At 61.8% G+C, this 111052-nt stretch carries 112 protein-coding genes and 4 pseudogenes (1 of these 116 only partly in view); 64 read left to right on the top strand and 52 right to left on the bottom strand.

The window, feature by feature from the left end:
• Positions 1-211 carry the 3' portion of a TIGR03862 family flavoprotein gene (locus tag BLV09_RS09135; protein ID WP_244549012.1) on the top strand. It extends 1058 nt beyond the left edge of the window, so 211 of the gene's 1269 nt are visible here — the last part of the coding sequence; its start codon lies beyond the left edge, outside the window; its stop codon occupies positions 209-211.
• On the opposite strand, the gene BLV09_RS09130 is transcribed toward BLV09_RS09135, so the two are convergent.
• Genes BLV09_RS09130 through BLV09_RS09120 form a run of 3 tightly spaced genes read right to left on the bottom strand, consistent with a single transcriptional unit; the run spans position 208 to position 3621 of the window.
• Positions 208-1290, bottom strand: coding sequence for a D-TA family PLP-dependent enzyme (locus BLV09_RS09130; protein ID WP_146687051.1), 1083 nt, complete (start codon positions 1288-1290; stop codon positions 208-210). The two genes, BLV09_RS09135 and BLV09_RS09130, sit on opposite strands and share 4 nt — an antisense overlap.
• A 12-nt stretch (positions 1291-1302) precedes the next feature.
• Positions 1303-3114, bottom strand: coding sequence for an ABC-F family ATP-binding cassette domain-containing protein (locus BLV09_RS09125; protein ID WP_146687050.1), 1812 nt, complete (start codon positions 3112-3114; stop codon positions 1303-1305).
• A 9-nt stretch (positions 3115-3123) separates the two neighbouring features.
• The gene (locus BLV09_RS09120; protein WP_146687049.1) at positions 3124-3621 is read right to left on the bottom strand and encodes a YaiI/YqxD family protein; all 498 of its coding nucleotides are present in this window, start codon (positions 3619-3621) and stop codon (positions 3124-3126) included.
• A gap of 157 nt (positions 3622-3778) precedes the next feature.
• Here BLV09_RS09120 and BLV09_RS09115 point away from each other — a divergent pair, with 157 nt between their 5' ends.
• The gene (locus BLV09_RS09115; protein WP_146687048.1) at positions 3779-4579 is read left to right on the top strand and encodes a hypothetical protein; all 801 of its coding nucleotides are present in this window, start codon (positions 3779-3781) and stop codon (positions 4577-4579) included.
• 121 nt (positions 4580-4700) lie between these two features.
• Here the strand turns inward: BLV09_RS09115 and BLV09_RS09110 are convergent, their stop codons facing one another.
• Entirely contained in the window at positions 4701-7076 is a 2376-nt protein-coding gene (locus BLV09_RS09110) for a xanthine dehydrogenase family protein molybdopterin-binding subunit (RefSeq protein WP_146687047.1), read from the bottom strand.
• 192 nt (positions 7077-7268) lie between these two features.
• Here BLV09_RS09110 and BLV09_RS09105 point away from each other — a divergent pair, with 192 nt between their 5' ends.
• The 3 genes from BLV09_RS09105 (at position 7269) to BLV09_RS09095 (ending at position 10201) form a co-directional block, all read left to right on the top strand.
• Complete coding sequence (locus BLV09_RS09105; protein WP_146687046.1) at positions 7269-8351, top strand: Ppx/GppA phosphatase family protein; 1083 nt, start codon at positions 7269-7271, stop codon at positions 8349-8351.
• Positions 8352-8521: 170 nt separating this feature from the next.
• A complete protein-coding gene (locus BLV09_RS09100) occupies positions 8522-9214 on the top strand; it encodes an RlmE family RNA methyltransferase (protein ID WP_100381332.1) in 693 nt (230 codons plus the stop codon).
• 198 nt (positions 9215-9412) lie between these two features.
• Positions 9413-10201 (top strand): lytic transglycosylase domain-containing protein, encoded by a 789-nt coding sequence (locus BLV09_RS09095; protein ID WP_244549011.1) that lies wholly within the window; start codon positions 9413-9415, stop codon positions 10199-10201.
• Positions 10202-10272: 71 nt separating this feature from the next.
• Here the strand turns inward: BLV09_RS09095 and BLV09_RS09090 are convergent, their stop codons facing one another.
• Positions 10273-11745: a DHA2 family efflux MFS transporter permease subunit gene (locus BLV09_RS09090; RefSeq protein WP_146687044.1), complete on the bottom strand. Its 1473-nt coding sequence runs from the start codon at positions 11743-11745 to the stop codon at positions 10273-10275.
• 353 nt (positions 11746-12098) lie between these two features.
• On the opposite strand from BLV09_RS09090, the gene guaB reads away from it, so the two are divergent.
• From guaB to BLV09_RS09065, 5 genes are all read left to right on the top strand, one after another.
• A complete protein-coding gene (gene guaB, locus BLV09_RS09085) occupies positions 12099-13595 on the top strand; it encodes an IMP dehydrogenase (protein ID WP_146691034.1) in 1497 nt (498 codons plus the stop codon).
• A 151-nt stretch (positions 13596-13746) separates the two neighbouring features.
• Positions 13747-14370, top strand: a complete 624-nt coding sequence (locus BLV09_RS09080) for a hypothetical protein (RefSeq protein ID WP_146687043.1) — start codon at positions 13747-13749, stop codon at positions 14368-14370.
• 59 nt (positions 14371-14429) lie between these two features.
• Positions 14430-15455 carry an NADP-dependent oxidoreductase gene (locus BLV09_RS09075; protein ID WP_146687042.1) on the top strand — a complete coding sequence of 342 codons (1026 nt, stop codon included), beginning with the start codon at positions 14430-14432 and terminating at the stop codon, positions 15453-15455.
• A 26-nt stretch (positions 15456-15481) separates the two neighbouring features.
• A complete protein-coding gene (locus BLV09_RS09070) occupies positions 15482-17080 on the top strand; it encodes a GMC family oxidoreductase (RefSeq protein ID WP_146687041.1) in 1599 nt (532 codons plus the stop codon).
• Between the two features lie 7 nt (positions 17081-17087).
• Positions 17088-17537 (top strand): hypothetical protein, encoded by a 450-nt coding sequence (locus BLV09_RS09065; RefSeq protein ID WP_146687040.1) that lies wholly within the window; start codon positions 17088-17090, stop codon positions 17535-17537.
• A 19-nt stretch (positions 17538-17556) separates the two neighbouring features.
• Here BLV09_RS09065 and BLV09_RS09060 read toward each other — a convergent pair whose 3' ends face one another.
• From BLV09_RS09060 to BLV09_RS09045, 4 genes are read right to left on the bottom strand one after another with little or no spacing between them, the layout of a single operon-like run.
• Positions 17557-18513 carry a tripartite tricarboxylate transporter substrate-binding protein gene (locus BLV09_RS09060; protein WP_244549152.1) on the bottom strand — a complete coding sequence of 319 codons (957 nt, stop codon included), beginning with the start codon at positions 18511-18513 and terminating at the stop codon, positions 17557-17559.
• 52 nt (positions 18514-18565) lie between these two features.
• Positions 18566-19366, bottom strand: a complete 801-nt coding sequence (locus BLV09_RS09055) for an SDR family NAD(P)-dependent oxidoreductase (RefSeq protein ID WP_146687038.1) — start codon at positions 19364-19366, stop codon at positions 18566-18568.
• Between the two features lies 1 nt (position 19367).
• A complete protein-coding gene (locus BLV09_RS09050; RefSeq protein WP_146687037.1) occupies positions 19368-19922 on the bottom strand; it encodes a carboxymuconolactone decarboxylase family protein in 555 nt (184 codons plus the stop codon).
• A 25-nt stretch (positions 19923-19947) separates the two neighbouring features.
• Positions 19948-20760: an SDR family NAD(P)-dependent oxidoreductase gene (locus BLV09_RS09045; protein ID WP_146687036.1), complete on the bottom strand. Its 813-nt coding sequence runs from the start codon at positions 20758-20760 to the stop codon at positions 19948-19950.
• Positions 20761-20955: 195 nt separating this feature from the next.
• On the opposite strand from BLV09_RS09045, the gene BLV09_RS09040 reads away from it, so the two are divergent.
• From BLV09_RS09040 to cyoD, 5 genes are read left to right on the top strand one after another with little or no spacing between them, the layout of a single operon-like run.
• On the top strand, positions 20956-21780 hold the full coding sequence (locus tag BLV09_RS09040) for an amidohydrolase family protein (protein ID WP_167558665.1): 825 nt from the start codon (positions 20956-20958) through the stop codon (positions 21778-21780).
• 42 nt (positions 21781-21822) lie between these two features.
• Positions 21823-22656, top strand: coding sequence for a ubiquinol oxidase subunit II (cyoA, locus tag BLV09_RS09035; protein WP_146691033.1), 834 nt, complete (start codon positions 21823-21825; stop codon positions 22654-22656).
• Positions 22646-24640 carry a cytochrome o ubiquinol oxidase subunit I gene (gene cyoB / locus BLV09_RS09030; protein WP_146687034.1) on the top strand — a complete coding sequence of 665 codons (1995 nt, stop codon included), beginning with the start codon at positions 22646-22648 and terminating at the stop codon, positions 24638-24640. Before cyoA ends, cyoB begins: the two co-directional genes overlap by 11 nt.
• Entirely contained in the window at positions 24640-25275 is a 636-nt protein-coding gene (locus BLV09_RS09025; protein ID WP_146687033.1) for a cytochrome (ubi)quinol oxidase subunit III, read from the top strand. Before cyoB ends, BLV09_RS09025 begins: the two co-directional genes overlap by 1 nt.
• Positions 25272-25661, top strand: coding sequence for a cytochrome o ubiquinol oxidase subunit IV (cyoD, locus tag BLV09_RS09020; RefSeq protein WP_100381346.1), 390 nt, complete (start codon positions 25272-25274; stop codon positions 25659-25661). Before BLV09_RS09025 ends, cyoD begins: the two co-directional genes overlap by 4 nt.
• A 55-nt stretch (positions 25662-25716) precedes the next feature.
• Here cyoD and BLV09_RS09015 read toward each other — a convergent pair whose 3' ends face one another.
• The 3 genes from BLV09_RS09015 to BLV09_RS09005 all read right to left on the bottom strand — a co-directional run bounded on the left by BLV09_RS09015 (position 25717) and on the right by BLV09_RS09005 (position 27996).
• Positions 25717-26556: a metallophosphoesterase family protein gene (locus BLV09_RS09015; protein WP_146687032.1), complete on the bottom strand. Its 840-nt coding sequence runs from the start codon at positions 26554-26556 to the stop codon at positions 25717-25719.
• Between the two features lie 69 nt (positions 26557-26625).
• Positions 26626-27429 carry a thermonuclease family protein gene (locus BLV09_RS09010; protein WP_146687031.1) on the bottom strand — a complete coding sequence of 268 codons (804 nt, stop codon included), beginning with the start codon at positions 27427-27429 and terminating at the stop codon, positions 26626-26628.
• Positions 27430-27594: 165 nt separating this feature from the next.
• Entirely contained in the window at positions 27595-27996 is a 402-nt protein-coding gene (locus BLV09_RS09005; protein WP_146687030.1) for a hypothetical protein, read from the bottom strand.
• 166 nt (positions 27997-28162) lie between these two features.
• Between BLV09_RS09005 and BLV09_RS09000 the strand changes: the two genes are divergently transcribed.
• The 5 genes from BLV09_RS09000 to BLV09_RS08980 all read left to right on the top strand — a co-directional run bounded on the left by BLV09_RS09000 (position 28163) and on the right by BLV09_RS08980 (position 33526).
• Positions 28163-28585, top strand: a complete 423-nt coding sequence (locus BLV09_RS09000) for an MAPEG family protein (protein WP_100381349.1) — start codon at positions 28163-28165, stop codon at positions 28583-28585.
• Between the two features lie 25 nt (positions 28586-28610).
• Positions 28611-29927, top strand: coding sequence for an RsmB/NOP family class I SAM-dependent RNA methyltransferase (locus tag BLV09_RS08995; protein ID WP_146687029.1), 1317 nt, complete (start codon positions 28611-28613; stop codon positions 29925-29927).
• A 121-nt stretch (positions 29928-30048) separates the two neighbouring features.
• Entirely contained in the window at positions 30049-30747 is a 699-nt protein-coding gene (locus BLV09_RS08990; protein ID WP_146687028.1) for an alpha/beta hydrolase, read from the top strand.
• A 292-nt stretch (positions 30748-31039) separates the two neighbouring features.
• Entirely contained in the window at positions 31040-32635 is a 1596-nt protein-coding gene (gene guaA, locus BLV09_RS08985; RefSeq protein WP_146691032.1) for a glutamine-hydrolyzing GMP synthase, read from the top strand.
• A gap of 133 nt (positions 32636-32768) precedes the next feature.
• Positions 32769-33526, top strand: a protein-coding gene (locus BLV09_RS08980; RefSeq protein WP_146691031.1) for an IS5 family transposase whose coding sequence is annotated in 2 segments (ribosomal slippage) — positions 32769-33111 and positions 33111-33526 — 759 coding nt in all. Because the reading frame shifts where the segments join, the coding sequence is not laid out codon by codon here.
• A gap of 225 nt (positions 33527-33751) precedes the next feature.
• Here BLV09_RS08980 and BLV09_RS08975 read toward each other — a convergent pair.
• Entirely contained in the window at positions 33752-34351 is a 600-nt protein-coding gene (locus BLV09_RS08975; RefSeq protein ID WP_146687027.1) for an NADPH-dependent F420 reductase, read from the bottom strand.
• Positions 34352-34392: 41 nt separating this feature from the next.
• The gene (locus BLV09_RS08970; protein ID WP_146687026.1) at positions 34393-35127 is read right to left on the bottom strand and encodes an SDR family NAD(P)-dependent oxidoreductase; all 735 of its coding nucleotides are present in this window, start codon (positions 35125-35127) and stop codon (positions 34393-34395) included.
• A gap of 249 nt (positions 35128-35376) precedes the next feature.
• Here BLV09_RS08970 and BLV09_RS08965 point away from each other — a divergent pair, with 249 nt between their 5' ends.
• Positions 35377-36273 carry a LysR family transcriptional regulator gene (locus BLV09_RS08965; protein ID WP_146687025.1) on the top strand — a complete coding sequence of 299 codons (897 nt, stop codon included), beginning with the start codon at positions 35377-35379 and terminating at the stop codon, positions 36271-36273.
• 732 nt (positions 36274-37005) lie between these two features.
• Here BLV09_RS08965 and BLV09_RS08960 read toward each other — a convergent pair.
• From BLV09_RS08960 to BLV09_RS08950, 3 genes are all read right to left on the bottom strand, one after another.
• Positions 37006-37533 carry an SRPBCC family protein gene (locus tag BLV09_RS08960; protein ID WP_100381401.1) on the bottom strand — a complete coding sequence of 176 codons (528 nt, stop codon included), beginning with the start codon at positions 37531-37533 and terminating at the stop codon, positions 37006-37008.
• Positions 37511-37876: an ArsR/SmtB family transcription factor gene (locus BLV09_RS08955; RefSeq protein ID WP_146691030.1), complete on the bottom strand. Its 366-nt coding sequence runs from the start codon at positions 37874-37876 to the stop codon at positions 37511-37513. Before BLV09_RS08955 ends, BLV09_RS08960 begins: the two co-directional genes overlap by 23 nt.
• Positions 37877-38030: 154 nt before the next feature.
• Positions 38031-39053: an LLM class flavin-dependent oxidoreductase gene (locus tag BLV09_RS08950; RefSeq protein ID WP_146687024.1), complete on the bottom strand. Its 1023-nt coding sequence runs from the start codon at positions 39051-39053 to the stop codon at positions 38031-38033.
• A gap of 195 nt (positions 39054-39248) precedes the next feature.
• On the opposite strand from BLV09_RS08950, the gene BLV09_RS08945 reads away from it, so the two are divergent.
• The 3 genes and pseudogenes from BLV09_RS08945 to BLV09_RS08935 form a co-directional block, all read left to right on the top strand.
• Entirely contained in the window at positions 39249-40217 is a 969-nt protein-coding gene (locus BLV09_RS08945; protein ID WP_146687023.1) for an MBL fold metallo-hydrolase, read from the top strand.
• A 188-nt stretch (positions 40218-40405) separates the two neighbouring features.
• Complete coding sequence (locus BLV09_RS08940) at positions 40406-41575, top strand: substrate-binding protein (RefSeq protein WP_146687022.1); 1170 nt, start codon at positions 40406-40408, stop codon at positions 41573-41575.
• A 64-nt stretch (positions 41576-41639) separates the two neighbouring features.
• Positions 41640-41807: pseudogene (locus BLV09_RS08935) on the top strand (glutamine-hydrolyzing GMP synthase); the annotation flags it as partial.
• A gap of 115 nt (positions 41808-41922) precedes the next feature.
• Here the strand turns inward: BLV09_RS08935 and BLV09_RS08930 are convergent.
• On the bottom strand, positions 41923-42720 hold the full coding sequence (locus BLV09_RS08930) for a TIGR02391 family protein (RefSeq protein ID WP_146687020.1): 798 nt from the start codon (positions 42718-42720) through the stop codon (positions 41923-41925).
• Positions 42721-42904: 184 nt separating this feature from the next.
• Here BLV09_RS08930 and BLV09_RS08925 point away from each other — a divergent pair, with 184 nt between their 5' ends.
• On the top strand, positions 42905-43420 hold the full coding sequence (locus BLV09_RS08925; RefSeq protein WP_146687019.1) for an Abi-alpha family protein: 516 nt from the start codon (positions 42905-42907) through the stop codon (positions 43418-43420).
• On the opposite strand, the pseudogene BLV09_RS08920 reads toward BLV09_RS08925, so the two are convergent.
• From BLV09_RS08920 to BLV09_RS08910, 3 genes and pseudogenes are all read right to left on the bottom strand, one after another.
• Positions 43372-44087: pseudogene (locus BLV09_RS08920) on the bottom strand (IS5 family transposase). The gene BLV09_RS08925 and the pseudogene BLV09_RS08920 overlap by 49 nt on opposite strands.
• Positions 44088-44618: 531 nt before the next feature.
• A complete protein-coding gene (locus tag BLV09_RS08915) occupies positions 44619-45116 on the bottom strand; it encodes a peptide deformylase (protein WP_146687018.1) in 498 nt (165 codons plus the stop codon).
• A 35-nt stretch (positions 45117-45151) separates the two neighbouring features.
• Complete coding sequence (locus BLV09_RS08910) at positions 45152-46105, bottom strand: LysR family transcriptional regulator (RefSeq protein WP_146687017.1); 954 nt, start codon at positions 46103-46105, stop codon at positions 45152-45154.
• A gap of 127 nt (positions 46106-46232) precedes the next feature.
• Between BLV09_RS08910 and BLV09_RS08905 the strand changes: the two genes are divergently transcribed.
• Entirely contained in the window at positions 46233-46757 is a 525-nt protein-coding gene (locus tag BLV09_RS08905) for a hypothetical protein (RefSeq protein ID WP_146687016.1), read from the top strand.
• A gap of 124 nt (positions 46758-46881) precedes the next feature.
• A complete protein-coding gene (locus BLV09_RS08900) occupies positions 46882-48102 on the top strand; it encodes an MFS transporter (RefSeq protein ID WP_146687015.1) in 1221 nt (406 codons plus the stop codon).
• A 34-nt stretch (positions 48103-48136) separates the two neighbouring features.
• Here the strand turns inward: BLV09_RS08900 and BLV09_RS08895 are convergent, their stop codons facing one another.
• On the bottom strand, positions 48137-48811 hold the full coding sequence (locus tag BLV09_RS08895; RefSeq protein WP_146687014.1) for a Vgb family protein: 675 nt from the start codon (positions 48809-48811) through the stop codon (positions 48137-48139).
• A 107-nt stretch (positions 48812-48918) separates the two neighbouring features.
• Positions 48919-50139, bottom strand: a complete 1221-nt coding sequence (locus tag BLV09_RS08890; RefSeq protein ID WP_146687013.1) for a helix-turn-helix domain-containing protein — start codon at positions 50137-50139, stop codon at positions 48919-48921.
• 144 nt (positions 50140-50283) lie between these two features.
• Between BLV09_RS08890 and BLV09_RS08885 the strand changes: the two genes are divergently transcribed.
• The 3 genes from BLV09_RS08885 to BLV09_RS08875 all read left to right on the top strand — a co-directional run bounded on the left by BLV09_RS08885 (position 50284) and on the right by BLV09_RS08875 (position 51852).
• Positions 50284-51078 carry a DUF899 domain-containing protein gene (locus tag BLV09_RS08885; RefSeq protein ID WP_146687012.1) on the top strand — a complete coding sequence of 265 codons (795 nt, stop codon included), beginning with the start codon at positions 50284-50286 and terminating at the stop codon, positions 51076-51078.
• Entirely contained in the window at positions 51075-51395 is a 321-nt protein-coding gene (locus BLV09_RS08880) for a hypothetical protein (RefSeq protein WP_146687011.1), read from the top strand. The genes BLV09_RS08885 and BLV09_RS08880 overlap by 4 nt, the downstream gene beginning before the upstream one ends.
• Positions 51396-51501: 106 nt before the next feature.
• Positions 51502-51852 carry a Lin0512 family protein gene (locus tag BLV09_RS08875; RefSeq protein ID WP_146687010.1) on the top strand — a complete coding sequence of 117 codons (351 nt, stop codon included), beginning with the start codon at positions 51502-51504 and terminating at the stop codon, positions 51850-51852.
• Between the two features lie 693 nt (positions 51853-52545).
• Here the strand turns inward: BLV09_RS08875 and sdhA are convergent.
• From sdhA to BLV09_RS08855, 4 genes are all read right to left on the bottom strand, one after another.
• Positions 52546-54342, bottom strand: coding sequence for a succinate dehydrogenase flavoprotein subunit (gene sdhA, locus BLV09_RS08870; RefSeq protein WP_100381416.1), 1797 nt, complete (start codon positions 54340-54342; stop codon positions 52546-52548).
• Positions 54317-55573 carry an MFS transporter gene (locus BLV09_RS08865; protein WP_244549151.1) on the bottom strand — a complete coding sequence of 419 codons (1257 nt, stop codon included), beginning with the start codon at positions 55571-55573 and terminating at the stop codon, positions 54317-54319. The genes sdhA and BLV09_RS08865 overlap by 26 nt, the downstream gene beginning before the upstream one ends.
• 76 nt (positions 55574-55649) lie before the next feature.
• Complete coding sequence (locus tag BLV09_RS08860) at positions 55650-56360, bottom strand: SDR family NAD(P)-dependent oxidoreductase (protein ID WP_146687008.1); 711 nt, start codon at positions 56358-56360, stop codon at positions 55650-55652.
• A gap of 326 nt (positions 56361-56686) precedes the next feature.
• Positions 56687-57622 (bottom strand): LysR family transcriptional regulator, encoded by a 936-nt coding sequence (locus BLV09_RS08855; RefSeq protein WP_146687007.1) that lies wholly within the window; start codon positions 57620-57622, stop codon positions 56687-56689.
• A 265-nt stretch (positions 57623-57887) separates the two neighbouring features.
• Between BLV09_RS08855 and BLV09_RS08850 the strand changes: the two genes are divergently transcribed.
• Positions 57888-58604 carry a glutathione S-transferase N-terminal domain-containing protein gene (locus BLV09_RS08850; protein ID WP_146687006.1) on the top strand — a complete coding sequence of 239 codons (717 nt, stop codon included), beginning with the start codon at positions 57888-57890 and terminating at the stop codon, positions 58602-58604.
• Between the two features lie 57 nt (positions 58605-58661).
• On the opposite strand, the gene BLV09_RS08845 is transcribed toward BLV09_RS08850, so the two are convergent.
• Positions 58662-59069: a PIN domain-containing protein gene (locus tag BLV09_RS08845; RefSeq protein WP_146687005.1), complete on the bottom strand. Its 408-nt coding sequence runs from the start codon at positions 59067-59069 to the stop codon at positions 58662-58664.
• Positions 59059-59289, bottom strand: a complete 231-nt coding sequence (locus BLV09_RS08840; protein ID WP_100386825.1) for an AbrB/MazE/SpoVT family DNA-binding domain-containing protein — start codon at positions 59287-59289, stop codon at positions 59059-59061. Before BLV09_RS08840 ends, BLV09_RS08845 begins: the two co-directional genes overlap by 11 nt.
• A 140-nt stretch (positions 59290-59429) precedes the next feature.
• Between BLV09_RS08840 and BLV09_RS08835 the strand changes: the two genes are divergently transcribed.
• Positions 59430-60011: a 2'-5' RNA ligase family protein gene (locus BLV09_RS08835; protein WP_146687004.1), complete on the top strand. Its 582-nt coding sequence runs from the start codon at positions 59430-59432 to the stop codon at positions 60009-60011.
• A 6-nt stretch (positions 60012-60017) separates the two neighbouring features.
• On the opposite strand, the gene BLV09_RS08830 is transcribed toward BLV09_RS08835, so the two are convergent.
• The 3 genes from BLV09_RS08830 to BLV09_RS08825 all read right to left on the bottom strand — a co-directional run bounded on the left by BLV09_RS08830 (position 60018) and on the right by BLV09_RS08825 (position 62482).
• Entirely contained in the window at positions 60018-60575 is a 558-nt protein-coding gene (locus BLV09_RS08830; RefSeq protein ID WP_146687003.1) for a disulfide bond formation protein B, read from the bottom strand.
• A 9-nt stretch (positions 60576-60584) separates the two neighbouring features.
• Positions 60585-60743 carry a DUF5993 family protein gene (locus BLV09_RS37145; protein ID WP_167558664.1) on the bottom strand — a complete coding sequence of 53 codons (159 nt, stop codon included), beginning with the start codon at positions 60741-60743 and terminating at the stop codon, positions 60585-60587.
• A 170-nt stretch (positions 60744-60913) separates the two neighbouring features.
• Complete coding sequence (locus BLV09_RS08825; RefSeq protein ID WP_146687002.1) at positions 60914-62482, bottom strand: winged helix-turn-helix domain-containing tetratricopeptide repeat protein; 1569 nt, start codon at positions 62480-62482, stop codon at positions 60914-60916.
• 239 nt (positions 62483-62721) lie between these two features.
• Between BLV09_RS08825 and BLV09_RS08820 the strand changes: the two genes are divergently transcribed.
• From BLV09_RS08820 to BLV09_RS08810, 3 genes and pseudogenes are all read left to right on the top strand, one after another.
• A complete protein-coding gene (locus BLV09_RS08820) occupies positions 62722-63765 on the top strand; it encodes an alpha/beta fold hydrolase (RefSeq protein ID WP_146687001.1) in 1044 nt (347 codons plus the stop codon).
• A gap of 77 nt (positions 63766-63842) precedes the next feature.
• A pseudogene (locus BLV09_RS37955) lies at positions 63843-64102 on the top strand (Ohr family peroxiredoxin); the annotation flags it as partial.
• A 115-nt stretch (positions 64103-64217) separates the two neighbouring features.
• Positions 64218-64589, top strand: coding sequence for an ArsC family reductase (locus BLV09_RS08810; RefSeq protein WP_100381426.1), 372 nt, complete (start codon positions 64218-64220; stop codon positions 64587-64589).
• Here the strand turns inward: BLV09_RS08810 and BLV09_RS08805 are convergent.
• Both BLV09_RS08805 and BLV09_RS08800 read right to left on the bottom strand, forming a co-directional pair.
• Complete coding sequence (locus tag BLV09_RS08805) at positions 64586-65203, bottom strand: hypothetical protein (protein ID WP_146687000.1); 618 nt, start codon at positions 65201-65203, stop codon at positions 64586-64588. The genes BLV09_RS08810 and BLV09_RS08805 overlap by 4 nt on opposite strands.
• Positions 65204-65208: 5 nt before the next feature.
• A complete protein-coding gene (locus BLV09_RS08800; RefSeq protein ID WP_244549010.1) occupies positions 65209-65811 on the bottom strand; it encodes a PAS domain-containing protein in 603 nt (200 codons plus the stop codon).
• A gap of 73 nt (positions 65812-65884) precedes the next feature.
• Here BLV09_RS08800 and BLV09_RS37140 point away from each other — a divergent pair, with 73 nt between their 5' ends.
• From BLV09_RS37140 to der, 20 genes are all read left to right on the top strand, one after another.
• Positions 65885-66055, top strand: a complete 171-nt coding sequence (locus BLV09_RS37140; RefSeq protein WP_167558554.1) for a hypothetical protein — start codon at positions 65885-65887, stop codon at positions 66053-66055.
• Positions 66056-66183: 128 nt separating this feature from the next.
• The gene (locus tag BLV09_RS08795) at positions 66184-66939 is read left to right on the top strand and encodes an ABC transporter ATP-binding protein (RefSeq protein WP_146686999.1); all 756 of its coding nucleotides are present in this window, start codon (positions 66184-66186) and stop codon (positions 66937-66939) included.
• Between the two features lie 7 nt (positions 66940-66946).
• A complete protein-coding gene (locus BLV09_RS08790) occupies positions 66947-67678 on the top strand; it encodes an ABC transporter ATP-binding protein (RefSeq protein ID WP_433994412.1) in 732 nt (243 codons plus the stop codon).
• A gap of 42 nt (positions 67679-67720) precedes the next feature.
• On the top strand, positions 67721-68941 hold the full coding sequence (locus tag BLV09_RS08785) for an ABC transporter substrate-binding protein (protein ID WP_146686997.1): 1221 nt from the start codon (positions 67721-67723) through the stop codon (positions 68939-68941).
• A gap of 68 nt (positions 68942-69009) precedes the next feature.
• A complete protein-coding gene (locus BLV09_RS08780) occupies positions 69010-69873 on the top strand; it encodes a branched-chain amino acid ABC transporter permease (RefSeq protein ID WP_146686996.1) in 864 nt (287 codons plus the stop codon).
• Between the two features lies 1 nt (position 69874).
• A complete protein-coding gene (locus BLV09_RS08775; protein ID WP_100381432.1) occupies positions 69875-70843 on the top strand; it encodes a branched-chain amino acid ABC transporter permease in 969 nt (322 codons plus the stop codon).
• Between the two features lie 155 nt (positions 70844-70998).
• Positions 70999-71643, top strand: coding sequence for a DUF47 domain-containing protein (locus BLV09_RS08770; protein WP_100381433.1), 645 nt, complete (start codon positions 70999-71001; stop codon positions 71641-71643).
• A 15-nt stretch (positions 71644-71658) separates the two neighbouring features.
• Positions 71659-72663: an inorganic phosphate transporter gene (locus tag BLV09_RS08765; RefSeq protein WP_100381434.1), complete on the top strand. Its 1005-nt coding sequence runs from the start codon at positions 71659-71661 to the stop codon at positions 72661-72663.
• Positions 72664-72819: 156 nt separating this feature from the next.
• Positions 72820-74445, top strand: coding sequence for a peptide chain release factor 3 (locus BLV09_RS08760; protein WP_146686995.1), 1626 nt, complete (start codon positions 72820-72822; stop codon positions 74443-74445).
• 107 nt (positions 74446-74552) lie between these two features.
• Positions 74553-75845, top strand: a complete 1293-nt coding sequence (locus BLV09_RS08755; protein WP_146686994.1) for an MFS transporter — start codon at positions 74553-74555, stop codon at positions 75843-75845.
• 37 nt (positions 75846-75882) lie between these two features.
• The gene (locus BLV09_RS08750) at positions 75883-77022 is read left to right on the top strand and encodes a mandelate racemase/muconate lactonizing enzyme family protein (protein ID WP_146686993.1); all 1140 of its coding nucleotides are present in this window, start codon (positions 75883-75885) and stop codon (positions 77020-77022) included.
• 124 nt (positions 77023-77146) lie between these two features.
• A complete protein-coding gene (locus BLV09_RS08745) occupies positions 77147-77758 on the top strand; it encodes a hypothetical protein (protein ID WP_146686992.1) in 612 nt (203 codons plus the stop codon).
• Positions 77759-77932: 174 nt separating this feature from the next.
• A complete protein-coding gene (locus BLV09_RS08740; protein ID WP_157809868.1) occupies positions 77933-78241 on the top strand; it encodes an HdeA/HdeB family chaperone in 309 nt (102 codons plus the stop codon).
• 185 nt (positions 78242-78426) lie between these two features.
• Positions 78427-79011 (top strand): NnrU family protein, encoded by a 585-nt coding sequence (locus BLV09_RS08735; RefSeq protein WP_146686991.1) that lies wholly within the window; start codon positions 78427-78429, stop codon positions 79009-79011.
• Between the two features lies 1 nt (position 79012).
• The gene (gene panB, locus BLV09_RS08730; RefSeq protein ID WP_146686990.1) at positions 79013-79837 is read left to right on the top strand and encodes a 3-methyl-2-oxobutanoate hydroxymethyltransferase; all 825 of its coding nucleotides are present in this window, start codon (positions 79013-79015) and stop codon (positions 79835-79837) included.
• Positions 79838-79889: 52 nt separating this feature from the next.
• On the top strand, positions 79890-81485 hold the full coding sequence (locus BLV09_RS08725) for a class I adenylate-forming enzyme family protein (protein ID WP_146686989.1): 1596 nt from the start codon (positions 79890-79892) through the stop codon (positions 81483-81485).
• A 134-nt stretch (positions 81486-81619) separates the two neighbouring features.
• Complete coding sequence (locus BLV09_RS08720) at positions 81620-82009, top strand: hypothetical protein (RefSeq protein ID WP_244549009.1); 390 nt, start codon at positions 81620-81622, stop codon at positions 82007-82009.
• A gap of 240 nt (positions 82010-82249) precedes the next feature.
• Complete coding sequence (locus BLV09_RS08715; protein WP_146686988.1) at positions 82250-82903, top strand: tetratricopeptide repeat protein; 654 nt, start codon at positions 82250-82252, stop codon at positions 82901-82903.
• A 32-nt stretch (positions 82904-82935) separates the two neighbouring features.
• Positions 82936-83514: a hypothetical protein gene (locus BLV09_RS08710; protein ID WP_100381444.1), complete on the top strand. Its 579-nt coding sequence runs from the start codon at positions 82936-82938 to the stop codon at positions 83512-83514.
• A gap of 54 nt (positions 83515-83568) precedes the next feature.
• A complete protein-coding gene (gene der, locus BLV09_RS08705) occupies positions 83569-84954 on the top strand; it encodes a ribosome biogenesis GTPase Der (protein WP_146686987.1) in 1386 nt (461 codons plus the stop codon).
• 123 nt (positions 84955-85077) lie between these two features.
• Here the strand turns inward: der and BLV09_RS08700 are convergent, their stop codons facing one another.
• Positions 85078-86532, bottom strand: a complete 1455-nt coding sequence (locus BLV09_RS08700) for a DHA2 family efflux MFS transporter permease subunit (protein ID WP_146691028.1) — start codon at positions 86530-86532, stop codon at positions 85078-85080.
• A gap of 251 nt (positions 86533-86783) precedes the next feature.
• Here BLV09_RS08700 and BLV09_RS08695 point away from each other — a divergent pair.
• Positions 86784-87026: pseudogene (locus BLV09_RS08695) on the top strand (tetracycline resistance MFS efflux pump); the annotation flags it as partial.
• A gap of 3 nt (positions 87027-87029) precedes the next feature.
• On the opposite strand, the gene BLV09_RS08690 reads toward BLV09_RS08695, so the two are convergent.
• The 4 genes from BLV09_RS08690 to BLV09_RS08675 form a co-directional block, all read right to left on the bottom strand.
• Positions 87030-88001: an AraC family transcriptional regulator gene (locus BLV09_RS08690; protein ID WP_146686986.1), complete on the bottom strand. Its 972-nt coding sequence runs from the start codon at positions 87999-88001 to the stop codon at positions 87030-87032.
• Between the two features lie 273 nt (positions 88002-88274).
• A complete protein-coding gene (locus tag BLV09_RS08685; RefSeq protein WP_146686985.1) occupies positions 88275-89123 on the bottom strand; it encodes an outer membrane protein in 849 nt (282 codons plus the stop codon).
• 218 nt (positions 89124-89341) lie between these two features.
• Positions 89342-90538, bottom strand: coding sequence for a hypothetical protein (locus BLV09_RS08680; RefSeq protein ID WP_146686984.1), 1197 nt, complete (start codon positions 90536-90538; stop codon positions 89342-89344).
• Between the two features lie 90 nt (positions 90539-90628).
• The gene (locus BLV09_RS08675; protein ID WP_146686983.1) at positions 90629-91369 is read right to left on the bottom strand and encodes an SDR family NAD(P)-dependent oxidoreductase; all 741 of its coding nucleotides are present in this window, start codon (positions 91367-91369) and stop codon (positions 90629-90631) included.
• A gap of 57 nt (positions 91370-91426) precedes the next feature.
• Here BLV09_RS08675 and BLV09_RS08670 point away from each other — a divergent pair, with 57 nt between their 5' ends.
• On the top strand, positions 91427-91966 hold the full coding sequence (locus tag BLV09_RS08670; RefSeq protein WP_146686982.1) for a DUF1697 domain-containing protein: 540 nt from the start codon (positions 91427-91429) through the stop codon (positions 91964-91966).
• A gap of 18 nt (positions 91967-91984) precedes the next feature.
• Here BLV09_RS08670 and BLV09_RS37135 read toward each other — a convergent pair whose 3' ends face one another.
• From BLV09_RS37135 to BLV09_RS08650, 5 genes are all read right to left on the bottom strand, one after another.
• Positions 91985-92131 carry a hypothetical protein gene (locus BLV09_RS37135; protein WP_167558663.1) on the bottom strand — a complete coding sequence of 49 codons (147 nt, stop codon included), beginning with the start codon at positions 92129-92131 and terminating at the stop codon, positions 91985-91987.
• Positions 92132-92141: 10 nt separating this feature from the next.
• Positions 92142-93659 carry an amidophosphoribosyltransferase gene (purF, locus tag BLV09_RS08665; RefSeq protein WP_174556531.1) on the bottom strand — a complete coding sequence of 506 codons (1518 nt, stop codon included), beginning with the start codon at positions 93657-93659 and terminating at the stop codon, positions 92142-92144.
• Between the two features lie 22 nt (positions 93660-93681).
• Complete coding sequence (locus tag BLV09_RS08660) at positions 93682-94311, bottom strand: CvpA family protein (RefSeq protein ID WP_100381452.1); 630 nt, start codon at positions 94309-94311, stop codon at positions 93682-93684.
• A 157-nt stretch (positions 94312-94468) separates the two neighbouring features.
• Positions 94469-95944, bottom strand: coding sequence for a DNA repair protein RadA (gene radA / locus BLV09_RS08655; RefSeq protein WP_146686981.1), 1476 nt, complete (start codon positions 95942-95944; stop codon positions 94469-94471).
• Positions 95945-95963: 19 nt separating this feature from the next.
• Positions 95964-96692 (bottom strand): sulfite exporter TauE/SafE family protein, encoded by a 729-nt coding sequence (locus tag BLV09_RS08650; RefSeq protein WP_146686980.1) that lies wholly within the window; start codon positions 96690-96692, stop codon positions 95964-95966.
• A 145-nt stretch (positions 96693-96837) separates the two neighbouring features.
• On the opposite strand from BLV09_RS08650, the gene BLV09_RS08645 reads away from it, so the two are divergent.
• The gene (locus BLV09_RS08645; protein ID WP_100386829.1) at positions 96838-97110 is read left to right on the top strand and encodes a hypothetical protein; all 273 of its coding nucleotides are present in this window, start codon (positions 96838-96840) and stop codon (positions 97108-97110) included.
• A gap of 6 nt (positions 97111-97116) precedes the next feature.
• Here the strand turns inward: BLV09_RS08645 and BLV09_RS08640 are convergent, their stop codons facing one another.
• A complete protein-coding gene (locus BLV09_RS08640; protein WP_146686979.1) occupies positions 97117-97887 on the bottom strand; it encodes an exodeoxyribonuclease III in 771 nt (256 codons plus the stop codon).
• A gap of 58 nt (positions 97888-97945) precedes the next feature.
• Between BLV09_RS08640 and BLV09_RS08635 the strand changes: the two genes are divergently transcribed.
• Positions 97946-98167 carry a cysteine rich repeat-containing protein gene (locus BLV09_RS08635; protein WP_244549008.1) on the top strand — a complete coding sequence of 74 codons (222 nt, stop codon included), beginning with the start codon at positions 97946-97948 and terminating at the stop codon, positions 98165-98167.
• A gap of 20 nt (positions 98168-98187) precedes the next feature.
• On the opposite strand, the gene alr is transcribed toward BLV09_RS08635, so the two are convergent.
• The 3 genes from alr to BLV09_RS08615 form a co-directional block, all read right to left on the bottom strand.
• Complete coding sequence (gene alr, locus BLV09_RS08630; protein ID WP_146686978.1) at positions 98188-99411, bottom strand: alanine racemase; 1224 nt, start codon at positions 99409-99411, stop codon at positions 98188-98190.
• A gap of 49 nt (positions 99412-99460) precedes the next feature.
• Complete coding sequence (locus tag BLV09_RS08625; protein WP_100381458.1) at positions 99461-100960, bottom strand: replicative DNA helicase; 1500 nt, start codon at positions 100958-100960, stop codon at positions 99461-99463.
• An 829-nt stretch (positions 100961-101789) separates the two neighbouring features.
• Positions 101790-103040 carry an SAM-dependent methyltransferase gene (locus BLV09_RS08615; RefSeq protein WP_100381459.1) on the bottom strand — a complete coding sequence of 417 codons (1251 nt, stop codon included), beginning with the start codon at positions 103038-103040 and terminating at the stop codon, positions 101790-101792.
• Positions 103041-103315: 275 nt separating this feature from the next.
• Between BLV09_RS08615 and BLV09_RS08610 the strand changes: the two genes are divergently transcribed.
• Positions 103316-104338, top strand: a complete 1023-nt coding sequence (locus tag BLV09_RS08610; protein WP_146686976.1) for a hypothetical protein — start codon at positions 103316-103318, stop codon at positions 104336-104338.
• Positions 104339-104545: 207 nt separating this feature from the next.
• On the opposite strand, the gene rplI is transcribed toward BLV09_RS08610, so the two are convergent.
• The 4 genes from rplI to rpsF form a co-directional block, all read right to left on the bottom strand.
• Positions 104546-105145: a 50S ribosomal protein L9 gene (rplI, locus tag BLV09_RS08605; protein ID WP_100381461.1), complete on the bottom strand. Its 600-nt coding sequence runs from the start codon at positions 105143-105145 to the stop codon at positions 104546-104548.
• A 67-nt stretch (positions 105146-105212) separates the two neighbouring features.
• On the bottom strand, positions 105213-106199 hold the full coding sequence (locus BLV09_RS08600) for a DUF2232 domain-containing protein (protein WP_146686975.1): 987 nt from the start codon (positions 106197-106199) through the stop codon (positions 105213-105215).
• A gap of 122 nt (positions 106200-106321) precedes the next feature.
• Positions 106322-106561 carry a 30S ribosomal protein S18 gene (gene rpsR, locus BLV09_RS08595; RefSeq protein WP_100381463.1) on the bottom strand — a complete coding sequence of 80 codons (240 nt, stop codon included), beginning with the start codon at positions 106559-106561 and terminating at the stop codon, positions 106322-106324.
• A gap of 5 nt (positions 106562-106566) precedes the next feature.
• On the bottom strand, positions 106567-107040 hold the full coding sequence (gene rpsF, locus BLV09_RS08590) for a 30S ribosomal protein S6 (RefSeq protein ID WP_100386830.1): 474 nt from the start codon (positions 107038-107040) through the stop codon (positions 106567-106569).
• Between the two features lie 343 nt (positions 107041-107383).
• On the opposite strand from rpsF, the gene fabD reads away from it, so the two are divergent.
• The 4 genes from fabD to fabF all read left to right on the top strand — a co-directional run bounded on the left by fabD (position 107384) and on the right by fabF (position 111001).
• Complete coding sequence (gene fabD, locus BLV09_RS08585; RefSeq protein ID WP_100381464.1) at positions 107384-108343, top strand: ACP S-malonyltransferase; 960 nt, start codon at positions 107384-107386, stop codon at positions 108341-108343.
• A 20-nt stretch (positions 108344-108363) separates the two neighbouring features.
• Positions 108364-109101 (top strand): 3-oxoacyl-[acyl-carrier-protein] reductase, encoded by a 738-nt coding sequence (gene fabG / locus BLV09_RS08580; RefSeq protein WP_146686974.1) that lies wholly within the window; start codon positions 108364-108366, stop codon positions 109099-109101.
• Between the two features lie 297 nt (positions 109102-109398).
• The gene (locus BLV09_RS08575; protein WP_006610957.1) at positions 109399-109638 is read left to right on the top strand and encodes an acyl carrier protein; all 240 of its coding nucleotides are present in this window, start codon (positions 109399-109401) and stop codon (positions 109636-109638) included.
• 97 nt (positions 109639-109735) lie between these two features.
• The gene (gene fabF / locus BLV09_RS08570) at positions 109736-111001 is read left to right on the top strand and encodes a beta-ketoacyl-ACP synthase II (protein ID WP_146686973.1); all 1266 of its coding nucleotides are present in this window, start codon (positions 109736-109738) and stop codon (positions 110999-111001) included.
• Positions 111002-111052 lie beyond the last annotated feature (51 nt).

Genomic DNA, 111052 nt, shown 5'->3' with positions numbered 1-111052 from the left:
CACAGCGCCGATCGCGCGCGCGATCTCGACCGCCGGGGGAATATCGTTCGATGAGCTCGATACCGGCTTCATGATCCGCCGCTTGCCCGGAATGTTCGCCGCCGGCGAGATGCTCGACTGGGAAGCGCCGACCGGCGGCTATCTGCTGCAGGCGTCGTTTGCCACGGGAGCCGCGGCGGGACGCGGCGCGCTGAAGTGGTTATCTCGCTAGCGCAGCTTGCCGCGCGCGGCGACCGGCAGCGTGCCGATGATCTCGTCGCCGCGCACCATCACCACTTCGTCCATCATGTTGACGACGACACAAACGTGATTGGGCACGATACGCACGACGTCGCCGACATTGGGACGGGTATTGCTGCGCGTCAGATCAAGAAAACCGTGTTCCTCGGCGAAGCGCGCGATTTTCGCCTCGGGATGTTCGAGGATCAGCCCGTGGCCGTCGAGACCGCCGCCGGTATCTGACGTGAGCGTCTTGGAGCCGGCGTCGAGAATGCCGCGATCCGGTCCGGCGCGGCTCACGACCGTCGAATAGATATTCAGCGCGCAATCATCCCAGCCGGCGACGCCAGCCGCGACCTGCATGCGATCGTTGTAGATGTAGGTGCCGGGCCGATGCTCGGTCGCGCCCTTGAGCTTGCCGACATTCTTCAGGTTCGGTGTCCCGCCGGTCGAGACCATCGTCGGGCCGAGCCCATGGGCGCGCACGCCGGCCAACGCTTCATCGTAGAATTTCTGCGCTTCCGCCCAGCCGGTTTCGGTCGGATACAGCATGAAGCCTGTGAATTGCAGTCCCTTTGACGCCGCGATCTCGCGTGCGAGCGCGATCGCTTCCGCAGGCGTCTCGACCCCGGCACGCTTGCGGCCGGTGTCGCATTCGACCACAACCGACAACGGGCGGCCGGAAATCGCAGCCGCCTGCGGCAGGCCCGCAATGACAACCGAATTGTCGACCGCGACTGTCATATGGGCCTTGGCCTGCAATGCGCCAAGCCGTGTCATTTTCTCTTCGCCGATCAGATTGTAGCTGATCAGGATGTCGTCGATCCCGGCGTCCGCCATCACTTCGGCTTCGCCGAGTTTCTGGCAGGTGATGCCCTTCGCGCCGGCCGCGATCTGCATCTTGGCCAGCATCGGGCTCTTGTGGGTCTTGATGTGCGGCCGGTTGGCGACCCCGGCGGCGTCGCAGGCGGCCTGGATGCGCGCGATGTTTCGTTCGACGCGATCCATGTCGATGACAGCGGCGGGTGTGCCGTAGTCGCGGGCGATTTTGGCGGCGAGGGACGTGGTCATCGTAACTCCGGATCAGGCCTGTTCGATTTCTTCGCGCAGCACTTCAAGTTCCAGCCATTTGTCTTCCGCCTCCTGCAGCTCTTTTTGGGCTTTTGTCAGCGCGTCAGAGGCTTGATCGAATTTCTTGCGATCCTTCTTGTAGAGATTGGGATCGTCAAGGTGCCGCTGCTGTTTGGCGATCTCGGCCTGAAGTTTCGCGATGGTCTTCGGTAGCGTTTCGAGCGCGTGCTTCTCGTTGAAGTTCAGCCGGCGCCTGGCTGTGCCTTGGAGCGGGGTGCCCTTCGTTGCCTTGTTACCTTCGGCGGTGGAAGCTTTCGCCGCCTCGCGTTTCAAATCGGCGCCGCGCTGCGCCAGCATGTCGGTATAGCCGCCGGCATATTCGATCCAGCGGCCGTCGCCCTCAGGCGCGATGACAGAGGTTACGACGCGATCGAGGAAGTCGCGATCATGGCTGATCAGGATGACAGTACCTTCGTAGTCGCCGAGCATTTCCTCCAGCACATCGAGGGTTTCAAGATCGAGATCGTTGGTCGGCTCGTCCAGCACCAGCAGGTTGGACGGCTTTGCCAGCGCGCGGGCAAGCATCAGGCGTCCGCGTTCGCCGCCCGAGAGTACTTCGAGCGGCGTGCGCATCTGCTCCTGTCCGAACAGGAAGTCCTTCATATAGCTGACGACGTGCTTTGGCTTGCCGCCGACCATCACGTGGTCGCTGCGCCCGCCGGTCAAGGCTTCGGCCAGCGTCGATTTTGGATCGAGGCTTTCGCGGTGCTGATCGAGCGTTGCCATTTCGATATTGGCGCCGAACCGGATGGTTCCGCTATCCGGCGGATTCGCGCCAGTCAGCATCTCGATCAGTGTTGTCTTGCCGACGCCGTTCGGTCCGACGATACCGATGCGGTCACCGCGCTGCACGCGGATCGAGAAATCGTCGACGATCTTGCGATCGCCATAGGACCGGCTGATGTTCTTGGCTTCGATGATCAGCTTGCCGGATTTGTCGGCTTCGGCCGCGGCAAGGTTGGCATTCCCGGCAGCGCCGCGATAATCGCGGCGCTGCTCGCGCAGCGCGTACAGATTTCCGAGTCGCTTGACGTTGCGCTTGCGGCGTCCGGAAACGCCGTAGCGCAGCCAGTGTTCTTCGTTGACGATCTTGCGGTCGAGCTTGTGCTGGTCACGCTCTTCTTCCGCCAGCACTTCGTCGCGCCAGGCCTCGAACGCACTAAAGCCGCGGTCGATCTGCCGGATCTGGCCGCGATCGAGCCACGCGGTAGAGCGTGACAGGTTGGACAGAAACCGGCGGTCGTGGCTGATGATGACAAGGGCGCTGCGGCGGCTGCCGAGTTCGCCTTCCAGCCATTCGATGGTGGTGAGATCGAGATGGTTGGTGGGCTCGTCCAGCAGCAGGATATCGGGCGAGGGCGCCAGCACGCGCGCGAGCGCCGCGCGGCGGGCCTCGCCTCCGGATACCTGCGCGGGATCTTCATCGCCGTGCAGGCCGAGTTGCTCCAGGACATAGCGGGCCTGGTAATGGTCGTCGCCGGGCGCAAGGCCCGCTTCGACATAGGCCAGCGTGGTTGCGAAGCCGGCAAAATCCGGCTCCTGCGGCAGATAGCGGACGGTCGCACCGGGTTGCACGAAGCGGCTGCCACTGTCGGGTTCAACCAGACCGGCCGCGATCTTCAGCAGTGTCGATTTGCCGGAGCCGTTGCGGCCGATCAGGCACACGCGCTCGCTCGACGACACCGACAGTTCAACGCCTGACAGCAGCGGCGTGCCGCCGAAGGTCAGCTTGATGTCTTTCAACTGGATCAGAGGAGGCGCCATATTATCAATTCAACTTTGTTTCTGTGCGGGCTGGGTTGCCCGCTGACGCTGGATGCGGCGGATGGTCTGATCGAGCGCCGACAAGAATGACGAGCGGTCACGCGGTGCGAACGACGGGGGTCCGCCGGTGACCCCTCCCGACGACCGCAAATCGGTCATCAGGTTGCGGACCGCTAACGTCATGCCGATCGATTGTTCCGTGAATGGCTTGCCGTTTGGGGCGATCACGTCAGCGCCTGCTTTCACGCAGCGGCTCGCTAGCGGGATATCGGATGTAATGACGATATCGCCCTTTCCGGCGCGTTCCGCAATCCAGTCGTCGGCGGCATCCATCCCGGAACCCGCCGCGATGCGCTCGATCAGGGGATCTTGCGGCACCCGAATGAATTGGCCTGCAACCACGCTGACCGGCAGGCCGTGCCGGATGGCGACGCGATAGATCTCGTCTTTGACCGGGCAGGCGTCGGCATCGACATAGATGCGGGTCGGGTTCGGGCTTGGCGTCATCGGTTGGTTCTGGCCGGGGGGCTGCGAGTGTCGGCGGGTGGTACCCCATGGGCGGCAAAAATGCGAGGAAAACACGCTTCCGGAACACGCTTGCCATGACGACTGCTTTGCGTACGATCATCGCAGGACAAGACCGTCAAATGCAGGGGAATCAGGCGTGACAAGTCAGCTCGAAGCGTACCGCGTGTCGGCCTACAACACGTCAAAACAATCGGAAAACAAGATCCACGACGACGCCGTGGCGCGGCGGTTCGGATTTAGCGGCGGACTGGTGCCGGGCGTCGACGTGATGGCCTACATGATGCACCTGCCGGTCAGGAAATGGGGCCGCGCCTTCCTCGGGCGCGGCTTGATCGAGGCGCGCTTCATCAAGCCGGTCTATGACGGCGAGATCGCCGATGTCACCGGCGAGGAGAGCGATGGCGTGCTCGCGATCGAGGTGGCAAGCCGCGGTGGGCTTTGCGCGACCGGCAGCGCGTCGTTGCCTGCTTCCGCGCCGTTTTTCTCGATGGCCGATTTCACCGAGGTCGCGGCGGTGGCCGAACGCGAGCCGGTGAGTCCGGCCTCGTATGAGATCAGCAAATGGCTTGGCACCCTGCCGCGCGCCTGGGCTGGCGATGCGGCGACGGAATATCTCGCCGATATTCGCGAGACCGATGCGATCTATGCGCGGGAAGGCCTGGGACATCCCGGCCTTCTGCAGCGGGTGATGAACAAGGTGCTGGTCGATAACGCCATCCTGGGGCCGTGGATTCACGTCGGCAGCCGGATGCAGCTTCTTTCCGCCGCGCGCAGCGGCGATGAGCTGACGGCTCGCGCCAAGGTCACCGGCAATTACGAGAAAAAGGGCCACCGTTTCGTCGAGCTCGACGCCCTCGTCGTCGCCAACGGCAAGACGCCGCTGGCACATTGCCAGCACATCGCGATCTATCAGCCGCGCGAGCAGGCCGCGGCGTAGGTTAATCCTACATCGTCATTGCCGGGCTTGACCCGGCGATCCATCGCATTGAGAGTCTTGCGAAGATCGATGGATACGCGGGTCAAGCCCGGGTATGACGAGTGGAGGCCCGTGCCCCGCCTTACGCCGCCTTCGCCTTCTTGGCATCCTGGATCGCGCGCCAGACCCGCTCCGGCGTCAGCGGCATGTCGAGATGCGTGATGCCGTATTCGGACAGCGCATCGACCACTGCATTTACGATGCAGACCAGGCTGCCGGCGCAACCGGCTTCGCCGCACCCCTTAGTGCCCAGCGGATTGGACTTGGCCGGCGAGGGATGATCGCCGACCGCCATGACCGGAACATCTTCCGCGCGCGGCATCGCGTAGTCCATGAACGATCCCGTAATCGGCTGGCCGCTTGAATCGTAGCTGACCTCTTCCATCAGCGCCTGACCAATGCCCTGCGCCACGCCGCCATGGAGCTGGCCCGCGACGATCATCGGGTTGACGATGGTGCCGAAGTCATTGACGCCGGTGTAGCGCACGATGCGCACCACGCCGGTCTCCGGATCGATTTCTACTTCCGCGACATGGCAGCCATTGGGAAAGGTCGAAGGCGTGTCCGTGGTGTTGTGATCGACGTCGAGCGAGGACGGCACATCCTCGGGCAGTTTGTCTTCGCGCATTCGGCGCGACAGTTCCATGATGTCGATGCTGCGGTCGGTGCCGGCGATGGTGAAACGGCCGTTGGCGAATTCGATGTCGCCTTCGGCGGCTTCCATCATATGCGCGGCGGCCTGTTTTCCCTTGGCGATGACCAGCGCGGACGATTCAACGATCGCCTTGCCGGTCGCCGTGATCGAGCGGGAGCCGCCGGTGCCGTTGCCGAAACGCACGAGATCGCTGTCGTTCTGCTCCAGCGTGATCTTGTCAAAGGGCACGCCGAGCTGCGCCGAAAGCACCTGCGCGAACGGCGTGGCATGACCCTGGCCGTAATCGAGCGTGCCCGTCGTGAGCTTGACCGATCCATCCGGTTCGAAGGTGATCTTGCCGAGCTCGCCGCTCGGCGGCGCGGTGACTTCGAGATAGGAGCCGACCGCGATGCCCCGGAGCTTGCCGTTCTTGCGGCTTTCCTTCTTGCGCTTGGCGAAGTTGGCATGGTCGGAAATCTCCAGCGCCTTGTCGAAGACGCCCTGGAAATCGCCGCTGTCGTAGGTGACGCCGGACGCTGCCGCAAACGGCAACTGCGCCGGCTTGATGAAATTGCGCTTGCGCAAGGTGAGCCGGTTGATGCCCATCTCATCGGCGGCTCTATCGATCAGCCGCTCCATGAAATAATTGGCCTCGGGCCGACCGGCGCCGCGATAGGCGCCCATCAGCGTGGTGTTGGTCAGCACCGTCTTGATGTCGACGCTGAGCAGCGGCGTGCGATAGACGCTGGCGAGATTCTTTCCGGTGTTGAGCGACAGCGGTCCCGGTGAGACGCCGCTGATATAGGCGCCGAGATTGCCGTAGCCGTTGAGGCGGACGGCGAGGAACTTGCCTTCGCTGTCGAGCGCAAGCTCGGCATGGATGATCTGGGCGCGGCCCTGGCTGTCCGACAGAAAGCTGGTCGAGCGTTCGTCGGTCCATTTCACCGGGCGGCCCAACGCCTTCGCCGCATGCAGGATGCAGGTGTATTCGGGATAGCTGATGTTCTTCATGCCGAACGAGCCGCCGACATTGGCGGTCAGGATGCGAACCTTCTCGGCCGGGACATTCAAAATCTTGGCGAGCGTGGCCCGGTTTCCCGAGACGCCCTGGGTCGGGACCTGGATCGTGTAGCGCTCGCTGGTCTTGTCGTAGGCGCCGATCGCCACACGCGGTTCCATCGACACCACGGCGACGCGGGTGTTGACGATGTCGAGCTTGGTCACATGGGCGGCGCTGGCGAAGGCCGCATCGATCTTGGCGGCGTCGCCATAGTGATAGTCCAGCGCCACATTGTTGGGGATGTGATCGTAGAGCTGCGGCGCGCCCGGCTTGGCAGCTTCCTCGGCATTGGTCACGGCGGGCAGCGGTTCGATGTCGAGTTCGACCGCTTCCGCGGCGTCACGCGCCTGTGCAAGCGTCTCGGCAACGACGAAAGCCACGGGATCGCCGACGTAACGCACCTTGTCGGTCACAAGCGCCGGGCGGTTGGTCTGCAGCAGCGGCGAGCCGTCGCGGTTCTTCAGCGGCAGGCCGCAGGTGAATGGCCCGTAATTCGCAGCCGCGAGGTCCGTGCCAGTCCAGACGCCGAGCACGCCGGGCATGGTTTTGGCCGCCTGCGTATCGATGCCGCGAATGATCCCGTGGGCGTGGCTGGAGCGCACGATCCAGGCGTAGGTCTGCCCCGTCAGGCTGAAATCATCGGTATATTTGCCCTTGCCCCGCACCAGGGTATCGTCTTCCTTGCGGCGGACCGGTTGCCCGACACCGAATTTTTGCAGTGCGATGGCGTTTTCCAGCGAAGCTGGAGGCGTGTAATCTTGCATGTAAAGGACCTGAATGACCGGCTTTTGCGTAGTTTTTGCGGGATTCCACCCCAGATAAACCAGCCACAGCCGAACGACAACGCCTGATTGGGCATGGTCCTATGGTCACTGTTGCACCCCCGGCGGGCGCTGCTAAAGTTTCCGTGAACGGAAATCCTCGCCGGCCACAACTGGCCGCGGAAAGACAATTTGATGAACGACGACACGCGGCTTCACGACGGCCTTGGGCCGCGCGAGAGCCCGCAAGAATCTGCCGCGGCGGCGGGCCTGGGCCTGCCGGGAGCGGGTCATTCGCTGGCTGCGGGGGCTGGCGTCTATGCCGCGCTGGACCTCGGCACCAACAATTGCCGGCTGCTGATCGCCTGTCCGGTGGGTGACGGATTTCGCGTGGTCGATTCATTCTCCCGGATCATCCGGCTGGGGGAGGGAATCTCGTCGACCGGCAGCATCAGCGAAGCTGCGATCGAACGGGCCATCGCGGCGTTGAGCATTTGCCGCGACAAGATCCAGGCGAGGAAGGCCAAGCGCCTGCGGCTGATCGCAACGGAAGCCTGCCGCGCGGCCTCGAACGCCGAAGGCTTTCAGGACCGTGTCACGGCCGAGACCGGCATCCGGCTCGAGGTGATCGATCGCGAGACCGAGGCTTCGCTCGCGGTTCTCGGCTGCTCGCCGCTGATCGACCAAAGCGGGCGCGGCGCGATCCTGTTCGACATCGGCGGCGGCTCGACCGAACTGGTTCGGATCGAGCGTGACCCGAACGAGCAGGACGCCGCGCCGCGGATCAAGGCCTGGATGTCGATCCCGCTCGGCGTTGTCACCCTGGCGGAGCATTTCGGCGGCAAGGACGTCACCCCGCAATCCTATGCGCAGATGGTGCAGGAGGTTGCCAAACACGTGGCTCCCTTTGCGGCCGAGCACGGCGGCGACCTCGGGGACATGCACTTGCTCGGCACCTCCGGTACCGTGACGACGCTCGCCGGCGTGCATCTCAACCTGGCGCGATACGACCGCCGCCGGATCGACGGCGTCTGGATGAACAATGCCGATATATCGGCGACCATCGCGCGCCTGCTCGGCATGACCTATCAGGAGCGCGCCGACAATAATTGCATCAGCATCGAACGCGCCGATCTGGTGCTGGCGGGCTGCGCCATCCTCGACGCGATCCGCAATGCGTTCCCGTTGCCACGGTTGCGCGTCGCCGATCGAGGCCTGCGCGAGGGAATGCTGGTCGAGATGATGCGTGAGGACGGCGCGCTGAGCGGCTGTCGATAGCCGCATCGGCCCTTGGAGCCTTTTCGATTCTGATGGAATCAGAACCGAGGCTCTATTTCTGTTGTTTTGACGCGTTTTCTTCGCGCGAACCGGAAGCCGCTTCGCTCGAGAACGCTATAGTGTGTTAGAGCCTGACCCGAAAAGGTCGGCATCGGATAAGTAGCATCGATATGGCGAAAGATACCACCGGACGGCTGCATGTCACGGTCAAGAGCGGTGGCAAGCGCAAGCTGTCATCGAAGCTTTGGCTGGAGCGGCAGCTCAACGATCCCTATGTGGCGCAAGCCAAGCGGGACGGCTATCGCTCGCGCGCGGCCTACAAGCTGATCGAAATCGACGACAAGCACCACTTCCTGAAACACGGCATCACCGTGGTCGATCTCGGCGCAGCGCCGGGAGGCTGGAGCCAGATCGCGGCCAAACGGGTCAATGCGGTCAACGGCAACGGCAAGGTCGTCGCGATCGATCTGCTGGAGATGCCGGAGATCGCGGGTGTCACGTTTGCGCAGCTCGATTTTCTGGCGGGCGATGCTCCAGCTAAACTCCTCGAACTGATGGGCGGCCGCGCCGATGTGGTGCTATCCGACATGGCCGCCAACACCACGGGGCATCGCAAAACCGATCAGCTCCGTATCATCGGTCTGGTGGAAACCGCAGCCGCGTTTGCGGCTGATGTGCTCAACCCCGGCGGCACCTTCGTTGCCAAGGTATTTCAGAGCGGCGCCGAGGCTGAGTTGCTGGCGCAGCTGAAACGCGATTTTAGCAGCGTGCGACACGTCAAACCGGCATCGAGCCGGCAGGATTCCTCCGAGCGCTACGTGCTCGCGATGGGGTTTCGTGGTCAGAACTCCGGGTCTGGTTAAGCAGAACCGCGACTTGTTGGGATGTTTGTCGGCGCCCGGACGCCAAACATCAGGGCTTGTTAATGTTCTTGTGCTGGGAAAGTGCGGTCGTGCTTGCGTTGGGGAATGGATAGCTTGAAGCGACGTCTTCGCCATTTCGGATTCGACTTGTTGCCAAAACGGCGTGCCTCTCGGCCACGCCGCGTTTTGGTTGGGACTTTGCTTGGTGCGCTGGCCGGCGCGATCGCTCCCGCTTCGGTTTACGCCGCGAACCAAATCGCGCCGCAGCCGGAGCCGTCCGTCACCGCGGCGGCAGCTTCCGAGGCCAAGCCCGCAGAACAACCGGAGCCGTCGGAACCCGCGAACGCGCAGACCCCCAAGCCTGAGCCAGCGCCTTCGTTCAGGGCGGCCGTTCGTGCCATGGTCGAGCAGGAAGTCCGGAAAACCGGCCTGCCGGCGGATATCGCCGATGCGGTGGTGCACGTGGAGAGCAACTACGATCCTTCCGTGATCGGTGGCGTTGGCGAGATCGGCCTGATGCAGATCAGGCCAAGCACGGCGGCGATGCTCGGGTTCAAGGGCAGTCTTGACGAGCTCGCAAAACCGGAAGTCAACATTCACTACGGTGTCATCTATCTGAGCAAGGCTTGGCGCCTTGCCAACGGCGATCTTTGTCGCGCCTTGATGAAGTATCGCGCCGGTCATGGCGAGGAAATCATGACCCCGCTCTCTGTGAATTACTGCCGTCGGGCGCGAAGCCATCTTGCTGCCCTGGGCTCACCTTTCGCGACGGCAGGAGCGAGCGAGCCTGTCATTGTGCCGGCTTCGACACCGTCGCCTGCACCCAATTCTCCGAAGCTGGCGTTGAATTCACCGAAGGACGTCTACGCGCGATACAAGCAAGGCACGGCCGCGGCCAGCCGGGCTTTCTGGGTCGCTCGCGAAGCCCGCGTCCGAGCGATCAACGCACAGCTCGAAGCCAGATGGCGCCGAGTGGCGTCGCGCTGACAGAGACGAAACGGGCACGGTTTGCCGCCGATCGGTTCGGGTCTCGCCGCGTACCATCACGATCTGGGCCATCACCCCAGGCGCTGATCGCGGGCATTGGCGGTTTCGGTCGCGGCGGTTTCCTCCGGTTCGGCGTCGCGCTCGGGCGGGGACACCACGACCACGCCGCGCCCCGACACCTGATGACCGGCATCGGCTGGCATTTCGTAAAAGAAATACGCCGACAGCGTCGAGATAACAGCCACCACCATGAAGGCCGGCGCGAACAAGCTCGCATTGAGCTCGCTCACATGATGGAACCACATCGTCAATTCCACCGAGGCCGCGCCGACGGCGACGCCGGCGGAAACGGCCAGTTGCTGGTTGACGCTGACCAGCGTGGTGGCGCGGCTCATCAGGTCCGGCTCGACTTCCGCATAGGCCAGCGTGTTGATGGCGGTGAATTGCAGCGAGCGGAAAAAGCCGCCAACCACCAGCAGGATCATGATCAGAAGCAGCGGCGTCGCGACCGTGAACAGCGCGCAGGCCGCAAGGAAGATCGAACTCACGACCGCATTGATGGTCATGACGTTGCGAAAGCCGAAGGTGCGGATGATGCGCGCCGCCAGCGTCTTCATGCCCATGGCTCCAACCGCCGAGGCAAACGTGACGAGCCCCGAGCGAAGCGGCGACAGGCCGAATCCGACCTGCATCAACAGCGGCAGCAGGAATGGCAGCGAGCCGATGCCGAGGCGGAACATGAAGCCGCCGATGATGCTGGCGCGCATCGTCGGCAGCCGCAGCAGCGCAAAGTCCAGTACCGGCGAAGCGGTTCGCCGCGCGTGGATCACGTAGAGCGTCATCGAGATACAGCCGATCGCGACCAGCGCAATCACAACGGGCCAGGGCAGCAGATTGAGGCCCGCGACCGAAAGGCCGAACGCTATTCCGCCAAGCCCGATCCCGGCCAGCACCAGCCCGTAAAGATCGAAACGCTCGGGATTCTCGACGCGGATCGGATCGATGTAGCGCAGCGCCATGAAGATGCCGAGCAGGCCGATCGGAATGTTGATCAGAAAGATCCAGTGCCAGGTCAGATAGGTCGTGATGAAACCGCCAAGCGGCGGACCGATCACCGGGCCGATTAGCGCCGGCACTGTCACCCACGCCATCGCATTCACCAAGGCGCTTTTGTCGATCGAGCGCAGCAGCACCAGCCGCCCGACCGGCGTCATCATCGCGCCGCCCAGACCTTGCACGATGCGCGCGATCACGAAATCGGTGACGGAAGAGGACAGCGCGCAGCCGATCGATCCCATGATGAAGACGGCGACAGCCACACTGAAGACCGTCCGCGGCCCGAACCGATCGGCGGTCCAGCCGCTCGCCGGAATGAAAACCGCCAGCGCCAGCAGATACGAGGTGATGGCAAGTTTCAGCGTCAGCGGGCTGCTGCCGATGTCTGCTGCGATTGCCGGAAGCGAGGTCGCGATAACGGTCGAATCCATGTTCTCCATGAACAAGGCGGTGGCCACGATCAGCGGGATCAAACGTTCTTTGTTCATTGAGATTTCGGGGGAGCCGGAGAGGAGGGGGAGCATGCGCTGTACCACCCCATTGCCGCGCAAGCTATTGCAGAAGCCCGAAAATCACCTAAATCCTCGGTAACACCACCGTCAGCGACAAGTCGGCCCGGCCTACCGCCGGATGGTTAGCGCTGCGGCGGATGAATGCGGTGCGGGGCACACGAAAAGCCTGTGCATGGCTGGCAAACGCTTTGATTTAGCCGCCTGCCATGCTATCGACCACCGCCAACCCTACCGATGGGCTCGATTCGACGGTGCTGCCAATGGCGTCACCGACGGACGTGTTCATCCCGAGGTCGATCGCGGTGAATGACCGCCGAATGGAGTTGGTAATGGCGCTGATGCAGGGACTTCCGGGGATACGCGAAGCCTATACGTTTGACGACGTGCTTCTGAGACCCGGCCTTTCGGACATTCTGCCTTCTGAGGCCGATATCCGCTCCTACGTTACCCGCGCCATACCGCTCAACATTCCCATCATTGCGTCCGCGATGGATACCGTCACCGAGGCGCGCATGGCGATCGCGATGGCGCAGTCGGGCGGGATCGGCGTCATCCACCGCAATTTCGACGTCGACGGCCAGGCCGCCCAGGTGCGGCAGGTGAAGAAGTTCGAATCCGGAATGGTCGTCAATCCCCTGACCATCGGTCCCGACGCGATGCTGTCGGATGCGCTGTCGCTGATGACCGATCACGGATTTTCCGGCATTCCGGTGGTCACCGGGGCCAGCAAGGGCGTGCCCGGCAAGCTGGTCGGTATTCTCACCAATCGCGACGTTCGGTTTGCGACGGATCCACGACAGAAAATCTCGGAACTGATGACGCATGAAAACCTCGTGACGGTGCGCGAGGGCGTCAGCCAGGACGAAGCGAAGCGGATGCTGCACCAGCACCGCATCGAAAAGCTGCTGGTCGTCGACGATCAGTATCGCTGCGTCGGATTGATCACCGTAAAAGACATGGAAAAGGCGGTTGCGCATCCGCTGGCCTGCAAGGACGCGCAGGGCCGGCTGCGGGTCGCGGCCGCGACCACCGTCGGCGAAGGCGGTTATGAGCGCACCGAGCGGCTGATCGATGCCGGCGTCGATGTGATCGTCGTCGACACCGCGCATGGCCATTCCTCGCGCGTGCTCGAAGCCGTCAACCGCATCAAGCGGCTCTCCAATGCGGTGCAGGTCATCGCCGGCAACATCGCCACCCAAGAGGGCGCGCAGGCGCTGATCGATGCGGGCGCCGATGCGATCAAGGTCGGCATTGGTCCTGGTTCGATCTGCACCACCCGGATCGTGGCCGGCGTCGGCGTGCCGCAACTGACCGCGATCATGGATGCGGTCGAAGCCGCCAAGAAAGTCAATGTGCCCGTGATTGCCGATGGCGGCATCAAATATTCTGGCGATCTCGCCAAGGCGCTTGCCGCCGGCGCCGACATCGCCATGGTCGGCTCCTTGCTCGCCGGCACCGACGAGACGCCGGGCGAAGTGTTTCTGTGGCAGGGCCGCTCCTACAAGGCCTATCGTGGCATGGGCTCGGTCGGTGCAATGGCGCGCGGCTCCGCCGACCGCTACTTCCAGCAGGACATCAAGGATACGCTCAAGCTGGTGCCGGAGGGCATCGAAGGCCAGGTGCCTTACAAGGGTCCGGTCGGCAACGTCATGCATCAGCTCGCCGGCGGTTTGCGCGCGGCGATGGGCTATGTCGGCGCGAAGAACCTCGCCGAGTTTCACGAGAAGGCGCAGTTCGTGCGCATCACCGGCGCCGGCTTGCGCGAAAGCCACGTCCACGATGTCACCATCACGCGCGAAAGCCCGAATTACCCCGGCGGGGCATAGGGCCTCAGGCCTAAATTGCCCACCACAAGGCCGGTGAAACGCGGTACTGTTTGAGCCGCGTTACGGCGCTTCATGCGGCGATTTAAGTCGTTTCCGTGCCGCGGTTGTCAGAACGATTTATCTCAACATCATTCGAAAGAAGTTGGTCATCATGGTCGATTGGTCAGACGACAGGATTGCTGCGCTCTCAGATCAGGATCTGAAGAATCTGCTGGTCAATGCGGAGCGCAAATCTGCGACCGATCTGATCGCAAAATGCACCACTGAACTGGAAAAGCGGGACGCCGCCAAACCCCGCAAGACGTCGAAACCGCGCACCGAACTGAAGGAATTCGAGCACGAGATGTCCGGCCAGCTTGCCACGGTCGGCAAGCAGATGGCCGAGAAATACGATTTGTCCGAAGAAACCGCCAAAGCAAAGTCGACCGGGATCAAGGGCTTTCGATCGCACAAGCTGCTGGATGCCAAGGGATATGCCAAGCTCGGCGGACATCAAAGAGACGGCACGGTGGCGGTCGACCGCTATATTTCGTACCGGCGCGGCAACGATGTCGTGACGCTCGGTGTCTGGCTGTTGAAGGATGCGCCGATCGAGGACCATGAATTTCAGGTCAGCGCGCCCGCCGCGATGATCGAGGGCGGCAAGCCGTTTTCCGAGATCAGGCCGGGTATTCCGGAAAAGGATCTTGGCGGATCGCGGCTGGTTCGCGCGTTCAAGGATCTGCCGAGCGCGTCGGCAGCGTTCGACGCCGTGCTTGCAAAAATCACGACCTAGTATTGGCGCGCTCGCGCGCCGTGTTATCGTCGAACCAATAAAAATCGGAGGAGACCATCATGTCACAACCAGCAAAGCGCGTGGTTCTGGTTTCTCGCCCCGTGGGCGAGCCCAAGGCGTCGGATTTCCGTATCGAGGAATACGCGCCGCCAACACCCGGCGAGGGCCAGGTCCTGCTGCGCACCATCTGGTTGTCGCTCGATCCCTATATGCGCGGGCGCATGAGCGACGGCCCGTCCTATGCGACGCCGGTGCCGATCGGCGGCGTGATGGAGGGCGGCACGGTCTCCGAGGTGATCGCATCGAATAATCCGGGCTTTGACAAGGGCGATATCGTGCTGTCGCGCGCGGGCTGGCAGACGCATGCACTCTTGGATGGCAAGGCGCTGACCAAGATCGATCCGAAACTTGGACCGGTCTCGACCGCGGTCGGCGTGCTCGGCATGCCCGGCATGACCGCCTATACGGGATTGCTCGATATCGGAAAGCCGCAAGCCGGCGAAACCGTCGTGGTCGCGGCCGCCTCCGGCGCGGTCGGCTCGGCCGTGGGCCAGATCGCAAGGATCAAGGGCGCGCGGGCGGTGGGCATCGCCGGCGGCAAGGACAAGTGCGACTACGTCAAAAAAGAACTTGGCTTCGACGATTGCCTCGATCACCGCGATCCCAATCTGGCGGCGAAACTGAAAGATGCCTGTCCGAAAGGCATCGACGTCTATTTCGAGAATGTCGGCGGCGCGGTGTTCGAGGCGGTGTTTCCGCTGCTCAATCCGTTCGCGCGCGTTCCCGTCTGCGGCCTGATCGCGCATTACAACGACACCGAGGCCAAAGCGCCGAAATGGGCGTCATCCCTGATGCGCGCCGTGCTGACCAAGCGCCTGACGATCAGGGGCTTTATCGTCAGCGATTTCGCCGCGCGTCACGCGGATTTCCTGCGCGACATGTCGCAATGGGTGCGCGAAGGCAAGGTCAGGCATCGCGAGTTCGTCACCGAGGGCCTGGAGAATGCGCCCGCTGCGTTCATGGGGCTTCTCAAGGGCGCCAATTTCGGCAAGCAATTGGTGCGCATCGGGCCGGATCGAGCCTGAGCCGGTCGAAAGCGGGGGATGCTGGAATGAACGAGCCCGTCGACGTCCTGATCATTGGCGCCGGGGCATCGGGGGCTGCGGTCGCGTGGAGCCTCGCCGACACCAGGATGCACATCCTCTGCCTCGAGCAGGGCGACTGGATGAACCCCGCCAAATACCCCAGCGCGGGTCGGGACTGGGAAGCGCGCTTCTATGGCGACTATTCGCCGAGCCCCAACATCCGCGCGCGGGCCGAGGATTATCCCGTCAACGACGACAATTCGCCGATCAAGGTGTTGAACTTCAACGGCGTCGGCGGCAGCACCATCATGTACACGGCGCATTTCCCGCGCCTGCATCCGTCCGACTTTCGCGTCCGCACGCTCGATGGCGTAGCCGATGACTGGCCGATCGATTACGACATGCTGGCACCGTTCTTTGCCGAGAACGACCGGATGATGGGTGTCTCCGGTCTGGCCGGCGATCCGGCCTCGCCGCTGACCGCGCCACCGATGCCGCCGCAGCCGCTGGGCCGTTCCGGCGCCCGTCTGGCGAAGGCCATGAACAAGCTCGGCTGGCACTGGTGGCCTTCAGATACGACGGTCGCAACCACCGACTATGAGGGACGCGCGCGCTGCATCAATCTCGGCCATTGCACGCCGGCCTGCGCGCAAGGCGCCAAGGCGAGCACGGATATCACCTACTGGCCGGCCGCGTTGCGCGCCGGCGTCGAGCTGCGCACGCATTGCCGGGTCCGCGAGATCACGACCAATGAGCACGGCATGGCGTCGGGCGTGGTGTATTACGACAAGGATGGCATCGAGCAGTTCCAGCCGGCCGAAGTGGTTGTGATCGCCTGCAACGGTGTCGGTACGCCGCGGCTACTGCTGAATTCAGCCTCCAGCCGTTTTCCGGATGGGCTTGCCAATTCCAGCGGGCTGGTCGGCAAGAACCTGATGTTTCATCCTTATGCCCAGCTCTATGGCTATGTCGATGAGCCGACCGACAGCAATCGCGCGCCGCCGACCTGCCTGTGGAGCAAGGAATTTTACGAGACCGATCCTGCGCGCGGCTTCGTGCGTGGCTATGCGTTTCAGTTCGGCCGCGGCATCGGACCTGTGATGGAGGCCGTCACCAGCGAGGCCAAGGGCCTGTTGCCCTGGGGCGCGGACCATCATGCGGTATTCCGCCGGCTTAACGGCCATCGGCTCGGTCTCGCGGCGATCTGCGAGGATCTGCCGGAAGAGCACAACCGCGTCACGCTCGATCCCGTGTTGAAAGACAGCCACGGCATCCCGGCGCCACGCGTCGATTACACGATCGGCGAGAACAGTGCGAAAATGCTTGAACACGGCATTGCGCGCGGCAGGGAAATTCTCGCCGCCGCCGGCGCCACCGATATCTGCGTGAACCGTCCGATCCTGTATGGCGGCTGGCATCTGCTCGGCACGGCGCGGATGGGCACCGACCCCACGCGTTCCGTGGTCAATGAATGGGGCAGGTCGCATGATGTGAAAAACCTGTTCATCGTCGATGGCAGCGTGTTCGTCACCTCAGGCGGCGTGAATCCGACGTCCACGATTCAGGCCATCGCGCTCTACGTCGCCGACCAGATGAAGCCGCGCCTCGCCAATTTGTTTGATTGAGATAGCCATGTCAGCGGACAACGCTCTCACACCCTTGCAACGTGACAATCTGCGCACAGTCGCTGCGATGATCATTCCGGCCAGCAGCGAATACAATGTGCCCGGCGCCGACGACGCGAAGATCCAGGCCGACATGATCGCAACGCTCGGCCGCGATATCGCGATGGTCCGCGCGGCGCTCGATCATCTCGCACGCCTCGCGGGAATGCCGCTTGCGGATCTCGGCGCGGCACAGCGTGAAGCCGTGGCCAAGGAATTTCGCGCATCGGGCGGAGCGCCTGCGGCGGCGCTCGTGCGCGTGGTACTGCAAAGCTACTATCGCGATGATCGCGTGGTCCGTTCACTCGGACTGGAGCCGCGGCCACCGTTTCCGAAAGGGTATGCGCTGGAGCAGGGCGACTGGTCGCTGCTGGATCCGGTGAAGGCTCGTCCCTCGATGTGGCGTCGGACGACCTGAGATGCGCCGCACGATGGCGCTATAAATCGGCCCTGATGTTTGCAGCCTTCACGATCGGCCACCACTTCTCAATCTCTGCTTCCTGATGTTTTCCGAGCGCGGCCGGACTCTGTTTTTCGAGCGGCGGAATCTCCTGGCCTAATTCGACAAACCGCTGTCGCAGGGCCGGATCGGCCAAGGCTGTCACAACCGCCGCGTTCAACTTTGTAATGACTTCAGCCGGCGTATTCTTCGGCGCCCAAACGCCGTGCCAATAGGCGATGTACAGTCCGGGTAATCCGGCTTCATCCACGGTCGGAATATCTGGTGCCGCCGCCAACCGTGACTGTGCTGTCACCGCGTAGGCTTTGACCGTGCCTCCTCGAACCTGAGACAAGGAATTCGAGGCCTGGTCGAACATCAGGTCGATATGTCCGGCCATCAGATCGTTCAGCGCGGGACCGGCGCCGCGGTACGGCACGAACGAAAAGCTTGTGCCGGTCAAATTCTGGAAGAAAACGCCGCTGACATGCGCACCAGAACCGGGACCAGCGGTTCCCGCCGTCGCCTTGTTCGGATTGTCCTTCAGCCACGCGATCAGTTGCTTCAGGTCGGTTGGCGGCAATGTGGGTCGTGCGATGATGAGTTGAGGGCCGTTCGCGATCATCGCCACCGGTTCAAAATCCCGCAGCAGATCATACTGCAGCGGGTAGATGGCGCCGTTGAGAACGTGGGTGCCCCAATGGCCGATGCCGATGGTGTAGCCGTCGGGCGCCGCGCGGGCCACGCGCATGCCCGCAATCGTGCCGGAGGCGCCGGTCACGTTCTCGACCAGAACTGTCTGGCCGAGGACGGCTCCCATGCGTTCCGAGAGCAGGCGAGCGAGCACGTCGGTTGGGCCGCCGGCCGAAAAAGGCACGACGAGCGTGACGGGTCGCGAAGGATAAGTGTCAGCATAGGACAACATCGGCCACATCGAGGCCGAGCCGATGGCCATCTTGATAAATTTCCGCCGCTTCATCACCTGGTCGAGTCCTTATCTTCGCAACTTAGCCCCGCCGCACGCTGGCGCCGCCGTCGACCGGCAGGGTCACGCCGGTGATGAAGCTTGCTTCGTCGGACGCCAGAAACAGCGCGGCGTTGGCGACGTCCCAGCCGGTGCCTTGCTTCTTGCGCAGCGGCACCTTGGCATCGCGCTCGGCCTCGACTTCGGCGCGGCTTTTCTTGAACTCGCGGGCGCGGGTGTCGACCGCCATCGGCGTGTTCATCAGGCCGGGCAGGATGACGTTGGCACGAATGCCGTATGGCGCGTTCTGATAGGCGAGCTGCTCGGTGAACGACACCATGGCTGCCTTGGTCGCCTTGTAGGCGACGTAAGGGTAGCTGGTGATGACGGCCATCGATGAGATGTTGATGATGGCGCCGCTCTTTTGTTCGCGCATGATCGGGATCACGTGCTTGGCGGCGAGAATGCAGCTCTTGAGGTTGATCGCGATGCAACGGTCGAGCGCTTCCTCGGTGATATCGAGCAGTTCGGCGTCGCCGCCGGAGAGGCTGACGCCCACATTGTTGTGTAGGATATCGATGCGGCCCCAGCGGCCATGCGCGTCGGCGACCATGGCCTTGATTTCGGCATCCCGGGTGACGTCAGCCTTGAAGGCCACCGCGGTGCCTCCCTTGGCCGCGATCATGTCGACCGTTTCCTGGGCGGAAGCGAGGTTATGATCCACGCACAGCACCTTGGCGCCTTCGCGCGCGAAAGTGAGTGCGGTGGCGCGGCCGTTGCCGATGCCTTCGCCCGGACTCTGGCCGGCGCCGACGACGATGGCGACGCGATCTTGCAAACGCATGTCAGTTCACTCCCGGGATCGGGTACTGCTGCAGTACCTCTTTGTAATAGGGCTCGTTGTCCATCTTCATGGTGGCGAGTACGCGGACGACAGCGCAATAGAAGGCGATGGTGAGCACGAGATCGGTCATGTGCTCGTTGCTCAGTTCCTTCTTGATCTCGGCAAAGGTCGCATCCGACATCGCGAGTTCGCGCACCATCTCGCGGGCGCCTTTCAGGATCGCTTTCGCCAGCGGCTCGAGCCCGGAGGGCTTTCCCGCGGTCTCGGCCATCATGCCCTCGATGTCAGCGTCGGTGACGCCGAACTCCTTGCCGATCTTCACATGATGGGTGAATTCATATTCCGACTTCTCCATCCAGCCGACCTGGAGGATTGCAAGTTCGCGCAAGCGCGGATCGAGCTTGCTCTTGAAACGGATATAGCCGCCCATCCCGCTGAACGCCCGCGCCATGTCGGGCGAGTTGACCAGGAGCTTGTGCAGATTGGTGTTGCGCTTGAGCATGTCGTGATATTCGGGCGCGACCTGGTCGGCCTCGAGATAGGGCAGGCGGGCCATTTTGGTTGTTCTCCCTTGTGCGTGATCAGTGATCCCGTGAATCGCGTTCCGGGCCCTGCAACGTGACGCCGCCGTCGACGACCAGCACCTGACCGGTGATGTAACGGGCGTGGTTGCTGAGCAGGAATTTGACGGCGTGGCCGACGTCCCAGCCGGTACCCTCGGTCTTCAGCACCGAAGCGTTGGCGCGCTGGCTGCGTGCCGCCTCGCTCATGCCGCGCGCATAGACCATCGGCGTGTACATCGGACCGGGACAGATGCAGTTGACGCGGATGTTGTCGCGGCCGTGGTCCACCGCCATCGCCTGGGTCAGGCCGATCACCGCGGCCTTCGAGGTCGTATAGGTGGTGAGGCCGCGCGGCCGCAGCGCCGAGATCGAGGAGATGTTGACGATCGCGCCGCCCTTGGCGGTCTTGATCATCGCGGGAATAGCGTATTTCGACAGCAGGAACATGCTCTCGACATTGACCTGCATCACCCGCCGATATTCCTCGGGCTTCTCATCGACGACGCTGCCGCGGCTACCGATACCGACATTGTTGTCGAGGAAATCAAGCCGGCCCCAGCGGTCCACGGCAGCATCGACCAACCGCCCGCAATCGGCTTCGCTGGTGACGTCGCCGGCATGGGCTGCTGCCACGCCGCCCTCGGCGGTGATCATTGCGACGGTGCGTTCGGCCAGGCCGAGATCGCGATCGGCCACCAGCACCTTCACACCCGCGCGCGCCAGCAGGATCGCCGCGGCGCGGCCGTTGCCAATGCCATCGCCCGCAGCGCCTCCGCCGCTCACGAGCGCGACCTTGCCGGCCAGGCCGGCATCCTCCTCGGATCCCTTCATCGCTTTTTTCCTTTTTTATTTGCTCACGATAGCAACGCCGTCATGGGGTGAGAAGGCCGCTGACGCCGGGCGGTCGCTGCAACCTCTGGCGAAATTGCATGTTGCCGCTCGCGCCACGCATGGCTGGCAGCCGAGTTGTGGTCCGGCCGCGGCTTGTGCATGATCGTCTTCAAAAGAGCCGTGTGGGGGGGCGCCATGAAGATTATCGACGCGCAGGTGCACATCTGGTCGAAGACGGTGGTGCCGACCTCCGGCCTGCACCGCAAGGTCGAGAAATTCACCGCCGAGGAGCTGTTGAAGGAAATGGATGAAGCCGGCGTCGATGCCGCGCTGATCCATCCGCCCGGCGGCTGGGATCCCGATTCCAATGCGCTCGCCATTGCAGCGGCGCAGAAATATCCGGACCGCTTCGCCATCATGGGCCAGTTTTCGCTCGACGTGCCCGAGAACCGCAAGCTGGTTTATGGCTGGCGCAACCAGCCGGGCATGATGGGCCTGCGTTGGCCGTTTCTGCTGGAGGCGCAGCAGAAGCGGCTTTATGACGGCTCGCTTGATTGGCTGTGGCCGGCCGCGGAGAAGGAGGGCTTGCCGATCGCCATGATGGGCGGTCTGTTTCTGCACAAGTTCCGCGAGATCGCCGAACGCCATCCCGATCTCAGGATGCTCATCGATCATTGCGGCCTCAACCGGCATGGCCAGGACGCCGCGGCTTTCATCCATCTCGATGAGCTTGTTACGCTTGCGAAATTTCCCAACGTGGCCGTCAAGGCGACGGGCGCGCCGCACTATTCGACGCAAGCCTATCCATTCCGCAACATCCAGGATGGGCTGCATCGCATTTTCGATGCGTTCGGACCGAGGCGGATGTTCTGGGGCACCGACATCACCCGGATGCCCTGCAGCTATCGTCAATGCGTGACCTTCTTCACCGAAGAATTGCCATGGTTGAAGGGCAATGATCTCGAAGACGTGATGGGCCGCGGTCTCTGCGAATGGATCGGATGGAATTACAAGTTCTGACGTGATACGGTTGGGTAGCAGGAAATCGGGATTGGCGTGCCGATGAATATCCTCGATCCGCAAGGCCCGATCGCTGCCGCCGAGAAAACCATCCTGATCGACTCCGTCGCGATCATGCTCGCGATTGTCATTCCGACGATCATCGCCATTTTCGCCTTCGCTTACTGGTTTCGGCAATCCAATCCCCGCGCACGCTATCAGCCGGACTGGGAATACTCGGGACGCATCGAACTCGTGGTCTGGTCGATCCCGACGCTGACCATCATCCTGCTTGGCGGTGTCGCATGGATCGGCGCGCACCAACTGGATCCGGCCAAGCCGGTGGAGGGGACAGGAAGCCCAATCAGGATCCAGGCCGTCTCGCTCGACTGGAAATGGCTCTTCATCTATCCGGATCTGGGGATTGCGACCGTCAATACCCTGACCGTGCCTGCCGGCGCGCCGCTTCACTTCGAGCTGACCTCCGGCAGTGTCATGAACGCGTTCTTCATCCCGCAACTCGGAAGCATCATCTACACCATGAACGGCATGGTGACGCGGCTGGAGCTCCGCGCCGACAATGAGGGCACCTATCAGGGCTTGTCGGCACATTTCAGCGGCGACGGCTTTCCCGACATGCTGTTCGACGTGCACGTGATATCGCAGCTTGCATTTCCCGATTGGGTCGCGAGCACCGCCCGCAGCAATCAGGTCTTGAATACCGACAGCTACACGGCTCTAGCGCAGCAGTCGGTCCCGAAGGACAAGCCGACCTACCGGCTTGATGATCCCCGGTTGTTCGATGCTATCGCGACCCAGAAGATCCCGCCGGGTCCGGGACCGCAGCTGACGGACAATCTGGCGAAGCCGGCGAATGGGGCTGCCAATGTTCGGTAAGCTGAGCTGGGCGGCAGTTCCGATCGATCAGCCAATCCCGCTCATCGCGGGGGCGGTGGTGCTGGTTGCGATCCTGGCGGTTCTGGTCTGGGTCGTCGTCAAGGGCCATCTGCCCTATCTCTGGCACGAATGGATCACCAGCGTCGATCACAAGCGGATCGGCGTCATGTACACCTTGCTCGCGATGGTGATGCTGCTGCGCGGGTTCAGCGACGCCATCATGATGCGGGCGCAGCAGGCGGTGGCCTTTCATTCGCAAGGCTATCTGCCGCCGGACCACTACAACCAGATCTTCTCCGCGCACGGCACCATCATGATCTTTTTTGTCGCGATGCCGTTCGTGATCGGATTGATGAATCTGGTGGTCCCGCTGCAGCTCGGCGTCCGCGACGTCGCGTTTCCGACGCTGAACTCGGTCGGGTTCTGGCTCACGGCAACCGGCGCGCTACTGGTCAATGTGTCGCTGGTGGTCGGCGAGTTCGCGCGAACCGGCTGGCTGCCTTATCCGCCTTTGTCGGAGCTGACCTATTCGCCGGGGGTCGGCGTCGATTACTATCTGTGGTCGCTCCAAATTTCTGGCGTGGGCACGCTGGTCGCCGGCATCAATCTGGTCACCACCGTGCTGAAGATCCGCACCAGAGGCATGAATTATCTCCGCATGCCGATGTTCTGCTGGACCACGCTTGCGTCGAATCTGCTGATCGTGGCGGCGTTCCCGATCCTGACCGCGACACTGGCGATGCTGATCCTCGATCGCTATCTCGGCTTCCATTTCTTCACCAATGAAGCCGGCGGCAACATGATGATGTTCATGAACCTGATCTGGGCCTGGGGACACCCGGAGGTTTACATCCTCGTTCTGCCGGCGTTCGGGATTTTTTCGGAAGTCGTCTCGACCTTCTCCGGCAAGCCGCTATTCGGCTACCGTTCGATGGTGCTGGCCACGATGGCGATTTGCATCATCTCCTTCATGGTGTGGCTGCATCATTTCTTCACCATGGGCGCCGGACCCGACGTCAACGCCATATTCGGCATCGCCAGCATGATCATCGCGGTGCCGACCGGTGTGAAGATCTACAACTGGCTGTTCACGATGTATGGCGGACGCATTCGCTTCACCACGCCGATGATGTGGTCGATCGGATTCATGGTGACGTTCATTCTTGGCGGGCTGACGGGCGTTCTGGTCGCGGTGCCGCCGGCGGACTTCCTCCTGCACAACAGCCTTTTCCTGGTCGCTCACTTTCACAATGTGATCATCGGTGGTGTGCTGTTCGGCGCCTTTGCCGGCTACACCTACTGGTTTCCGAAGGCATTCGGCTTCCGTCTTCACGAGGGACTTGGCAAGGCGGCGTTCTGGTTCTGGCTGGTCGGCTTCTACGTCGCCTTCATGCCGCTTTACGCGGTTGGCTTCCTCGGCATGACGCGGCGGATGCAGCATTACGATGTGCCGGAATGGCGGCCATGGCTGATAGTGGCTGGCTTCGGGGCTATTTTGATTTTGATCGGAATCATCTTTCAGATCGCGCAGCTCGTCGTCAGCATCCGCGACCGCGAGCAATTGCGCGACCACACCGGCGATCCCTGGGACGGCCGGTCGCTGGAGTGGGCGACCGCTTCGCCGCCGCCGGTGTTCAATTTCGCGGTGCTGCCCTATGTGAACGGGCCGGATCCCTATTGGGAGATGAAGGTGAAAGCCAAACAGGAAGGGTTCGAAGAGCCGCATTACGAAGCGATCGAGATGCCGCGTAATTCGCCGACCGGATTCGTCTGCGCCTTCTTCGCCGCCGTGATGGGATTTGCCATGATCTGGCACATCTGGTGGATGGTGATCGCGGGCTTCATCGGCGCCTTCGCCACCTTCGTCGTGTTCGCATGGCGGGACCATGACGAGTATGAAATTCCGGCGGACGAGGTGGCGCGGGTCGATCGAGCCAACATCGCCGAACGCCGCGACCTCGTCACCGCCGCGGGGAGCGTCTGATGAGCGTTGCGACCATGACGCAAGGAGAGCGCGATCCACACCACGTTCTGGTTGGGGAGTATGAGGGACCGGCGCCGAAGCGGACCGTGACCGCTTACGGCTTCTGGATATTCCTGCTCAGCGACATGGTGATGTTCTCCTGCTTCTTCGCCGCCTTTGCGGTGCTGTCGGGGCAGACTGCAGGTGGACCGAGCGGCGCCGAGTTGTTTGACCTGAGGAATGTCGCCATCGAAACTCTCTGCCTGTTGCTGTCGAGCTTCGCCTGCGGAATGGCAAGCATCGCGGCCGATGTGCGCAACCGGTTCTGGTTCCAGGTCGCGATGGCGATTACTTGCCTGCTTGGCCTGGCGTTTCTTTTTATCGAGATAAGGGAATTCGCCGGCCTCGTTGCACGCGGCGCCGGACCGACGCGAAGCGCCTTTCTCTCGGCTTTCTTCACGCTGGTCGGATGCCACGGCCTGCACGTTTCGGCCGGCATCCTCTGGCTTCTCACCATGATGGCGCAGGTGTTCGCCAAGGGCTTTCGCGCCGATATCCAGCGCCGCATCGTGTGCTTTGCGCTGTTCTGGCACGCGCTCGACATCATCTGGGTCGCGGTGTTTTCGGTGGTCTATCTCCTCGGGAGCGCGGCATGAGTGACCAGGCTCACGAACTGCATCAAACCGACCTCGCGCCGGGTGAAGAAAGCGAAGGCGGCATCGGCCCTCGGATACTGGGTTATCTTATTGGCCTGGGATTGGCGCTGCTCCTGACCGCGACCTCATTCTTCATCGCCGGGACCGATCTGGTCTGGCAGCCGAGCATTCCCGTCGCCATCATCGTGCTCGCGATCGCGCAGATGGGCGTGCATGTGGTGTTCTTCCTTCACATCACGACCGGTCCGGACAATACCAACAACGTCATGGCGCTCGCCTTCGGCATCCTGATCGTGGTTCTGGTGATCGGCGGATCGTTGTGGATCATGTCGAACCTCAACCACAACATGATGCCGATGGACCAGATCATGCAGATGCAGCGTTAGCGTTTTCGAGCGAAAGCGAGCGCCCGTATCGCCAGCCTGTTCTATCCTGCGGAATCTAGTTTTTCGTCGTGCCCAATAGGGAGTCCAGATCGACATCGATCTGGCCTGGTGCCTTGATATGACGGACTTCAAAACCGTCGGGCTGGAAGCGATACTCGACCAGTCCGGCCTCCTTGATGCCGATCACTTCCTGTCTTGCATCTGATGAAATGATGAAGGCGGCGGAAGGCGCCCAGATGTGACGGATGTGGGCAAAGGTGAAATCCCGGCGCTGGTGAACGTGGCCGCTGGCGACCAGCCGCAGATCGACGGCACGGAACATCTCCACCAAGTGGCTCCGCGCCGGCATCGGGACGTAGCGTATCGATGTTGCCGCGAGTTCCGGGTTGTCAGGTGAATTCAGATAAAGTGGCTTGTGCAGGAACAGGGCCACCGGTTTGCCGGCCGTGCTGGCAAGCTGCGATGCAAGCCAGTCGGTCTGCTCGGCCTCACTCGCAAGCCCGGTGTTCATAATAAGCGAGTTGAGGCCGATGAAACACCAGCCGGCGGCATCAAAACGCCAGCGGTCTTCGCCGAAGATCGAGCGATAAGCCTGCAGGTTTTGTTCGGTGACCGGTTGTGACGGCGGCGGCCCGACCTGGGTGGGATTGTCGCCAATGTCATGATTGCCGGGAAGGTAACGGCAGGGTGCGGGAAGCGCGCTATGTAGTGTTTTGGCAAATTCAAGATCGTCCCGCTGGGTCGGGCCGTCGAATGCAAGATCGCCGCTGTTGACGACGAGATCGGGGCGCGTCGCGTCGATATATTCGCTCACCCGGTGAAAGTTGTCGGTCAGCTTCGACAGGCGGTGGGCCAGATGCGTGTCGGAAATCTGGGTCAGGCGAAATTCGGACATTTGATGATCCTTCCGGCCCAAATCATAGAGCCGCCGGACATCAGAATGATGAAATCTGGTTTCGCGTTGTTATTTTTTCACAGCACTGGCCCGGCAATTATAGGCCCGGCGGAATCCGGCGGCCTGGGCGTCATCTTCCGAGCAGAACCAGCGATCCGGTTTTGTCAGCGCCGGGTAACTGCGGCAGCCCTGCAGATGATAGATGCCGACGTTACCGGTGACGCGCGCGCGCACGGCGAACTTGGCCTTGATGGCGCAGCCGGACGGCATGGCGAGATCCTCGGGAAATAATGCCGCGCGTATTTCGCGATCCTTGTCGGCCCGGCACGATCCGCCGAGCAGCGCGCCATCCTTTTTACCGTGGCGGAATTCCTGCGGACTGACAAAACATCCTTTCCACATTCCCCGGCGGCCGTCCTTGGCGTCGGCCTGGTCTTTCACAAACCGGCCCTTGGCTGACGGCTCGAGGTTCAAGGCAAAGCCTTGACGGACAAGCAACTGGTTCAGGCTTGCGGTTTCACCCGTGACGGTGCAGACGCCGATATGCCTCTTCCTGAAGCCCTTCGCCGGACCTTGGTCGTCGCAGTGGACCGGATGTCCGCCGATCAGTTTTGTCAATTGATCGCGCGCATCGACGCCACACGTCCAGGGATCGGCGTGGTCGTCGATGCACATCTGATCAAGCTCCGGTGCATCGATGCCATCAAGCCGGTAGGTGAGCTCGCCAAGCTGGATGGTGTTGCCATCCTTGACGACGGGGTTCGCGGCCCGGGCTGAATTCGCCGAGAAGGCAATTCCGAGGAAGCCGAGGACCAGGATGAGAGCACGCAAGGAGGACGACCTGATCGGGAGAGGCGAATTTTGGAATCGCATGCGGTCTCGCAGCCGGTGGAAGTTGGCGATATCTGGAACTCCCTAGCATATCCAGATGTCACAGCCCTAACGTCTTGCGCTCAGGGCGAGCGCGAGCGGCCGTGTCGCGGCGTGCGAGAGGCTGGCAATCCGGGCAGGTCGCCGGAGAAGGGGACGCCTTGCAGCCTATGCCAACGTCGTATTTCTGTTCGCCTGCAGTTCGATCCGCGCGTCAACCAGAGCGGTCCCGGTCGTCTTTGGCTTGCGGACCTCAAACTCGACCTCGGGTTTGGGCGGGTTGATGCCGCGAGAGGCGAAGCCGGCGTGCCGGATGTCATAGGCCACGAAAGCAAGAAGCCCGAGCACCGTTGTGGCTGCAATGCCGTGCCTGACGATATCGCGCGCGGTCCGATATCCGCTTCGGAAATAGACCCTTAGCACAAAGGCGGCAGCGAGCGCGGCTGCGGCGCCGGCCAAGGCCGGCATCAGCAGGCTGGACCAGCCATCCGGGCTGTCATTGGTCAAAAGCCCGATGCGATCGGCGATCGCTGTGAACAACGAAGTCACGGAGCTAGCTGCGAGGTTCATCGGACATCACCCTGCGTTGGGGCCGATTCGAGACTTAAATCACGGAACCACTATGAGTTGGTCACGCCGCGACGGCTGTGGTTCAACGCGGCCGGCCGGGTTTTATTGTCACGGGGAGGTCGTGCCGCTATAGCGGGTCTAACGCTTGATCTGGGGGAGGATTCCGATGTCGGTTCAGATGGTTTTGCTGCCGGTCTTCGTTTTGGTCGGGCTCGCCTTTTTCCTGCTGTTGTGGATGGCAGGTGCCCGCCGGGGCGCGTTGGTCAGCGGAGAAACCAAGATCAAGGATATCGCCTTGCGGCAGCCGAACTGGCCGCTCCGCGCTACCCAGATTGCCAATTGCTACAGCAACCAGTTCGAGCTGCCGCTGTTGTTCTATATCCTGATCGCGCTGGCGCTCCCGTTACGCCACGCCGATCTCTTCATCGTGCTGATGTCATGGGTGTTCGTGGTGACGCGCTTCGTCCACGCCGGTATTTTCGTGACCTCCAACGATCTGGGACGGCGCTCGATGGCATGGTTTGCCGGGGTGCTGGTCTTGTTCGTGATGTGGCTGTACTTTGCGCTGAAGATCCTGCTGTTGATCTGAAGCCCCTCAAAATTGAAAGAATGAAATGACGCCCGCTGCGCGGCTCTCCGCGGCCATTGAACTGATCGATACCATCGACGCGCAACGCGTCCCCGCGGCGAAGGCGCTGAAGGAGTGGGGCACCGCGCATCGCTATGCCGGTTCGGGGGATCGCGCGGCGATCTCCGGACTGCTTTGGGACGTGCTGCGACGGCGCGCATCGAGTGCATGGATCATGGACGAGGATACGTCGCGCGCGCGCGTGCTGGGCATGCTGCGCCTTGAGCGCGGGATGAGCACGGACGCCATCGCCGCTCTCTGCGACGGCGGCCGTTTCGCGCCGGAGCCGCTGACATCAGGCGAACGCGCGGCGCTGACGTCACGAACGCTGGCGGAAGCGCCGGCGCATATCGCCGGCGACTATCCGGAATGGCTCGACGGATATCTGGCGCAGGTATTTGGCGATGACCGCGTGGCCGAAGCAACCGCGATGGCCAGCCGCGCCCCGCTCGATCTGCGCGTCAATACGCTGAAAGCCAAGCGCGAGAAGGTGCAGGGATCGATCGCCCATCTCGGCGCGCAGCCGACGCGGTGGTCGCCGATCGGTTTGCGCATCGAGCTTGGCGCCGACGCGCGCAATCCGGGCATCCACTCGGAAGAAGATTTCATCAAGGGCGCGATCGAAGTGCAGGACGAGGGTTCGCAGCTCGCGACGCTGTTGTCGGCCGCCAAACCCGGCGAGCAGGTGATCGATCTCTGTGCCGGTGCCGGTGGCAAGACGTTGGCACTGGCTGCGATGATGCAGGGCAAGGGCCGCCTGATCGCGACCGACTCCGACAAGCGCCAGCTCGCGCCGATCTTTGAACGGCTGTCGCGCGCCGGGGTCCACAACGCCGATGTGCGCGCGCCGAAGGGCGAGGGCGACACGCTCGGCGATATCAGGGCGTCCGCTGATCTGGTGCTGATCGACGCGCCGTGCACGGGCACCGGGACCTGGCGGCGTAATCCCGATGCCAAATGGCGGATGCGCCCCGGTGCGCTGGAGGTGCGGCTGAAGGATCAGGTGGAGGTGCTGGATCGCGCCGCCGCGCTGGTCAAACCGGGAGGGCGGATCGCCTATAGCACCTGCTCGGTGCTGCCGCCGGAAAACGGCGAGCAAATCCGTGCCTTTACCGCGAGGAATTCGGATTTCACCGTAGTCCCGCCGTCGCAGACCGTGACTGTCCTGTGGGACAAAGCGGAGGATTTTGCTGCGGCGACGCTGCAATCCCCGGAGGGCTTGCTGATGACGCCGCGCCGCACCGGCACGGATGGTTTTTTCGTCTCGATCCTGAAAAGGAAGCCGTTGTCGTCGCAGGCGTAACCGTACGGGTCCGAGCCACCTGTCACGACATGCGCGAGGTTTAGGTGGAAGCGGTGGAAAGGTAACCGTCTCACCGGTAAAAACGAGGTTTGATCGACTTCAAAATAAAACGGGGGAAGTAATGAAGCGACGGTGGATTGGCCTTTTAGGCGCCGCGGCCATAGTGGTCGGCTTTGTCAGTTCGGCTTTTGCCGATGAGACCGTCAGCATCGGCGGTTCACGCGCGGTGCTGATCAAACCCAACGCGCCACGCGCCAGCGTAATCCTGCTGCCGGGTGGCGATGGCCGGATCGATGCGGGCGACCACGGCGATATCCACGGGCTCGCCTTCAACCAGCTGGTCCGTACCCGGCACGCCTATGCGGCGCGAGGGCTGGCGGTGCTTGTCCTCGACGCCGGCACGTCCCTCGACGGCGCGGTCCAATACATGGCCGCGATCAAGCGGCCGGTCACGGTGATCGGCACCAGCCGCGGCACGCTGCGCGCGGCAGAGGGAATTGCGCGGGGCGCCCGGCCGGACGCGCTGGTGCTGACGTCAGGATTTCTCAGCCCCGAGTCAGGCGGCGGTCCAAACGTAATGTCGATCCTGGGATCGCCGGCCTCATTGCCGCGCACGCTCGTCATCCATCACCGCCAGGATGGCTGCAGACACACATTGCCGGCCGGTGTGGACCCCTTCATCAAATGGTCTGGTGGCCGCGCCCGGGCGACCTGGGTCAGTGGCGGCATCGACCAGGGCGACCCATGTGAGGCAGGGGCCCATCACGGGTTCAACGGCCTCGATGGTCAGGTTGTCGGGCTTGCGGCGGGCTTTCACTGACCTCTGCCGCTCCCGCGGACGATTTGCCCGGGGGCTGGCGGATGAGCCGCGCCGACCGGGAGCGGCGAGCTTTTTCGTCTCCGTCTTGAAGAAGACGTAATCCCGCCAACGCCGTCATTCCGGGGCGAGGCGAAGCCTCGAACCCGGAATCTCGAGATTCCGGGTTCGCCCTACGGGCGCCCCGGAATGACGTCTGACGTTGGCCTCAAAAGACGTGGATGGCCGGGACAAGCCCGGCCATGACGCCTCCAGGAGGGTTGCGAGCCCGCCCCCTGTCGCGTATCTGCTTGACATGACAGCCCCACAGCAAGCCCAGCAGTCGACGCCCCCGGTGGCCTCGGCGCATGACAAGATTCTGATTGTCGATTTCGGCAGTCAGGTGACGCAACTGATCGCACGACGGGTGCGCGAGGAGGGCGTCTATTCCGAGATCGTGCCGTTCCAGAAGGCGGAAGCAGCCTTCAACGAGATGAAGCCGAAGGCGGTGATCCTCTCCGGCGGTCCGGAATCGGTCCATGAGGAAGGCTCGCCGCGCGCGCCGCAGGCGATTTTCGATTCCGGCGTACCGGTGCTCGGCATCTGCTACGGTCAGATGACCATGGCGGCCCAGCTCGGCGGCAGCGTCGAAGGCGGCCATCACCGTGAGTTCGGCCGCGCCGATGTCGAGGTCAAATCCGCGAGCCTATTGTTCGATTCCACCTGGAGCATGGGCGAGCGCCATCCGGTCTGGATGAGCCATGGCGACCGAATTACAAAAATGCCGCCGGGCTTTGTCGTGGCCGGCGTGTCGCCGAACGCGCCGTTCGCGGTCATCCAGGACGAGAAGCGAAAATATTACGGGCTGATGTTCCACCCCGAAGTGGTGCACACGCCCGACGGGGCAAAGCTGATCCGCAATTTCGTTCGCAAGGTCGCAGGCCTGACCGGCGACTGGACCATGCGCGCGTTCCGCGAGGAAGCGATCGAGAAGATCCGCGCTCAGGTAGGCGCGGGCAAGGTGATCTGCGGATTGTCCGGCGGCGTCGATTCTGCCGTCGCTGCGGTGCTGATCCATGAGGCGATCGGCGACCAGTTGACGTGCGTGTTCGTCGACCACGGCATGCTGCGGCTCGACGAGGCCAAGACCGTGGTCGACCTGTTCCGGCATCACTACAATATCCCGCTGGTGCATGTGGATGCCTCGAAAGTGTTTTTGGGCGAACTCGAAGGGGTCACCGATCCCGAAGTGAAGCGCAAGACCATCGGGCGCCTGTTCATCGACGTGTTCGATGCCGAGGCCAAGAAAATCGGCGGGGCTGATTTTCTGGCGCAGGGCACGCTCTATCCTGACGTGATCGAGAGCGTGTCGTTCACTGGCGGCCCATCGGTGACGATCAAGTCGCACCACAATGTCGGCGGTTTGCCCGCGCGCATGAACATGAAGCTGGTCGAGCCCTTGCGCGAATTGTTCAAGGATGAAGTACGCGTGCTGGGGCGCGAACTTGGCCTGCCCGAAATCTTCGTCGGCCGCCATCCTTTCCCCGGACCGGGCCTCGCGATCCGCTGCCCCGGCGAGATCACAAAAGAGAAGCTCGACATCCTGCGCAACGCCGACGCGGTTTATATCGACCAGATCCGCAAGGCCGGCCTCTACGATCAGATCTGGCAGGCGTTTGCGGTGCTGCTGCCAGTCAAGACCGTCGGCGTGATGGGCGACGGCCGGACTTACGAATACGTCGTGGGCCTGCGCGCGGTGACCTCGACCGACGGCATGACCGCCGACTTCTATTCCTTTGACATGAAATTTCTGGGCGAGACCGCGACCCGCATCATCAACGAGGTCAAGGGCGTCAACCGCGTGGTCTATGACGTGACGTCAAAGCCGCCGGGCACGATCGAGTGGGAGTGAGGGGGGAGTACCGTGGAGTAGTATCGGATAGCAGAGGACACTCGAGCGAATCCTAGGGCCGATCGACATTGAGGATTCCCAAGCGGTTTGATCGCTGATTCATAGAGCTCCGTGATTCGACACGGAGCGGATGATGGCGGCGAAGCGATACGAGTTGAATGAGACGCAATGGGCGAAGATTTCACCATTACTGCCGGGCAAGGCTGGCGACCCGGGACGGTCAGCTGCGGATAACCGCCTGTTCGTGAACGGATGTTTGTGGGTGTTACGGTCGGGCGCGCACTGGTGCGACCTGCCGGAGCGGTACGGCAAGTGGAAGACCGTGCACCGGCGCTTCAGCCGCTGGTGCCATGCCGGCGTCTGGGAGCGGGTGTTCGCCGCGCTGAGCGCCGATCGCGACAACCAGTATTTGATGATCGATAGCACCATTGTTCGCGCCCACCAGCAGGCCGCAAGCGGAAAAGGGGGGCCAAAGATCAGGCGCTGGGGCGCTCCCGAGGCGGACTGACCACCAAGATCCATATGCTGGCTGATGCGCTCGGCCGTCCGCTCCGCTTCATCGTCACGGCCGGACAGGTTGGCGACATCACCCAGGCGCCGGCGCTGCTCGACGGCCAAAGCGGCGATGCGGTGCTCGCCGACAAAGCCTATGACAGCAACGCCCTGCGCGCGATCATCGCCGGGATCGGCGCAACGGCGGTGATCCCGTCAAACCGCACCCGTAGGATCGTCATTCCGCACGACGCCGACGCCTACAAACAGCGCAACCGCATCGAGCGCTGCTTCTACCGCCTCAAACACTTCCGCCGCTTCGCTACCCGTTATGACAGACGAACCGCCAACTTTACCGGCTTCATCCATCTCGCAGCCGCCATGATCTGGATGCAATGAATGTCGATCGGTCCTAGGCCATCGATAGCAGTCGATAGATTCTAAGCGACCCGCAGATCTGCCGCTCTGTCGGGCGTTTCCCCGCTCTTCGAACGGCGCCCATACGCCGTCAGGCCCACCCCAACCTTCGCGACTTTGTGGCCTTCAAATATTCGGTCGCGCGCGGCTTAAAGAAGTTAGCGCGCGCGACCGGTTCTCGGCGTCGATCACACGGTGGTAAATCGATTACGGCTCCTTCTTGAACAAATCCTGGAAGATGAGCTGGCCCCAAGTGCGGCCGCGCGCGTGCACCAGCGCGCCACCCTCGTTGAGCTTTCCCAGCTTGACGGGTGCGAACCCGAGTTGTTTGGCCAGGGCCGCCACGGGAGCGATCGCGTCCTCATCGTCACCAGACAGAAAGACGACCCGGTGACCGCCCTCGACGGTCGGATCGGCAGCCAGGGTGGCCGCACCCAGGTGATTGAAGCCTTTCACGAGCCTGGCGCCGGTGAACGACTTTGCAACGAAGGCGGAGGACGGGAGGCCGTCCAGCTCTTCAGGGACAGGAAACGCGTTCATCGCGTCGATGATCGTCTTGCCTTTCCAGCTCGGCAGGGCCTTCGCAATCTCGCGATGCTCGCCGAACGGGACCGCCAGGATGATGGTGTCGGCCTCGAGTGCATCCCGCAGCGACCTGGCGACGACCGTGGGTCCAATCGCCCGAGCCTGCGGCGCCAACGCCTCGGGCGGCCGGCGACTCGCGACGGTCACGTCGATGTTTTTACGGGCGAAGGCGTGGGCGAGGGCCTGGCCTATCTTACCGAATCCTACAATCGCGTAGCTCATAATGCTTCTCCGATCCGTGTTGGTATTGTTTCCCCGGCGCTTCAGATGGCCGAGAAGCCGCCGTCGACAGACAACTCCACGCCATTCACGAAGCTCGAATCGTCTGAAGCCAGAAACAGCGCGACCGCCGCAATTTCCTCAGGACGACCCATCGTTCCCCGCGGGATCAGGGATTCGAACATCCGCTTCGCCTCCTCGGTGAGAACCTGGTCCTGCATCGGTGTGGCGATCGGCCCCGGGCTCAGCACGTTCACCCGGATATTCCTGCCCTTCAGTTCGTTGAGCCAGGTGCGTGCGAATGAGCGCAACGCCGCCTTGCTCGCCGCATACACGCCGTAACCAGGAAAACCTTTCACCGAAGCAACTGACCCGGTCATGAAGATCGATCCGCCATCGTTGAACAGCGGCAACGCCTTCTGCACCGTAAACAGCGTGCCGCGCGTATTCAGGCCGAAGGTCGCATCGAAATGCTGCTCGGTAATCTCGCCCAAGGGTACGGCTTCGCCCGTGCCGGCGCTCGCGTACAGGACGTCGATCCTGCCCTTTTCCCGCTTGACCGTGTCGAACAGACGGTCGAGGTCGTCGAGATTGGCCGCGTCGCCGCGCACGCCGGTCACGTTCCGGCCAATCAGCTTGACGGCCTCGTCGAGCGCCGCCTGCCTCCGGCCCGTGATGAACACATAGGCGCCTTCTTCAACGAACCGCTTGGCGCTCGCCAGCGCCATGCCGCTCGATCCACCCGTGACGACGGCAACCTTACTTTCAAGCTTTCCCATAACTTCTCCAATCGTGGTGTCGGGACAGCATCTGTCCCCGAGAACCTCGAGATGGGTCTGCCGGTGTCAGGCGTTGAGTGCGGAAGCGCGCACATCGGTGGTGCGAAATCGATCCGGCTGGACGACTGGCGTCAGCCGCGACGATCGGTGTCCGCCGTTCGGAATTGGGCCGTGCTGACCGCCCGTACGGCTGTTCGATGTGTTAGATACCGGCTTTGGAAGGCGCACCGCGCGGTGCGGGATTGCACCATGATCGACTGGGATGACGTTCGCTACTTTCTTGCCGTCGCGCGCGGAGGCTCGGTGCGGACTGCCGCCGAGCGCCTCGGTGTGAACCACGCGACCGTGCTGCGACGCATCGCCCAGCTCGAGGAACGCCTCGGGGTCCAGATGTTCGAAAAGCTGCCTTCGGGCTACCGCCTGACGGCTGCGGGCGAGGAGGTCCTCGAGTTCGCGGACCAGATGGAAGCGTCGTCGCACCTGCTGGAGACGCGCGTCTTCGGGCGCGACCAGAGCGTGCGCGGGCTTCTGCGGGTGACGCTGGCGCCGCCCCTCGCGACACACCTGCTGATGCCGGACTTCGCCGATTTCGCGGGTCTGCATCCGGACATCGAGATGGAAATCTTGTCGTCCGGCGAGCTGGCAAATCTGACCAACCGGGAGGCCGACGTCGCGATCCGCGTCGTCTACGACCGCAAAACCCTGCCGCTCAATCTTCACGGCCTGAAGGGACCTGAGCTGTTCGGAGGCGTCTACATGTCCCGCGATCGACTGGCCGCGTGGCGTGCGGGCGCGCCTGATCCCATCCGGTGGATCGTCATCAGCATTCATGGAATCCCGCACTGGGCCAGCGAGGGTGAGGTTCGCCCCACGGGGGTTCCATTCAGGACCACGGACGCCGAGGCGCAGATCGTTGCTGTACGGCAAGGGCTCGGGATCACGACACTGCCGTGCTTCGTCGGCGATGCCGACCCCCTGCTGGTGAGGGTGCCGGGTACCGACCTGCACATGTACGGAACGCTCTGGCTCCTCACACAGGGCGAGACGCGCAAGACCAAGCGCGTGCGGCTCTTCACGGAGTTCGTATCCCGCAGGCTCGCCGGGTACGCTCCGCTTCTCGCGGGGCTGTCGATACCGCGCGATTGACGCGCGGCAGGTTGCCGGCAACGCTTGCCGTAATCCGGTCGGAAGCCGAGCTGCGATCGCTTGAAGCGGCGTCGTTCAATCCGCGAATGTTGCGCCGTATCGCAACCGGCGCGAGGGCCACACTACTGACGGCGACGGACTTCACCATCGCTGACGGTCTTTTTGGCAGGCTGGAGACGCCGCTTTTGCGGAGAACTCCGAGGAAAATAGACCAACCGATATCGATAGTCTTTGAAACCGAGCAAATCGCGGATCGTCGAAATTCTCCTTTGAATTCAAGAGCGAGAATTTTTGACGGATCCGGGATACGGTTCTTGGTCATCAGCGGAAAGATCTTCCTCGATGGATCAATGCGTTATGATGCTTCAGAACAATCGAGTGGGAGTGAGGGGCAAACGGCGGCAATAGCGTAGGTTCGGTCGCAATTTTCGCCATGCCGCAATTGTCGTTCTAGTTCGCATCTCACTCGCGCTTAGCTGGCGTTCTCTATCTCTGCGTCGCAAGCCGATCTGCGCCCACTTTCAGGACGATGTAAAGTCGGTTCCGAAGGCGGTCGTGCTCCAGAGTAGAATAGCGCGCAAAAAGGTGGGTCGAGTCGGACGCGCACGGCGAGTCCACCTCGGTTGGCCGTGTTGCCAATGAGGTTGATGATGGTCTCGGGCGGCGACGACCTCGTCGGGGTTCTCTTTCGCGTAGTGAAGAGCCAGGCGGCCGGCCGCGAGATCGACGACTTCATGACCGTCCCACGCTCGTGCTCGTGGTGACGAGAAGCTCGTCCAATTGCTCGAACGTCTCGCTAAACCCACCCGTACTCCCGGAGGCGATAGCACCGTCGAGAGCTTCCCTCGAGGGATAGAGATCGTGCATGACGACCAGTGTCTCGCCACCTCTTTCTTCGAAGGTCACCGTGGTAACGGCCCCACCTTCACCGCCTTCGTCATTCGTCCAGACGAGGCGGGAGTGCGGCGTCACTTCGATGTACCTACCGAGAAACTCCATAGGCTGCTCTGAGGCAGCGTGGCTGAACACGAAACGGTACGTGCCCCCTGCACGAACATCCGCCTCGCAGGAAAGGAAGGACACTCCAAATGACTTCGGTGCCCACCACCGCTTGAGCAGCTCGGGCTTGGTCCAGGCCTCGAATACGATGCGCGCCGGGGCGTTGAAGGTCCGCGTGACGACTAGCTCACGCTCGGACTTCCGTTCCACCGTCGTGCGGTTCTTCCCGGAGGTGGGATCACTCTCTCCTTTTGCGTCCATCGACTTTTTCCTTCCGCTTCAGTTCCTCGACAACCTTGTCCAACTCGTCGAAGCGTGAGGCCCAGAGCTGGCGGTACTCCTCGATCCATGCCGTCTCTTCCGCCAGTCGGCGCGGGCCGAGCTTGCAGGTCCTCACGCGCCCGACCTTCTCCGTGGTCACGAGCCCGGCCTGCTCTAAGACGCCGACGTGCTTCTTCATGCCCGTGAGGGTCATGTGGAACTTCTCGGCAAGGTCCGTGATCGAAGAGTCTGCGCGTCCGAGCAGCTCCAGAACGCCGCGTCGGGTAGCGTCCGAGAGCGCGGCGAACGAGGCATCGAGGCGGGCTGTCGTATACTGAACCATGTAGTTCAGTATATAGCGCACGGATTGGCGGCATGCAAGGGGAGGCCGAGTGCGCGCCGAGTTGCCAGCCGCCTTCACTCCCTCGCGCGGTCTTTCGCTTCAGGACGCGGAGGATTGCGAGATTCCGCAATCCGCATCTGCGCGGTGACGAGCGTCAGCGCCAACCAAGCGCGGGGGCGACATGCGTCAGGATCGCCTCGATGACGTGGGCGTTATAGTCAACGCCAAGCTGGTTGGGGACGGTCAGCAGCAGCGTGTCAGCCTCCGCGATTGCTTCGTCCTTCCTCAGTTGCTCGATGAGGACATCCGGCTCGGCGGCATAGCTGCGGCCGAAGATCGCCCGAGTTTTTTCGTCGATGAAGCCGACCTGATCCTCATCCTGGCCGCTGTGGCCGAAATAGGCGCGGTCGCGGTCGTCGACCAGCGCGAACATGCTGCGACTGACCGATGTCCGCGGCTCCCGCGCGTGACCGGCTTCCTTCCACGCCTCACGGAACGCCCGGATCTGGCTCGCTTGCTGGACGTGGAACGGCTCTCCGTTCTCGTCATCCTTCAGCGTGGAGCTCTGCAGGTTCATCCCCAGTTTGGCGGCCCAGACCGCGGTGGCGTTCGAGGCGGCGCCCCACCAAATGCGGTCACGCAGACCTTCCGAGTGCGGCTCGATGCGCAGCAGGCCGGGCGGGTTCGGGAACATCGGCCGCGGGTTGGGCTGCGCAAAACCTTGCCCGCGCAGCACATCCAGAAACACTTCGGCGTGGCGTCTCGCCATGTCGGAGCCGGTCCCGCCCTCCGGCGGCGCGTAGCCGAAATAGCGCCAGCCGTCGATCACCTGCTCGGGTGATCCGCGGCTGATACCGAGCTGCAGACGCCCGCCGGCGATGAGGTCGGCCGCGCCGGCATCCTCCGCCATGTACAGCGGGTTCTCGTACCGCATATCGATGACAGCCGTGCCGATCTCGATGCGACTGGTCTTCGCGCCGACCGCCGCCAGCAGGGGGAACGGCGCGCCGAGCTGGCGGGCAAAGTGATGCACGCGGAAATACGCCCCGTCCGCGCCTAGCTGTTCGGCGGCGACAGCCAGCTCGATGGACTGCAACAGCGCGTCGGACGCGGACCGCGCCTGCGATTGGGACGAAGGCGTCCAGTGCCCGAACGATAGAAAGCCGATCTTCTTCATGGATACGCCGCGTGAATTGTGGACCGTGCAGGTGATGCTCAAACATGGATAGCATCTCGAAGTCGTCAGTGCCTGCCATTTGTGTCTTCGGCGTGGTCTTTCACTTGACGTCAAAGTCGTCGGGGACCATCGAGTGGGAGTAGAGTCTAGATTCCGCTTCGACTCGATCGTCGTCCAATTTTCCAGGCAGGGCTCATGAAACTCGTATCGCTGGCTATCGGCCTTCTGACCGCAAATATTCTGGCCGCGACGGCCCAGGCGGCCGATGTCGTCCGCATCACCCCGCTTGGCAGTCATGACGGTGAATTTTGCGCGTTCGATCGCGCCATGGTCTTCGAAGATCCCGATGGAACGCGCATTCTCTATGATGCCGGGCGCACGGTGCGCGGGCCGGACGACCCGCGGCTGGGCAAGATCGATGTCGTGCTGCTCAGCCACGCCCATGCCGATCATCTCGGCGAAGCCATCCAGCCTGCCGCCAATGCCGGCACCTGCGCCGCTCCCGACATCTCCGTGAATGTTTCGCCGAGATCAAACACCGTGAACATCGTGGTCGCGAAAAAGGCCAAGTTTCTGGTCGGTGGCGAAATGGGCTCTTTTTTCTCGAAGAAGGTCGCTGCCGCGGGCGGCGAGGCCTCACAGGTTCTCCTGCTGCGCTTCGGCGCATCGCGCAAGGTGGGCGGGGTGACCTTCGCAACCGTACCGGCGGCGCACACCAACGGACTTGATCCGGAATTCCTCGAGGGGCCGTATGCGCAGGCGTTGAAGGAAAACGGTTTGACGGCGTATCTTGGTCCGCCCAACGGCTATGTCCTGACCTTCTCGAACGGCCTGGTCGCGTACCTGTCGGGAGACACTGGCCTCATCGCCGATCAAAAGACCATCATTCACGATTATTACAAGCCAAAGCTGGCCGTCATGAATATTGGCGATGTGTATACGGCTGGCCCGAAGGAGGCGGCCTTTGCGATCGATAGCCTGATCGAACCACGGGAAGTCATCGCCTCCCATGCCAACGAGGCCGCGACCAAGGATGGCAAGATCATTCCCGGCACCAAGACGGAAATGTTCGTGAAGGCCACCAAAGCGCCCGTGCATGTTCCCCTGAGTGGAAAAACCCTGGCATTCGACGCCAGCGGTGCCTGCGTGAGCGGCTGCGATTAGAGCGTTTTCAAGCGAGGTAAATACCGGCTCGCGCAAGAAGACGCCTCCATCAGGAATTTTGACGGCTCCAGCATCACACCTGGCGCGGCGGGGTACTTGACGAATTCCTTGCGCGCCGTTCCCGATCATGTTGATGACGCTGGGTCCGGCTCACCCACGGCCGGTCTTGAGTCGCGGGGGAAGCGCGCATGGAGTTGCGGTCAATAAAACGCATGACGTTCGCGCTGCTGGTATGCTGCGCAGGGCTCGGTGCGACAACCGGCGCCGGCGTGGGCGCCGAGCCGATCCGCATCGGTGCCGTGCTGCCGTTTTCCGGTGGCGTCGAGTTGTACGGCCAGCAGGCAAAACTCGGGCTTGATCTCGCCGTCAAGGACATCAACGCGGCGGGCGGGATTCTCGGCAGGCCTGTCGAGGTCATCTATGCAGACGACAAGACGAGGCCGGAATCCGCTGCGGCCGCCATGCACGCATTGATCGAAAACGATGGCGTTGTGGCGGTGGTCGGCCCGATCACCTCGCGAAACCTCAATGCCGTCGCGCCGGTCGCCGAGAGCCTGAAAACGCCGTTGCTCTACGCCACCAACTTCGAAGGCGGCAAATGCAGCCGATACCTTTTCTCGTTCGGCACGGTCCCCAACCAGGAACTGGGTCAGTTGCTGCCCTACATGAATCAAACCTTCGGCAAGAGTTATTTCCTGCTGGGAGCCGACCGGGTCTGGCCGCACCAGATGTTCGATATTGCGCGGCCTCTGATTGAAAAGCTCGGCGGCAAGGTCGTCGGCACGCAATTCACGCTGGGGACCGAGACGGATTTCACCCCGCTGATCGCGCAGGTCGCGGCGGCCAAGGCAAAGGTGCTGCTGTTCGCGCTGAAAGGCGACGGCATGGATTTCATCCGGCAGGCCGACGATCACGGATTGCTGAAGGATACGACGGTCGCGTTCCTGGGATTGTCGGAGGTCGATCTCGGCATTTTCCGTGGCAAAGGCCAGGACATGTTCACGGTGGTGCCTTCGGTCGCGACGAGCGACGAGCCCTCCGTCAAGGCCTTCGTCGCCAAGGTCCGCGCCGACGCCGGAGCCGACGTCGTGGTGTCGAACTATGTCATGACACACTACAACACGCTAGTCGCGCTCAAGGCGGCGATCGAGAAAGCCGGCAAAGTCGACAAGGAGGCCATCATCGACGCCATGGCGGGGCTGGTCATTCCATCGCCGACAGGGCCTGTGACCATCGGCCGTGACCACTATGCGACGATGAACATGTTTATCGCCAAGACGCGGGGGAGCGACCTCGTCACCGTCCGCGCGCTGGGAGAGATTACGCCGCAGCCGGGATGCAAATTGGCCGACCGCTGACCGCGGGGCGATGCCTGGTATCAACGCTGTGTTGTTCGGCGATCTGTGATACGATACACGTTACGGCCGGCGCGCAGTGATCTCGACCGACAGCATAGCCGCTGATTTACGTTCTTTCGACATGAAATTTTTGGGCGAGACCGCGACCCGCATCATCAACGAGGTCAAGGGCGTCAACCGCATGGTCTATGACGTGATGTCGAAGTCGCCGGGGACGATTGAGTGGCAGTGACGTCTACTCGTCCGCGTATCCAGAGCTACGATATTCTATCATTCGACCGGCTGAGCCAATTTCAAGCGGTATCACAAGTAGACGCCGGCTCTGACCGTCGAAAGAAAATGCTTTTTCAACTTCGAGGTGGCATGTGAGCATTGTCGAGCCGCCGATGGATTAACGAGACTATCGTAAGCAAATCTTCCGCATCCTCCTTCGTCATAGTCCAGCGAATCCGAGCTTCATGCGCTGTCGGATTTCGGAACATCCCAAACGTGCCGCGCACCAGATTGGCAAATCCGCTTTGCTCACTGCGCTCGCTAATGGTTGATCGCGGATTAATCGCGAGCAAGGGCGGCTCGCCGCTCAAAACCCGATCGACGAGTGTGCTGCCGTCGTCCGAAAGACCTGTTTTCAATCGCATCTTTTCGGCGACGCTCTTCACCGCCTCCTGAACGGCGTGAAAGTAGTTGTCGACCAGCAATTCGGCGCGACAGAAAATCAGCACGTCGGGATGAACGCCTCGGCCTTCAAGGTCGGCACGAAGGTCTCTCGCCCTGCGTTGGGCCTCCGGTAAAGTGGTTGCGCGATCCGCAGAAGAGACCGTACCCGCCTCGTCAACAACGAGCCCCGCGAATGCGAGGGCTTGGTTCAGAAGAGCGCGCATTGGCTCGAAACGAGTAGGATCCCGACTATACCGCGCAGGCTTCATCGAAAGGCGGATGAACTCAAGGACGTGCGTTCTATTCTGTTTGGTATTCTGGCTTTCCACGAAAGCATTATATATTCGAACCCGCTTGGTCATCGGGCCTGGGTCGACCATCCGGCTTGAGGTGATCAAGAACTCGATCTCGGGTCCGGTGAGGCCCAGGGACGTATCGCCGAGCGCGCCAGCAATAGCCTCAAGTTCATCCTGTGAAAACATGGCCATAGCTGCCCCCCGTCATCATTACCGGCCCCGAACGCGCGGCTTGTTGTTAGCTGCGACGTTTAGGTGTTGCCCTCCGACCTCTGTTTAAGCCATCTGCCTATCACAAGGTGCAGCGCAGCAGCTACCAAACCATTGGTTCTACCCACTATTCAGAGGTAGGCTCAGTAATGGCAGGGAGTAAGCAATGGGCGACGAAACCGACGCGTTTAAAGAAGGCGCGAAAGCGGTTCAAGAGGTAGCCAAGGCGACAGGGAAAGTCGTCGATGTGGGCCGCGGTGCCGGCGGTTGGCTAGATCGTATTTTCGGGAATGGCATTGAGCATGCGGTAGCGCGTCGTTGGTCAGATAAGGAGATGACGAAGCGAATTGAAGCCGCGATTTTGGATTGGGAACGTCTCGAATTGCTTGTGCAAAAAGTGGAAAAGCGACTTAGGGACAAGGGAATTACACAAACCCGATTACCGCCACCCAAGATCATGCTTCCGTTGATCGAGCATGCAACAATGGAATACGAAGACGATCTGCATACGCTTTGGGCCAATTTGCTTGGTACGGCTCTTGATACTGATGGCGATCAGGTGCATCGGAAATATGTCTCGACACTTGCGGAATTGAGCGCGGACGATGCGCGAGCGCTAGGTGGTGTGGACACTTATCGCATCCATAAGATGATGGCTGCGAGAGTGATGACGGCAAGGTAATTTCGAGCGGTCTTTTCGAAGCGGGTGGCGACGCGGCGGAATTGCTTGAGCTTGGAGAAGCAGCATTCGACAAGATGGCGCTGGGCATAGAGATGTTTGTCGAGCGGATATTTGAGCGCGCGTGACGGGTTGTTGGGGATGACGGCGAGCGCTCCCTTGGCGGCGATGGCTTCGCGCAAATGATCGGCGTCATAGGCTGTATCGGCCATAACGATCTCGGCGGGCAATCCCTCGATCAATGCGGCGGCTTGCGGTGCATCGCCCTTCTGACCTGCGGTAAGCGTGAAGCGCACCGGACATCCCAGGCCGCGAACGGCCAGATGTATCTTGGTGCTCAGGCCGCCGCGCGAGCGGCCAAGCGCCTGATCTTCAGACCCCCTTTTTTCGCCCCGGCAGCGTGCTGATGCGCCCGGACGACGGTGGAATCGACGATCAGATATTCGAAATCCGGGTCGTCGGACATCGCCTCGAAGATCCGCCACCAAACACCCTTGATGCTCCATCGACTGAAGCGCCGGAACACGCTGTTCCAATCCCCGAACGCTTCCGGAAGATCACGCCAGGGAGAGCCCGTCCGCACGATCCACAGCACACCTTCCACGAACATCCGGTTGTCGCGCCCGGTGGAGCCTTTCTGGTCAGGCCGACCTATAATCAGAGGCGCCATCCGCTCCCAAGCCGCATCGCTCAAAACCAACCGATCCATCACACCCAAGGCCGCCTCCCAAAAAGAAGCCTTGAATCTGATTTGCTCCTAAAAGGGAATCCTTAGAGTCCACACCACCTAGAGGCCATTTTTCGCGAGTGGCAAAAGTTGGATAAGGATAAATGGTATCAAGGCGGTGGAAGCGTTTCTTACGGGCCTAGTGTTGACGCGCCGAGAAATGCAGACGTATCGATGAGCATATTATTTAGCTTGGGCCTCGTATTTCCGAGTCTAGTGGGGTTCGAGACATACGAGCCAGGTGGCCACGCTCGATGGGGTGACTATGGACCTTCAAGGGAAACCTTGAGTCTACCAGGGGATTTAAGCGCTGTGGTGTTGACCGAATTTGGTCAGGCGTTCTGCGCGGCTGTGCTGCCATAGCTTCTTGTTACAAGAGCCCCTGAATGGAGTGCTCTGTCTCGTGCCACCGGCTTCCAAGCCAGCATGCAGGCCGTAGGGCGGAATAGCGGAGCGTGTTTCGCCAAATCTATCTCACCTCCGCGACACCTTCTCAAATCGCTTGATCAGCCGCTCGCGCTTGAGACGCGATAGCCTTTGAATCCAGAACAGGCCGTTGAGTTGATCGATCTCATGCTGGTGGCAGACGGCGCGCAGACCCGCCGATTCCTCGGTCTGCCGGTTGCCGTCGACGTCGTGGTAGCTGATCCGGACGCGGGCATGACGCTCTATCTCGTCGTTGACACCGGGCATCGAAACGCTGCCTTCCAGATGCAGGATGGTCTCGGGCGATGCCCAGATGATCTCCGGATTGACGTAGGTCCGCGCACCATCGATCGGGTCGAGGTCGAGCACCACGACCCGCAAGAAGATGCCGATATGCGGCGCGGTGATCCCGATCCCCGGCGCGGCGTGCATGGTCTCCAGCAGGTCGCTCGCCAGGTCGCGCAGCGCAGCGTCAAACACGGTCACGGGCTGCGCCGGGAGTGCAAGCCGAGGGTCGGGGTAACGGATAATGGTGCGGCTGGGCATGATCTCTGTCGTATTGGAGACTGAAATGACCCATTCTAGCTAACGATGGGTGATCGTCGCGTCCGGGCTTTGTTGCCGGCGTTTGAGCGCGCCTTCACGTGATCGATGAAGGCGCGCAGCTTCGGCATCAGTTGCCGGTGGCCGGGATAATAGAGAAAAACACCCGGCCCCATCGGGGCGAACGGCTCCAGTACCTGCACGAGTTTTCCAGCCTTCACCAGGCCGGTGGCGATCGGCGCAGGCACTTGCGCAAGGCCGACGCCTTCGACTGCTGCGCCGAGCATGGTGGGAAAGTCGTTGGCGATGAGCGGGCCTGATACCGCAATCTCGATGGCGCGGTTGCTGTCGTTGAGCGACCATAGCGCAATCGCGCCGTTGGATCGTCGCAATCGCAAGCATGCATGGTGGCGCAAATCGTCCGGGCGTTCGGGCCGGCCGCAGCGGGCGAGGTAGGCGGGGCTACCGACGATGATGAAGCGAAACGGCGGCGTCAGCCGCACCGCGACCATGTCGGCGGCGATGAACTGGCCCATCCGGACGCCGGCGTCAAACCCTGCGGTCGCGAGGTCGACCATCTCTTCGCTTGCGGCGATCTCCACCTCGACCTCGGGATAATCAGCGCAGAACGATGCGATCAGCGGCTCCAGCACGATCGGCACCACCGCGCGCGGCACCGCGAGGCGCAACAGCCCGGCCGGCCGCTGTCCGAGGTCACGCGCGACCTCGCTTGCGGCGACGAGCTCCTCGAAGGCGGGCTTGGCGCGCGACAGAAAGCGGTCACCGGCTTCGGTCAGGCCGACACTGCGCGTAGTGCGGATGAACAGCGCCGCGCCGACGCGCGCCTCGAGCGTGCGTATCGCCTGGCTCATGGCCGAGGGCGTCACCCCGAGTTGGGCCGCCGCTTTGCGAAAACTGCGGTGCTCGGCAACACTCAGGAACGCCTCCACGCCGTCGAGCGCGCCTTGCCTGACTGTGAAGTTCTGCTTCATGACCCATCGACATTATCGCAACTAGTCTCCAGCCGGAAGCGGCCCTACGTCTGGCCTGCACATCAGAAGGGTCGCGTTTGGCCACGGTGTTCGAGGCCGCGTCGACCAAGGCCTGACAGGAGATCACATGTCGCCGGAAACCCTGTTCCAAATCCATCTCGTTTTCGGCTATGTCGCCTGGCTGCTGTGCTTCGGCGTGTACGTCTGGCCCAGGCTCAAGTTGATGGACCGGGTCGAAGCGCAGCGCGCCATTGCCACCTTGCACAGCTTCCGCTTCTTCGGGCTTGTCTTCATCCTTCCCGGCGTGGTCGGCGCCAATCTGCCGGCGGGTTTTGCCACCTTTTCGGCTTACACCGACTTCGCCACCGGAATACTGGCCATGCTGGCGCTGCTCACCGTCAGGATGCGTCCGTTGTTTTGGCTGTTCGTTCTGGCCTTCAATCTCGTCGGCGCGGTCGACATCATCGTCGACTACTACCACGCCGTCCGGCTTGATCTTCCGGCGCAGGCCGGCGAGTTCGGTGCCGCCTACGCGATCCCGATCATCTATGTGCCGCTGCTGATGATCACGCACGCGGCCGCATTTTATTTGCTGCTGCGTTCTCACTCAAACGCGGCTCCGGCTTTCACCGCCAACGCGGCGGTGTCTTAGCCCGGCTTGGGCTTGAGACGGTCGGCAGAGGTCGAAAAAATTTGCCCGCCCGTCTATATTTATGTCGGGTTCAGCTCCTCCCATTCGTCTTCCACCCAGAGACAAGCTGCATGGGAGACCAGGAATGACCAATTCTCGCTATCGCTGGGTGATCGTCGCGGCCGGCGGCCTGTTGGGCTGTGTCGCCATTGGCGGCATGTTCTCGCTGCCGGTGTTTCTGCAACCGATCGCGCGGGCTACCGGATGGTCGGTGACCGGCGTGTCCAGTGCCATGACGATTGGCTTTCTCGCCATGGCGTTCACCAGCATGATGTGGGGCACCTTGTCCGATCGGTTCGGGCCGCTGCCGGTGGTGCTGACCGGGTCGATCGTGCTGCCGGCGAGCCTCGCGCTGGCCAGCCAGGCGTCGTCGCTGCTCTCGTTTCAGATCATGTTCGGACTGATGGTCGGCGGCTCGATCGCTGCGATCTTTGCGCCGATGATGGCTTGCGTCACCGGCTGGTTCGATACGCATCGCAGCCTGGCGGTCTCGCTGGTTTCGGCAGGCATGGGGATGGCGCCGATGACTATGTCGCCGCTGGCCGCATGGCTCATCTCAAACCATGACTGGCGGACCTCGATGCAAATCGTGGCTGTCGTGGTCGCAGCCGTCATGATCCCGGTCTCGCTACTGGTGCGCCGCGCGCCGGCGCTTGAAAGCGAACATGCCGTTGCATCCGGCGACGGACAGCCGCAATCGGCGATGTCGCTGGCGCAAGCGCTGCGCTCGCCGCAATTCATCATCCTGCTCGCGACCAATTTCTTTTGTTGCGCCACGCATTCGGGTCCGATCATCCACACCGTGAGCTATGCGGTCACCTGCGGGATCCCGATGATCGCAGCCGTCACGATCTACAGCGTCGAGGGACTGGCGGGGATGGGCGGGCGTATCGCGTTCGGCCTGCTCGGCGACCGTTTTGGCGCCAAGCGCGTGCTGGTCTCGGGGTTGCTCGCTCAGGCGTTCGGTGCGCTTGCTTACGTCTTCGTGCGCGAGTTGGCCGCGTTCTACGCCGTGGCGGCGCTGTTCGGCTTCATCTACGCCGGCACCATGCCGCTCTATTCGGTGCTGGCGCGCGAGAATTTTCCACTGCGGATGATGGGCACCGTGATCGGCGGAACGGCTATGGCCGGCAGCCTCGGCATGGCCACAGGGCCGATCGCCGGCGGTTTGATCTACGACGCCTTCGCCAGCTACGCGTGGCTTTATATCGGCTCCTGGGCGGTCGGGCTTGGCGCGTTCCTGATGGCAATGACGTTCAGGCCGTTTCCCAAGGGTGAAGCCCAGCCCGAGCCGGTGCCGGCGTGACGCTGAATGTCGACAGCCGCGCAGGTCGCTTCGGCTACTTACGCGCGGGGGCGATCGGGTGGGTCGCCGCCGGCTTCGGAGACCGCTGGGGCCGGCGGACGGCTCGCAGCTTTCCGGTCTTTCCGCCCCCGCAGAACAACTGATCGGCGCCATCGGACTCGAGCCCCGACACACCCGTTCCGGGCGGCATGTCGAGCCTTTCCAGGACCTCTCCTGTTTGGGGGTCTATTCGCCTCACGTCGCTCTCGTCAGCTTCCCAGGTGCCGTGCCAAAGCTCGCCGTCGACCCAGGTTACTCCGGTGACGAAGCGGTTAGACTCGATAGTGCGAAGCGTCGTTCCTGTCTGGGGATCGATTTGAAGGATCTTCCGGTCCCGATATTGCCCCAGCCAGAGCGTTCCTTCGGCCCATGCGAGCCCCGAGCCGCCGCCGGGCGCCGGGATCGTGGCGAGCACGCGGCCGGTCTTCGGATCGATCTTCTGGATGCGGTCCTCGGCGAGCTGAAACAGGTGCCGCCCGTCGTACGCTGTCCCCGCATGCGCGGCGACATCGATCGAGCGGACCGTCTTGCCGCTCACCGGATCCAAGGCGTTCAGTTTGTCTCCGGACGCAAACCAGACGTGCTGACCGTCATACGAGACCCCATGCACGCCGTCGACGCCGGGAAAAGGTCCATATTCACGGAGAATTTCGGCCGCTGATCGATTCATGATTCCATCCTGGTGTGTTTTCGAATGAGATGGATTCCGGTCCGCGTGAAGAAAAGCGCATCGAAAAACCAGAGCCCGGTTTTGATTCAATCGGAACCGATATGACTCTAATCCCCCGGCACGGGATCGGGGAGTAACAAGGTCGTCGTGAATCCCGGCACGGGCGGGGTCATCCAGCGACGCGCGCGCCCGCGACCAAACGACTGCACCTTAGCTGCCGCCGCAAGCTGGTCGAGTGCCCTCTGCACGGTGCGCTGGCTGGCGCCGAGCGCCAGCGCCAGGGCCGAGCTCGACCATGACTCTCCGTCAGCCAGGAAGGCGAGCACCGCCGCATGCGGCTCGTCGGTCGGCCGCGCCAGCACGACGACCTCGCGGGCGCGGCGCGGCGTCAGCGCAAAACCTTGCTTTGTTGCGCTCACCCGAGCAATGCCCCTCAGCATGGTGCGAAGCCGCCCAACCTCCACCCGCAACCGGGCGCGATGCGATTCATCGGCGCGCTTGGCTCTGAAGGCCCGCGCAACGAGCGCGTCCCTCGACACGTCTTTGGGCCACGCCTCGCCCAGCGTGCGTGCGAGTGCGAACAGCACCGGACGCCTTGCGAGCGAGATCGCCATGCGCGGGTCCCGCACGACATGACGGCAGGCGTCAACGACGAGCGCTTTCGACGCTTGCAGCGCCTCGACCTCCTTCAGCAGGAGGAGGCGCTCCTTGCCGCTCGTAATCAGGCGCGCCGCCGGCGCGTTGAGCGCGAGAGACGCGGTTTCGACCTCTGCCGTCAGCGCGGAGATACCAGCCAGACGCGCGGCGCGCCCGGCCCGGGCGAGTGCCGCGTGCGCTGCCTTTGCCCGGAGGCGTCGCATCGCGATCCCCGCAACCACCAATTCGTGGGCGGCTCTTGACGCGGGGGGGAAGGGCGAGGGGTCGAGTTCGGCGAGCTTGCGTTCGGCCTCGTCAAGGCGCCCGATCAGGAGCAGGCGGCGGACTTCGAGATACCGCGCATGCGCGGCGTTGACCCGGTCGCCATCCGCTTCAAGCGTGGCCCGCGCCGCGTCGAGCGCCTTCGCGGGCCAGCCCAGGTCGCGCGAGACCAGCGCGATCTCGGCTTCGGCGACGACGCACCGCGCGCGGGCTACAGCCTCTTTTGCACCGAAGGCGCGCGCCGCACGTCGCACGAGCGCCTTCGCTCGAACGAGATCGCCGAGTTGCGCCATCGCGAGGCCTCGAAGCGCGAGCGCAGGCGCGTCATCGCGCAAGGCGACCCGGTTCAGGGCACCGAGGGGATCACCTGCCGCGAGTGCGCGTGCCGCGGCCGTGATCAGAGAGTCCATCGAAATCCCGTCATACTTGTAACTCCCACCATCCCAAGTCCCGGTGTCAAGCTAGCTCATCACAACATGAGCGATCGGCGGCGACGGAGTCGTGCTTCAGCCCGAAAGCCGAGCAGCTCGCCCAATTCGGAGGTTGCAACGACCATGACTAAATCACCTGAGAACGACCGCAAAGACGGACAGCCCGCCATGCACAGGCCACCGATCGTTTCACCGCAAGCGTGGGAGGCTGCGCGCCAGCAGCTGCTCGTGAAGGAGAAGGCCCAGATGCGGGCCCATGACGCGCTGGCCGCCGAACGCCGGCGGATGCCGTGGATGGCCGTGGAGCAGGCGTATGCGTTCGCGGGGCCGACGGGCATGGTGAGCCTGCTCGACCTGTTCGAAGGCCGGCGTCAACTGATTATCTACCGCGCCTTCTTTGAGCCCGGGGTGTTCGGTTGGCCCGAACATGCCTGCCGCGGCTGCTCCCTTGGGGCCGATCAGGTCGCCCACCTCGCCCATCTTAATGCCCGCGACACGACACTCGCGTACGCCTCGCGTGCACCACAGGCGGACATCGCGCGCCTGAAGGCGCGGATGGGCTGGAAGATGCCATGGTACACCATCATCGACAGCTTCGATGCCGACTTCGGCGTGGCTGAATGGCACGGCCACAACGTGTTCATCCACGACGGCGATCGCATATTTCGCACCTACTTCATCAATAGCCGCGGCGACGAGGCGATGGGGACCATCTGGAGCTACCTCGATGCGACGCCGCTCGGCCGCCAGGAGACGTGGGAAGACTCGCCGGAGGGCTACCCCCAGAGTCCGCCCTACAAGTGGTGGAACTGGCACAACAATTATGCCGCCGAGGCCTCGCCCGACCAGAAGTGGGTCGAGGTGTCGGACGCCGGAGAGGCCGCCTTCCGGAATCGCGACGCCGGCGCGAAGGCATGACCGACGCCTGTCACGCCAACTCGCCCGGCGGTGCGAGCCGTAATGAAGAGGCGGCCGCGCTCGGCATAGCTAAATGGTTAGGTCTTGCGGCGGCACCAAGCTTCGCCATCATGGCGCTGCTGACGGGTGTTTTTGGTGACGGGTCGCGCGACATGCTCTGCGTGGCGGTGGATGATGCGTCACCGCTGAGCGGGATGGTCCCGATGTACCTGCTGATGAGCGCCTTCCATTTGGCGCCCTGGCTGACACTGATCTCCGGCAGGGCTTCGAGACGAAGGAGGAGAAAAACGGCGCCGGAAAGCGCTTCAATGACTTGACGTCGAAAGCGCCGGGGACGATTGAATGAGGGTGGTTCGATCTTGATCGCATCACAATGGCTTTCAGGGATTGATATCTCTCTTTCAAACGACAACAGGAACTCTCATGGCACGTGTGCGCTGTCTCACCGAAATGGGCATGGGCGTCGATGTTCATGGGAAAGATGCCACCAAGGCTGCCAGGCGCGCGGTCTCGGATGCGATTCGGCACTCCAGCGTCGGTTTCTTCCGGATGGTGGGCAAGACGGCAAAAGACATGTTCGTCGATGTCACCATTGGCGTGCCGGACCCGAGCTCGGTTGACACCGCTGCGGTCGCGACGGAACTGCCTTACGGAACGGTGACGGTCACCGCGGTCAAAGGCGGGCTGGAGATTCCTGCCGAGAGTGGCGGCGACGCCATCATCATCGCCAACGCCGCCGTGATTGTAAGCCTCGACGACGGCGCGTCCGGCTAGACATCCCGGTCCCTTCGTTTCTATCGATTTTACCGATGCCCGAAAACTGCCCGTCGGGTGAGTCGGCTGTCCAGCCCAGCCTCGCAAAATATTTCGCTTTCGTATCGGATAAAAACATCTCTACAAGCCCGCCGTCCCACCCCTCAGAGGGGCGTATCGCGATCGTCACGGACGCGGGGCGGGATGCGGTGGCCGCGACAGTGTCGGCGCGTGAGAGGTGATCGCAGGGCGGACTCATGGTTCGTGAGCGATCTGCGCGCGCAGGACGAACGGCGCTTGTTGCGGACGGCGAAGTCGTGTGGTCCTGACGCCCCGACGCTGGCGTCAAGTTTTGCGGAAGGCGCATTCGCCCAACCGGGTTTGAGATGCGCCACTCATCCGCAAGCGACGGCGGCAAAAGAGCCCGGTCGCCGGGGAGAGCACGAAGGAAGCCGTTAAAACCATTGTGCAGGGAAAGCCGGATTGATCCGGTGAGCCTGTGGTGACTAACTCGTGTGCTTTTTGTTTTGCGCACGAGGCTGCGGGTGCATCGGACACCCGGCTTTCCCTGCGCCCTCTGTCATCAGGAGGACGATGTTCATGCAGGCCTCGGGCGCATCGCGCCGCGGGAACGCGGACGTATATCCTCTGCCCCTTAAAAATTGAATCAGGGATTGCGCCGAATTCGGCGCCGCCGCTTGTCGATTGCGCAACTTAGTACACGCGCTCTTTCGGCGGTATCGAGGCCACTTCGTTCGAGAACGGCTGCAAATGGACCGGCCGGTAGTCGAGCCGAACACGATCGTCATCGGCGAGCCAGGCGAGGGTGTGCTTGAGCCAGTTTTCATCGTCTCGCTTCGGAAAGTCTTCCCGCGCATGCGCACCGCGGCTTTCCGTCCGCCCGATCGCTGAATAAAGGCTCACGCTCGCCTGAGTGAGCATGTTGTCGAGTTCGAGCGTTTCGGCGAGATCGGAGTTGAAGATCATGGAATGGTCGGTGACGGCAAGGTCGGTGCGCATCATTGCAATGACTTCACTGAGCTTCTTCGAACCTTCCGCGAGCAGCGGTCCGTCACGGAACACGGCGCAGTGACGCTGCATGGTCCGCTGCATCGCCAGCCGGATAGTGCCGGCGCCGGTGCCGCCCTTGGACCATCTAATGCGATCGAGCCGGGCGATGGCGCGGTCGGTTGCGTCTTTTGCAATCGATGAGTGTCCCTCGCCCGGCCGAACCGTCTCTGTTACCCGGCGCGCGGCTGCGCGGCCAAACACGATGATATCGAGCAGCGAGTTGGACCCGAGCCGGTTGGCCCCATGAACCGAGACGCAAGCGGCTTCGCCGATCGCGATCAGTCCGGGAACAGCGGTTTCGGGATCGCCGTCGCGTTTTGTCACGACCTCGCCATGCAGATTGGTCGGCACGCCGCCCATGTTGTAATGGACAGTCGGCAATACCGGGATCGGCTCGCGCGTCACGTCGACGCCTGCGAAAATCCTCGCCGTCTCGCTGATCCCGGGCAGGCGTTCATGCAGTAGCTCCGCGCCGAGGTGCTCGAGGTGAAGCAGGATGTGATCCTTCAGCGGGCCGCAGCCGCGGCCCTCGTTGATTTCGATCGTCATCGAACGGCAGACGACGTCCCGCCCAGCCAGGTCTTTGGCGCTCGGAGCATAGCGTTCCATGAACCGCTCGCCCGTGGAGTTGGTGAGATAGCCGCCTTCGCCGCGCGCGCCTTCGGTGATCAGGCAGCCGGAGCCGTAGATCCCGGTGGGATGAAACTGGGTGAACTCCATGTCCTCGAGCGGCAGCCCGGCGCGCAGCGCCATGGCGTTGCCATCGCCGGTGCAGGTGTGGGCGGCGGTGCAGGAGAAGTAGACGCGCCCGTAACCGCCGGTGGCCAGGACCGTGCGATGGGCACGGAAGCAGTGCAGCGTCCCGTCCTCCATGTTCCAGGCAAGCAGGCCGCGGCAGGTGCCGTCATCGTCCATCAGCAGGTCGAGCGCGATGTATTCGACAAAGAACTCGGTGTTGTGCTTCAGGCACTGCTGGTAGAGCGTATGCAGGATGGCGTGGCCGGTTCGGTCGGCCGCTGCGCAAGTGCGTTGCGCCATCGTCTTTCCGTACGCGATGGTCTGACCGCCAAAGGGACGCTGATAGATCCGGCCGTCGTCGGTGCGCGAGAACGGAACGCCGTAATGTTCCAGCTCCAGCACCGCCGGCACCGCCTCGCGGCACATGTACTCGATGGCGTCCTGGTCACCGAGCCAGTCAGAACCCTTGACCGTATCGTACATATGGAAACGCCAATCGTCGCCGTCGCCCATGTTGCCGAGCGAAGCCGCCATGCCGCCTTGCGCTGCCACAGTATGACTGCGCGTCGGGAACACCTTCGTGATGCACGCTGTGCTCAATCCCGACGACGCCATTCCCAAGGCCGCACGCAGCCCGGCGCCGCCGGCACCGACGATCACCACGTCATGGCGGTGCTCAATGATTTCGTAAGCCTGTGTCATCGCGATGTTTCCGATTAACTGTCAGAGCCATGACGAGATCGATGGCGAGCCCCAGAGTCACGGCGGCACCGCCCAGACGAAATAAGAGCAGATAGTCATGGCCGCCGCTACGCTCAAAGAGCCAGGAAAAGCCATAGGCCGCCGCGGCCTGGAACAGGGCAAAGCTGGTCGTGGCGTGTCCCCAGGCGGCGCGCTGCTGCTCGACGCTATGCGGAAGCAGCTCATGGATGCGTCCGAGGACAAGCGGCACAATGCCGGGCGTGAAACCACCGATGATCAAGCTCGACACGATCAGGAAAACCGGCGTCGTGCTGATCGCGGGAAGGAAGACGGCTATCGCCTGAACCAGAAAGGAGACGCGCAAGGCTGGCCCGAAGCCGGCCCTGTCGGCGAGATGGCCTGTCATCAGCGGTCCGACGATCGCGCCGAGGCCGTAGAAGACCCAATATTGCGATCCTGCTGATATGCCCTGGCCAAGACCGCGCGCGACGAAATCGACAATGAAGACCATATGCGGCACGAGTGCGCAGGCATTCAGGCCGTATTCGAGCAGCAACGCCCGGACGGCATAGGATTGTCGATGGTGATGCGGGTGATGCGGAGCGTAAGCGGAAGCGGCCGCTCCAGTTTCCTTCGGCCAGCTTGTCCAGCTAATCAGCGTCAGCAGGCCGGACAACACACCCAAGCCATACCAGCTCTCCTGCAACCCCTGTCGCAGAAGCAGCGGCACCAGTGTCCCTGACGCCGCGATGCCGAGGCCGACCCCAGCGAAGATCACGCCGCCGACGATGCCACGCTTTGCCGGCGAGGTGTGCGGCAGCACCGTCGAAGCGGCGAGCACCATGATCACGCCGCCGGAGAGACCGGCCAGGAAACGCCAGGCGAAGAACCAGAGGAACGACACCGGGGTGGAACACGCAAAGCACGAGAGCGTGGCGAGCACCATCATCGCACGCAGCGCCCAGGCCGCATTGATACGCGCCGCGATCGGCCGGGCCAGTAGCGCGCCGGCGAGATAGCCGGCGAGGTTCGCTGCGCCGAGATAGACGACATCGGATGGGCTGAACCACTTGGCCGCGATCAGCGCGGGAATGAGCGGAGTATAAGCGAACCGCGCCAATCCGAGCCCGACGAGCGATGAGCATAGCCCCGCAATTGCAAACCGCCACGTCGATCCTGCCTGCTTGTGACCGTGGGGGTGAGCGAGGCGCCGATCGCGGCCGATGTTCATATTCATTACTGTGAGGCCGTTCTGTGGTCCGCCTCGCGCACAAGACACGCGTCGGTGAGTTGAAACGCGGCTTGATTCAATGGCCGGCGTTCTGTCCGCCGTCGACATGCAGGATTTCGCCTGTCACGAAGCCCGCGGATTCGAGAAACAGCACGGCATCGACGATGTCGCCGATCTCGCCCATGCGGCCAAGCGGATGAAACTTGGCGAGCGCCTCATACGTCTTCGGCGGATGCATTGGCGTCTGGATGATGCCGGGGGCAACGGCGTTCACGCGAACGCCTCGTCCGGCATATTCTATCGCCAGAGATTTCGTGACCGAGTTCAGGCCACCCTTTGTCAGCGAGGCGAGAGCGGATGGGCTCTTCGAATTCGCCTGATCAACGAGGCTTGTCGTAATATTGACGATGTGTCCGGAGCCCCGCCGCGCCATTTCCGCAATCACGCCCTGCGTAATATGGAAAAAGCCGGCCAGATTGGTCGAGAGCATGTTGATGAAGTCAGTCTCCGTGTAATCGGAGAATCGCTTGCCGATGAATATTCCGGCGTTGTTGATCAACGTATCGATGCGGCCAAACTGGCGCATCCCTTCATCGATGATCTGTTTTGCGGTATCCGGCTTCGAAATGTCCCCGGCGATAGTCAGGACGTCGGGATCGTCCGACGGCTTGATCGATCGCGAGTTTGCAACAACGCGATAATTCCGATCATGGAACCCCTTCACGAGTCCCGCGCCAATGCCCTGCGATGCACCTGTGATAACAGCGACTTTCCGCTCTGTGCTCATGATACGCCTCCTGTTAGATGACGATTTCTGGCGAAACGACTCGCGGCATCTCCTGCTATCGGTCTGCAGTTCGCGGGGGGCGAACGGTGAGGGTACTTGCCGGCGCCGGGCCTTCTCGGGATATGTCGCTCACTGCTCGTTCGGAAACGAGCACGCAAAATCCCCCACGCCGATCCTAACCCGACCAGCGCAGCGCACAGCGTTCCAGTTGCGGGCCGCCATGTGGCCTGCGCCGTCAGGGAAAATGGTTTGAACCGATCGCTGCCGATGTTCGTGTCCATGAGGCCGTAGGTATGGCCCCTGCATCGTCAGCGGTAGCAAGTAGTTCAGATGGGAGTCATCTCCGGCAGCGATGACGTATTGCGCAGCCGCGATCTCGATGCTTCCGCGGTCGCTGCAGGTGATGGCCGTGCCGTCTGCAAAAAGGCCGACATCGCGGCGGAGAAATAAGCATCTGCGCGTCGAATGAAGACCGTGTCGACCATCTCGGCGCGCTGCGGCGGGCTGAACGTCGTGACCTCACAGTCACGCACCGCACGCATCACGACGCCTTTGGGCAGCAGCGAGATGCCCATACCGGCCGCTACGCAGCCGATGATGCCTTCAATGGTGCCCATCTCCATCACCCTGAACTGGACGACGCCGGCTTCCGTCAGGATGCTCTCCAACTGGCGGCGATAGGCGCAGTCAGAGCGCAAGACGACGATCCTCAAATCGGTCTTTTCCGTCAGCTCAGCAAAACTGCGAGTTCTTGGGGAGGCGATGATCACCATCTGCTCGCGGAAAATCGTCTCCGCCAGCAACTCGGGATGGTCTACCGGACCCGCGACCAGAGCGCCGTCGAGTTCCCTGTTCAGGACGGCCTGCGTAAGCGACGGGGTTGTTCCGGTGACAAGCGAGAGGTCAACATCTGGAAAAGCGCTGGTATAGGCCGCCAGGACAGCCGGCAGCCGAAGTCCGGCCGTCGTCTCCATGCTGCCGATCGCCAGCGGACCTCTTGGCGTCCCGTTATCCTGGACGGCCTGCTTCGCCTGGCGCAGAAGATCGACGATCTTGATCGCAAAAGGGCGCAGGCGGTGGCCAGCCGCGGTCAAGGTCACGCCCCGGCTATGACGCTCAAAGAGAGGAAACCCCAGTTCCTGCTCAAGTTCGCGCAAATGCGCCGTCACATTCGACTGGACGGTATTCAGTTCAGTTGCCGCGCGTCCAATGGCGCCAGCGCGGGCGACGGCCTCGAATATCTTCAGGTCTTTGTCGTTCACAGCAACCTCCAACCGGTTCGCTATCCGAAGACCATATATTGGCTGAATGTAGGTGCACAGCATGGTGAGCGCCAGCTTCTGTTGGTCTTCCCGTCATTACACCATCACCGCCAGACGCAGCATTGACAGATCACCCAAGTCGACCGATTGAGCTCGACAATAGCTAAAGGTGACAGATCATTGGATTGACAAACTTCCTTTGAAATCAAATCGTGCCATCTTCCGCTCAAAGCCCATGTAAAGTTGCTATCGAGGTGAACCGATAATGACACCTGTTCCGTCAGATCTGTCCAGTTTTCCGATCACCGGGCGTTGGCCGGCAAAACATCCTGATCGGCTGCAATTGTATTCGTTGCCGACGCCGAACGGCGTCAAGGTTTCGATCATGCTGGAAGAGATCGGGCTGTCGTATGAGGTGCATCTCGTCGACTTCAACAAGGATGATCAGAAGACGCCGGAATTTTTGTCACTCAATCCGAACGGCAAGATCCCGGCCATCATCGATCCGAACGGACCAAGCGGCGCACCGCTCGGCCTGTTCGAGTCCGGTGCGATCCTGCAATATCTCGCCGAGAAAACCGGAAACCTTCTACCGACCGACGCTGCGCGCCGATACCAGACCATTCAGTGGGTGCATTTTCAGATGGGCGGGGTCGGGCCGATGTTCGGCCAGGTCGGTTACTTCCACAAATTTGCCGGCCGGGAGATTGCGGACAAACGTCCGCTCGAGCGCTATGTCGCGGAATCGAAGCGCCTGCTCGGCGTGCTTGAAGGTCATCTTGATGGACGGCACTGGATGATGGATGACGAATACACGATTGCCGATATCTCTCTGCTCGGCTGGGTGCGCAACCTCATTGGCTTCTACGGCGCACGTGAACTTGTCGCGTTCGACAGTTTGAAGCACGTCCCGGCCTGGCTGGAGCGCGGACTTGCACGGCCTGCGGTACAGCGCGGGTTGGAGATTCCGAAGCGACCGTGAGCGGCCGTTGCTGCCTGTTCCGCATTCGATCGCGTGCGGTGACACCGACCGATGGCATCAACGCGTCGTGCTAAACGGACTGACGATGCGTAGGCGGCCGTCGAGTACCATCCCGTGCTGCATATCCTCCGACCAGAGCGTGTCGCAGTCGGCATGAAGCGCCGAGGCGGCGATCATCGCATCGTAGATCGAGAGATTGTAGCGCTCGGCCAGCGCCAATCCCGTGTCGTGTGTTTCGACGGCGACGGGATGGACAACTAACAGGCCACGTAACAGCGACAGAAAAGCATGAGTGTCCTGCCACGACATCCGCATTTTTCGGCGAGCGACATTGGCCAACTCGTTGAGAACCTGCACGCTGATCGCACCGCCGTTACCAATAATCGCCTCCGCGTGGTCGGCCTTTATCGGGTCGCTGGATGCGATGTAGATGAGAATATTGGTATCGAAGAAACTACCGGGCATTCGCATCGTCCCGGTCGAACTTGAAATCGGAAGGAAGACGTCCCCGGAAGGCACGAAGCCGATTCAGTAATTCCGAACGGCCAGGTTTTCGCGCGACAGCGAGTTCCCGTTCGTCGGCGACATGGATTTCGATCTCATCGCCCTCCTTGAGGCCCAGCGCGGCGACCACAGCGGCGGGAAGGCGGATGGCGAGACTATTGCCCCATTTGGCGACCTGCATGTTGCTCTCCAAGAAAACGATAGATATACAGAAACAAAAATGTATATCCCGGATAGATTTAGTGATCAAGAAAAACCGGGATTTTGCATTGACGCGCTCTTGTTCATGATATGTTCTTTAGCGGTAAAGGAACACGAAAAATGCATGAACAGCTTTGGTTTTCGGGATTTGAGCCCAAACCGCCACGGCACAGTCTGTTTTTCGGCCTACTCGCGCCAACGGATTCGGCCACGATAATCACGAAGGCCGCCGACGATTTGCGACATGGATTTGGGTTAGATGGTCGCCTGATCGCTCCCGAACGGCTTCATGTCTCGCTTCACGCCATTGGTGGATTTGATTGCCTGCCCAACTTCATTATCGAAAAAGCATACGAAGCCGGATCGATGGTCTCGGCGTCGAGATTTTCGCTAATATTTGATAGCGTCGTGAGCTTCGATAACAACCGCGCGAAGCGGCCTTTTGTTTTCCTTCCGGGATACGATCTTGCGCGGCTCTTCGCGCTTCATGACGTGCTTGGCAAGGCGATGAAACGAGCCAGGATGGGACGATACCCAAGGTCACGTTTCACGCCGCACATGACGTTGCTTTACGACAGCCGAATGGTAGCGGCGCGGCCTATAAAGCCTATCGGAATGGAAGTTTACGATTTCGTTCTCGTGGATAGCCTGGTTGGTCAAAGTCGATATATCGAGTTGGCGCGGTGGCCGCTGCAGGCCTGATCCCGATCAAAAGGCGTGTCTCAGTAACTCATACACCACCGGATCCTCCGCGCAGGCGCCGAGGCCGCATTCCAGCAGCGTCGAGACGACGTTCAGCGCGGTCAGACCGATCACCAGCCACACCGCCGCCGTCGCGAACGCGCCGGGTGCAACAAATTCTGCCGTGGCATCCTGTTCGAACTGGCGGTCGAACAGCAGCACGATCGCAAGCAGGACGATGGCCGCGGCGAAGCCGATCAAGGCCAGGGTGTAATAATGGTAGCCGAGCAATGCGGTGCCGAAGCCTGCGTCTCCCGGCATGATGTGCAGCAGGATCTGGCGCGTCGAAAAAGCCATCCCGACGACGGCGGCCAACAGCGACAGCGCATAGTGGCTGGGGCGTGGCCCCCAGCGGACATTCAAGATCGGGCCGATCGCCAGCATCGCGAACTGGATGCGCTGAAGCAGGCACAGCGGGCAGGGCAGTTCATGCAGCAGCAGTTGCGCCGCAAACGCCGCGGTGAGGACCAGCGCCACAGCGTAGAGGCCGAGCGCATTGAGGGTGACGGCGAGCGCGCGGGTCATGCATGCACCTCAGAACGACAGCTTCAGCGTGTCGGTCGCATGGTGCAGATAGGTTGCGACGGAGACGAGCAGGACAGCCGCGAACAGGGTCAGTGCGAGCGATCGCGGGCCGCGCCAGGCCACCAGCATCACCACGATGATGGCTAGAAATAGTGCGGTGAATTCCATTGTCGCCCCCGATGCAAGCAAGCCTTTCGAAACCCTACAATGCGCGGCCTGACAGCGCCATTCCGGTTCGGCGCTGGTTCAACACAAATAGATTCATGTGGCACGGCTGCTGTTAATGCGTTGCAGCGAGAGTTGGAGAGTCCAAAGCGGCGGTGACTGAGCGCGCCAAATCACTCGGGCAATCCGGCAGATCTCAGCGCCTCGGCATAGGTCCTTGCCATGGTTTCCAGCGGCACTGGAATTCGCGTGAGAAACCCCGAGATCGTCAGCTCGGGCTCGATCTTCAGTAATTCCTGCACGACCTGTTCGGCTCGATCACGCTGCCCGGTTTGGACGAGAGCAACCGCCAGCGCGCGAAGCGCCACTGCGAAACGCCGATTCTGGACCAGCGCTTTTTCCGCCCAGCTGACGGCCTCGGGATAGTTCTGATCGATGATCGCGGCGATGGCCATGGCTCCCGACATGAACCAGCCGCGCGGTTCGCGGGGGCTGAGCCTTAGCGCACGCTCGATCATCCGGCGGCCTGTGGCCTGATTGCCGCGCATGGTTTCGATCCAGCCGCCCAAGGTCAGCGCCATGGCGCAGTTCGGATTGGTCATCAGGGAGCGGTTAAAGAGTTCGCGCGCCGACTCTCTCTGCTCCGACATGTTCCAGATCGCGAACGCCGCCATCCACAGAACCTGCGCGTCATTCGGTGCCAACTCGACCGCGCGCCAGGCGAGCTTCACGCCCTTGGTGCGTTGCGTATCGTCCTGCGGCCATCCCTGGAAATGGCGCAGGGCGTGGTAATAAGCCGCCGTTGCCATCGCCGGAGCGTAGGTCGGATCGATCGTCAGCGCCTGGTCCAGGTAATCCAGCGCGGTGGTCATGCTTTCGATCGTGAATTCGTATTCCAGTCGATAGGCGCGCAGCAGCAGGTCGTAGGCGTCGAGCTTGTTCGGCCGGCTGTGCTTGCGCCGCTCGACCTCGGCATACTGCAACGTCGGCTCGATCGCAGCCACGACGCTCTCCGTGATCCGATCCTGGAGTTCGAAGACATCGGTCAGATCACCGTCGAACCGGTCGGCCCAAAGGTGCACGCCGGATATCGCATCGATCAGCTGGCCGCTGATCCGCAGCCGTTCACCGCCGCGACGGACACTGCCTTCCAGTACATAGTTCACCCCAAGCTCGCGCCCGACGCGGCGGATATCGACCGCCTGGCCCTTGTAGGTGAAGGAGGAGTTTCGGGCGATGACGAACAGTCCGCTGCAGCGCGATAGCGCTGTAATGATATCTTCGGCCATCCCGTCGGCAAAATAGTCCTGCTCCGGATCTCCGCTCATGTTGGTGAAAGCAAGGACCGCGATCGACGGCCCCTCCGGGTCGGCCATGCGCGGCTTCACGCTTTCCAGCACTGCTTCCATCATCGGTCCCGACGAAGGAGGAGATTCTTCCCGGACCTCGCCGACGAAACGGAAACCTTTGCGCGGAAAGGTTCGGATCAGGAGTTGCTCTTCGCCGTTGTCGCCGATCGCGGCGCGCGCCGAGTTTACGCGGCTGCTGAGCGTCGCCTCCGAGACGATGCGTCCCTGCCAGACGGCGGCAAAAAGATCGTCCCGGCTCACCACGCGCTCGCGCGCCCGGATGAGGAATTCCAGGAGATCGAAGACCTGTGGTTCGACCGCAACAAGAACGTTACCGCGGCGTAACTCGCGGCGGTCGGTATCAAGGGCGAAATCGTTGAAATGGTAGAGCAAGATGGGCCCCGCTGGCCGTGCCAACTGAGTTCCCCAGCCTAGCACACCCTCTACCGCAAAAATCATGGCGGTCTGAAGGATAAATCCATCCCATCTTGAAGCGCGCGTCCCGGCGCTCGGGCACCATCACCCCCATCCCAGTGCCAGCACCGGCCTGCTTACGGAAGTTCGAGCACCCCGATAGACTTTGTGTCTGGTGGGGCGGACTTCCAAGCCATTTTCGAACAGAGGAGATCGAAATGTCCCAGGAAATCAACCATCACCGCCGCCGCTTTTTCGGTGTTGCGGCCGGGACCATTGCTGCCGCCCAGTTCGGCATCATCGGGTCTGCGAACGCCAAGACAAAACCGGCGCAACTGGCGGCGATCAAGCCGGGCACGAATACGTCATTCGCGTCACTGAAGCAGATCGACGCCGGCCTTCTGAATGTCGGTTACGCAGAAGCCGGTCCTGCCGACGGTCCTGCGGTCATCTTGCTGCACGGCTGGCCCTACGACATTCACAGTTTTGTCGATGTAACTCCGCTGCTGGCGCAGGTCGGCTACCGGGTCATCGTCCCGTATCTGCGCGGCTATGGTACGACGCGCTTTCTTTCGAATGAAACGGTCCGGAATGGCCAGCAGTCGGTCGTCGCAATCGATATCATCGCTTTGATGGACGCGCTCAAGATCGAGAAGGCGACCATCGCCGGGTTCGACTGGGGCGCGCGGACGGCCTGTATCATCGCGGCGCTGTGGCCGGAGCGCTGCAAGGCCCTGGTCTCCGTGAGCGGTTACCTGATCGGCAGCCAGGAAGGCGGCAAAGCGCCATTGCCGCCGAAGGCGGAACTGCAATGGTGGTACCAGTATTATTTTGCCACAGAACGCGGCCGCGTTGGTTACGACAAATACCGGCACGATTTTTCCAAGCTCATCTGGCAGATCGCGTCACCGAAGTGGGATTTTGATGAGGCGACCTTCGATCGTAGCGCGAAGGCCTTCGACAATCCGGATCAGGTCGCCATCGTGATCCACAATTACCGCTGGCGGCTCGACCTCGCTGAGGGCGAGTCGAAATATGACGACCTGGAAAAGCGGCTTGCCGAAGCGCCTGTGATCACGGTGCCAACGATTACCATGGAAGGTGATGCCAATGGCGCGCCACATCCGGAGCCCAGTTCCTACGCCAAGAAATTCTCGGGCAGATATTCGCACCGGAACATCAAGGGCGGCATTGGGCACAATCTGCCGCAGGAAGCGCCGCAGGCCTTTGCCGAAGCAGTTGTCGACGTCGCCGAAAGTTGATCGGCGTGAGTAGAGTATCTTGCGGGACTGACATGAGCAGCTCGCAAGATTCACTGATCAAGAGTCACTGCAAGAACGCCGCCGGCTGGTCGACCTGCTTTGAAGGGGCGACGGGCATTGCGGCCCGCAAAAGGAAAATCACGCTGCCGGCTGACCTCGCGATCGATGCCGAAGTCGATTTGTGCATGACGGGCGGGGCTTACTTTCTTCAAGCCCGCCTCAAGTCAGCCTGCCCGGTGTGGAGCGCGACGTCGCCAAAGCCCTGACGGACGAGGCGCACCAGACATGTCCTTATTCCAAAGCTGTCTGCGGCAACATCGACGTCACGATTAACCTGGTCTGGCGCGGCTGCGGACGAATTCACGCCTATCCACAGGATGAATGGTCACGTTCGCCTTGCGCTGGGGCTGCGCTGCAATGATACATGGCGGGACAGGTCAGGGAGGACGAACTTGCCCGCTACCATCTATGGCATCAAGAACTGCGACACCATGAAGAAGGCCCGCGCCTGGCTCGACAGCCATGGCGTGGCTTACGACTTCCATGACTACAAGACCGAAGGGATCGCGAAGGACAAGCTCAAGCAGTGGAGCGACGAACTCGGCTGGGAGACCCTTCTCAACCGTGCGGGCACCACGTTTCGCAAATTACCCGACGCCGACAAGGAAGGTCTGAACGAGCGGAAAGCGCTCGCGCTGATGTTGGCGCAGCCTTCCATGATCAAGCGGCCGGTGCTTGATCTCGGCGGCAAACGGGTCGTTGGATTCAAGCCGGAAATCTACGCCAAGGAAGTGGCGCCGTCGGCAAGATCGAGGAAAGCCTAGTTCAGCTCGATGACGTCGTCTGGTGCGCCCCGTCTACCTGGGCCGTGGACGACATCGATGTCGATGACGGCGCGCACCACGCTGACCGGCACAGCCTTTGACCTGACGCCCATCAGGTTGTTGATCTTGAAGCCACCCTCGATGCTGATCGCCTTGTAGGAGCCGACGATCTGCTCGACATGCCCAGTGCTTCCAAACGGCAACAGCAGCCGCTCATAGGAGACATCCTTGCCGTCCGCATCCTGCACGATCGAGATCGTGTAAGTCGGGCGCTTTCGCGACAGCAAGGTCCGATAACAGGGGATTACACGTGCATACCGGTCCGGTCCGATCGCATCATCGAGATAGCGATTGGTCCGCTGCTCGGGGTTGTCGTTTCCGTAGGCGGCAGCCAGTGTCTCGCCCTCCAGCGTGATCAGGAAACGGGCACTGTCTCCTTTGCCCTCGACGCGATAACCCATCATATCGGCCAACTCGCCCGCAATGTCGTCCGGCTGGAAATCGGAGATGACGGGCAGGGACCGCGGATGGCGAGATGCGCGCAGCCACGCGTTCAAGAGAACACGTTGCTTGATGGATCGGACCACCGAAGGATTGGCGCTCTCGAATTCCATTCGAGCTAGTCGAATTCGATCACGTCGGCGGCGGGAATCCGTCCGGGCGCGCGGTGGAACAGGTCGCGATCGATAACAGAGCGAAGTATGGGTGTCGGCAACGTGTCGCTCCCCCGCATCAAATTCTTGATTTCGAAACTGCCATCTTCGCTGATGGTTTTCAGTGAGGCGATGATATGGGTGACGTCGCCGCTATCGGAGAATGGCAGCAGCAGGCGTTCGTATGCTACGATTCGCCCGTAGATGTCATCGATATTGGCGATGGTATAGACGGGAAGTGCGCGCTTCACACATTCATAATAGACCGGCATCACGATGGGCATAAGTCTGGCACCCAGATACTCGTCGAGATATCGGCCCTTTCCGGTGTTGCCGTAGGCGCTCGACATGCGCGTGCCGTCGCTCTCGATCGTCAAACGCGGAAGCTCTTGGGTGGTGTCGACGGTATAATAGACCATGTCCGGAAGTTCATCGGCGAGCCGCGAGGGCTGATACTCTTCGATGCGCGGTATCTTCCGGTCGCGGGCATATAGCCGCAACCAGGTGTTGAGCAGATCTCGCTGCTTGATCGATTTGACGATCGTTGGGTTCGCGCTCTGAAAATCCAAGGCTGCAATCCGTTTTCGCCGCAAATGCCAAACCATCGGCCTTAGCGGCAAATTTTCGATAAAAAAGATCCAATTGCGTGAAAACACCGTTAATGAATGCTTTGCGCCCGGCTGGAGCGCGCTGCCAAAAGTTCCGGCAAAATCGTTGATGGTGCCCTCGGGTAATTCGACTAATGGCGAAGCCATGCCTGTGCTGGCTTGGCCGGAGGCCGAGCTTTCGACCTTGCGTAAACCAAGCCGTTGACGGCATATTCCGGGCCGGAGGCGGCAGCCCGAGGCGGATTTTAGGGCGTCTTAGGAGAACCTGCCGGTTAACAAAAAATTAGCCACGCGCGAGGGGATTCGCGGCGGCGGCTGATGGGGGAAATTTGATTGGCCGATGACTTCATTCTTGAAACCCACGGATTAACCAAGGAATTCGCGGGTTTCTTTGCCGTTCGCGACGTTGGCCTTCGGGTCCGCCGTGGCAGTATTCATGCGTTGATCGGGCCGAACGGGGCCGGAAAAACCACGTGCTTCAATCTGTTGACCAAATTCCTGAGGCCTTCGGCCGGCCAAATTCTGTATAAGGGACAGGATATTACCGCCATGGCGCCGGCTGACGTGGCGCGTCTCGGCCTGGTTCGATCGTTCCAGATTTCGGCAGTGTTTCCGCATTTGACCGCGCTCGAGAATGTACGGGTGGCGCTACAGCGCCAGCATGGACATTCGTTTGATTTCTGGCGCTCGAAAACCGTGCTCGACCGGTTCAACGGCCGTGCCCGCGAATTGCTTGACGATGTCGGCCTCAGCGAATTTGCGAGTACGCCGGCGGTCGAGATGCCCTATGGACGCAAGCGCGCGCTCGAAATCGCGACGACGCTGGCGCTCGACCCGGAAATGATGCTGCTCGATGAGCCGATGGCCGGCATGGGACATGAAGACATCGACAAGATCGCCGCGCTGATCAAGCGCATCTCGGCGAAGTACACGATCCTGATGGTCGAACATAATCTGAGCGTGGTCGCTAATCTGTCCGACATCATCACCGTGCTGACGCGCGGTCGTGTGCTTGCGGAAGGTAATTACGCCGACTTGACCAAGGATGAGCGCGTCAAGGAAGCCTATCTGGGGGCCGGTCATGGCTGATTTGAAAATGGCCGATGCCGCGACAACGTCCGCCGCAGGCAAGCCGGTGCTGACCGTTCAGGATCTGCAAGCCTGGTACGGCGAGTCCCATATCCTTCACGGCGTCAACTTCAACGTAAACGCCGGTGAAGTCGTCACGCTGCTCGGGCGCAATGGCGCCGGCAAGACGACGACGTTGAAATCGGTGATGGGAATTATCGGCAAGCGTACCGGTTCGATCCGTTTCAACGATCAGGAAATCTGCCGGACCTCGTCGGACAAGATCGCACGCCTCGGCGTCGCCTTTTGCCCGGAGGAGCGCGGAATTTTTGCGAGCCTCGACGTCCGCGAAAACCTGATGTTGCCACCGGTCGTGCGCAGCGGCGGCCTGTCGCTGGATCAGATCTTCGATCTGTTTCCCAATCTCAAGGAACGGCTCAACAGCCAGGGCACCAAATTGTCGGGCGGCGAACAGCAGATGCTGGCGATCGCCAGAATCCTGCGTACCGGCGCCCGCTTCCTGATGCTGGACGAGCCGACCGAAGGCCTTGCGCCGGTCATCATTCAGCAGATCGGCCACACCATCGCGCGGCTCAAGTCGGAAGGCTTCACGATCCTTCTGGTCGAACAGAATTTTCGTTTCGCCTCGACGGTCGCCGATCGCTACTACATCGTCGAACACGGCAAGATCATCGACGGTTTCGCCAATGCGGACCTGCAAGCCAATATGGAAAAACTTCACACCTATCTCGGCGTCTGAAAAAGCAACGAGAAGAAAATCGAAAATGGAGGCAATACTAATATGAAGAATAAAATTTCCACGTTGTTATTTGGTACGGCGCTTTTGTTCGCCGCCGGGAATCTCGCCTTTGCGCAGGATAAGACGGCGAAGATCGGCGCCCTGAGCGATCAATCAGGCCTCTATTCCGATCTGGGCGGTCCCGGTTCGACGTTAGCGGCGCAAATGGCTGTCGAGGATTCCGGCCTGACCGGCAAGGGCTGGAAGATCGACATCATCTCCGGCGATCATCTCAACAAGCCCGACGTCGGCGTGAATATCGCGCGTCAATGGTTCGATGTCGAAAAGGTCGATGTCATCGTCGACGTGCCGAACTCCGGCGTCGCGCTGGCGGTCAGCAATCTCGTGAAAGAGAAAAACGGGATCCTGCTCGACTCCGGCGCAGGAAGTTCGGATTTGACGAATGCGCAGTGCACGCCGAACACCATCCACTGGACCTACGACACCTATACGCTGGCGCATGGCACCGGCACGGCGCTGACCAAGGCCGGCGGCGATAGCTGGTTCTTCCTCACGGCCGATTATGCCTTCGGTGCCGCGCTTGAACGCGACACCACCGCGGCGGTGCAAACCTCAGGTGGCAAGGTGCTCGGCGGCGTCAAGCATCCGCTCGGCACGTCGGATTTCTCGTCGTTCCTGCTGCAGGCGCAGGCCTCGAAAGCCAAGATCATCGGCCTTGCCAATGCCGGCGCCGATACCACGACGGCGATCAAGCAGGCGGCCGAGTTCGGCTTGACCCAGGGAGGCCAGAAGCTTGCGGCGCTGCTGCTGTTCATCAGCGACGTTCACTCGCTCGGCCTCAATACGGCGCAGGGCCTCAACTTCACCGAGACCTTCTACTGGGACATGAACGACCAGACCCGGGCGTTCTCCAAGCGTTTCCAGGAGCGCATGAAGAATCACACCATGCCGACCATGGTGCATGCCGGCGTCTATTCGAGCTTGCTGCATTACTTCAAGGCGCTGGAAGCCCTCGGCGGCAATCCGCATGACGGCGCCAAGGTCGTCGCCAAGATGAAGGAAATTCCGACCGACGATCCGTTGTTCGGCAAGGGCAGCATTGAGCCGAACGGTCGCACGATTCACCCGGCCTATCTTTTCGAGGTCAAGAAGCCGTCGGAGTCGAAGGGGCCCTGGGACTATTACAAGCTCGTTGCCACCATTCCGGCCGACGAAGCCTTTACACCGCTGGACAAGAGCACCTGTCCCTTGTTGAAGAAATGATCCCCGACGTTCGGCGGCATTGTGCCGCCGAACGTTTCGTATCGAGATGCTGAGCGCGAGAAAGATTCATGCAGGCCCTCTACGCCCAACTCCTGGTCGGACTGATCAACGGCTCGTTCTACGCGCTGCTCAGCCTCGGGCTGGCCGTGATCTTCGGCATGCTCAACATCATCAATTTTGCGCATGGCGCGCTCTATATGATGGGTGCGTTCTGCGCGTATTTCCTGCTGAACCTTGCGAATATCGGTTACTGGCCGGCGCTGATCCTGGCTCCGATCATCGTCGGCATCTTCGGCATGATCCTCGAGCGGACCATGCTGCAATGGCTGTCCGGTCTCGATCATCTCTACGGATTGCTGCTGACATTCGGATTGGCGCTGATCATTCAGGGCGTTTTCCAGAATTATTTTGGTTCATCCGGGTTGCCGTATTCGATCCCCGATGAACTCAAGGGCGGCATGAATTTGGGATTCATGTACCTGCCGATCTATCGCGGCTGGGTGGTTATCTTCTCCCTCGTGGTGTGCCTGCTCACCTGGTATCTGATCGAGCGGACGCGGCTCGGCGCTTATCTGCGCGCCGCCACCGAAAATCCGACGCTGGTGCGCGCATTCGGCATCAACGTGCCGCGGATGATCACGCTGACCTACGGGCTTGGCGTCGGCCTCGCCGCGCTGGCGGGCGTGTTATCGGCTCCAATCAACCAGGTTAGGCCGCTGATGGGCGCCGACCTGATCATCGTCGTGTTCGCCGTCGTGGTGATCGGCGGCATGGGTTCGATCATGGGATCGATCATCACCGGCTTTGCGCTTGGCGTGATCGAGGGACTGACCAAATATTTTTACCCCGAAGCCTCCAACACAGTTGTATTCGTGCTGATGGTGCTGGTGTTGCTTGTGAAGCCTTCGGGATTGACGGGACGGGCGAGCTGACATGACGGTCACAACTGACGACACCATACCGATGACCGCGCATGGCATTCGCGATGAAATGATCGCGTTTGGCATCATGACCGCGCTGTTGCTGATCGTGCCGTTTACCGGCGTCTATCCTTTCTTCGTGATGCAGGCGCTGTGCTTCGCGCTGCTGGCCTGCGCCTTCAACCTGCTGATCGGCTATGGCGGACTGCTGTCCTTTGGCCACGCGATGTTTCTGGGAACAGCGGGCTACGTTTCGGCGCACGCGCTGAAGGTCTGGGGTCTTTCGCCCGAGCTTGGAATTCTGGTCGGCACGGCCGCCGCGGCCGGACTTGCCGTCATTACCGGTCTCGTCGCCATTCGCCGCCAGGGCATCTATTTTGCGATGATCACGCTCGCTTTGTCGCAGCTGTTGTATTTCATCTATCTGCAGACACCGTTCACCCACGGCGAAGACGGCATTCAGGGCATCCCTCAAGGATACATGTTCGGGGTGCTCAATCTCGGTAACCCGACCGTGCTTTATTACGTCATTCTCGGCGGATTCCTGATCGGCTTTCTGCTCATTTTCCGCACCATCAACTCGCCGTTTGGCGAGGTGCTGAAATCGATCCGGGAAAACGAGCAGCGCGCGATCTCGCTGGGCTACAAGACCGATCAATACAAGCTGCTTGCCTATATTTTGTCCGGAACGCTGGCGGGGCTTGCCGGCGCGCTGAAGGTATTTGTGGCGCAAAATGCTTCGCTGACCGATGTGCACTGGAGCATGTCGGGCGAAATCGTGCTGATGACGCTGGTCGGGGGTCTCGGCACCATTTTTGGTCCGGTCGCCGGCGCCTTCGTGATCATCGCCATGCAGCAATATCTGGCCGGCTTCGGTCAGTGGGTAACGGTGATCCAGGGCGTGATCTTCGTGATTTGCGTATTGACGTTTCGCCGGGGACTTGTCGGCGAAATCGCCCACTACTTCCGGCTGTCCCTTTAGGCGGGACCGCTTTCCGGGACATTTCCTGATCGTACAAAGCGGTGGATGAATGGGTTCCCGTGGCGGACCGCTGGGCGCTTTCCCCTTAAATCGTTCTATGACAGTTATGTGACGGGCCGCTTTGGCCGCCACTTCTTCAACGACGGACACTTCAGATGCTGCGCTGGTTTCGTGCCTTTTTGCCCAGGGAGGAGCGGTTTTTCGATCTGTTCGCCAGGCACTCCAAAACGGTCGTGCAGGGCGCATTGGCGTTGCAGGACATGCTGCGCGGCGGAGATGAGACGCTGGTGTGTTGCCAGCGCGTCAATCAGTTCGAGAATGATGCCGACAATATCACCCGCGAGGTGCTGACCGCGGTGCGGCGAACCTTCATCACGCCGTTCGATCGCGTTGATATCAAGAATCTCATCACGTCGATGGACGATGCCATCGACCAGATGCAGCAGACCGCCAAGGCGGTGGTGTTGTTCGAGGTTCGCACCTTCGAACCGCCGATGCGGGAAATCGGCACGCTGCTGGTCGAGTGCGCCAATCTGGTTGGACGCGCGCTGCCGCTGATGCAATCGATCGGCGAAAACGTCGCGATGCTCACCGCGATCACCGAGGAACTGACCAAGCTGGAAGGCCGGGTCGACGATCTCCACGATATCGGACTGAAGGAGTTGTTCCTCAAGCATCGCGACGCCAACGCGATGGATTTCATCGTCGGCGCGGAAATCTACGACCACCTTGAGAAAGTCGCCGATCGTTTCGACGACGTCGCCAACGAGATCAACAGTATCGTGATCGAACAGGTATAGGGCAGGGCCGCGCCGGTGGACACCACGCTTGGTCTTCCTATTCTGGTCGGGTTAATCGCCGTCGCGCTGCTGTTCGACTTCCTCAACGGCTTGCACGACGCCGCCAATTCGATTGCAACCATCGTCTCGACCCGGGTGCTGCGGCCGCAATACGCGGTGCTGTGGGCGGCGTTCTTCAATTTCGTCGCCTTCGGCGTATTCGGATTGAACGTGGCGCAAACGATCGGCGTCGGCATTATCGAGCCCAGCGTGATCGATGCGCAGGTGATCTTCGCCGCGCTGATGGGCGCGATCGTCTGGAACCTGATTACCTGGGGGTTGGGAATTCCCTCCAGCAGCTCGCACGCGCTGATCGGCGGCTTGGTCGGCGGCGGAATGGCCAAGGCGGGCGTTTCGGCCGCGGTCTGGAGCGGCCTGTCGAAAACATTGCTCGCGATTGTGCTGTCGCCGCTGGTGGGATTCCTGCTGGCACTGGTGCTGGTCGCGATCGTGTCCTGGGCCTCGGTACGCTCGACGCCGTTCGCGGTCGATCGTGCATTCCGAATCCTGCAATTCGCTTCGGCGTCGCTGTACTCACTCGGACATGGCGGCAATGACGCACAGAAAACCATGGGCATCATCGCCGTGCTGCTGTTCTCGCAGGGGCATCTCGGTGAGCACTTTTTTGTGCCGTTCTGGGTGGTGCTGGCCTGCCAGGCCTCGATGGCGCTGGGCACGCTGATGGGGGGATGGCGGATCGTTCGCACCATGGGCCTGAGGATCACAAAGCTGACGCCGATGCAGGGGTTTTGCGCCGAGACCGGGGGTGCTGCGACCCTGTTCATGGCGACCTTTCTGGGAGTTCCAGTTTCGACAACACACACCATCACCGGCGCCATCGTGGGCGTCGGCGCCGCGCGGCGTGCCTCCGCCGTACGCTGGAACGTGGCGAGTTCGATCGTCTATGCTTGGGTGATCACGATTCCTGCCGCAGCCACCGTCGCGGCGCTGGCGTATTGGGCGGCCTCCCTGGTGCGGTAGGCAAACCCCGGCGACTGGAGTTCGGCGGCACAATCCCCATATGGGGCTTGCTCTTTCGTTTTGACGCGTGTTCTGAACGTCAGCCGGTATCCACACCGCTCGAAAACGCCCCAAACGCCCTTGATCCAGCCCGGTTTCCCTGCCACAGGCTCGTGAATGTCTGACCTTGCGCTTTCCACTGAATCATCTCCCCGTTCGCCGCTCACCTCCGAAGTCGAGCGCCGCCGGACCTTTGCGATCATCTCGCATCCGGACGCCGGCAAGACCACGCTGACGGAAAAACTGCTGCTGTTCGGCGGCGCGATCAATCTCGCCGGCCAGGTCAAGGCCAAGGGCGAGCGGCGTAACACCCGCTCTGACTGGATGAAGATCGAGCGCGAGCGCGGCATCTCCGTCGTCACCTCGGTGATGACCTTTGAATTCGAAAACCTCGTGTTCAACCTGCTGGACACGCCGGGCCACGAGGACTTTTCCGAAGATACCTATCGCACGCTGACGGCGGTCGATTCCGCCGTCATGGTGATCGACGCGGCCAAGGGCATCGAGGCGCGAACGCGAAAGCTGTTCGAAGTGTGCCGTCTTCGCGATATCCCGATCATCACCTTCATCAACAAGATGGACCGCGAGAGCCGTGACACCTTCGATCTGCTCGATGAGATCGAAAAGACGCTGGCGCTCGACACCACGCCGATGACCTGGCCGGTCGGCCGCGGCCGTGATTTCCTCGGCACCTATGACGTCACCAATGGCGGCGTGCGCCTGCTCGAGGGCGGCGGCGCCAAGACCGGCGCGGCGCAACAGATCGACATCTCCGATCTTGCGGGCCGCAATCCCAATCTCGACGTCGGCGCCATCAAGGACGAACTTGCCTTGGTGTCGGAGGCTTGCCAGCCGTTTGAGCTCGAGGCTTTTCGCGAGGGCCATCTGACGCCGGTGTATTTCGGCAGCGCGCTGCGCAATTTCGGCGTCGGCGATTTGCTGGAAGGGCTCGGCCGCTTCGCGCCGTCGCCGCGCGCGCAGGAAAGCAATGTGCGCAAGGTCGAAGCCAACGAGCCGCGTATGAGCGCCTTCGTGTTCAAGATCCAGGCCAATATGGATCCGAACCATCGCGACCGCATTGCCTTCGCGCGGCTGTGCTCGGGCAAGCTTACGCGCGGCATGAAGGCGAAGCTGGTGCGTACCGGCAAGAACATGTCGCTCACCAGCCCGCAGTTCTTTTTTGCGCAGGACCGCGCGCTGGCCGATGAAGCCTTTGCCGGCGATGTCGTCGGCATTCCCAATCACGGGACGCTGCGGATCGGCGACACGCTGACCGAGGGCGAGGAAATCACCTTTGTCGGCGTGCCGAGCTTTGCGCCGGAAATCGTCCGTCGCGTCCGGCTGACCGACGCGATGAAGGCGAAGAAGCTCAAAGAGGCGCTACAGCAAATGTCGGAGGAGGGCGTGGTGCAGGTGTTTCGCCCGCGCGATGGCGCTCCCGCGCTGGTCGGCGTGGTCGGCCCGCTGCAGCTTGACGTGCTGAAAGCCCGTCTCGATGCCGAATACGCACTGCCGGTGGAGTTCGAGGTCAGCGAGTTTCAATTGGCGCGCTGGATTTCCTCGGATGATCGCAAGAAGCTCGAGGCCTTCATTGCCGCCAACGGCTCCGGCGTCGCTGACGACGTCGATGGCGATCCGGTGTTCCTGGCCAAGAACGAGTTCTATCTCGGCTACACCAAGGAACGCGCCGAGGGCATCGTCTTTTCCAGCATCAAGGACGTGAAGAAAAAAGACGCGAAGTGAGCGCTTCGCGATCAGCTGGTCGGCCCGTCTTGCCTTCTAATTCACTGGATGGTTAAATCCTCTCCAACGCGGCACTGATCAACGTGCGCAAATATGGGGGGAGGGGCATGAAAATTCCCGGCCGGACATTCGTCTATTCGATGCTGTTTCTGATGACGGCGATCAATTACCTCGATCGCGTCAACCTGTCGGTTGCTGCCGGCACGATCGCCAAGGAGCTTAGCCTGACGCCGATCCAGCTCGGCTGGATCTTCTCAGCTTTCCTGTGGTCCTACATCGTGATCCTGATCCCGGCCGGCTATCTGGCCGACCGTTTCGGCGTGCGGCGGCTGGCGCCCGGCGCGGTCGCGCTATGGTCGCTTGCGACAGCTTCGACCGCTGCCATCACCGGCATCGTCGGCCTGATGATTGCGCGTATCTGCCTTGGCACCGGCGAGGCAGCCGCGTGGCCGGTGGGGACAAAGACCGTCCGCGCCTGGGCTCCGCGCTCGGAATACGGCGTCGCGATATCGGCGATTTCGCTCGGGCAATCGTTCGGCGTCGGTTTTGGCGCGCTGTTCGTCGGCTGGCTGGTGCTGGTCGGGGGATGGCGGATGTCGTTCGTCGTCACCGGTGCGATCGGCATCGCCTGGGCGCTGGTGTGGGTGGCGACGATCCGGGATCCCAAGGATACCAAATGGCTGAGCGAAGAGGAGCGCGCCCATATCCTCAAAACGCGCGACGATAGTCCGCCGGAGCAGGGTTCGACCGGATTTGCGAGCCTGCTCAAAAGCCCATCATTGTGGGCGCTGACGTTGGCGCAAGGCTGCCTTGTCTATGCCTATTACATGCTGCTGAGCTGGCTGCCCAACTATCTGCAGACCCAGCGCGGCATCGCGATCTTCGGATCGGGACTGTATACCGCCATTATCTACGGCACCGCCGTGATAGGTGCGATCTTGCTTGCGCGCGTTACCGACAAGATCTTTACGGCTGAGGCGCTAAAGGCCGGTGCCCGCAAGAAGGCCGTGATCGCCTCGTTCGTCCCGGCGATGCTGATGGCGGCAACGCCGTGGCTTCAATCGACATGGGCTGTCGTGCTCGCGCTCACCATCGCGGTGACGTTTCTCGCCAATGCCATTTCGCTCAATACCGTGTTATGCAACGACCTCGTGCGAAGCTCCGGCAATGCCAGCAAGGCTGTTGCGATGTTCACCTCGGGTGCGAATGTGGTCGGTGTCACCGCGCCGATTGTCACCGGCTACATCGTCAGCTCGTCCAAGGCGTTCGACGCGGCGTTCGCCTTTACGGGAGCGATGCTCGTGCTCGGCGCGGTCATCTTGCTGGTCTTCGTCAGAGGCGGCATAGGTGAGGCCGAAAGCTCAGCCCTCACGGCAGCCCCTGCGGGCAAGCCTGCGTGATGCCAAAGCGAGTCCGCGCGATGCGAAAGAATAAGTAATGAGCCGGATTGAATCGGTCGAAGTCTTTCCCGTCGGGGTTCGCGTCAAGTCGACCTTCACCTTCGCATCGGGAAGCGCCGGGGGAGCCGGCGACGAAGTCATCCTGATCTACGTCAAAATCCGCGACGACGACGGTGTCGTGGGCTGGGGCGAGTGCCGACCGATGCGGCAATGGTCTTATGAGACGCCGGAATCGGCGGTATCTACCATCCGCCGTCACCTCGCACCTGCCATCATCGGCCATGACGTATCCGATCGCGCCGGCCTGCACGCCAGGATGAACGCGGCCATCGGACGGGGAACCAGCACCGGACAGCCGATCGCCAAATCGGCGATCGATATCGCCATCCATGATCTCGTTGCCAAGCGCGCCGGTCTGCCACTACGCGAGTTCCTCGGTGGCGCACGCGAGCGGCGCGATCTGTCGATCAGCTTCACGATCACCGGCCACGATGCCGAAGAGGCGAGGCAGCAAATGCTGGCCGGACAGGCCGACGGATACAGGCATTTCAATTTCAAGGCGGCGGTGCAGCCGGAGACCGACATTGCGGTGGCCAAGGCGCTGAAGCAGACGATCGCGAGCGGCGGTTTCCTGTGGTCGGACGCCAATCAGGGTTTCAACATCACCGGCGCCAAATATGTCGCGCGCGCATTCGAGGAGATCGGGGTCGATATCCTCGAACAGCCGCTGCCGGCGGATCAGTTCACTGCCATGCGTGAACTACGCCGCGCTACCCGCATTCCGCTGGCGGTGGACGAGGCCAGCGTCAGCCCGGGTGATTTCCTCAATCATGTCGCCGCGGGGCTGGTCGACTACCTCATCATCAAGGTCACCCGCAGCGGCGGAGTGTGGCCGTCATTGCAGCAGATTGCGGTCGCACAGGCCGCGGGGCTGCCGATGCTGGTCAGCGGGTTGACGGACGGGCTACTCACCAAAATGGCGGCGTGTCAGCTCGCCAGCGTATTTGGGCTCGATGGCCCGGTGGCGCTGAACGGAACGCAGTTTATCGATGAGGCCGGCCTTTATCCGGCCAAAAGCGGGATCGAGCGCGGCGGCATGATCAGGCTGAACGATATTCCCGGCATCGGGGTCGAGCCGGATCAAGATTACCTGAAGCAGCACGCGCGCGACATCTGAGGCGGAGCGTATTGGTCAGGGGCTGCCGGCCGTGAACGCGCGGATGTGACCAGATCCAGGCTTGATAACGCCGGCTGCGCGCATCATTTTCGGTTAAATCGTGTTGCTTTCGAGGGCTCGCTTCATGCTCCGGCGCATCGTTATTTGGCTTGTTATTGTCACCGCAGGAATGGCTGTTGCGGGCGCCGCCAAGGCCCGGCATCGGCATCAAATCGACGCCACGCCGTTTTCCCATGCCCCTTGCAGCGTGCTGAGTGGACGCCCCTGCACGCCGACGTTCTGCAGCGTCTTCAATCACGGGCCGTGCATTCCGGAGATCGATTATCCTTATGGCGAGAATTTGCAGCTAACGATCGAAAGCGTGCCGCCTGACGATGACAAGGCAAAATACGTCAAGCCCGACCACGATCTCGATACCATCGGCGATCTCTTTGCGGAATTGCGGTCCTGCTGGTCACCACCACCGGCTGATGCGGCCAAGCAGGGCATGCAGATAACGGTGCGTTTCAGCTTCAAGCGGTCCGGCGAGATCATTGCCTCGCCGCGCCTGACTTTCGCGACCGCGGGTGTCTCGGCCGACATCCGCGATACCTATCTCAAGGCGATCAACGCCTCGCTCGATGCCTGCGTGCCGCTGAAATTCAGTGGCGACTTAGCTGGCGCGCTCGCCGGCCGGCCGATCGCTATCCGCTATGTCGATAATCGCGACCTGGGGACGCAATCGGGGACGCCGTGACGCTGTTCGACCCTCCCGTTCGGGAAGACAGAAGCCCGAACGGTGCATAGTTCCGACATCGTAGTGGTCAGGTGCGCGCTCAGGAAAATTCCGGGATCGGTTTGGCGCGTAAAAGGGCTAGTAAAAAGCCGAGGCATGGGTAAGTTTACCGCCAAATTCATAAGAGGAAACGTCATGAAATCAGTTGCGGTACTGTGCTTCGCCGTACTCCTGTGCTCGTTCCATGAAGCGAAAGCACAGCACAAAGTGCTGCCACCGGTCGACTTTTCAGCGATGACTTGCGACCAGTTCTGGGAGAAAACCACGCCTGAAGATCGCGGCCCATTTCTATTCTGGCTGAGCGGCTATTTCGGTCACAAGAATAACTCCCCGGTGCTGGACCCGGTGGGTTTCACCGAAAAGACGAAAGCCTTGTCGCAGTACTGCTCCAAGCAGCCCAACGACAACGTCCTCTCGGCCGCCGAGAAGGCTTTCGCCAATTAGACGAACGGAAGTGACACGATCAATATAGCGCAGGCCGCGTGACGGTGCCTGTCTTTGCATATCCAATTAGCCGGAAACGGGATGGATACGCGGGTCAAGCCCGCGTATGACGGGCGAGGGGCGTTGAGACGCTTCGCCCCGGCAGAGCTATCCGTAGCGAGGCTCACTTGCAAAAAGGGGACGTCGTGGGACTGCTGGTAATGATCCTGGGCCTCGTGCTGTTCTTCGGGATCCACCTGGTCACGACACAGCGTGATTTGCGCGCGCGCGTCGTCGCATCGACGGGCGAGGGCGGTTACAAGGCCGGCTATGGGCTGATCTCGCTGCTTGGCCTGGTGCTGATCGTGTGGGGTTTTGCCGATTATCGCGCAACCGGATGGATCGACGTCTGGACTCCGCCGACCGCATTCAAGCACATCACCGACGCGTTGATGCTGCCAGCCGTGATCCTGGTGGCGGCCTCCTACATCCGCGGCCGCATTTACACCAAGCTGAAGCATCCGATGCTGGCGGGCGTCAAGCTATGGGCGGCCGCGCATCTGCTTGCCAACGGCGATCTCGGCTCGATCATCCTGTTCGGTTCATTTCTGGCCTGGGCCGTATTCGACCGGATTTCGCTGAAACATCGCGCCGACAGCGGCGCGCCGCCAATCCCGGTCGGCGGTGTTGGCAACGACCTGATTGCGGTCGCGGTCGGAATCGTCGCCTATCTGGCGCTGGCCTTTGTGTTTCATCCTGTCGTGATCGGCGTTCCCGTCATCGGAGTTTAAAATGTCTGTCCAATCGACCATCAAGCGCAAGACCGCGCCGGATATCCGCGCCCGCAAGAACGGCGAGCCGATCGTCATGCTGACGTCCTATCACGCGCACACCGCCGCACTGGTCGATCGCTATTGCGACGTCATTCTGGTCGGCGATTCCCTCGGCAACGTCATGCACGGTTTCGAGACCACGGTGCCGGTGACGCTCGACATGATGATCCTGCAGGGCCGCGCGGTCATGCGCGGCTCGCAGCATGCGCTGGTCGTGGTGGACATGCCGTTCGGCTCCTACGAGGCGTCAAAGGAGCAGGCGTTTCAGTCCGCCGTGCGAATTCTCAAAGAAACCCAGTGCGGCGCCGTAAAACTCGAAGGCGGCGTGCGGATGGCGGAGACCATCGCGTTTCTTGCCGAACGCGGCGTTCCCGTGATGGGGCATATCGGCCTGACACCGCAATCGATCAATACGCTCGGCTCCTTTCGCGCGCAGGGCCGCGAGGAAAGCAGCTGGGAGCCGATCGAGAACGACGCCCGCGCGGTTTCGCAAGCCGGAGCATTCTCGGTCGTGATCGAGGCGGTCGCCGAGCCATTGGCGCGGAAGATCACGGAGACCATCGCAATTCCGACCATCGGCATCGGCGCCAGCGCGGCCTGCGACGGCCAGGTTCTGGTGCTTGAAGATATGCTGGGGCTGTCTGCGCGGCCGCCGAAATTCGTCCGCCGCTATGGTGATCTCGGCCCGATGATCGAGGCCGCGATCGAAGGTTATGCGAAGGACGTGCGCGCTCGCGCCTTCCCGGGTCCGGAGCACGTCTACGGCATGAAGGCCAAAAGCTAGAAAGGCGAAGGGCTAAAGAGAGCTGAGAGAAGTGCTGAGGCGGGACGCGACGATGGATTGGTCGGGATATTCGATTTCCCCGATGGGGCTTCAGGCGCGCTTCGGCGATCGCGTGGTGCCGGCGTTTTGTGAACGGCCCAAAAGCATCTGGGCGATGGTGATGGAGGCGGCTTCGCGAAATCCGGACGGCGAAGCGCTGGTCTGCGGCGAGCGCCGGATGAACTGGCGCGAGGTCGTGCAGCAATCTGCTGGCATCGCGACCGGATTGCGGAAGACGGGTGTGCGAGCCGGCGATCGGGTCGCGCTGCTGCTCGGCAACCGCATCGAATTCGTGCTGGCGATGTTCGCTGTGGCCAATCTCGGCGCCGTGACGGTGCTGCTCAGCACCCGGCAACAAAAGCCGGAGATTGCGCACGTGCTTACCGATTGCGGCGCCATGCTTCTCATCCACGAGGCCACGCTGTCGGATCGTCTGCCCGCAGCGGCCGACATGCCCGATCTGAAGTATCGGCTTTCTGTCGATGACACCGGCGCTTCGGCATTTTCCGCGCTCACCGACAATGCGCCTTTACAGGACCATGCCGAGGTCGGCGAAGAGGACATTGCGATGATCCTCTACACTTCCGGCACCACCGGCCGGCCCAAGGGCGCGATGCTCGCGCATTGCAACGTCATCCACTCCGCGATGATTTTCGTGTCCTGCCTGCAACTGACGGCGTCGGATCGTTCGATCGCCGCAGTGCCGCTCGCACATGTCACCGGCGCCGTTGCCAATGTCATGACCATGGTCGCCTGCGCAGGCACGCTGATCATTTTGCCCGAGTTCAAGGCGGTGGAGTACCTGAAGGTCGCGGCGCGTGAGCGCGTCACCTATACGGTAATGGTACCGGCGATGTACAATCTCTGCCTGTTGCAGCCGGATTTCGAGAGCTACGACCTGTCGAGTTGGCGGATCGGCGGCTTCGGCGGGGCGCCGATGCCGGTGGCCACGATCGAGAAGCTTAAAGCCAATGTCCGTGACTTGAAGCTGATGAATTGCTACGGCGCGACCGAAACCACATCGCCTTCCACCGTCATGCCAGGCGAGCTGACGGCCGAGCACCTCGACAGCGTCGGCTTGCCCTGTCCCGGCGCGCAGATCATCGTGGTGGATGCCGCAGGCCGCGAACTGCCGCGCGGAGAGGTCGGCGAAATCTGGATTCACGGCGGCTCGGTCATCAAAGGTTACTGGAACAATCCGACGGCGACGGCGGAAAGTTTCACCGGCGGCTTTTGGCATTCGGGCGATCTCGGTTCGATCGACGAACAGAATTTTGTGCGCGTGTTTGACCGTCAGAAAGACATGATCAACCGCGGAGGGCTCAAGATCTATTCCGCCGAAGTCGAATCCGTGTTGGCCGGCCATCCCGCCGTTGTCGAGAGCGCCATCATCGCAAAACCTTGTCCGGTTCTGGGCGAGCGCGTGCATGCCGTGGTCGTGACGCGCGATAGCGATGTTGGCAGCGAAGTCTTGCGCGCGTGGTGCGCGGAGCGGCTCTCGGACTACAAGGTTCCGGAGACAATCGCGTTGACGATCCAGCCTCTGCCGCGCAATGCCAACGGCAAGGTGATGAAGAAGCAACTGCGCGACGCATTGGCGGCGCATTAAGTCGCGCGAAATCACAAATTCGCGAAGCGCGCAAAACGATTCAAGCATCGATGATGCGATCTGCGCAGCCTAGCTGATTCGCGGCACGAACATTGCTTTGAACAAACACGCTGGGAAAACTCTGGGAGTGCGAGATGAAACGCATTGTCCTCTGCCTGGTGTTTGGTTCCATGATCGGAGTCGCTGATGCGCGCGACCTCGGGCAATGGGACGCGGTCGATCCCGCAGTCAGAGAGTGGTATCAAGCTCTGATGCAACCGGATGTACCGACCGCTTCGTGTTGCGGCGAAGCCGATGCCTATTGGGCGGACGAAGTTCACGTCAAGGATGGGAAAACTTACGCGGTTATTACTGACGACAGGCCGGATGAGCCGCGCAGACGTCCGCATATCGAAATCGGAACCGAAGTCGAAATCCCGAACAACAAGCTCAAATGGGACAAATCGAATCCGACCGGACACGGCATCGTATTTTTGAGCCGTGCCGGTTACGTCTATTGCTATGTTCAGCCGGGCGGCGTTTGACCAAGGTTCCTGAGGCGATTGAACGCGACGGTTCCGATGCCTGATTCGCAAGGGGCGCCGTCGCCACGGTTTCAGCGCCCGCATCGCATTGAATTAACGAATAAAATATTGAGCGGGGAATGCGGGCGGCTTTGCCTTGCCACCGCCATATCGCTAGGGTATCGCCGCCGCCAATTGCGGGATCACGCGTGTTCCGGGTTTGACGGATGGCGCGGTCCATCGGGGATGGGATAGCTTTAAGTGTCTGAATTATTTGATGAAGTAGACGAGGATGTCCGCCGCGAACAGCTCAAAAAGCTGTGGGACCGGTATTCGGTCTTTATCGTCGCCGGCGCGCTCCTGGTTATCGCCGCGGTGGGCGGCTGGCGGGGCTATCAATATCTCGAGGCCAAGAAGGCCGCTGAGGCCGGTGGAGCCTTCGACAGGGCAGTGGAGCTCTCCGAGCAGAGCAAGCATTCCGAGGCTGAAGCAGCCTTCAACAGCCTCGCCGCGACCGCTCCATATGGTTATCGGATGCTGGCGCGGCTGCGCGCCGCGGCCGAACTCGGAAGCCGCGATCCGCAGGCCGCGGTAAAACTCTACGACGACATATCGGCCGATCACAGTGTCGGCGCGCTGGAGCAGGAACTTGCCAAGGTTCGAGCAGCCGGATTGCTGCTGGAGACGACGAGCTACCCCAACATGCTTCAGCGCCTTGAGCCCTCCACCGCGGCGGCGGCGACCTTTCGCCATACCGCACGCGAGCTGCTCGCGCTGTCGGCCTGGCGCGCCAACGATCCGACCGCGGCGCGGAAATGGCTGGATCTGATTGCCAATGACGCCGAGACGCCTCCGGGCCTCCGTTCGCGCGCCGAAGCGCTGCAGGCATTGCTTCCGCCAGTTGCTAAAAGCTGACGGCGGAACAAGAGTTGAGTGAGAAATCGAATATGCGCCGCTCGCAACGTCTGATCGCTGCCGCTGTTCTCATCGCGCTGACAGGCGCGCTGGCCGGCTGCTCCAGTGCGAGCAATTGGGATCCTACCGATCTCCTGGATTTCCTCGACACCAAGAAGAAGCTGCCGGGCGAACGCAAGCCGGTCTTTCCTGACGGCGTTCCCGGTCTCGAGCAGGGTGTACCGAAGGATCTGTACAAGGGCGCTGCCGAGCAGCAGCCGACCGATCAACAGAATGCCGCAGCCGCCGCCGCGGCACCGCCTCCCGAAGAAGACCCGAAGGCGAAGAAATCCAAGGCCAAGAGCAAGACCAAGCAGCCGGCCACGGCCAGCACCACGCCGGACGCCGCGCAGGATCCCAATGCAGCGCCTGAGGAAGATGGCAGCACGGCCGCAGCCCCGCCGGCGCCCAAGCCTAAAAAGATAGTGCGCAAGCGCACCACCGCGCCGCCACCGGATCAGCAGACCGCGCAACCGGCCCCGGATGCGCAATCGGCTCAACCCGCGCAATCGGCGCAACAATCTGCTGCGCCATTCCCGGCGCCACTGCCCAGCGGTGGTTTCTCGCGCTGATTTCGTTTTGTGCTTAAATTGACATGCGCCCGATAACGGGCGCAGGGATCACCTATGTCTTTCACGATTGCCATTATCGGCCGGCCCAACGTCGGAAAATCAACGCTGTTCAACCGTCTGGTTGGGCAAAAGCTTGCTCTGGTCGATGACGAGCCCGGCGTCACGCGTGACCGCCGCGAAGGCGAGGCGCGTCTGGGCGATCTCGAATTCACGATTATCGACACCGCAGGCCTGGACGAGGGCGCAAAGGGCTCGCTGACCGCGCGGATGCAGGAGCAGACCGAAGCCGCGATCGGCCTTGCCGACGCGCTGATGTTCGTGATCGATGCGCGTGTTGGTCTCACGCCGAACGATCGTGCTTTCGCGGATTTCGCCCGCCGCGCCAACAAGCCGGTGGTGCTGGTCGCCAACAAGGCCGAGGGCAAGCACGGAGAAATCGGTGCGATGGAGTCCTACGCGCTCGGGCTCGGTGAGCCGATCCAGATTTCAGCCGAGCATGGCGAGGGGATGAGCGATCTCTATGACGCCGTGCGCGCGCTGATGCCCGAACCGGCGAAAGAACCCGAAGAGTTCGACGATGACGACATCATCGATCCCGATGAGGATATTGCGAAGCGGCCTATTCGCGTTGCCATCGTCGGACGCCCCAACGCCGGCAAGTCGACGCTGATCAATCATCTGCTCGGGGAAGAGCGCCTTTTGACCAGTTCCGAGGCCGGCACCACCCGCGATTCCATTTCCGTCGAGATCAATTGGCAGGGGCGGGATTTTCGCGTGTTCGATACCGCGGGCTTGCGGCGGCGCTCCCGGATCGAGGAAAAGCTGGAGAAGCTTTCGGTCGCGGACGCATTGCGTGCCGTGCGCTTTGCCGAAGTCGTGGTGCTGATGATGGACGCGCAGAACAAGTTCGAGGAGCAGGACCTGCGGATCGCGGACCTGATCGAACGCGAGGGCCGGGCACTCGTGATTGCGGTCAACAAATGGGATCTGATGGGACGGCAGTCCAATCTGGTCTCGGCGCTGCGCACCGACACCGATCACTGGCTGCCGCAGGTCAAGGGCGCGCCCATCGTCGCGGTGTCGGGCTTGATGGGCGAGGGCATCGATCGCCTCATGAGCGCGATCGAACAGGCCTACGCGGTCTGGAACAGGCGCGTCCCGACGGCTGCACTTAACCGCTGGTTCGAGCAGGCTGTGGATGCCAACCCGCCGCCGGCGGTGTCGGGCCGAAGGCTGAAGCTGAACTATATCACCCAGGCCAAGGCGCGTCCGCCGAGCTTCGTGTTGTTCTGTTCGCGCGCCGATGCCGTGCCGCAGTCCTATCTTCGTTATCTCGTCAATTCCTTGCGTGAGTTTTTCGAACTGCCGGGCACACCGGTGCGGATCTCGTTGCGCGAGAAAGCCAATCCGTTCGCCCACAAACGCAAGCGGCCGTCGTGACCGAAGGCGTCGCGCCCGGAGTGTCGCCGAGGCGGCGCCGGTGCGCGGCGGAGCGGTGGCCTTCATCTTCGTCACCATCCTTCTGGACATGTTCGCGCTCGGCTTGATCGATATCGCGTTTGTTCAGGCAGGCCGCGGGTCGGTCGAGGGAGATTGGGACACGGGTCCTGCGTGAGGAGCCAGCCAGGGTAGCCGGAGGGTGGCGAGGAACAGCAGCGCGTGCAGGGCGCAGAGCAGACCGAACGCTGCGATGAAGGCGCCTGACGTCGACGCGAGATCTGCCGTCGCCGACAGGCGCCACCCAAGGAAGGCCGCGCAGAGCGTCGTCAACGTCGGGCCGCCGAGGCGCTGAACGATGTTCATGGCGGTCGTCGCCATCGGCAGGTCCTGGCGCGCCACTGACGCATAGCCCGAGGTGATCGACGGAATGCCGATGGCGCTGACTCCAACGCCTCGAATGAAGAGGCTCGCGGCCAGGACGGTGACGACGAGACCGTGCTGGGCCAGGAAGACGAGCGGCAGTGTCCCGGCCAGGGCCAGGAGCGCGCCACAGGCTGCAAGCTTGCGGATGCCGAACCGCTTCGTGAGATGGCCCATGAATGGATAGGTACACATCATGCCAAGTCCCAGAGGCGCCAGCAGCCAGCCGGTTCGGCTTGGTGACAGGCCGCAGGCGCGGACCAGATAGATCGGAATCAGCATCTGGCCGGCGAAGGAGATGCCGTTAACCATAAACATGGCGGCGATCGAAGCGGAGAACACCTTGCCCTGGAGCAGCCGAAGGTCGATCAACGCGGCGTCACCCTTGGCCCGCGCGGTGCGGTAGAACAGCGCGAACATGATGATGGAGACAGCCAGGGCCGCGAGACCGATCCGCTTATCCAGATGGTCCGAACCGTAGAGGAACAGCACCAGCCCCGGAGATAGCAGGGCCAGCCCGAGCAGGTCGAGGCCGCGCGGCCGCGTCTCCTCCCGATCGTTGGGCAGGAATGCTGCCGCCAGTGCAAGCGCCAGGACGCCGACCGGCAGGTTGATGAGGAAAAGCCAGCGCCAGGATGCGAACTGGAGGATGGCGCCAGCGATGACGGGACCGAGGAGCGGCGCCAGCAGGATCGGCAGGGCGGCGACGCTGACCACCTGCGCCATTTGTTTGCCGGCAGCGCGGGCGACCATCATTTGCGCCATGGGTGCGAGCAGTCCGCCGCTCATGCCCTGGAAGATACGGAAGGCAATCAGCGAATTCGCGGACCATGCCAGCCCGCACAGGGTCGAAGAGAGGGTAAAGACCGCGAAGCACCAGAGATAGAGGGCCTTGGCGCCGATGCGATCAACGAGCCAGCCGCTCAGCGGGAGCATCAGCGCAAGCGCCAGCAGATATCCGCTCGTCACCCACTGGATCGTCGAAAGGCTGACGTGCAGATCGACGGCAAGGCTAGCGAGCGACACATTGACGACAGTGGCGTCGAGTTGAGCCATGAAGGAGCCAATGGCCGCGACACAGACCACTTTCCAAACGCCAGGAGCGAGCCGGTCGGCTTGATCGCCGCCGCCGGACAACGCCGAGTCATTATCCTTCATTGACGGACTCGTGCGCGATCGAGGACGTCGACGATCTTCTGGGTAGAACCCGTTTCGCCCAGTCGCGGAAAATCCGTTAGTTCTGATTTCATCCAGCCACCATGGCATATATGAAGCTAATCTACAAAGGTTTCCTTCGTATATGCCGTGGTTGTGACTGTGCTACCTTTTGCCGGCTCAATCGCTGCGGCGAGGCGTGCACGAAGACCTCTAAATCCAAGCCACGGGCGGAAGAGTTTCGGCATAGCCTGGGGGCTGCGATTCAAGCGCCGATGGTCGTGCCGGACCTGCAGGGCCAGTTGCGGGGCGCGACGGGCAGCGTGCAAAGCGTGTCCCAGCTCCTCGGACCGTTTCTCTTCACGCTGACATTCGCCTATTTCATCGGCGCGCGGTCGCCGCTAAAGCTGCCGGGAGCACCATTCCTGCTGGCTGCCGCGCTGTTGACGCTCGCGCTCTTTATTGCCGCGCGTACGATGGCGGCAATGAGGAAATGAAAGCTACTCTTCTTTGGCGGCGCGTCCCATGCCTTGCCGGACGTCCGACGGCGTAGCGCCGTAACGGCGACGGAATGTGCGGTTAAAATAAGAGAGGTCGCCGAATCCCGCCTCGAAGGCCACCGCGCTGATGCTGCGGTCGGCGTAACTGGGGTCGACGAGCATGCGGTGCGCGCGCGTCAACCTCCCGGCAAGGACAAAATCGGTGAAGGTGGTTCCGTTTTCCGCGAGCAACTGACGGATATAGCTTTCCGAGATCTGTTGGCTGCGCGCGACATCGGCAAGCGTCAGATCGTGGCGGCCGATCCTTTCCCGAATATGATCCTTGATCGACCTTAAGCGCGCGGCGCGCAGCCCTTGCTCATGCAGGCCCGGTTCGCCGCCGCCGAGCAGCAGCGCCGCAAGACTGTGCATATGGGTGGCGACCATGCGGCGGAGTTCTGCGTTCGCCAGCTCGGCCTGATCGTTGAGCATCGTTGCATAGCCCACCAGATGCTGCAGGACACGGTTGTCCCTGGGAATCGGCCGCGCGACCAGATTGTCGATATCGGCAACATGCGGCTGCAGGAGACTTCGGCTCAGGCGTAAATTGATGACGCGCGTCGACGTTCGTCCAATGAATGTCGCTTCGGCGCCGTTGGCCGTGAGAACCGCTTCACCTTCGTTGACCGTCGCAACCCGGCCATACTGGCTCACCTCGCCGACGCCGCTCTGCATCATGACCAGGACGACGTCATCATTGTTGAGCAGCGCGGAGGTGTGGCGGTTACGCATCGGCGACAACGTGCCCGCCGCCATGGCAAAACCCGGGAGCGACCGCAGCGTCAAATCGATATCCAGCGGATGCCCGTCAAGCGGATCAATTTCGATCCCGAGAATCTCGCGACCAAACGTCTCGCGAAAAGCATCGAGGCCGCTAACTCCTTGAAAGGCTTCGGTCGAGACCCGGAGCGACTTCATCTCATCGTCTGTCATGCTCTCAATCCTGGCCCGCCAATTTGTCGCACGGTCGCAAGATCGGGTTCAAACGATGAAAGCAGCGAGAGCCAGCCCGGCAATCTGTTTTTCCGAAATACTCGAAATCAAAATCAATATCGTTGGCTGTCTTCCACGATTGCGGACTTGCGGGAAAGCGTTGTCGCCGACGTCGTGACGTCGGCGAGCCGTGACTCCGGGCGACACCAGATGTCAGTTTGCGGGATTGAGGCAGTCCTTCGCCCGCGCGGCGAGATACTGCCTATCCGACTCCTAATATTTCGCGACCACCGGTCCTCCGCTGAACTTGTAGTTCAGGCCGACCCGCAGCACGTTGTCGGTGACACGTGAACTATAGGAGCTGGCGAGCGTGCCGCTGGCGACGGTGCCCGAGCCGAAAGCAGGGATCGCCGTCGTAAACGACCCTGACGTCCTGCCAAGATCGACGTAGAGATATTCGAGCTTGGCGCTCCAGTTGCCACCGAGCGCACCTTCGATGCCACCGCCGACCGTGTAACCGACCCTGAGGTCGGAGGCTGAAAACGACGATGCGCCGATCGTCTCGTTGGTGCTGACATCGCCGTAAGCCAGACCGCCCGTTGCGTAGAACAACACTCTTGGGGTCGCCAGGATACCAACGCGTCCACGAACCGTGCCGAACCAATCGATTTTCTGCTCCAGGGAAACCGGAACCGCCGCACCGGGAATGACGAAAACCAAAGCAAGGAAGCCAGCAGGAAGCGTTCCCGGCGTGCAGATGCCGGTCGGGCAGGTGAAGTCACGGCTGCCACGCTCGCCCGTGCCCTGGATGTCGGCCTCCAGGCCCCACACCCAGTTCTGCATCTGCCAGTTGTAGCCGGCCTGGCCGCCGCCGACGATGCCGTCCAGATTGGAGCCGCCGGAGCTGGTAAACAGCGTCGTGCCTGCGCCGTTGGTCAACGCTGACGTGCCGCTCGACCTGCCCCAGCTGTAGCCGACATTGGCGCCGAGATAGAAGCCGGTCCAGTTGTAGCCGGGGTCAACGACGATAGGAGCCTTGGTGTAAATCGGTGCGGGAAGATCGGCAGCAAAAGCCGAAGTGGCGCCAAATAATGCAGCCGACGCCGCGACAATAAATTTCATGATACAGCCCTCTATGGAATCTGGACTGTATTTCTAGTGCTTTCGGCGAAATCAGCTTGGACTGGACGTCACTCGCCTTGGACTGGGCGATACCAACCAACGATTGAGCGGTTCTGTTGCCGATAAGAGACATGGCGGCTACGGCATGCCTGCATGCGCCGCGCGGGAAGCCTGCCCGGTGTTTGAGAAGGCAGGCTTCCGGCTAGAGATGCCAAGGCCTAGCGCAGCGCGTCCGGATTGGTCAGTTTGAATTTCTGGACACGTTTTCCCGTGTCGACCTCGGCCGTGTAGACATTGCCTTTCGCGTCGACGGCGATGGCATGAACCCAGTGGAATTGCCCGGCGTTACGGCCATTCCGGCCGAAGCTGCCGACGACAGTGCCGTCGTCGCGCCTGAGAACCCGGATCTCGTTGTTCTCGCCATCGGCGCTCAGCAGATAAGTCTGGTTCGGATCTGGCCAGATCGCGAGATCCCACACGGCGCCGTTGCCGAGCGTGTTCTTTTCATAGAACCACTCCTTTACGAAGGAGCCGTCCTTCTTGAATACCTGGATGCGATCATTGATGCGATCGCAGACGTAAACCAAACCGTCATTGGCGATCTTCACGCAATGCACGGGATTGCCGAACTGCTGGGAGACCGGCGCCTTCGGATCATAGGCCGCCTGCTTTTCGTCGTTCGGCCGATTGCCGTAAGCGCCCCAGTGCCGCTTGTAGGCGCCGGTCGTGGCATCGAACACGATGACGCGGTGGTTGCCGTAACCGTCGGCGACGTAGATCTCGTTGGCATCCTTGTCGATGGCCGTTTCAGCCGGCTTGCCGAGTTGGCTGGTGTCGTTGCTTCCGCCAGTCGGCGCGATCTTGCCGATTTGCGAGACGAACTTGCCATCGAGCGTGAATTTGAGAATGGCGTTGTCGTTCTCGGCGTTGCCGCCAATCCAGACGAAGCCCCTGTCATCGACCTCGATGCCGTGTTCGCGCCCAACCCACTCATAACCTTCGCCGGGCCCGCCCCAGGCGCGCAGCAAATTGCCGTCGGTGTCGAACTCCAGCACCGGCGGCGCCGAAATGCAGCATTTCGATCGCGGCGGCGTCAGCGCCGCGCCTTTCTCGTCGTCCGTCAGCGAGCGGGGACGATGGATGACCCAGATATGCCCTGCGGAGTCGACCGTGATGCCGCCAACCTGACCGAGAATCCAGTTGTTCGGCAGCGGCTTCGGCCAGGATGGATCGACCGCGAAGGTCGGGATCTCGCTTGCTCCGGCAGCCCGCGGCAATGTCGGCGTCCCGATCAAGGCGAATGCGACGATGGCGGCAGAAATCAACCTTGAAGAAATCAGCCTTGAAAGCCAGAGGGCTACAGGAAGACCGGCGACGATAGGTTTCGAGTGGCCGCGATCTGGCGTCCGCGTCATGGCATCCTCCCGTATTTTTGTTTCGGGTTTCCCCGCTTGGCGCGCAGTGAATAGCGGCGAGGTTCGGGAGTCAACGGGCGTGCCCGCATGTCACGCCGGCGCGCGAAAGCTCATCAAGCTGCGGGTCTTGTAATCGTAGAGCTTGCCGGTCTCGGTCCACGATGGCGCGCACATCGGCACGATGAATTCCGCAACCTGTTCGGGCGTATCAAGCGTCATCGGATCTTCGCCGGGAAACACCGTGGCGCGCATGCGCGTGCGGATCGGGCCGGGGCTGAACAGGTTGACGCGAACGGGCGTCGAGGCCGTCTCGTTGGCCCACACCCGCACCAGCGTATCCATCGCGGCCTTTGAGGCCGAGTAGGGGCCGAGATAGGCGAACGCCTCGCTGGCGGCGCCTGATGTGATGAACACGGCGCGGCCGGCATCGGATTGCCTCAGCAGCGGCTCCATGCAGCGGATCAACTGGAAATTCGCTGTGACGTTGATCGCCATCACATCGGTCCACGGCTTCAGCTCGATATGGCCGAGCGGCGAGGAAGGGCCGGCGACGCCGGCATTGCCGACGAGAATGTCGAGCTTGCCGTGACGCTCATGCAGTGCCGCGCCAAGCCGGGCGATACCTTCGAAGTCGGTGAGATTGAGCGGCACCAGCGTGGCGCTGCCGCCGTCCTTGCGGATCTCGTCGTCGAGCTCTTCAAGCCCGCCCTGCGTACGTGCAACCGCTACAACATGCGCGCCGGCCTTTGCCAGTGCGCGGGCGGCAGCATAACCGATGCCGCGCGAAGCGCCGGTCACGAGCGCGATACGGGAGGTGAGGGGAACGGCCATGATCGAGGGGATTTATGATACTCTCTCCGGAAAATCAAACGTTTAAGAGAGCACGAAATGACCGCCTATATTGCCATGTTGCGGGGTGTCAATGTCGGCGGAAACTCGCTCAAGATGAGCTGGCTGCGTGAAGCCTGCGCGGACCTTGGGCTGCAGGATATCCAGACCTACGTTCAGAGCGGCAACATCGTTTTTTCTTCACGCCTCAGCGCATCGAAACTTGAGCAGACCCTGAAGGCCACGATCGACAAACAGACACGGCTGCCGGTGACGGTCGTCGTGCGCCGCGCCGCTGAAATGGCTGAAATCATCACCGGAAATCCTTTCCTCAAACAGAAAGGCATTGATGTTGCGAAGCTGCACGTGACATTCCTGGTGGAGGCCGCGTCCAAGCTTGCGGCCAGCAAGCTCGATGTTCTCGCCGGCACGCGCGATGAATATCGATTAGCGCAGCGAGAAATCTATTTGCACTGCCCGGTCAACTACGGTGAGAGCAAGATTTCGAACAATGCGATTGAGAAGGCCTTATCGGTCGGCGCTACCACGCGAAACTGGAAAACGGTGACGACGCTGCACGAGATGGCGATAGCCTCGTAAGTGTGAGGCTGGCGTCTCTCAGATTCCTCCGCCGCCGCCGTAATTGGTGTGACCGCTTTGATCCGGACGGGGATCCGGAGTGACCTTCATGCCCTGTCGAAAAGCAAAAAAGATAAATCCAACCAGCAATAGACCGCCGACAATCGCGATGATCGGCTGGGCCATCGCGTGCCCGTCAGCTCGCTTCCGCCAGCAACGACAATTGCCGAGGCTGCGGCTCGACCTGGGTCTGGTCGGTCAGGTTGGTCGGGTAGACGCCGGTGAAACAATGATCCGAGAATTTCGGATTGGCCGGATCGCGACCTGGCTCACCCATGGCGCGGTACATGCCGTCAATCGACAGGAACGCCAGCGAGTCCGCACCGATGATGTCGCGCATCTCTTCGAGCGAATGGGTCGCCGCCAATAACCCGCCGCGATCGGGAAGGTCGATGCCGTAATAATCGGGGTACAGGATCGGCGGAGAGGCGAGGCGGAAATGGACCTCGCGCGCGCCGGCATCGCGCATCATGCGCACGATCTTTTTCGACGTGGTGCCGCGCACCAATGAATCGTCGATCAAAATGATGCGCTTGCCCTCGATCGCGGCGCGATTGGCCGAATGCTTCATGCGCACGCCGAGTTCGCGCACGCTCTGGGTCGGCTGAATGAAGGTGCGGCCGACATAGTGGTTTCGGATAATGCCGAGTTCGAAAGGCACGCCGGAATGCTGGCTGTAGCCGACGGCGGCCGGCACTCCGGAATCCGGTACCGGTACCACGACGTCGACCTCGACATGGCTTTCGCGCGCGAGCTGGGCGCCGAATGCCTTGCGGACCTCGTACACCGACCGGCCACCGACGATCGAATCCGGCCGCGCGAAGTAGATGTATTCGAAGATGCAGGGCCGCGGCGGTTTCGGCGGAAACGGATGGTGGCTGTGCGCGCCAAGCTCGTCGAACACGATGATTTCACCGGGCGCGATATCGCGGACATATTTGGCGCCGATCATGTCGAGGGCGCAGGTTTCCGATGCCAGGATCGGGCAGCCGTCAAGTTCGCCCAGCACCAGCGGGCGAATGCCGAGCGGATCGCGCGCGCCGATCAGCTTTTTGTTGGTTAGCGACACCAGCGAGTAGGCGCCTTCGATCGCGCGCAGGGATTCGATGAAACGGTCGATGAAGCGGCTGCGCTTGGACTGCGCCACCAGGTGCAGGATGACTTCGGTGTCGGTGGTGGACTGCATCATGGCGCCGTTGCGCACCAGTTCACGGCGAAGCGTCAGGCCATTGGTGAGATTGCCGTTGTGCCCGACCGCAAAGCCGCCGGCATTGAGCTCGGCGAACAGCGGCTGGACGTTGCGCAGGATGGTCGCGCCGGTTGTGGAATAGCGCACATGGCCGACAGCGGCGCTGCCGGGCAGGCGCTCGATCACCTCGCGGCGGGAGAAGGTATCGCCGACGAGGCCGAGCCGGCGTTCGGAATGAAAGCGGCTGCCATCGAAGGAGACGATGCCCGCGGCCTCCTGGCCGCGATGCTGGAGGGCGTGCAGCCCGAGTGCGGTGATGGCGGCGGCTTCCGGATGACCGAAGATGCCGAACACGCCGCATTCTTCGCGTAACGTGTCGCCTTCGAGATCGTCCTGGATCTCGATAGGGCCGGGATGCGGATCAAATTGGTCGGCGTGATCGGAAGGGCTCTGCATCGCGTCCATCGCGCCTCTCTCTGGCTTGTTATCAACGTCCCGCGGGTTTCTCGATCAGCTTTTTCAAGCTGTCGCGGGCCGGTTTACTATAGCCATCACCGGTAGCCGGCGCCGCCGGGTCGGTGTCAGTTTGGTCGTCATCTGGTTTATTCTTCTTGAATCTCTTCAAGATGGTGTTCTCGGGGTCATCAGGCAAGAGGGACATTAACCAATCCCCGGTTCCTTGCAGGACCACCCGGGATTTTGCCCCGGTTACCCAATCAGGCCGCTGCTTTTCCGGCACCAGCCAGCTGAAAAACAGGAATGCAACGACCACGATCAGCAGGCCTCGCGCCAATCCGAACAGGAACCCGAGCGTGCGATCGAGCGCACCGATTCGGGAGTCCAGGATCATGTCCGAAATCCTTACCGTGATGATGGAAACCACGATCAGGGTGCCAATGAACACGCCGGCGACGACGACGATGCTGGCGACGGTATCGTTGTTGAAATAGGTCTTCGCGGTCGGCAGCAGCTTCCCGAACGCGTAGAGCGTGACCAGAGCCGCGGTGCCCCATGCTGCGATCGACAGGACCTCGCGCATGAAGCCGCGCACCATCGCAAGCAGGCCGGAAATCAGCATCACTGCGAGCAGGACGAGATCGAGTATTGTTATTGGCATCGGCTGGTCAGGTCCGCTCGTAAGTTCAACCGCGAATCGGCTTGTCGGTGCCGCCCTAAGTGACGGGCATATGGCATGTCCCGCAAGGTCCGAAATTATCCAGTTCCGCCCCGCGCGCGGGTTGTATAGCGGCGAGGCCGGACAAGGTCACGCCTGTCTAGCGCCCCTCGCGCCGGAATCTGGCAGGTGTGGCATTTTTCTCAGGCGCATCCTCGCGAGGTTCGTCCGCGGTTCCTTGCCGGTTTCCTTTCGGCGTGCCCCGCGCGGCGATATCAGCCACCAGGCTGGTCAATCCGCCCACGCTGTTGAGGACCAACCCCGCATCGCCGCCAACCTCGCCGCGCGCCGATTCGGGCAGCACCGCGCGGCCAAATCCGAGCTTCGCGGCTTCCTTGAGCCGGGCTGAGGTCTGTGCCACTGGGCGCACCGCACCCGATAATGAAATCTCGCCGAAATACACCGCATCCGTCGGCAATGGCGCATTGACCAGCGATGACACCAGCGCTGCGGCAGCGGCCAGATCGGCCGCGGGTTCCTGGATCCGCAGGCCTCCGGCCACGTTCAGATAGACGTCGTAGCCCGACAGCTTCACGCCGCAATGGGCTTCCAGCACCGCCAGCACCATCGAGAGGCGGCTCGGATCCCAGCCCACCACGGCCCGGCGCGGCGTGCCCAGTGATGTCTGCGCCACCAGCGCCTGCAGTTCCACCAGCACCGGTCGGGTGCCTTCGATCCCCGCGAACACCGCGGTGCCCGGACTGCCGAGATCGCGTTCCGACAGGAACAGTTCCGACGGATTGGAGACTTCGCGCAAGCCCAGGCCCGTCATCTCGAATACGCCGATCTCGTCGGTGGGACCGAAGCGATTCTTGACCGCGCGCAGGATGCGGAATTGCTGCGAGCCTTCGCCTTCGAACGACAGTACCGCGTCGACCATGTGTTCGACGACGCGGGGGCCTGCGATCTGGCCGTCCTTGGTGACGTGGCCGACCAGGATGATCGCGGCACCCGATTTCTTGGCGAATCGGATCAGCGCCTGCGCCGAGGCGCGGACCTGGGTCACGGTGCCGGGGGCGGATTCAACGGTATCTGTCCACATCGTCTGGATCGAATCGATCACGATCAGGCGCGGCACCGCGCCTTCCGACAGGGTGGAGACAATGTCCTCAACCGAGGTTTCCGACGCGAGCTGCACCGGCGCGTCGGCAAGGCCCAGACGCTCGGCGCGCAGCCGCACCTGCGCCACCGCCTCTTCGCCGGATATGTAGACCGCCCGGTGGCCGGCGCGCGCCAGTAGGCTCGTGGCCTGCGTCAGCAGCGTCGATTTGCCGATGCCGGGATCGCCGCCGACCAGCAGCACCGAACCTCTGACAAAACCGCCGCCGGTGACGCGATCAAGCTCGGCCATGCCGGAGGGCAGGCGAGGGGCGTCGTTGCTCTTGCCGGTCAGGCTTTCCAGCGTGAACAGCCGGCCCTTGCGTTTGGAGCGGATCGAGACCGGCATCGTGGTGGCGCCGGTCGTGTCTTCTTCGGCCAGCGTATTCCATTCGCCGCAGGAGTCGCATTTGCCCTGCCAGCGATTATACGCCGCGCCGCAATTCTGGCAGACAAAGGAGAGCGTGTTCTTGGCCATGGAAGATGTGAGTCGCTGGTCAGGATGAATGCGCCGCGTTCCATAACATGGAAAGGCCGGCGGCGAGCATGATAGCATCCATCACAAGCCGGAATACGTCCGCTTTTAGCCTCAGCACAAAGGGCTTGGCGACGAAGGCGCCCGACATCAGCGAGGCTCCTGCGATCACGCCCTTCAGCGCGATATCCGGCGTCAGTGCGCCGAACTGCTGAAAGGTCACGGATTTGCTGAGATAGAGGCCGAGCGAACTCGCCGCTTCCGTGGCGAGGAAAGCACCCTTGTCGAGGCCGTAGAACAGGAAGAGCGGCACGCTCAGGGGGCCGGTCGAAACCACGATGCCCGTGATGTAGCCGATCACCGCACCGCCGATCGCCAGATGCCAGAGCGATATCTTGAACTCGTGCCGGGCGAGCCAGTGCCGCGTCGGCACCATTGCGATCAGAAACAGGCCGATTGAAATGTCGACGGCGCGCGACGGCAGCGCCAGCAAGGTGCGTGCGCCAAGCGCTGCAGCCGGAATGCCTGGAATCGAATAGGCGGCGCAAGCACGCCAATCGACCTCGCGCCACCAGGCTAGAATGCGCGACAGGTTGGCCATCACGGCGGCGATCGCCATGATCGGCACGGCCTGTTTCGGCCCGTACTGATAGACCAGTACCGGCATCAGCATGATCGACGAGCCGGTGCCGACGATGCCGCTGATGGTGCCGGCGACGAGCCCGACCGCGAGGATGAAAAGGAAGCCCAACGAATTTGTCCCCCGCGAATCGCAATGCCGTTCTGGTTAACTAGCAGTACCTGCCGATCGGAAAATACCAGCGATATCGCAGCCCGGACCTTAAAATTTGAAGCGTATTGAAATCGTCGCGGATTCAGAAGTTTTGGGTAGCGCGATGAAAGATGTCTTGGCGGAAACGGTCGATGGCTTTCCATGGCTCGACGGCGCCATGCTGGCGTTCGAATCCTGTGAAGTAATCCGTCTTCGGCTGGCGAAACTCGCCCGCGGTGACGATGGTGCTGAGCACGAAGCCAGTCTCATGGTGAGCGAGAAAGTCGATGCGATGCTGGAGGCCGGCGCGAGTCTGATGGCGGGCGCAAGCGCCGCGGCCATCATCGGCCGCTACCGCGAGCATGTCGCGGCAAATGCGAAGCGTCTTTCGGTTTAAAACGCTTCAGCGCAAAATGATCCACGCCGGTGCATGATCGCTGGCGCTTTCTTCGCCGCGGACTTTGCGATCGACGCCGGCCTTGAGCAGGCGCGGCGCCAGCGCCGGGCTCAGCAGCAAATGATCGAGCCTCAAGCCGGCATCACGCGGCCAGCGGTTGCGCTTGTAGTCCCAGAACGTGAACATCGGTTTCGACGGATGCGCGGTGCGGATCGCGTCGGTCCAGCCTTGCATCACAAGTGACTTGAACGCAGCGCGGCTCTGCGGCTGGATCAACGCGTCCTTGTCCCATGATCGCGTCGGATAAATATCTGATGCAGTCGGGGCGACGTTGTAGTCGCCCGCCAGCACGACCGGAATCTCCTGCTTGATAAATTTCGCCGCATGCCGCTGCAATCGCTTGAACCATTTCAGCTTGTAGTCGAATTTCGGTCCGGGTTGCGGATTGCCGTTCGGCAGATAGAGGCTGGTGACGACGATGCCGTTGACGGCGGCTTCGATATAGCGCGCTTCGTGATCGTCGCGATCACCCGGCAATTCCGTCCTGATCAGCACGGGCTCTCTGTTGCGTGCGAGAATGGCGACACCGTTCCAGGTCTTTTGTCCGTGCCAGACTGCGCCGTAACCGGCCTTTTCGATCGCATCCAACGGAAAATCTTCGTCGGTTGATTTCAGTTCTTGCAAACAGACGATGTCGGGCTTTGCGGCGCGCAGCCAGCGCATCAGGTTCGGCAGGCGCCGGTTGATATTGTTGATGTTGAATGTCGCAATCTTCATGTACAGACGTCAGTGACCGCTCATCAAAGCCCGCTCATCAAAAGCCCCTGGAGGCCTCGTGCTCAAATCAAGCTTGACCGTTCTCGTATTCGCAATTGGGTTTTCCACGGCGGCCTTTGCCCAGGCTGCGACCAGTGACCAGCGCGGTGCATGCAAGACGGACTATGAGAAGTATTGCAAGGGCACCATGCCGGGCGGCGGCCGCATCGTTGCCTGCCTGAACAAGCAGCACGACAAACTTAGCGCCGCCTGCAAGTCGGCCATCGACTCCCATAAATAACGAGACAGCTGGCGGCGCGGCTAACCGGAAACAATTTCTGGATTGGCCGAGCCTTGATCTTGCGCCGTGCCGCCCTTGTAGACTCGCGCGTAGCGCGGGCCGAGGCTGGTGAGCACTTCGTAGCCGATGGTGCCGAAATGGTGCGCGAGCTCGTCGACGGTGATGCCTTCACCGATCAGCGTCACCATATGGCCGCGCCGCGCGGCGTTGTTCGGCAGGTCGGTGACATCGACCGCCATCAGGTCCATCGAGATGCGGCCGGCAATCGGGCAGCGTTTGCCGGCGACCACGACCTCGGCGCCGCGGGTGCCGTCATTGGCGCTGGCGGCGCGGAAATATCCATCGGCATAGCCGGCGGAGACGATCGCCAATTTCGTGGGCCGGCGCGCCGTCCATGTGCCGCCATAACCGACGGTTTCGCCGCGCTCGATACTACGCATCCGCACGATGCGGGCTTTCAGTTCGACGACCGGCTGCATCGGATTATCGGCTTCCGGCGTTGGATTGACGCCATAGAGCGCGGCACCCGGCCGTACCAGGTCGAACTGGAATTGCGCGCCCAGGAAAATACCTGACGAATTCGACAGCGAAGCCGGGACACCGGAAAATAGAGCGGCGATCTCGCGGAAGGCCGTGAGCTGTCTGGCGTTGGCGGGATTATTGAGCTGCTCGGCCGAGGCGAGGTGGCTCATGACCAGCGTGATGCCGTGATCGCCGGCATTGATCCTGGGAATGATACCTTGCGCTTCCGTCAAAGTGAGACCGAGCCGGTTCATGCCGGTGTCGATGTGAATGGCGGCGCCGCCGGCCCAACCGGAACGCCGGCAAAATACGTCCCATTCGGCGAGCTCGTTGAGATCACCGATCACGGGCCGGGCGTCGATCTTGGCATAGCCGTCGCCGCAATTCTGGAAAAAGCCGTCGAGCACATAAATCGCCGCCGAAGGCACCGCTGCGCGGACAACGCCTGCCTCATCCAGCGTGGCGACGAAAAACGTCTTGCAGCCGGCTCTGGCGAGGGCACGCGCAACCGGATCGGCGCCGCAGCCATAGGCGTCGGCCTTGACCACACCGGCGCATTCGGCCGGCACCGCGGTTTTCTCAAGCTTGCGCCAGTTGGCAACGAGGGCATTGAGATCGACGGACAAGACGCCGGTCGCGGTGGCAAGCGCGGCCGCCTGGGTTGCGTCAGGCGACAGCACGGGGCTCGCCGGTATCGATTTCGGGTCGGAAACGACGTTCATGCCGCACTTTACGCGCGGGCCAGCGGCGGTTCAACCGTGCAGGCCGCCGTCAGTAGGTTTGCGCCGGCAAATGGCCATCCTGCGCCAGATCGCTGAACCGCGTGAACTGGCCCTCGAATTGTAGTGGAACAGTTCCCGTAGGTCCATGCCGCTGCTTGGCGACAATGACTTCAGCCTTGCCGAGAGCGAAATCCATTTCGGTTTGCCATTTTTCATGCTCGGGTGTGCCCACCTTAGGTTCTTTGTTCTGCAAGTAATATTCCTCGCGGTAGACGAACAGCACGACGTCGGCGTCCTGCTCAATCGAACCGGATTCGCGCAAGTCCGACAACTGCGGATGCTTGTCGTCGCGGCTCTCGACCTGGCGCGACAGCTGCGAAAGTGCGATCACTGGAATATTGAGCTCCTTCGCTAGCGCCTTCAGGCTCGTGGTAATCTCGGTGACTTCCTGAACGCGATTGTCGGAACGCTTGCCCGATCCCTGCAGCAGCTGGATGTAATCGACCACGATCAGGTCGAGGCCCTTCTGCCGTTTCAACCGGCGGGCGCGCGCGGTCAATTGCGAAATCGAAAGGCCGCCGGTCTCGTCGACGTAGAGAGGAAGGTGTTGAAGTTCGATTGTATAGTCGCGAATCGTGTCAAATTCGCCTTGGCTGATCCCACCGCGGCGGATCATGCTAGATGAGATGCCGGTCTGTTCGGCGAGAATACGCGTGGCGAGTTGCTCGGCGGACATTTCGCAGGAGAAGAAGCCGACGATGCCGCCATTGACGGACTTCATAGTGCCGTCGGCCTGAACTTCGGCGCGATGCGCCTTGGCGACGTTGTAGGCGATGTTGGTCGCTAGTGCAGTCTTGCCCATGCCGGGACGCCCGGCGAGGACAATCAGGTCGGAACGTTGCAGCCCACCCATCTTGACGTCGAGGGCGCGCAGGCCTGTTGCGGTGCCCGACAGCTTGCCATCGCGTTGATAGGCATTGGCCGCCATGTCGAGCGCGACCTTCATTGCCTGCGCAAAAGCTTGGAACCCGCCGTCGTAGCGTCCGGTCTCGGCCAACTCGTAGAGCCTGCGCTCGGCGTCTTCGATCTGGGCTTTCGGCGCAAAATCCACCGGCGCGTCGAAGGCGACATTGACCATATCTTCGCCGATCCGAATCAGATCGCGGCGCAGGGCCAGCTCATAGATCGTCCGCCCGTAATCCTGGGCATTGATGATGGTGGTCGCTTCGGCGGCGAGCCGAGCAAGGTATTGGCCAACCGTCATGCCGCCGATGTCGGTTTCGGCCGGAAGGAAGGTCTTCAAGGTGACGGGGGTCGCGACCTTGCCCATCCGGATCAGGCTGCCCGCGGTCTCGAAGATGGTCTGATGGATCGGCTCGAAGAACTGCTTCGGCTCGAGAAAATCCGATACCCGATAGAAAGCGTCGTTGTTGACCAGAATAGCGCCCAGCAAACTCTGTTCCGCTTCAATATTGTGCGGTGCGCTCCGATAGGCCGGATTTGGCACATCGGGAGCGAGCTTGAGGACATTCGAATCAGTCAGGGCCATGGACAGGATTATTCTTTGGATCTGGTCGTTATTGGGATCGCCGGATTTGGGGCGGCGATAAAGCGCCACCTGCGGGCCGGGCGAAAGTGTGAAGGTGCCTTATGCACGATTCACACAACGCGGGGTGTGAATCCCCGACCAGGCGGTGCATTCCGCTTGACGGGCTCCAGGCGGGAACCGGGCGGTGGCCGGATTGCGCGGTGAGTCCGTGAAATTGTCAGGCGCGGCCTGAACCTTGTTGCCCCCTGGGCATACCCATCCAAGGGCGAGGGCGTCTGCGAATCGACGACCTCAGCGCTGAATCAAATCAAAAGGAGATAGATCAGCGCAATCAGGGCCGCTCCGACACCGGTGGCGATCAGAATATAGTCAGTCTGGATGTCGCGGTGCGGATCGAATGACGGTTGGTGCATTTTCCCGGCCACTTCGGAGGGTCTGGGGGTGTCTTGGCCGGGGTTTAGGGCAGGCGAGCCGGATCGTTTGTGAAGCAGTTCACATCTGGCGAATTTTTTTAAAGGTACCGTTGCCGGGAACGGTGTGTGGACGAGCGGATTGTTAATCAGCACGATTTAGGGATGCGGATTGAGATATGGCCCAGCGACTTCAACCATGGCGATCGGGAGACGGCGAACGGCTGTGGCTGTCGATGCTGATCGACACCATGGAGAAGATTTCTTGCCGGGAAGTGCGCGCGACACCTTGCGATCGCGTCGTTCTGTCCGCCGTGAGGGCACAGCTTGCGCGTCCGGTGTCACCGTACCCGTATTGGCGCCAGCACCGCACGTCAGATTTCAGCTTACGGAATTAGAGCCGCACGACAGTGTTGCCGTTATCCGCCTGCGATTTGCAGCCGCGGTCGCTTGCCACGCTCGATGCCCCGGAGCTTCGTTTCCTCACGGGTAATATAATCCCGTGTCATCGGCACCACGCCCTGGCGTTTGGTGATCTGGATCTGGAAATTCATCAGGTTCTGTTTGCGGAATGCCATTTCCGAGGACGCCAGGTAGAACTCCCACATTCGCGCAAAGCGTTCGTCATAGAGCCGCACAGCCTCGTCTCGCCGCGCCATGAAGCGCTCGCGCCACGCCTTGAGGGTTTCAGCGTAATGCAGCCGCAAGATCTCGATGTCGCAGACCAGGAGGCCGACGCGTTCGATCACGGGGATCACTTCGGACAGCGCCGGTATGTAGCCACCGGGGAAGATGTATTTCGCGATCCAGGGATTGGTGACGTCGGGTCCATCCGAGCGGCCGATCGAGTGCAGTACCATGACGCCGTCATCGGAAAGCAGTTCGGCGCAACGCCTGAAATAGGTCTCATAGAAATCGACGCCGACATGTTCGAACATGCCGACCGACACGATGCGGTCGAACGGCCCCGGAATATCGCGATAATCCTCCAGCAGGAACTTGGCGGATCGGGTCAGATTCTTCTCGGCGGCGCGGTCGTTTGATACCTGCAGTTGCTCGGTCGAGAGCGTGATGCCGGTGACGTCAGCGCCGGTCATTTCGGCTAAATAGAGACCGAGGCCTCCCCAGCCCGAGCCGATGTCAAGCACGCGGTCGCCGGGCCCGACCAGCAGTTTCGCTGCAACATGCCGCTTCTTGGCGAGCTGGGCATCGTCGAGGCTGTCGTCTGGCGTTTCGAAGTAAGCACAGCTGTATTGCTTGTCGGCGTCGAGGAAGAGCGAATAAAGCCGCCCGTCGAGATCGTAATGCCGTGCGACATTGTCCTTTGACCGGGGGCGCGGATTGAACTGCTGGGCATGCCTGACAAAATATCGCAACCACCATTGCAGCTTGGCCCAGCGCGGCAAAATCTCGGGTTGAGACATTAAAATGGCCAGCGCGTCCACGATCGAGCCGCGCTCGACGACGAAGCTGCCGTCCATGTAAACCTCGCCCAGCGCGAGTTCGGGGTTGAGCAGGACCCGCCGCTCGGCATCCGTGGTCAGGAATCGGACAGCTACCGGTTCTCCGGTTCCATCCCCGCAGCTGAATGTTGCGCCGCTCGCCGTCGTGAATGTCATCAAGCCGCGGCGAATGAACTGCTTCAGGAAGTAACGCAACAAACGGTCCATCGAAACCACCCAAAAGCGATCCCGTGAGCTGCCCGGCGCCGTATCGACGCCGGGGAGAAGCGATGGTTCCTGCCAGCGCTTCGGGAACATCATAATATTCAAGTTTCGTGCCGGCTACTGCGTTGTACACAAAGCGGATATTCCAGAACGCCGCATTTGCGCCATTACGTGATATGCGCACTTCCATTCGCGGAATATTCGGCTAAAAGGTGATCGCCGCCTCCGGTGCCGCAATCAGGACGTTGGAAGCGACTTCCGCATCTGGAGAATGGGCAATGTTGAGCCGAGCGCTCATTTCAGCGACGGCGATGCTTCTGATCGGCTGTTTCGCGGCAGTTCCGGTACAGGCGCAGGCGCAAAATCTCGAAGCCGGTAAAAGCCCCTCCCAGATATTCGCGGGCACCTGCACGGCTTGCCACAAAAGCCCGCGGGGGCTTCTGAAGACGGTGCCGGCGGGATCGTTGCCGGGCTTTTTGCGGCAGCACTACACCACCAGCCCCGACATGGCCTCGCTGCTCAGCTCCTATCTGATCTCCAACGGCGCCAACGACACGCGTTACTCTGGTGGCCAGCCGAAAAACGACGGCAAGCCGGCCGAACAGGTCGACCGCTGGGGGCGCCGGGTTCGCACGGCCGCGCCTTCGCAGGAACCTGCGAAGCCTGAGGCAGAGCCGGAACAGGCCGCAAAACCGGATGCTGATGGATTAGCTGAGCCCGGGCATAAGGGCCGCAAACGACCGGCACGGCCGGCGGATCAGGCTGCGAAACCGGTCGACGGAGAGGCCGCGGCTCACGCAGTGGGCGAACGCGGCCCCGATGGCCGGAAATCAACTGCCAAGCAACGGCTGGGCAGGAGGGGCAAGCCGAGCGTCCAGGAGCTGCCCAGCGACGAGACAGCCAAGGATGCCTCCAGGCCGGGCGCCGCCAAAGAGGAGCCTTCGAAGGGCGAAGCTGCCAAGCCCGAAGCCATGAAACCGTCGGGCGAAGCCAAGCCTGAGAGCACCGAGATCGAATCACCGAAAGATACGGGAAGCAACCAGGCCCCGGCGGCGTCGCGGCCAGATCCGGTTCCATCGGTCACGCCTGCGGCGGCGGCGGCTCCTCCGGCTGCGTCCGGCGGCACGCCTGAGCCCGCGGCCGGTCCGTCGAGTTCGGCCGCGCCAGCCACAATCCCAGCCGCACCGCCGCCTGCCCAGTCCACCGCCACCACCGAATCTTCATCTCCGCCCGTGACCGCGTCGGTGCCGCCGCCGTCACCTGCCGGATCCGGATCGCCGGTGCCGCCAATATCCAAATAGGAATTTCCGCAGGCGCGGATTTGCGCCGGCTGCCTTGGCCACGCCCGGAGCTGATGCGACGGGCGTGCACGTTTGCCGTCGGTCGACGGCCGAAGAGCACACCGCAACCGCGCTGGCATCGATTGCAACGCTCGATGAAAAAGTAGTCACGAGAATCACAAGCCCGGCCTGATGGGGCCGGGCTTGAGGTCTCGGATATAGCAATCGTTACTTCTCGGACGCCTCTGCGGCCGGCGCGACGTCGTCGTGCTGGGCCTCCGGATCGAAGAATTCGCCGGCGGCGGCAAGCGCTTCGGCGGCGGCATCCTGGTCTTCCTGACGGGTGCTGATGTCTTCGCCGCGATTGATGCGTTCGGCTTCATCGGCACTGCGTGCAACCGTCACGGAGACGCCGACCTCGACTTCCGGATGCACGGCGATGGCGATCGTGTGCTTGCCAATGGTCTTGATCGGCGCGTCCAGCATGACCTGGCTGCGCGCAATGGTGACCCCATCGCTCTCAAACGACGCGATGATGTCGCGCACGGTCACCGATCCGAACAACTGACCGGTTTCGGAGGCCTGACGTAGCACCACGACGTTGCGGCCGTCGATCTTTTCCGCGACCTTCGTCGCTTCGCCCTTGGCCTGCAGGTTGCGGGCTTCGAGCTCGGCCTTCATGCCGTCGAACTTCGAGCGATTGTCGGCGGTGGCGCGCAGCGCCTTGCCGCGCTTCAATAGAAAATTACGGGCAAATCCGTCCTTGACGCGGACGACTTCGCCCATCTGGCCAAGCTTGGCGACGCGTTCCAGCAAAATGACTTCCATATTCGTTCTCCTTTAGAGGTTGATGCGGTAAGAGGCTGAAGACTTTGAGATTGCGTTGAAGTGGTTTTCAGGAGGCCGGCAACGGTGGTGGCCTCCCTTGCAAATAGCGCTGGCGAAGTCCGAAAACGGCATCGGCAAGACCGAGAGTGGCCATCGCAAGAAGGGGCCAACTGAACACGACCACGACCGCGTAGGCGCAGCTCAGCCAGAGCGAGCGGTTTTTCAACGCCAGCGTCAACGTGTGCAGGACGGCAAAGCCGATGAGCGCATAAGCCATGGTCAGGGCGGCCACGATGGTTTGCGCCAGCATCGCGGGCAAGCCCCCGGCAAAACAGAACGCGACTGCAACCGATAATGCCGCAAGCGTCATCGGTGGTAGCGCCGTGCTTTTGAGATCAGGCCAGGGACGGCGCAGTCGTCCCGACGTCGCCGTGATCTTGGTGGCAAGCCAGAGGTTGAGCGTCAGCGTCAGCATGGCGACGATGGCGGCCGCCGCCGGGGCGATCTTCACCAGCGCATCGATCCATTGTTCGCTCTCGCCGGCCGACGCGGTATCGTTCGAGCCGACGATGCGCAGCAGGCCCTGCTGCATCACGCTGGTGATGGTGGCGGCATCAGAGCCGAGCGTGAGCAGGGTCGCCATGGTGGTCAGCGCCGCAAAGCCTGCGATCCACAGCAGGATGCGGCCGACCGGATACCACTCGAGCGCCGGTGCCGCGGGAACGGCGCTGTCGCCGGACGGAACGCTGTCGGTCACGGCGGCGCCATTCGGCCGCCCCAGCAAGACAAGATGCCCGAGCCACCATGCGGGCAGCGCGACCATGACGACGAAGGCGATGCAATAGGGAAAGCCGAAGGTCACGCCGAGACCGACGGCGGCAAATATCCCACCGATCGCGGCGCAAAGCGGTCCCCATGCGAGCGACGCCACGGTCAGCGGCAGCGGTGCCAGATAGAACAGCAATAGTGAGATCAGCGCGCCCGAAATGATCGAGGCGAACATCAGCGCCGACGCGCAGCCGGCTGCGATAGCAATGAGGACGATCGCGATCATCAGCTGTCCCGCTCCTTTCGAGCGGTTAGAGGTCTCGTGGACCCCAACCATCGGCAACCGGACGACCGGGAGCCTTATGAAGATTTACTCCGCGGCGCGAACGCCGCGGAGCGAAAGATATTTTACCGGATCACATAAGGCAGCAGACCGAGGAAACGCGAGCGCTTGATAGCGCGCGCGAGTTCACGCTGCTTCTTGGCGGAAACGGCGGTGATGCGGCTCGGCACGATCTTGCCGCGCTCGGAGACGTAACGCATCAGCAGCTTGGAATCCTTGTAGTCGATCTTCGGCGCATTCGGACCCGTGAACGGGCAGGTCTTGCGGCGGCGGAAAAACGGACGGCGTGCACCAGCATCAGCCATGATTCTTACTCCTCAACCACTGCTACTTCGGCGTCATCGCGGCCGCGACGCGGACCACGATCGCCGCGGTAGCCGCCACCATCGCGATCACCCCGGAAACCGCCCTCGCGGTCGCCGCGGAAACCGCCGCCACGGTCATCGCGCTCACGGTCGCGATCGGCCTTGCGCATCATCGCCGAGGGGCCTTCCTCGTGCTCTTCGACGCGCACGCTGAGATAACGGATCACGTCTTCGCTGATCCGCTCCTGCCGCTCGATTTCGGCGATTGCAGCCGAAGGAGCGTCAATGTTCATCAGCACGAAATGCGCTTTGCGATTCTTGTTCATCCGGTAGGTGAGGGAACGTACGCCCCAGTTTTCGGTCTTCGTGATCTTGCCGCCGAGCTGCTCGACGATGCCGGTCATCTGGGTGGTCAGTTCTTCGACCTGTTGGGTGCTCGCATCCTGACGCGCGAGAAAAACATGCTCATAGAGAGGCATGGATGTCCTTTCCTGTGTTGGCGCAGTTCCCGGCGGCAAGCCCTTCGAACCCTTCGGAAAGGACTCGATATGCTCAGAAGGCGGAAGCACGGGACGACGGACCGACTGGCCCTGCCGCATCAACATCGCCAAAAAGGTGAGATTGCTGAGACCGTCCGTTCAGCTCCCGGCCGGGATCCACGGATGGCGCGGTTTATACGGATTTTGAGCGCGAAGGCAAGGGAAAGCGTCTCAATTGGCGTATCTATCCGCCGATCGGGGAGCACCGGCGGCTTGACACAACCGGCCCTCGCAGTGTCTTTCGGCCCAACTTTAGGGATTACGGGACGTTCAGGGAGTGCCGATGACGGCAGCATTTACTTTTCCGGGGCAGGGTTCCCAAGCGGTCGGCATGGGCAAGGCGCTGGCGGAGGCCTTTCCGGCAGCGCGAGCCGTATTCGACGAGGTAGATGCAGCGCTCGGCGAGAAGCTGACCAGCATCATCTGGGACGGCCCGGCCGAGACCCTGCAGCTCACCGAAAACGCCCAGCCGGCGCTGATGGCGGTCTCGATTGCGACCCTGCGGGTGCTGGAATCAGAGGCCGGTTTCTCGGTGGGACGGGACGCCGCCTTCGTTGCCGGGCATTCGCTTGGCGAATACTCCGCGCTTGCGGCCGCCGGTAGCCTTAGCATCAGTGACACTGCCCGGCTGTTGCGCACCCGCGGCCTCGCCATGCAGAAAGCGGTGCCGGTGGGGGTCGGAGCCATGGCCGCTCTGCTCGGCCTGGACTACGAGGCCGCGGTAGCGGTCGCCGGCGAGGCCGCGCAGGGACAGGTCTGCCAGGCCGCCAATGACAATGGCGGTGGCCAGGTGGTGGTGTCCGGCGACAAGGCGGCGGTCGATCGCGCGGTCGAAATCGCCAAAACCAAAGGCGCCAAGCGTGCCATGCTGCTGCCGGTGTCGGCGCCGTTCCACTGCAAGCTGATGCAGCCTGCGGCGGATGTCATGGCGAAAGCGCTGGCCGATGTCACGATCCGGCAGCCCGCATCGCCGCTGGTGTCTAACGTGCTGGCGACAGCCATCACCGATCCGGACGAAATCCGCCGCCGCCTGATCGAGCAGGTCACAGGAACCGTGCGCTGGCGTGAGTCGGTGGCCTACATGGCAAGCCAGGGTGTCACACGGTTTTTCGAGATCGGCGCCGGGAAGGTGCTTAGCGGACTGGTCAAGCGCATCGCCGAAGGCGCGGTCGGCACCCCGGTCGGTGGTCCCGGCGATATTGCCGCTGCGAAGGACGCGATGGCGGTTGCGCATTCGGCCTAGGCGGTCGGGAGGAGATATAGATGTTCGATCTGACTGGCAGGACGGCGCTCGTTACCGGTGCGACCGGCGGCATCGGCGGCGCGATCGCGCAAGCGTTGCATGCCCAAGGCGCGACGGTGGCGATTTCCGGGACGCGCCGTGAGGTGCTTGACACGCTCGCGGGTCAACTCCGCGAGCGGATTCATGTGTTGCCCTGCAACCTCTCCGACGCTGCCGAAGTTGAAGCGCTGGTGCCATCGGCCGAAAAAGCCATGGGGCAAGTCGATATCCTCATCGCCAACGCCGGCATCACCAAGGACAATTTGTTTGTCCAACTGCGTGATGAGGATTGGGACGAAGTCATCAAGGTCAATTTGACGGCAACTTTCCGCCTGGCGCGGGCCGCAACCAAGCTGATGATGCGCAAGCGTTTCGGCCGCATTATCGCGATCACCTCGATCGTCGGCGTCACCGGCAATCCGGGGCAGGGCAATTACACGGCATCGAAGGCCGGGATCATCGGCATGATCAAGACGCTGGGTGCGGAATACGCCAAGCGCGGTGTCACCGCCAATTGCATCGCACCGGGATTCATCAAGACGCCGATGACCGATGCGCTGAACGAGAAGCAACGCGAAGCCATCCTTTCGAAGGTTCCTGCAGCGCGGCTTGGAACGCCTGAGGATATCGCCGCGGCGGCGGTGTATCTCAGTTCGAACGAAGCGGCTTATGTCACGGGACAGACGATTCACGTCAATGGCGGGATGGCCATGATTTGAGCGTATTGGGAGCCCTGTGAAGCCGGCGAAAGCCGGTTTCCGAGGGCCGGTTGGGGATTATAGTCAAGGCTGGGGAAGTATGATAACCGAACCGCCACCGGATGGGCGAAGAAGGCCATTGCAGGATTTTGAAACCCTGTATATTGGCGGTGCGGAGCCTGCCGTCGTGCGCCGGGCCTTTGTCGGGGACGACGGAGCCAAATCAAGACGATGCGCGACTGCGAAGAAGACTTAGAGATCACGATGGCTCGTATCGTCTTAGGTTCGGGTCCAATGGAACAAGCACGAGGTTGAACGATGAGCGAGATTGGCGAGCGGGTTAAGAAGATCGTGGTCGAACACCTCGGTGTCGAACCCGAAAAGGTAGTCGACAATGCGAGCTTCATTGATGACCTCGGCGCCGACAGCCTTGATACCGTCGAGTTGGTAATGGCGTTTGAGGAAGAATTCGGTTGTGAGATTCCCGATGACGCCGCGGAGACGATTTTGACCGTCGGCGACGCCACGAAGTTTCTCGAGAAGAACGCGAAAAGCTGACGCCCTCGCATGGTGCTGACGAAGCCGGACGGACCGCGCTGCAGCGGTCCACCGGCTTCTTGCTGTGGATCGCAAATTCGCGGCTGGAGAGATGGATATGAGGCGGGTCGTCGTCACAGGCCTCGGCATGGTGTCGCCACTCGGCTGTGGCGTCGAAACGAGCTGGAAGCGCATCCTCAACAGCGAGAGCGGCGCCAGAAAGATCGATACGTTCGACGTTTCGGATCTGACCAGCCAGATCGCCTGCGTCGTTCCGCGGGGCGACGGTACCGACGGCACATTCAATCCCGACCAGTGGATGGAGCCAAAGGATCAGCGCAAGGTCGACGATTTCATTATCTTCGCGATGTGCGCGGCGCGCCAGGCGCTTGACGACGCCAACTGGCATCCTTCCACCGAGCAGGAGCGATGCGCCACCGGCACCATGATCGGCTCGGGAATCGGCGGCCTTTCCGGCATCGCCGATACAGCGCTGCTTCTCAAGGAGCGCGGGCCGCGCAAGGTATCGCCGTTTTTCATTCCCGGCCGCCTGATCAATCTTGCGTCCGGCTATGTGTCGATCGAGCACGGACTCAAGGGTCCCAACCACTCCGTCGTGACCGCCTGCTCGACCGGCGCGCATGCGATCGGCGATGCCAGCCGGTTGATCGCGCTCGAAGATGCCGACGTGATGGTGGCAGGCGGAACGGAGTCGCCGATCTGCCGAATCGGAATGGCCGGATTTTGTGCGGCGCGCGCGTTGTCGACGGCTTTCAATGATGCGCCGGAAAAGGCGTCGCGCCCCTATGACAAGGATCGCGACGGGTTTGTGATGGGGGAAGGCGCGGGCGTTGTGGTGCTCGAGGAATACGAGCACGCGAAAAAACGCGGCGCGAAAATCTATGCGGAAGTGACCGGTTACGGCCTATCCGGGGATGCGTATCACATTACATCTCCAACACCTGACGGCGACGGTGCATTCCGCAGCATGAGCGCGGCCATGAAACGTGCGGGCATCACAGCGGCCGATATCGACTATATCAACGCGCATGGAACGTCGACGCAGGTCGGCGATGAAATCGAACTCGGAGCGGTGGAGCGGCTGCTCGGCAACGCCGCTTCCAAGGTGTCGATGTCGTCGACAAAATCGTCGACGGGACACCTCTTGGGCGCTGCCGGGGCAATCGAGGCGATATTCAGCATTCTTGCGATTCGCGATAACATCGCTCCGCCGACCATCAATCTTGATAACCCGTCGGTGGAAACCGCGATTGATCTCGTGCCGCACACGCCGCGCAAACGCGATATCAATGTGGCATTGTCGAATTCGTTCGGTTTCGGGGGCACCAATGCTTCCGTGATCCTGCGGCGCGTGGTCAACTGACGCGGCATGTGAGATTGAGTCCACCGTTTCGCCGCATTCGGTGATAAATCC

The sequence above is a fragment of the Bradyrhizobium canariense genome, assembly GCF_900105125.1.
Lineage (GTDB): Bacteria > Pseudomonadota > Alphaproteobacteria > Rhizobiales > Xanthobacteraceae > Bradyrhizobium > Bradyrhizobium canariense_A.
This window is presented reverse-complemented; position numbering and strand designations above follow the sequence as displayed.

What these genes read in the sequence shown, in the direction of transcription:
- BLV09_RS09130 (WP_146687051.1), bottom strand. Translation starts at nt 1,290, where the DNA reads ATGACCACGTCCCTCGCCGCCAAAATCGCCCGCGACTACGGCACACCC.
- BLV09_RS09125 (WP_146687050.1), bottom strand. Translation starts at nt 3,114, where the DNA reads ATGGCGCCTCCTCTGATCCAGTTGAAAGACATCAAGCTGACCTTCGGC.
- BLV09_RS09120 (WP_146687049.1), bottom strand. Translation starts at nt 3,621, where the DNA reads ATGACGCCAAGCCCGAACCCGACCCGCATCTATGTCGATGCCGACGCC.
- BLV09_RS09110 (WP_146687047.1), bottom strand. Translation starts at nt 7,076, where the DNA reads ATGCAAGATTACACGCCTCCAGCTTCGCTGGAAAACGCCATCGCACTG.
- BLV09_RS09105 (WP_146687046.1), top strand. Translation starts at nt 7,269, where the DNA reads ATGAACGACGACACGCGGCTTCACGACGGCCTTGGGCCGCGCGAGAGC.
- BLV09_RS09100 (WP_100381332.1), top strand. Translation starts at nt 8,522, where the DNA reads ATGGCGAAAGATACCACCGGACGGCTGCATGTCACGGTCAAGAGCGGT.
- BLV09_RS09090 (WP_146687044.1), bottom strand. Translation starts at nt 11,745, where the DNA reads ATGAACAAAGAACGTTTGATCCCGCTGATCGTGGCCACCGCCTTGTTC.
- guaB (WP_146691034.1), top strand. Translation starts at nt 12,099, where the DNA reads ATGGCGCTGATGCAGGGACTTCCGGGGATACGCGAAGCCTATACGTTT.
- BLV09_RS09080 (WP_146687043.1), top strand. Translation starts at nt 13,747, where the DNA reads ATGGTCGATTGGTCAGACGACAGGATTGCTGCGCTCTCAGATCAGGAT.
- BLV09_RS09075 (WP_146687042.1), top strand. Translation starts at nt 14,430, where the DNA reads ATGTCACAACCAGCAAAGCGCGTGGTTCTGGTTTCTCGCCCCGTGGGC.
- BLV09_RS09070 (WP_146687041.1), top strand. Translation starts at nt 15,482, where the DNA reads ATGAACGAGCCCGTCGACGTCCTGATCATTGGCGCCGGGGCATCGGGG.
- BLV09_RS09065 (WP_146687040.1), top strand. Translation starts at nt 17,088, where the DNA reads ATGTCAGCGGACAACGCTCTCACACCCTTGCAACGTGACAATCTGCGC.
- BLV09_RS09060 (WP_244549152.1), bottom strand. Translation starts at nt 18,513, where the DNA reads ATGGCCATCGGCTCGGCCTCGATGTGGCCGATGTTGTCCTATGCTGAC.
- BLV09_RS09055 (WP_146687038.1), bottom strand. Translation starts at nt 19,366, where the DNA reads ATGCGTTTGCAAGATCGCGTCGCCATCGTCGTCGGCGCCGGCCAGAGT.
- BLV09_RS09050 (WP_146687037.1), bottom strand. Translation starts at nt 19,922, where the DNA reads ATGGCCCGCCTGCCCTATCTCGAGGCCGACCAGGTCGCGCCCGAATAT.
- BLV09_RS09045 (WP_146687036.1), bottom strand. Translation starts at nt 20,760, where the DNA reads ATGAAGGGATCCGAGGAGGATGCCGGCCTGGCCGGCAAGGTCGCGCTC.
- BLV09_RS09040 (WP_167558665.1), top strand. Translation starts at nt 20,956, where the DNA reads ATGAAGATTATCGACGCGCAGGTGCACATCTGGTCGAAGACGGTGGTG.
- cyoA (WP_146691033.1), top strand. Translation starts at nt 21,823, where the DNA reads ATGAATATCCTCGATCCGCAAGGCCCGATCGCTGCCGCCGAGAAAACC.
- cyoB (WP_146687034.1), top strand. Translation starts at nt 22,646, where the DNA reads ATGTTCGGTAAGCTGAGCTGGGCGGCAGTTCCGATCGATCAGCCAATC.
- BLV09_RS09025 (WP_146687033.1), top strand. Translation starts at nt 24,640, where the DNA reads ATGAGCGTTGCGACCATGACGCAAGGAGAGCGCGATCCACACCACGTT.
- cyoD (WP_100381346.1), top strand. Translation starts at nt 25,272, where the DNA reads ATGAGTGACCAGGCTCACGAACTGCATCAAACCGACCTCGCGCCGGGT.
- BLV09_RS09015 (WP_146687032.1), bottom strand. Translation starts at nt 26,556, where the DNA reads ATGTCCGAATTTCGCCTGACCCAGATTTCCGACACGCATCTGGCCCAC.
- BLV09_RS09010 (WP_146687031.1), bottom strand. Translation starts at nt 27,429, where the DNA reads ATGCGATTCCAAAATTCGCCTCTCCCGATCAGGTCGTCCTCCTTGCGT.
- BLV09_RS09005 (WP_146687030.1), bottom strand. Translation starts at nt 27,996, where the DNA reads ATGAACCTCGCAGCTAGCTCCGTGACTTCGTTGTTCACAGCGATCGCC.
- BLV09_RS09000 (WP_100381349.1), top strand. Translation starts at nt 28,163, where the DNA reads ATGTCGGTTCAGATGGTTTTGCTGCCGGTCTTCGTTTTGGTCGGGCTC.
- BLV09_RS08995 (WP_146687029.1), top strand. Translation starts at nt 28,611, where the DNA reads ATGACGCCCGCTGCGCGGCTCTCCGCGGCCATTGAACTGATCGATACC.
- BLV09_RS08990 (WP_146687028.1), top strand. Translation starts at nt 30,049, where the DNA reads ATGAAGCGACGGTGGATTGGCCTTTTAGGCGCCGCGGCCATAGTGGTC.
- guaA (WP_146691032.1), top strand. Translation starts at nt 31,040, where the DNA reads ATGACAGCCCCACAGCAAGCCCAGCAGTCGACGCCCCCGGTGGCCTCG.
- BLV09_RS08975 (WP_146687027.1), bottom strand. Translation starts at nt 34,351, where the DNA reads ATGAGCTACGCGATTGTAGGATTCGGTAAGATAGGCCAGGCCCTCGCC.
- BLV09_RS08970 (WP_146687026.1), bottom strand. Translation starts at nt 35,127, where the DNA reads ATGGGAAAGCTTGAAAGTAAGGTTGCCGTCGTCACGGGTGGATCGAGC.
- BLV09_RS08965 (WP_146687025.1), top strand. Translation starts at nt 35,377, where the DNA reads ATGATCGACTGGGATGACGTTCGCTACTTTCTTGCCGTCGCGCGCGGA.
- BLV09_RS08960 (WP_100381401.1), bottom strand. Translation starts at nt 37,533, where the DNA reads ATGGACGCAAAAGGAGAGAGTGATCCCACCTCCGGGAAGAACCGCACG.
- BLV09_RS08955 (WP_146691030.1), bottom strand. Translation starts at nt 37,876, where the DNA reads ATGGTTCAGTATACGACAGCCCGCCTCGATGCCTCGTTCGCCGCGCTC.
- BLV09_RS08950 (WP_146687024.1), bottom strand. Translation starts at nt 39,053, where the DNA reads ATGAAGAAGATCGGCTTTCTATCGTTCGGGCACTGGACGCCTTCGTCC.
- BLV09_RS08945 (WP_146687023.1), top strand. Translation starts at nt 39,249, where the DNA reads ATGAAACTCGTATCGCTGGCTATCGGCCTTCTGACCGCAAATATTCTG.
- BLV09_RS08940 (WP_146687022.1), top strand. Translation starts at nt 40,406, where the DNA reads ATGGAGTTGCGGTCAATAAAACGCATGACGTTCGCGCTGCTGGTATGC.
- BLV09_RS08930 (WP_146687020.1), bottom strand. Translation starts at nt 42,720, where the DNA reads ATGGCCATGTTTTCACAGGATGAACTTGAGGCTATTGCTGGCGCGCTC.
- BLV09_RS08925 (WP_146687019.1), top strand. Translation starts at nt 42,905, where the DNA reads ATGGGCGACGAAACCGACGCGTTTAAAGAAGGCGCGAAAGCGGTTCAA.
- BLV09_RS08915 (WP_146687018.1), bottom strand. Translation starts at nt 45,116, where the DNA reads ATGCCCAGCCGCACCATTATCCGTTACCCCGACCCTCGGCTTGCACTC.
- BLV09_RS08910 (WP_146687017.1), bottom strand. Translation starts at nt 46,105, where the DNA reads ATGAAGCAGAACTTCACAGTCAGGCAAGGCGCGCTCGACGGCGTGGAG.
- BLV09_RS08905 (WP_146687016.1), top strand. Translation starts at nt 46,233, where the DNA reads ATGTCGCCGGAAACCCTGTTCCAAATCCATCTCGTTTTCGGCTATGTC.
- BLV09_RS08900 (WP_146687015.1), top strand. Translation starts at nt 46,882, where the DNA reads ATGACCAATTCTCGCTATCGCTGGGTGATCGTCGCGGCCGGCGGCCTG.
- BLV09_RS08895 (WP_146687014.1), bottom strand. Translation starts at nt 48,811, where the DNA reads ATGAATCGATCAGCGGCCGAAATTCTCCGTGAATATGGACCTTTTCCC.
- BLV09_RS08890 (WP_146687013.1), bottom strand. Translation starts at nt 50,139, where the DNA reads ATGGACTCTCTGATCACGGCCGCGGCACGCGCACTCGCGGCAGGTGAT.
- BLV09_RS08885 (WP_146687012.1), top strand. Translation starts at nt 50,284, where the DNA reads ATGACTAAATCACCTGAGAACGACCGCAAAGACGGACAGCCCGCCATG.
- BLV09_RS08880 (WP_146687011.1), top strand. Translation starts at nt 51,075, where the DNA reads ATGACCGACGCCTGTCACGCCAACTCGCCCGGCGGTGCGAGCCGTAAT.
- BLV09_RS08875 (WP_146687010.1), top strand. Translation starts at nt 51,502, where the DNA reads ATGGCACGTGTGCGCTGTCTCACCGAAATGGGCATGGGCGTCGATGTT.
- sdhA (WP_100381416.1), bottom strand. Translation starts at nt 54,342, where the DNA reads ATGACACAGGCTTACGAAATCATTGAGCACCGCCATGACGTGGTGATC.
- BLV09_RS08865 (WP_244549151.1), bottom strand. Translation starts at nt 55,573, where the DNA reads ATGAACATCGGCCGCGATCGGCGCCTCGCTCACCCCCACGGTCACAAG.
- BLV09_RS08860 (WP_146687008.1), bottom strand. Translation starts at nt 56,360, where the DNA reads ATGAGCACAGAGCGGAAAGTCGCTGTTATCACAGGTGCATCGCAGGGC.
- BLV09_RS08850 (WP_146687006.1), top strand. Translation starts at nt 57,888, where the DNA reads ATGACACCTGTTCCGTCAGATCTGTCCAGTTTTCCGATCACCGGGCGT.
- BLV09_RS08845 (WP_146687005.1), bottom strand. Translation starts at nt 59,069, where the DNA reads ATGCCCGGTAGTTTCTTCGATACCAATATTCTCATCTACATCGCATCC.
- BLV09_RS08840 (WP_100386825.1), bottom strand. Translation starts at nt 59,289, where the DNA reads ATGCAGGTCGCCAAATGGGGCAATAGTCTCGCCATCCGCCTTCCCGCC.
- BLV09_RS08835 (WP_146687004.1), top strand. Translation starts at nt 59,430, where the DNA reads ATGCATGAACAGCTTTGGTTTTCGGGATTTGAGCCCAAACCGCCACGG.
- BLV09_RS08830 (WP_146687003.1), bottom strand. Translation starts at nt 60,575, where the DNA reads ATGACCCGCGCGCTCGCCGTCACCCTCAATGCGCTCGGCCTCTACGCT.
- BLV09_RS37145 (WP_167558664.1), bottom strand. Translation starts at nt 60,743, where the DNA reads ATGGAATTCACCGCACTATTTCTAGCCATCATCGTGGTGATGCTGGTG.
- BLV09_RS08820 (WP_146687001.1), top strand. Translation starts at nt 62,722, where the DNA reads ATGTCCCAGGAAATCAACCATCACCGCCGCCGCTTTTTCGGTGTTGCG.
- BLV09_RS08805 (WP_146687000.1), bottom strand. Translation starts at nt 65,203, where the DNA reads ATGGAATTCGAGAGCGCCAATCCTTCGGTGGTCCGATCCATCAAGCAA.
- BLV09_RS08790 (WP_433994412.1), top strand. Translation starts at nt 66,947, where the DNA reads ATGGCCGATGCCGCGACAACGTCCGCCGCAGGCAAGCCGGTGCTGACC.
- BLV09_RS08785 (WP_146686997.1), top strand. Translation starts at nt 67,721, where the DNA reads ATGAAGAATAAAATTTCCACGTTGTTATTTGGTACGGCGCTTTTGTTC.
- BLV09_RS08780 (WP_146686996.1), top strand. Translation starts at nt 69,010, where the DNA reads ATGCAGGCCCTCTACGCCCAACTCCTGGTCGGACTGATCAACGGCTCG.
- BLV09_RS08775 (WP_100381432.1), top strand. Translation starts at nt 69,875, where the DNA reads ATGACGGTCACAACTGACGACACCATACCGATGACCGCGCATGGCATT.
- BLV09_RS08770 (WP_100381433.1), top strand. Translation starts at nt 70,999, where the DNA reads ATGCTGCGCTGGTTTCGTGCCTTTTTGCCCAGGGAGGAGCGGTTTTTC.
- BLV09_RS08760 (WP_146686995.1), top strand. Translation starts at nt 72,820, where the DNA reads ATGTCTGACCTTGCGCTTTCCACTGAATCATCTCCCCGTTCGCCGCTC.
- BLV09_RS08755 (WP_146686994.1), top strand. Translation starts at nt 74,553, where the DNA reads ATGAAAATTCCCGGCCGGACATTCGTCTATTCGATGCTGTTTCTGATG.
- BLV09_RS08750 (WP_146686993.1), top strand. Translation starts at nt 75,883, where the DNA reads ATGAGCCGGATTGAATCGGTCGAAGTCTTTCCCGTCGGGGTTCGCGTC.
- BLV09_RS08745 (WP_146686992.1), top strand. Translation starts at nt 77,147, where the DNA reads ATGCTCCGGCGCATCGTTATTTGGCTTGTTATTGTCACCGCAGGAATG.
- BLV09_RS08740 (WP_157809868.1), top strand. Translation starts at nt 77,933, where the DNA reads ATGAAATCAGTTGCGGTACTGTGCTTCGCCGTACTCCTGTGCTCGTTC.
- panB (WP_146686990.1), top strand. Translation starts at nt 79,013, where the DNA reads ATGTCTGTCCAATCGACCATCAAGCGCAAGACCGCGCCGGATATCCGC.
- BLV09_RS08725 (WP_146686989.1), top strand. Translation starts at nt 79,890, where the DNA reads ATGGATTGGTCGGGATATTCGATTTCCCCGATGGGGCTTCAGGCGCGC.
- BLV09_RS08720 (WP_244549009.1), top strand. Translation starts at nt 81,620, where the DNA reads ATGAAACGCATTGTCCTCTGCCTGGTGTTTGGTTCCATGATCGGAGTC.
- BLV09_RS08710 (WP_100381444.1), top strand. Translation starts at nt 82,936, where the DNA reads ATGCGCCGCTCGCAACGTCTGATCGCTGCCGCTGTTCTCATCGCGCTG.
- der (WP_146686987.1), top strand. Translation starts at nt 83,569, where the DNA reads ATGTCTTTCACGATTGCCATTATCGGCCGGCCCAACGTCGGAAAATCA.
- BLV09_RS08700 (WP_146691028.1), bottom strand. Translation starts at nt 86,532, where the DNA reads ATGAAGGATAATGACTCGGCGTTGTCCGGCGGCGGCGATCAAGCCGAC.
- BLV09_RS08690 (WP_146686986.1), bottom strand. Translation starts at nt 88,001, where the DNA reads ATGACAGACGATGAGATGAAGTCGCTCCGGGTCTCGACCGAAGCCTTT.
- BLV09_RS08685 (WP_146686985.1), bottom strand. Translation starts at nt 89,123, where the DNA reads ATGAAATTTATTGTCGCGGCGTCGGCTGCATTATTTGGCGCCACTTCG.
- BLV09_RS08680 (WP_146686984.1), bottom strand. Translation starts at nt 90,538, where the DNA reads ATGACGCGGACGCCAGATCGCGGCCACTCGAAACCTATCGTCGCCGGT.
- BLV09_RS08675 (WP_146686983.1), bottom strand. Translation starts at nt 91,369, where the DNA reads ATGGCCGTTCCCCTCACCTCCCGTATCGCGCTCGTGACCGGCGCTTCG.
- BLV09_RS08670 (WP_146686982.1), top strand. Translation starts at nt 91,427, where the DNA reads ATGACCGCCTATATTGCCATGTTGCGGGGTGTCAATGTCGGCGGAAAC.
- BLV09_RS37135 (WP_167558663.1), bottom strand. Translation starts at nt 92,131, where the DNA reads ATGGCCCAGCCGATCATCGCGATTGTCGGCGGTCTATTGCTGGTTGGA.
- purF (WP_174556531.1), bottom strand. Translation starts at nt 93,659, where the DNA reads ATGGACGCGATGCAGAGCCCTTCCGATCACGCCGACCAATTTGATCCG.
- BLV09_RS08660 (WP_100381452.1), bottom strand. Translation starts at nt 94,311, where the DNA reads ATGCCAATAACAATACTCGATCTCGTCCTGCTCGCAGTGATGCTGATT.
- radA (WP_146686981.1), bottom strand. Translation starts at nt 95,944, where the DNA reads ATGGCCAAGAACACGCTCTCCTTTGTCTGCCAGAATTGCGGCGCGGCG.
- BLV09_RS08645 (WP_100386829.1), top strand. Translation starts at nt 96,838, where the DNA reads ATGAAAGATGTCTTGGCGGAAACGGTCGATGGCTTTCCATGGCTCGAC.
- BLV09_RS08640 (WP_146686979.1), bottom strand. Translation starts at nt 97,887, where the DNA reads ATGAAGATTGCGACATTCAACATCAACAATATCAACCGGCGCCTGCCG.
- alr (WP_146686978.1), bottom strand. Translation starts at nt 99,411, where the DNA reads ATGAACGTCGTTTCCGACCCGAAATCGATACCGGCGAGCCCCGTGCTG.
- BLV09_RS08625 (WP_100381458.1), bottom strand. Translation starts at nt 100,960, where the DNA reads ATGGCCCTGACTGATTCGAATGTCCTCAAGCTCGCTCCCGATGTGCCA.
- BLV09_RS08615 (WP_100381459.1), bottom strand. Translation starts at nt 103,040, where the DNA reads ATGGACCGTTTGTTGCGTTACTTCCTGAAGCAGTTCATTCGCCGCGGC.
- BLV09_RS08610 (WP_146686976.1), top strand. Translation starts at nt 103,316, where the DNA reads ATGTTGAGCCGAGCGCTCATTTCAGCGACGGCGATGCTTCTGATCGGC.
- rplI (WP_100381461.1), bottom strand. Translation starts at nt 105,145, where the DNA reads ATGGAAGTCATTTTGCTGGAACGCGTCGCCAAGCTTGGCCAGATGGGC.
- BLV09_RS08600 (WP_146686975.1), bottom strand. Translation starts at nt 106,199, where the DNA reads ATGATCGCGATCGTCCTCATTGCTATCGCAGCCGGCTGCGCGTCGGCG.
- rpsR (WP_100381463.1), bottom strand. Translation starts at nt 106,561, where the DNA reads ATGGCTGATGCTGGTGCACGCCGTCCGTTTTTCCGCCGCCGCAAGACC.
- rpsF (WP_100386830.1), bottom strand. Translation starts at nt 107,040, where the DNA reads ATGCCTCTCTATGAGCATGTTTTTCTCGCGCGTCAGGATGCGAGCACC.
- fabD (WP_100381464.1), top strand. Translation starts at nt 107,384, where the DNA reads ATGACGGCAGCATTTACTTTTCCGGGGCAGGGTTCCCAAGCGGTCGGC.
- fabG (WP_146686974.1), top strand. Translation starts at nt 108,364, where the DNA reads ATGTTCGATCTGACTGGCAGGACGGCGCTCGTTACCGGTGCGACCGGC.
- BLV09_RS08575 (WP_006610957.1), top strand. Translation starts at nt 109,399, where the DNA reads ATGAGCGAGATTGGCGAGCGGGTTAAGAAGATCGTGGTCGAACACCTC.
- fabF (WP_146686973.1), top strand. Translation starts at nt 109,736, where the DNA reads ATGAGGCGGGTCGTCGTCACAGGCCTCGGCATGGTGTCGCCACTCGGC.